99 protein-coding genes (1 of these 99 only partly in view) are annotated in these 113860 nt (G+C 69.5%); 55 read left to right on the plus strand and 44 right to left on the minus strand.

What is annotated here, in order from left to right:
• The 3 genes in view from MBR110_RS03190 to MBR110_RS03200 are tightly spaced (at most 29 nt apart) and all read right to left on the minus strand, a layout consistent with a single transcriptional unit that may run on beyond the window.
• Positions 1 to 9, minus strand: partial view of a hydroxymethylglutaryl-CoA lyase gene (locus tag MBR110_RS03190; RefSeq protein WP_011886201.1) — the 5' end (the start) only. It extends 924 nt beyond the left edge of the window; 9 of the gene's 933 nt are visible here — the first part of the coding sequence; its start codon is at positions 7 to 9; its stop codon lies off the left edge, out of view.
• A 29-nt stretch (positions 10 to 38) separates the two neighbouring features.
• Positions 39 to 980: a 2-hydroxyacid dehydrogenase gene (locus MBR110_RS03195; RefSeq protein WP_046424092.1), complete on the minus strand. Its 942-nt coding sequence runs from the start codon at positions 978 to 980 to the stop codon at positions 39 to 41.
• Between the two features lie 4 nt (positions 981 to 984).
• Positions 985 to 1422, minus strand: a complete 438-nt coding sequence (locus MBR110_RS03200; protein WP_059991980.1) for a VOC family protein — start codon at positions 1420 to 1422, stop codon at positions 985 to 987.
• A 243-nt stretch (positions 1423 to 1665) separates the two neighbouring features.
• On the opposite strand from MBR110_RS03200, the gene MBR110_RS03205 reads away from it, so the two are divergent.
• Positions 1666 to 2289: an RBBP9/YdeN family alpha/beta hydrolase gene (locus tag MBR110_RS03205; RefSeq protein ID WP_011886198.1), complete on the plus strand. Its 624-nt coding sequence runs from the start codon at positions 1666 to 1668 to the stop codon at positions 2287 to 2289.
• A gap of 42 nt (positions 2290 to 2331) precedes the next feature.
• Here MBR110_RS03205 and MBR110_RS03210 read toward each other — a convergent pair whose 3' ends face one another.
• Both MBR110_RS03210 and MBR110_RS03215 read right to left on the minus strand, forming a co-directional pair.
• Positions 2332 to 4452, minus strand: coding sequence for a phosphocholine-specific phospholipase C (locus tag MBR110_RS03210; RefSeq protein ID WP_059894325.1), 2121 nt, complete (start codon positions 4450 to 4452; stop codon positions 2332 to 2334).
• Between the two features lie 49 nt (positions 4453 to 4501).
• The gene (locus tag MBR110_RS03215; RefSeq protein ID WP_045578722.1) at positions 4502 to 4780 is read right to left on the minus strand and encodes a hypothetical protein; all 279 of its coding nucleotides are present in this window, start codon (positions 4778 to 4780) and stop codon (positions 4502 to 4504) included.
• Positions 4781 to 5325: 545 nt separating this feature from the next.
• Between MBR110_RS03215 and MBR110_RS03220 the strand changes: the two genes are divergently transcribed.
• The 3 genes from MBR110_RS03220 to MBR110_RS03230 are packed head-to-tail and all read left to right on the plus strand — an operon-like array spanning position 5326 to position 9311.
• Positions 5326 to 6072: a (2Fe-2S)-binding protein gene (locus MBR110_RS03220; protein ID WP_059475952.1), complete on the plus strand. Its 747-nt coding sequence runs from the start codon at positions 5326 to 5328 to the stop codon at positions 6070 to 6072.
• 18 nt (positions 6073 to 6090) lie between these two features.
• Entirely contained in the window at positions 6091 to 7089 is a 999-nt protein-coding gene (locus MBR110_RS03225; protein WP_011886194.1) for an FAD binding domain-containing protein, read from the plus strand.
• Positions 7086 to 9311: a xanthine dehydrogenase family protein molybdopterin-binding subunit gene (locus MBR110_RS03230; RefSeq protein WP_181709162.1), complete on the plus strand. Its 2226-nt coding sequence runs from the start codon at positions 7086 to 7088 to the stop codon at positions 9309 to 9311. The genes MBR110_RS03225 and MBR110_RS03230 overlap by 4 nt, the downstream gene beginning before the upstream one ends.
• A 177-nt stretch (positions 9312 to 9488) precedes the next feature.
• On the opposite strand, the gene MBR110_RS03235 is transcribed toward MBR110_RS03230, so the two are convergent.
• Complete coding sequence (locus MBR110_RS03235) at positions 9489 to 10928, minus strand: MFS transporter (protein WP_181709163.1); 1440 nt, start codon at positions 10926 to 10928, stop codon at positions 9489 to 9491.
• Between the two features lie 106 nt (positions 10929 to 11034).
• Here MBR110_RS03235 and MBR110_RS03240 point away from each other — a divergent pair, with 106 nt between their 5' ends.
• Positions 11035 to 12117 carry a LysR substrate-binding domain-containing protein gene (locus MBR110_RS03240; protein ID WP_085954494.1) on the plus strand — a complete coding sequence of 361 codons (1083 nt, stop codon included), beginning with the start codon at positions 11035 to 11037 and terminating at the stop codon, positions 12115 to 12117.
• Between the two features lie 383 nt (positions 12118 to 12500).
• Here MBR110_RS03240 and dapA read toward each other — a convergent pair whose 3' ends face one another.
• Positions 12501 to 13394: a 4-hydroxy-tetrahydrodipicolinate synthase gene (gene dapA / locus MBR110_RS03245; RefSeq protein WP_045578727.1), complete on the minus strand. Its 894-nt coding sequence runs from the start codon at positions 13392 to 13394 to the stop codon at positions 12501 to 12503.
• 446 nt (positions 13395 to 13840) lie between these two features.
• On the opposite strand from dapA, the gene MBR110_RS03255 reads away from it, so the two are divergent.
• From MBR110_RS03255 to MBR110_RS03270, 4 genes are all read left to right on the plus strand, one after another.
• A complete protein-coding gene (locus tag MBR110_RS03255; protein WP_011886189.1) occupies positions 13841 to 14860 on the plus strand; it encodes a sulfate ABC transporter substrate-binding protein in 1020 nt (339 codons plus the stop codon).
• A gap of 196 nt (positions 14861 to 15056) precedes the next feature.
• The gene (locus MBR110_RS03260; RefSeq protein WP_059668234.1) at positions 15057 to 16025 is read left to right on the plus strand and encodes an ion channel; all 969 of its coding nucleotides are present in this window, start codon (positions 15057 to 15059) and stop codon (positions 16023 to 16025) included.
• Between the two features lie 63 nt (positions 16026 to 16088).
• Positions 16089 to 16646: a sugar O-acetyltransferase gene (locus MBR110_RS03265; protein ID WP_014723756.1), complete on the plus strand. Its 558-nt coding sequence runs from the start codon at positions 16089 to 16091 to the stop codon at positions 16644 to 16646.
• Positions 16647 to 18480: 1834 nt separating this feature from the next.
• The gene (locus MBR110_RS03270) at positions 18481 to 22077 is read left to right on the plus strand and encodes an indolepyruvate ferredoxin oxidoreductase family protein (protein WP_181709164.1); all 3597 of its coding nucleotides are present in this window, start codon (positions 18481 to 18483) and stop codon (positions 22075 to 22077) included.
• A gap of 90 nt (positions 22078 to 22167) precedes the next feature.
• On the opposite strand, the gene MBR110_RS03275 is transcribed toward MBR110_RS03270, so the two are convergent.
• Positions 22168 to 23835 (minus strand): Na+/H+ antiporter, encoded by a 1668-nt coding sequence (locus MBR110_RS03275; RefSeq protein ID WP_014723754.1) that lies wholly within the window; start codon positions 23833 to 23835, stop codon positions 22168 to 22170.
• A gap of 289 nt (positions 23836 to 24124) precedes the next feature.
• On the opposite strand from MBR110_RS03275, the gene MBR110_RS03280 reads away from it, so the two are divergent.
• Positions 24125 to 25411 (plus strand): sensor domain-containing phosphodiesterase, encoded by a 1287-nt coding sequence (locus MBR110_RS03280; RefSeq protein WP_011886184.1) that lies wholly within the window; start codon positions 24125 to 24127, stop codon positions 25409 to 25411.
• Between the two features lie 160 nt (positions 25412 to 25571).
• On the plus strand, positions 25572 to 26297 hold the full coding sequence (locus tag MBR110_RS03285) for a copper homeostasis protein CutC (RefSeq protein ID WP_059568260.1): 726 nt from the start codon (positions 25572 to 25574) through the stop codon (positions 26295 to 26297).
• Between the two features lie 250 nt (positions 26298 to 26547).
• Here the strand turns inward: MBR110_RS03285 and bioB are convergent, their stop codons facing one another.
• The 9 genes from bioB to aceK form a co-directional block, all read right to left on the minus strand.
• Complete coding sequence (gene bioB, locus MBR110_RS03290; protein WP_011886182.1) at positions 26548 to 27567, minus strand: biotin synthase BioB; 1020 nt, start codon at positions 27565 to 27567, stop codon at positions 26548 to 26550.
• Between the two features lie 44 nt (positions 27568 to 27611).
• Positions 27612 to 28331, minus strand: a complete 720-nt coding sequence (bioD, locus tag MBR110_RS03295) for a dethiobiotin synthase (RefSeq protein WP_011886181.1) — start codon at positions 28329 to 28331, stop codon at positions 27612 to 27614.
• Positions 28328 to 29539, minus strand: a complete 1212-nt coding sequence (gene bioF / locus MBR110_RS03300; protein WP_011886180.1) for an 8-amino-7-oxononanoate synthase — start codon at positions 29537 to 29539, stop codon at positions 28328 to 28330. Before bioF ends, bioD begins: the two co-directional genes overlap by 4 nt.
• Positions 29536 to 30882 (minus strand): adenosylmethionine--8-amino-7-oxononanoate transaminase, encoded by a 1347-nt coding sequence (gene bioA / locus MBR110_RS03305; RefSeq protein ID WP_059463389.1) that lies wholly within the window; start codon positions 30880 to 30882, stop codon positions 29536 to 29538. The genes bioF and bioA overlap by 4 nt, the downstream gene beginning before the upstream one ends.
• A 431-nt stretch (positions 30883 to 31313) precedes the next feature.
• Positions 31314 to 32591: a dienelactone hydrolase family protein gene (locus MBR110_RS03310; RefSeq protein ID WP_011886178.1), complete on the minus strand. Its 1278-nt coding sequence runs from the start codon at positions 32589 to 32591 to the stop codon at positions 31314 to 31316.
• A gap of 107 nt (positions 32592 to 32698) precedes the next feature.
• Positions 32699 to 33136: a YchJ family protein gene (locus MBR110_RS03315; protein WP_011886177.1), complete on the minus strand. Its 438-nt coding sequence runs from the start codon at positions 33134 to 33136 to the stop codon at positions 32699 to 32701.
• A 39-nt stretch (positions 33137 to 33175) separates the two neighbouring features.
• Positions 33176 to 33853 carry an SDR family oxidoreductase gene (locus tag MBR110_RS03320; protein ID WP_011886176.1) on the minus strand — a complete coding sequence of 226 codons (678 nt, stop codon included), beginning with the start codon at positions 33851 to 33853 and terminating at the stop codon, positions 33176 to 33178.
• Positions 33854 to 33935: 82 nt separating this feature from the next.
• On the minus strand, positions 33936 to 34703 hold the full coding sequence (gene can, locus MBR110_RS03325; protein WP_011886175.1) for a carbonate dehydratase: 768 nt from the start codon (positions 34701 to 34703) through the stop codon (positions 33936 to 33938).
• Positions 34704 to 34769: 66 nt separating this feature from the next.
• Entirely contained in the window at positions 34770 to 36590 is a 1821-nt protein-coding gene (gene aceK, locus MBR110_RS03330; protein ID WP_059461190.1) for a bifunctional isocitrate dehydrogenase kinase/phosphatase, read from the minus strand.
• Positions 36591 to 37005: 415 nt separating this feature from the next.
• Between aceK and MBR110_RS03335 the strand changes: the two genes are divergently transcribed.
• Positions 37006 to 38085, plus strand: a complete 1080-nt coding sequence (locus tag MBR110_RS03335) for an MBL fold metallo-hydrolase (RefSeq protein ID WP_014723748.1) — start codon at positions 37006 to 37008, stop codon at positions 38083 to 38085.
• A 17-nt stretch (positions 38086 to 38102) separates the two neighbouring features.
• Here the strand turns inward: MBR110_RS03335 and MBR110_RS03340 are convergent, their stop codons facing one another.
• The 6 genes from MBR110_RS03340 to argS all read right to left on the minus strand — a co-directional run bounded on the left by MBR110_RS03340 (position 38103) and on the right by argS (position 45002).
• Entirely contained in the window at positions 38103 to 38291 is a 189-nt protein-coding gene (locus tag MBR110_RS03340; RefSeq protein ID WP_059475390.1) for a hypothetical protein, read from the minus strand.
• Between the two features lie 122 nt (positions 38292 to 38413).
• Complete coding sequence (locus MBR110_RS03345) at positions 38414 to 40009, minus strand: ABC transporter substrate-binding protein (protein ID WP_011886171.1); 1596 nt, start codon at positions 40007 to 40009, stop codon at positions 38414 to 38416.
• A 717-nt stretch (positions 40010 to 40726) separates the two neighbouring features.
• Complete coding sequence (locus MBR110_RS03350) at positions 40727 to 41500, minus strand: SDR family oxidoreductase (protein WP_011886170.1); 774 nt, start codon at positions 41498 to 41500, stop codon at positions 40727 to 40729.
• Positions 41501 to 41519: 19 nt separating this feature from the next.
• Positions 41520 to 42158, minus strand: a complete 639-nt coding sequence (locus tag MBR110_RS03355; protein WP_011886169.1) for a thiol:disulfide interchange protein DsbA/DsbL — start codon at positions 42156 to 42158, stop codon at positions 41520 to 41522.
• A gap of 66 nt (positions 42159 to 42224) precedes the next feature.
• Positions 42225 to 43121: an SPOR domain-containing protein gene (locus tag MBR110_RS03360; protein ID WP_175983591.1), complete on the minus strand. Its 897-nt coding sequence runs from the start codon at positions 43119 to 43121 to the stop codon at positions 42225 to 42227.
• A gap of 99 nt (positions 43122 to 43220) precedes the next feature.
• The gene (gene argS, locus MBR110_RS03365) at positions 43221 to 45002 is read right to left on the minus strand and encodes an arginine--tRNA ligase (RefSeq protein ID WP_014723744.1); all 1782 of its coding nucleotides are present in this window, start codon (positions 45000 to 45002) and stop codon (positions 43221 to 43223) included.
• Positions 45003 to 45203: 201 nt separating this feature from the next.
• On the opposite strand from argS, the gene MBR110_RS03370 reads away from it, so the two are divergent.
• Positions 45204 to 45527: a DUF1840 domain-containing protein gene (locus MBR110_RS03370; protein WP_011886166.1), complete on the plus strand. Its 324-nt coding sequence runs from the start codon at positions 45204 to 45206 to the stop codon at positions 45525 to 45527.
• Between the two features lie 147 nt (positions 45528 to 45674).
• On the opposite strand, the gene metH is transcribed toward MBR110_RS03370, so the two are convergent.
• The 5 genes from metH to MBR110_RS03395 form a co-directional block, all read right to left on the minus strand.
• Positions 45675 to 48392, minus strand: a complete 2718-nt coding sequence (gene metH, locus MBR110_RS03375; protein WP_181709165.1) for a methionine synthase — start codon at positions 48390 to 48392, stop codon at positions 45675 to 45677.
• A gap of 46 nt (positions 48393 to 48438) precedes the next feature.
• Positions 48439 to 49506, minus strand: coding sequence for a homocysteine S-methyltransferase family protein (locus MBR110_RS03380; protein WP_014723742.1), 1068 nt, complete (start codon positions 49504 to 49506; stop codon positions 48439 to 48441).
• Between the two features lie 225 nt (positions 49507 to 49731).
• Positions 49732 to 49989: a BTH_I0359 family protein gene (locus MBR110_RS03385; protein ID WP_006477667.1), complete on the minus strand. Its 258-nt coding sequence runs from the start codon at positions 49987 to 49989 to the stop codon at positions 49732 to 49734.
• A 245-nt stretch (positions 49990 to 50234) separates the two neighbouring features.
• Positions 50235 to 51545, minus strand: a complete 1311-nt coding sequence (locus MBR110_RS03390; RefSeq protein WP_176327415.1) for a DUF3108 domain-containing protein — start codon at positions 51543 to 51545, stop codon at positions 50235 to 50237.
• 117 nt (positions 51546 to 51662) lie between these two features.
• A complete protein-coding gene (locus tag MBR110_RS03395; RefSeq protein WP_176300577.1) occupies positions 51663 to 52532 on the minus strand; it encodes an IclR family transcriptional regulator in 870 nt (289 codons plus the stop codon).
• A 125-nt stretch (positions 52533 to 52657) separates the two neighbouring features.
• Here MBR110_RS03395 and MBR110_RS03400 point away from each other — a divergent pair, with 125 nt between their 5' ends.
• From MBR110_RS03400 to rfaE2, 6 genes are all read left to right on the plus strand, one after another.
• Positions 52658 to 53650, plus strand: a complete 993-nt coding sequence (locus MBR110_RS03400; RefSeq protein WP_014723739.1) for a fumarylacetoacetate hydrolase family protein — start codon at positions 52658 to 52660, stop codon at positions 53648 to 53650.
• A gap of 137 nt (positions 53651 to 53787) precedes the next feature.
• Positions 53788 to 54615, plus strand: a complete 828-nt coding sequence (locus tag MBR110_RS03405) for an enoyl-CoA hydratase/isomerase family protein (RefSeq protein WP_014723738.1) — start codon at positions 53788 to 53790, stop codon at positions 54613 to 54615.
• Between the two features lie 76 nt (positions 54616 to 54691).
• Positions 54692 to 55453 carry a PhaM family polyhydroxyalkanoate granule multifunctional regulatory protein gene (locus tag MBR110_RS03410; protein WP_011886159.1) on the plus strand — a complete coding sequence of 254 codons (762 nt, stop codon included), beginning with the start codon at positions 54692 to 54694 and terminating at the stop codon, positions 55451 to 55453.
• Between the two features lie 28 nt (positions 55454 to 55481).
• Complete coding sequence (locus MBR110_RS03415; RefSeq protein ID WP_011886158.1) at positions 55482 to 56708, plus strand: patatin-like phospholipase family protein; 1227 nt, start codon at positions 55482 to 55484, stop codon at positions 56706 to 56708.
• 558 nt (positions 56709 to 57266) lie between these two features.
• Positions 57267 to 58145 (plus strand): ferritin, encoded by an 879-nt coding sequence (locus MBR110_RS03420; RefSeq protein WP_011886157.1) that lies wholly within the window; start codon positions 57267 to 57269, stop codon positions 58143 to 58145.
• Positions 58146 to 58304: 159 nt separating this feature from the next.
• Positions 58305 to 58790 carry a D-glycero-beta-D-manno-heptose 1-phosphate adenylyltransferase gene (rfaE2, locus tag MBR110_RS03425; protein WP_011886156.1) on the plus strand — a complete coding sequence of 162 codons (486 nt, stop codon included), beginning with the start codon at positions 58305 to 58307 and terminating at the stop codon, positions 58788 to 58790.
• A gap of 19 nt (positions 58791 to 58809) precedes the next feature.
• On the opposite strand, the gene MBR110_RS03430 is transcribed toward rfaE2, so the two are convergent.
• The 5 genes from MBR110_RS03430 to MBR110_RS03450 all read right to left on the minus strand — a co-directional run bounded on the left by MBR110_RS03430 (position 58810) and on the right by MBR110_RS03450 (position 63842).
• Entirely contained in the window at positions 58810 to 59052 is a 243-nt protein-coding gene (locus MBR110_RS03430) for a hypothetical protein (protein WP_011886155.1), read from the minus strand.
• 63 nt (positions 59053 to 59115) lie between these two features.
• The gene (locus MBR110_RS03435; RefSeq protein ID WP_014723732.1) at positions 59116 to 59904 is read right to left on the minus strand and encodes a type III pantothenate kinase; all 789 of its coding nucleotides are present in this window, start codon (positions 59902 to 59904) and stop codon (positions 59116 to 59118) included.
• Entirely contained in the window at positions 59901 to 60821 is a 921-nt protein-coding gene (locus MBR110_RS03440; RefSeq protein WP_014723731.1) for a biotin--[acetyl-CoA-carboxylase] ligase, read from the minus strand. Before MBR110_RS03440 ends, MBR110_RS03435 begins: the two co-directional genes overlap by 4 nt.
• A gap of 94 nt (positions 60822 to 60915) precedes the next feature.
• Entirely contained in the window at positions 60916 to 61761 is an 846-nt protein-coding gene (locus MBR110_RS03445) for a tetratricopeptide repeat protein (protein WP_181709248.1), read from the minus strand.
• A 14-nt stretch (positions 61762 to 61775) separates the two neighbouring features.
• The gene (locus tag MBR110_RS03450) at positions 61776 to 63842 is read right to left on the minus strand and encodes a bifunctional 2',3'-cyclic-nucleotide 2'-phosphodiesterase/3'-nucleotidase (protein ID WP_034192528.1); all 2067 of its coding nucleotides are present in this window, start codon (positions 63840 to 63842) and stop codon (positions 61776 to 61778) included.
• A gap of 267 nt (positions 63843 to 64109) precedes the next feature.
• Between MBR110_RS03450 and MBR110_RS03455 the strand changes: the two genes are divergently transcribed.
• From MBR110_RS03455 to MBR110_RS03500, 10 genes are all read left to right on the plus strand, one after another.
• Positions 64110 to 65234, plus strand: a complete 1125-nt coding sequence (locus tag MBR110_RS03455) for an MlaE family lipid ABC transporter permease subunit (RefSeq protein WP_011886150.1) — start codon at positions 64110 to 64112, stop codon at positions 65232 to 65234.
• The gene (locus MBR110_RS03460; RefSeq protein WP_014723727.1) at positions 65231 to 66139 is read left to right on the plus strand and encodes an ABC transporter ATP-binding protein; all 909 of its coding nucleotides are present in this window, start codon (positions 65231 to 65233) and stop codon (positions 66137 to 66139) included. The genes MBR110_RS03455 and MBR110_RS03460 overlap by 4 nt, the downstream gene beginning before the upstream one ends.
• A gap of 28 nt (positions 66140 to 66167) precedes the next feature.
• Entirely contained in the window at positions 66168 to 67097 is a 930-nt protein-coding gene (locus MBR110_RS03465) for an MlaD family protein (protein ID WP_011886148.1), read from the plus strand.
• A 118-nt stretch (positions 67098 to 67215) separates the two neighbouring features.
• On the plus strand, positions 67216 to 67839 hold the full coding sequence (locus tag MBR110_RS03470) for an ABC-type transport auxiliary lipoprotein family protein (protein ID WP_011886147.1): 624 nt from the start codon (positions 67216 to 67218) through the stop codon (positions 67837 to 67839).
• Between the two features lie 19 nt (positions 67840 to 67858).
• Positions 67859 to 69010, plus strand: a complete 1152-nt coding sequence (locus MBR110_RS03475; protein WP_060044307.1) for a VanZ family protein — start codon at positions 67859 to 67861, stop codon at positions 69008 to 69010.
• A gap of 270 nt (positions 69011 to 69280) precedes the next feature.
• A complete protein-coding gene (locus MBR110_RS03480; protein WP_011886145.1) occupies positions 69281 to 69598 on the plus strand; it encodes a (2Fe-2S) ferredoxin domain-containing protein in 318 nt (105 codons plus the stop codon).
• A gap of 13 nt (positions 69599 to 69611) precedes the next feature.
• Positions 69612 to 70256 (plus strand): alpha/beta hydrolase, encoded by a 645-nt coding sequence (locus tag MBR110_RS03485; RefSeq protein WP_059568255.1) that lies wholly within the window; start codon positions 69612 to 69614, stop codon positions 70254 to 70256.
• A gap of 756 nt (positions 70257 to 71012) precedes the next feature.
• A complete protein-coding gene (locus MBR110_RS03490; protein ID WP_011886143.1) occupies positions 71013 to 72326 on the plus strand; it encodes a D-alanyl-D-alanine carboxypeptidase family protein in 1314 nt (437 codons plus the stop codon).
• A 48-nt stretch (positions 72327 to 72374) separates the two neighbouring features.
• Positions 72375 to 73301: a D-amino acid aminotransferase gene (locus tag MBR110_RS03495; protein WP_045578747.1), complete on the plus strand. Its 927-nt coding sequence runs from the start codon at positions 72375 to 72377 to the stop codon at positions 73299 to 73301.
• A complete protein-coding gene (locus tag MBR110_RS03500) occupies positions 73301 to 73609 on the plus strand; it encodes an HP0495 family protein (protein ID WP_011886141.1) in 309 nt (102 codons plus the stop codon). The genes MBR110_RS03495 and MBR110_RS03500 overlap by 1 nt, the downstream gene beginning before the upstream one ends.
• A gap of 31 nt (positions 73610 to 73640) precedes the next feature.
• Here MBR110_RS03500 and MBR110_RS03505 read toward each other — a convergent pair whose 3' ends face one another.
• Positions 73641 to 74612: a transcriptional regulator GcvA gene (locus tag MBR110_RS03505; RefSeq protein WP_011886140.1), complete on the minus strand. Its 972-nt coding sequence runs from the start codon at positions 74610 to 74612 to the stop codon at positions 73641 to 73643.
• A 102-nt stretch (positions 74613 to 74714) separates the two neighbouring features.
• Between MBR110_RS03505 and MBR110_RS03510 the strand changes: the two genes are divergently transcribed.
• The 7 genes from MBR110_RS03510 to MBR110_RS03540 all read left to right on the plus strand — a co-directional run bounded on the left by MBR110_RS03510 (position 74715) and on the right by MBR110_RS03540 (position 80844).
• Positions 74715 to 75041 (plus strand): DUF2917 domain-containing protein, encoded by a 327-nt coding sequence (locus MBR110_RS03510; protein ID WP_011886139.1) that lies wholly within the window; start codon positions 74715 to 74717, stop codon positions 75039 to 75041.
• Positions 75042 to 75124: 83 nt separating this feature from the next.
• Positions 75125 to 75880 (plus strand): lipoyl(octanoyl) transferase LipB, encoded by a 756-nt coding sequence (gene lipB, locus MBR110_RS03515; RefSeq protein WP_181709166.1) that lies wholly within the window; start codon positions 75125 to 75127, stop codon positions 75878 to 75880.
• Positions 75873 to 76865, plus strand: a complete 993-nt coding sequence (lipA, locus tag MBR110_RS03520) for a lipoyl synthase (RefSeq protein WP_011886137.1) — start codon at positions 75873 to 75875, stop codon at positions 76863 to 76865. Before lipB ends, lipA begins: the two co-directional genes overlap by 8 nt.
• Before the next feature lie 283 nt (positions 76866 to 77148).
• Positions 77149 to 78165 carry a taurine ABC transporter substrate-binding protein gene (gene tauA / locus MBR110_RS03525; protein WP_046429478.1) on the plus strand — a complete coding sequence of 339 codons (1017 nt, stop codon included), beginning with the start codon at positions 77149 to 77151 and terminating at the stop codon, positions 78163 to 78165.
• Between the two features lie 106 nt (positions 78166 to 78271).
• Complete coding sequence (locus MBR110_RS03530) at positions 78272 to 79069, plus strand: taurine ABC transporter ATP-binding protein (RefSeq protein ID WP_046429476.1); 798 nt, start codon at positions 78272 to 78274, stop codon at positions 79067 to 79069.
• Positions 79069 to 80019, plus strand: coding sequence for an ABC transporter permease subunit (locus MBR110_RS03535; RefSeq protein ID WP_034192534.1), 951 nt, complete (start codon positions 79069 to 79071; stop codon positions 80017 to 80019). The genes MBR110_RS03530 and MBR110_RS03535 overlap by 1 nt, the downstream gene beginning before the upstream one ends.
• A gap of 96 nt (positions 80020 to 80115) precedes the next feature.
• On the plus strand, positions 80116 to 80844 hold the full coding sequence (locus MBR110_RS03540; RefSeq protein ID WP_230945382.1) for a UPF0149 family protein: 729 nt from the start codon (positions 80116 to 80118) through the stop codon (positions 80842 to 80844).
• Positions 80845 to 80904: 60 nt separating this feature from the next.
• Here the strand turns inward: MBR110_RS03540 and ggt are convergent, their stop codons facing one another.
• Together ggt and MBR110_RS03550 are read right to left on the minus strand one after the other, a co-directional pair.
• Positions 80905 to 82806 carry a gamma-glutamyltransferase gene (gene ggt / locus MBR110_RS03545; RefSeq protein ID WP_181709167.1) on the minus strand — a complete coding sequence of 634 codons (1902 nt, stop codon included), beginning with the start codon at positions 82804 to 82806 and terminating at the stop codon, positions 80905 to 80907.
• 244 nt (positions 82807 to 83050) lie between these two features.
• Positions 83051 to 84013, minus strand: coding sequence for a LysR family transcriptional regulator (locus tag MBR110_RS03550; RefSeq protein ID WP_014723717.1), 963 nt, complete (start codon positions 84011 to 84013; stop codon positions 83051 to 83053).
• A 260-nt stretch (positions 84014 to 84273) separates the two neighbouring features.
• Between MBR110_RS03550 and MBR110_RS03555 the strand changes: the two genes are divergently transcribed.
• The 6 genes from MBR110_RS03555 (at position 84274) to MBR110_RS03580 (ending at position 94127) form a co-directional block, all read left to right on the plus strand.
• Positions 84274 to 86409, plus strand: a complete 2136-nt coding sequence (locus MBR110_RS03555; RefSeq protein WP_181709168.1) for a 3-hydroxyacyl-CoA dehydrogenase NAD-binding domain-containing protein — start codon at positions 84274 to 84276, stop codon at positions 86407 to 86409.
• Positions 86410 to 86438: 29 nt separating this feature from the next.
• A complete protein-coding gene (locus MBR110_RS03560) occupies positions 86439 to 87635 on the plus strand; it encodes an acyl-CoA dehydrogenase family protein (protein WP_046429468.1) in 1197 nt (398 codons plus the stop codon).
• Between the two features lie 14 nt (positions 87636 to 87649).
• Positions 87650 to 88810, plus strand: a complete 1161-nt coding sequence (locus tag MBR110_RS03565) for an acyl-CoA dehydrogenase family protein (protein ID WP_181709169.1) — start codon at positions 87650 to 87652, stop codon at positions 88808 to 88810.
• 473 nt (positions 88811 to 89283) lie between these two features.
• A complete protein-coding gene (locus MBR110_RS03570) occupies positions 89284 to 90573 on the plus strand; it encodes a dicarboxylate/amino acid:cation symporter (protein WP_034192540.1) in 1290 nt (429 codons plus the stop codon).
• 4 nt (positions 90574 to 90577) lie between these two features.
• Positions 90578 to 92611 (plus strand): sensor histidine kinase, encoded by a 2034-nt coding sequence (locus MBR110_RS03575; RefSeq protein ID WP_014723710.1) that lies wholly within the window; start codon positions 90578 to 90580, stop codon positions 92609 to 92611.
• A 160-nt stretch (positions 92612 to 92771) separates the two neighbouring features.
• Positions 92772 to 94127 carry a sigma-54-dependent transcriptional regulator gene (locus MBR110_RS03580; protein WP_011886125.1) on the plus strand — a complete coding sequence of 452 codons (1356 nt, stop codon included), beginning with the start codon at positions 92772 to 92774 and terminating at the stop codon, positions 94125 to 94127.
• A 103-nt stretch (positions 94128 to 94230) separates the two neighbouring features.
• On the opposite strand, the gene MBR110_RS03585 is transcribed toward MBR110_RS03580, so the two are convergent.
• Complete coding sequence (locus tag MBR110_RS03585; protein ID WP_011886124.1) at positions 94231 to 94767, minus strand: peroxiredoxin family protein; 537 nt, start codon at positions 94765 to 94767, stop codon at positions 94231 to 94233.
• Between the two features lie 162 nt (positions 94768 to 94929).
• On the opposite strand from MBR110_RS03585, the gene MBR110_RS03590 reads away from it, so the two are divergent.
• On the plus strand, positions 94930 to 95502 hold the full coding sequence (locus tag MBR110_RS03590; protein WP_059547820.1) for a hypothetical protein: 573 nt from the start codon (positions 94930 to 94932) through the stop codon (positions 95500 to 95502).
• Positions 95503 to 95824: 322 nt separating this feature from the next.
• Here MBR110_RS03590 and MBR110_RS03595 read toward each other — a convergent pair whose 3' ends face one another.
• Together MBR110_RS03595 and MBR110_RS03600 are read right to left on the minus strand one after the other, a co-directional pair.
• Positions 95825 to 97471, minus strand: coding sequence for a YifB family Mg chelatase-like AAA ATPase (locus MBR110_RS03595; protein ID WP_181709249.1), 1647 nt, complete (start codon positions 97469 to 97471; stop codon positions 95825 to 95827).
• Positions 97472 to 97805: 334 nt separating this feature from the next.
• Positions 97806 to 98057 carry an accessory factor UbiK family protein gene (locus MBR110_RS03600; RefSeq protein ID WP_011886121.1) on the minus strand — a complete coding sequence of 84 codons (252 nt, stop codon included), beginning with the start codon at positions 98055 to 98057 and terminating at the stop codon, positions 97806 to 97808.
• Positions 98058 to 98415: 358 nt separating this feature from the next.
• Between MBR110_RS03600 and MBR110_RS03605 the strand changes: the two genes are divergently transcribed.
• From MBR110_RS03605 to ptsP, 7 genes are all read left to right on the plus strand, one after another.
• Positions 98416 to 98754, plus strand: coding sequence for a P-II family nitrogen regulator (locus MBR110_RS03605; RefSeq protein WP_006398175.1), 339 nt, complete (start codon positions 98416 to 98418; stop codon positions 98752 to 98754).
• Positions 98755 to 98787: 33 nt separating this feature from the next.
• Positions 98788 to 100284 carry an ammonium transporter gene (locus MBR110_RS03610; protein WP_059735112.1) on the plus strand — a complete coding sequence of 499 codons (1497 nt, stop codon included), beginning with the start codon at positions 98788 to 98790 and terminating at the stop codon, positions 100282 to 100284.
• Positions 100285 to 100527: 243 nt separating this feature from the next.
• Positions 100528 to 101817: a glutamate--cysteine ligase gene (gene gshA, locus MBR110_RS03615; protein ID WP_014723704.1), complete on the plus strand. Its 1290-nt coding sequence runs from the start codon at positions 100528 to 100530 to the stop codon at positions 101815 to 101817.
• A 25-nt stretch (positions 101818 to 101842) separates the two neighbouring features.
• Complete coding sequence (gene gshB / locus MBR110_RS03620) at positions 101843 to 102799, plus strand: glutathione synthase (RefSeq protein ID WP_011886118.1); 957 nt, start codon at positions 101843 to 101845, stop codon at positions 102797 to 102799.
• 211 nt (positions 102800 to 103010) lie between these two features.
• The gene (locus MBR110_RS03625; RefSeq protein ID WP_011886117.1) at positions 103011 to 103481 is read left to right on the plus strand and encodes a PTS sugar transporter subunit IIA; all 471 of its coding nucleotides are present in this window, start codon (positions 103011 to 103013) and stop codon (positions 103479 to 103481) included.
• Between the two features lie 76 nt (positions 103482 to 103557).
• On the plus strand, positions 103558 to 103827 hold the full coding sequence (locus tag MBR110_RS03630; protein ID WP_006477716.1) for an HPr family phosphocarrier protein: 270 nt from the start codon (positions 103558 to 103560) through the stop codon (positions 103825 to 103827).
• 199 nt (positions 103828 to 104026) lie between these two features.
• The gene (gene ptsP / locus MBR110_RS03635; RefSeq protein ID WP_014723702.1) at positions 104027 to 105799 is read left to right on the plus strand and encodes a phosphoenolpyruvate--protein phosphotransferase; all 1773 of its coding nucleotides are present in this window, start codon (positions 104027 to 104029) and stop codon (positions 105797 to 105799) included.
• Between the two features lie 70 nt (positions 105800 to 105869).
• On the opposite strand, the gene MBR110_RS03640 is transcribed toward ptsP, so the two are convergent.
• The 3 genes from MBR110_RS03640 to gpmA all read right to left on the minus strand — a co-directional run bounded on the left by MBR110_RS03640 (position 105870) and on the right by gpmA (position 109275).
• Positions 105870 to 106622: a HesA/MoeB/ThiF family protein gene (locus MBR110_RS03640; protein ID WP_059568248.1), complete on the minus strand. Its 753-nt coding sequence runs from the start codon at positions 106620 to 106622 to the stop codon at positions 105870 to 105872.
• Between the two features lie 127 nt (positions 106623 to 106749).
• On the minus strand, positions 106750 to 108291 hold the full coding sequence (locus tag MBR110_RS03645; RefSeq protein ID WP_011886114.1) for a S41 family peptidase: 1542 nt from the start codon (positions 108289 to 108291) through the stop codon (positions 106750 to 106752).
• 237 nt (positions 108292 to 108528) lie between these two features.
• Entirely contained in the window at positions 108529 to 109275 is a 747-nt protein-coding gene (gene gpmA / locus MBR110_RS03650) for a 2,3-diphosphoglycerate-dependent phosphoglycerate mutase (RefSeq protein ID WP_011886113.1), read from the minus strand.
• A gap of 145 nt (positions 109276 to 109420) precedes the next feature.
• On the opposite strand from gpmA, the gene MBR110_RS03655 reads away from it, so the two are divergent.
• From MBR110_RS03655 to MBR110_RS03675, 5 genes are all read left to right on the plus strand, one after another.
• On the plus strand, positions 109421 to 109843 hold the full coding sequence (locus MBR110_RS03655) for a rhodanese-like domain-containing protein (protein WP_011886112.1): 423 nt from the start codon (positions 109421 to 109423) through the stop codon (positions 109841 to 109843).
• Complete coding sequence (gene grxC, locus MBR110_RS03660; protein ID WP_011886111.1) at positions 109840 to 110100, plus strand: glutaredoxin 3; 261 nt, start codon at positions 109840 to 109842, stop codon at positions 110098 to 110100. The genes MBR110_RS03655 and grxC overlap by 4 nt, the downstream gene beginning before the upstream one ends.
• A 108-nt stretch (positions 110101 to 110208) precedes the next feature.
• Complete coding sequence (gene secB / locus MBR110_RS03665; protein WP_011658008.1) at positions 110209 to 110688, plus strand: protein-export chaperone SecB; 480 nt, start codon at positions 110209 to 110211, stop codon at positions 110686 to 110688.
• A gap of 26 nt (positions 110689 to 110714) precedes the next feature.
• Positions 110715 to 111713 (plus strand): NAD(P)H-dependent glycerol-3-phosphate dehydrogenase, encoded by a 999-nt coding sequence (locus MBR110_RS03670; RefSeq protein ID WP_034192543.1) that lies wholly within the window; start codon positions 110715 to 110717, stop codon positions 111711 to 111713.
• Between the two features lie 121 nt (positions 111714 to 111834).
• Entirely contained in the window at positions 111835 to 112359 is a 525-nt protein-coding gene (locus tag MBR110_RS03675; RefSeq protein WP_181709170.1) for an O-acetyl-ADP-ribose deacetylase, read from the plus strand.
• A 19-nt stretch (positions 112360 to 112378) separates the two neighbouring features.
• On the opposite strand, the gene trmL is transcribed toward MBR110_RS03675, so the two are convergent.
• Together trmL and MBR110_RS03685 are read right to left on the minus strand one after the other, a co-directional pair.
• Positions 112379 to 112849, minus strand: a complete 471-nt coding sequence (gene trmL / locus MBR110_RS03680; RefSeq protein WP_014723697.1) for a tRNA (uridine(34)/cytosine(34)/5-carboxymethylaminomethyluridine(34)-2'-O)-methyltransferase TrmL — start codon at positions 112847 to 112849, stop codon at positions 112379 to 112381.
• Between the two features lie 117 nt (positions 112850 to 112966).
• Positions 112967 to 113779: a ComF family protein gene (locus MBR110_RS03685; RefSeq protein ID WP_181709171.1), complete on the minus strand. Its 813-nt coding sequence runs from the start codon at positions 113777 to 113779 to the stop codon at positions 112967 to 112969.
• Positions 113780 to 113860: the final 81 nt, after the last annotated feature.

Below are 113860 nucleotides of genomic sequence, written 5' to 3' on the forward strand. Positions count from 1 at the left end.
GAACGTCATGGTTGTCTCCAGTGTCATGTTGTGCGAATTCAGTAGCCGCGCGCGCGGTCGACGATGCCGCCGATCGGCTCGCCGCGCTCGAGCGCGCGGATCTTGCCCGCGATCTGCTCGACGGCTTCGTCGCGCAGCGTCAGCGCGGCGCTGTGCGGCGTGATCGTGATGCGCGGCGCCTGCCAGAACGGATGGTCGGCGGGCAGCGGCTCGTGCTCGAACACGTCGAGCGTCGCGGCCGCGATGCGGCCGCTCGCGAGCGCGTCGAGCAGGTCGGCTTCGACCAGATGCGCGCCGCGCGCGACGTTCACCAGGTACGCGCCCGGCGCGAGCCGCGCGAAGGTGCGCGCGGACAGGATCGCGTCGGTGTCGGGCGTGCTCGGCAGCAGGTTGACGAGCACCTTCGCGCCGTCGATGCACGCGTCGAAGGCATGCTCGCCGGCGAAGGTCGCGATGCCGTCGAGCTGCTTCGGGCTGCGGCTGTAGCCGCGCACCGGCAGGCCGAGCGCGGCGAGCGCCTGCGCGACCTGCGCGCCGAGCACGCCGAGGCCCAGCACCGCGACCGTGAAGCGCGCGCGCGGATGCGGCTCGAGCACCTCCCAGCGCCGCTCGCGCTGCAGCGCGTCGTATTCGTCGAAGCGACGCAGGTAGCGCAGCACCGCGTGCGTCACGTATTCGATCATCTGCTGCGCCATGCCGGAATCTTCGAGCCGCACGAGCGGTACGTCGGGCGGCAGCGTGCCGGGATGCGCGCGCTCGAGCGCGAGCAGCGCATCGACGCCGGCGCCGAGATTGAAGATCGCGCGCAGCCGCTCGCGCGGCGCGAACAGCGCGCGCGGCGCGCGCCACACGAGCGCGTAGTCGGCCGCGGCCGTGTCACCCGGCTGCCACTCGCGCAGCTCGGCGTCGGGCAGCGCGTGCGCGAGCGCGTCGCGCCATGCGCCGGCTTCCTGGTGCGGCGTATAGAACAGGAGCTTCATCCGCTTACTTCGCGAACAGCTGGCCGATGTCGGCGAATGCCTTGAACTCGAGCGCGTTGCCGCACGGATCGAGGAAGAACATCGTCGCCTGCTCGCCGACCTCGCCCTTGAAGCGGATGTGCGGCTCGATCACGAAACGCGTGTGCGCGGCGCGGAGTGTATCGGCGAGCGCATGCCATTCGTCCATCGACAGCACGACGCCGAAATGGCGCACCGGCACGTCGTCGCCGTCGACCGGATTCACCGCGCTCTTGCCGGTCTCGTCCGGCGCGAGATGCGCGACGAGCTGGTGGCCGAAGAAGTCGAAGTCGACCCAGTGTTCCGAGCTGCGGCCTTCGGCGCAGCCGAGCAGGCCGCCGTAGAACGCGCGCGCGGCGGCGAGGCTCGTCACGGGGAAGGCGAGATGGAACGGGCGCAGCGCGCCGGCGGGCGAAGCGGACATCGGGCATCTCCTGTCGATCGGAACGGCGCGGCGGCGCGCGGCTCCGATCCGGTGCATGGCAAGCGGGAAGCCCACATTCTACGGTCTCGCGGCGCGTTGCGCCGTCGCCGGGCTGCCGGCGACGCCGAGCGGCCGCGGCGCGTGCAGCCCGCGCACAAGCAAAGCACAAAAAATTGGTTCGGCCGCGATGCGCGGCGCGCGAGAATCGACGCTCGTCTTCAAGCAACGCAAGCGAGGGCAATCATGCGCGCATGCAGCAAATCGGCGTGGCCGCCGCGGCTCGTGACCGTTCCGGGCCTGCACGGCAGCGAAGGCGCCCACTGGCAGAGCTGGCTCGAACGGCAGTTCGCGCGTTCGTTGCGCGTCGAGCAGGCCGACTGGGATGCGCCCGACCTCGTGCGCTGGGCGCAGTCGGTGCGCGCGCTGCTCGAGCGCGAGCGCGGCCCGTTCGTGCTGGCCGCGCACAGCTTCGGCTGCCTCGCCGCCGCGCATGCGCTCGCGCAATGGCCGCAGGCCGCCGACGTCGCGGGCGTGCTGCTCGTCGCGCCGGCCAGTCCGAAGAAGTTCACGTTCGCCGGGCCGTTCGACGCGCGCCGGCTCGCGGTGCCGTCGATCGTGATCGGCAGCGAGACCGATCCGTGGATGCCGCTCGCCGACGCGCGCACGCTCGCGCGGCAGCTCGGCAGCGCGTTCGTGAACCTCGGCGACGCGGGGCACGTCAACACCGCGGCGGGCTTCGGGCCGTGGCCGCGCGCGAAGTATTTCATCGACACGCTCGTGCATTGCGCGGCGCCGCTGCGCTTTCGCGACGCGGCCGACGGCTTCGACCGCGCGCTCGTCGAGCGCGCGCTCGCGCATGCGGTGTGACGCGCGCGGCGCGCGCCCGCGTCACACCCCGCGTCACCCCGCTTACGACACCGTGACGGGCTTCACCGCCGCCGGGTCCGAATAGCTCGGCCGGCCGTTCTCGACGTGGCCCGCGAAGCGCCGCGAGAACGTGGGGTTCGCGCCGTCGCTCACCGTCACGTCATACCAATGATGGCTCGCCGCGAGCGCCCATTGCTCGACGCGCTCGTCGCCGCCGTGCAGCGTGACCTGTCGCGACGGCGCGCCGTACGCGTTGTCGGTCAGCGTCAACGTCACGTGGCCGCTGCCTTGATTGCGCAGCTTCAGATACAGATTGCCGTTCGCGACGTCGTAGCCGGCCTTCACCTCGGGCTGCGCATGGTTGCGGCGGCGCGCCGTCGCGGCCGACACGTCGCCCGCGAAGACCCGCACGAACCCGTTCGGGCCGTACACCGAGAACGCATACGCGCCGTTCGTCTCGGTCAGATCGAAGTCCGCGTGCAGCACGCGGCGCGCGCCGACCGTGTAGCGCCACGGGCCGTCGGTGCGGTTCGTCGCGTACACGTGGAAGTGCGCGCCCTGGTTGCCGCGGTTCGCGAACTCGATGCGCAGCGTGTTGCCGCCGTAAATGCTCGCGTTCACGTGCAGCTCGTACGGCAGCGCGCGGGCCGGCCGCACGCCCGGCTCCTGCGGATCGATCGGCGACGGCGTCGCGGGCACCGTGGGCGCGGGCTGCGACGTGCATTGCTGATCGGCGATCGAGCGGTACTGGCTCGTGTCGGGCAGCGCCGGGAAGGTCGCGTCCGACGAGCGGAAGTCGAACGCGGCGGTGAGGTCGCCGCACACGGTGCGGCGCCACGGCGTGATGTTCGGCTCGTCGACGCCGAAGCGTTCGCCGATGAAGCGGATCACCGACGTGTGGTCGAACACCTGCGAGCACACGAAGCCGCCCTTCGACCACGGCGACACGACCGTCATCGGCACGCGCGGCCCGAGGCCGTACGGCAGCCCGTCGGCCGTATAGCTGCCGCCGCGGCCGGGGTTCACGACCGTGTGCAGCTCGCCGTCGGTGGTCACCGTCGAGGCGCCCTGCGCGGCCGAGGTCGGCGGCTGCGGCGGCACGACGTGATCGAAGAAGCCGTCGTTCTCGTCGTACATGATGAACAGCACCGTCTTCGCCCACACGTCGGGGTTCGACGTCAGCGCGTCGAGGATCTGCGACGTGTAGTTCGCGCCGTACGCGGGCGTGTATTTCGGATGCTCGGAGAACGCGGCCGGCGGCAGCAGCCACGACACCTGCGGCAGCCGGTCGTTGATCACGTCGTCCTTCAGGTTGTCGAGCGTGCGCACCGTCTGCGCGCGCTGATACAGCGACGAGCCCGGCTTCGCGTCGATGAAGTTCGCGAAGTTCTGCAGGATGTTGGTGCCGTAGTTGCCGTTGTACGGATCGGCCCACGTGAGCCCCTGCTGGTAGATCTGCCAAGACACGCCGCGCGCCTCGAGCCGTTCCGGGAAGGTCGTCCACGACAGCAGCTGGTAGGCGGGCGGCAGGTCGCCGTCGACGTAGTCGGCGTTGTCGAGCAGCGGGCCGCCGAACTTGCCGGTCGGATCGATCGTGCCGGTCATCAGGTACGAGCGGTTCGGGTGCGTCGGCCCCGGCAGCGAGCAGAAATAGTTGTCGCAGACGGTGAACGCATCGGCGAGCGCGTAGTGGAACGGGATGTCGTCGCGGACGTGATAGCCCATCGTCATGTCGGTCTTGTTCGCGGGCCACTGGTCGTAGCGGCCGCCGTCGATCGCCGCGTGCGTCTTCGCCCACGAGTGGTCGAGCGCGCCGAGACATTGCGCGCTGGTCGTCTTCGTGTCGAGCCGGAACGGCAGCACCGGCTTGCCCGGATCCTCCTTCGACGGCTGGTACCACACCGGCTTGCCGTTCGGCAGCGGGATCGGGAAGCGGTCGTTGTAGCCGCGCACGCCGCGCAGGTGTCCGAAGTAATGGTCGAACGAGCGGTTCTCCTGCATGAACACGACGATGTGCTGGACATCGCGGATCGTGCCGGTGCCGCGCGCGGCGGGAATCGCGAGCGCACGGCGGATCGATTCGGGGAAGGCGTTGAGCGCGACGGCGGCGCCCGCCGATTGCGCGACGGTATGCAGGAAACGGCGGCGGCTGGATGACGTCATGTCGTTTTACCTCGGTTCTGCGAACGGGACGGGAGCGGGGACGGCGCGATCAATGCGGCGACGATGCCGCGGCGGCCGACGCATCGGCCGCCGGTTTTGCATCGTCGTCGTCGTCGGGCGGGAAGTGGACGACGGGCGGCGCGAGCGGCGCGGCATCCGCCGCGGCAGCGTGCGCGCCGGCATCGCTGTTGAACGCGCTCGCGGTGCCCGACGACGCGCCGGCCTGCTGCGACGCGTCGGCCGCTTGCGCGTCGTGCGGCGCGTCGTCGCTGCAGGCGGCGACGAGCGCGGTGGCACACAGAACGGCGGCAACGACGACACGACGCATCACTTCTCTCCTGGCAGGCTGATCGGCAAACGTTTTCCAGTATGCCGGCGCGATGCGACGTTTCGGTGAATCGTTTGCGACCGGAACATGATCGCGAAACGCTTTCGCGAAGCTGTCCCGTGGCTTTCGGCGAAGGCTGCATGAGGCAGACGTGCATGGCGGAATTTGCCAGCGGGACGCGCACGACGTGCCGCATTTACATGCGTGTGCAACGCGAAGGCGCGAACCGGTGTCGCGCGCGATGTGCGCGCAGTGCGACGCGGCCAGCGCGCGAGCGGCGGTCGATATGTCGCCTCCGATGCCGCGAGCCGGTATTTGTTGCCGCTTCGTCGGCGCGTTGCCAGCAGCGCGTCAGCGTGCCGCCATCCAGCGCTCGGATACGGCCGCGCATCGCGATCCCGGCCGAGTGCTCGGCGCACGCACGCCGGCATCGCTGCTGCGCGGCACCGGAATTGCTCCGAGGGCCGCTGCGCGCGCGCTCGCGCACGACCGGTCCGGCACGGGCCGCCTATCCGCGTCCATCCCTCATCGAGCGAGCAGAACTCATGTCCACCGATCGATCCGATTCCTCATCTGCCGAACCCGGGCGCGCCGCGTCGCGCGCGCCGCTCGGCGAAGGCCGGCCGGCGCCGTCGCAGCCGGCCGATACGCCGTCGAGCGCGGCGCGTCGCCGCTTCCTGCAATCGGCGGCGGCCGCCGCGACGGTCGGCGCCGCGCCGCACGTGCATGCGCAGGGCGAGGCCGCCGCAGCGCCGCCTGCGCACCGCGACGCGGTGCCCGCGCGGCCGGTGCATCTCGACATCAACGGACGCGCGTACACGCTGCAACTCGAGCCGCGCGTCACGCTGCTCGACGCGCTGCGCGAGTACGCGGGGCTCACCGGCACGAAGAAGGGATGCGACCGCGGGCAGTGCGGCGCCTGCACGGTGCTCGTCGACGGGCGGCGCATCAATGCGTGCCTGACGCTCGCGGTGATGCACGAAGGCCAGCGCATCACGACGGTCGAAGGGCTCGCGCGCGACGGCGTGCCGAGCGCGGTGCAGCGCGCGTTCGTCGAACACGATGCGTTCCAGTGCGGTTACTGCACGCCCGGCCAGGTGTGCGCCGCGACCGCGCTGCTCGACGAGTTCGCGGCCGGCGCGGCGAGCGCGGTCACCGCCGACGTGCGGCATCGCCCGGTGCAGCTGACGGACGCCGAGATCCGCGAACGCATGAGCGGCAACCTGTGCCGCTGCGGCGCGTATTCCAACATCGTCGCCGCCGTGCGCGCCGCGCACGCGGCGAGCGCATAGCCGGCGGAGGGCATCGCAATGGAAGCGATCACCTACGAACGTGCGGCCGACGTCGCCGGCGCGGTGCGCGCGGCGCAGCGTCCGGGCGCGGCGTTCATCGGCGGCGGCACGAACCTGCTCGATCTGATGAAGGGCGGCGTGGCGCGACCGGTCGCGCTCATCGACATCACGCGCATCGCGGGCCTCGATACGGTCGACGCGCTGCCCGACGGCGGGCTGCGGATCGGTGCGCTCGTGCGCAACAGCGATGCGGCCGATCATGCGCGCATCCGCGCGGACTATCCGCTGCTGTCGCAGGCGCTGCTCGCGGGCGCGTCGGCGCAGCTGCGCAACATGGCGACCATCGGCGGCAACCTGATGCAGCGCACGCGCTGTCCGTACTTCTACGACACGGCCTTCGCGCAATGCAACAAGCGCGAGCCGGGCAGCGGCTGCGCGGCCATCGGCGGCCACAACCGGATGCACGCGATTCTCGGCGCGAGCCCGCAGTGCGTGGCGGTGAACCCGTCGGACATGAGCGTTGCGCTCGCCGCGCTGGACGCCGTCGTGCAGGTGAGCGGCCCGCGCGGCGCGCGGCAGATTCCGTTCGAGTCGTTTCACCGCCTGCCCGGCGACCGGCCCGATCTCGACACGACGCTCGCGCCCGGCGAGCTGATCACCGCGGTGGACCTGCCGCCGCCGCGCTTCGCCGGCCATGCGCATTACCTGAAGGTGCGCGATCGCACGAGCTACGCGTTTGCGCTCGTGTCGGTGGCGGCCGCGTTGCGGATGGACGGCGCGCGCATCGAGGAGGCGCGCATCGCGCTCGGCGGTGTGGCGCACAAGCCGCTGCGCGCGACGCTCGCCGAGCAGCATCTCGCGGGACGCGCGCCGACCGATGCGTTGCTGCACGACGCCGCCGCGCTCGCGCTGCGCGATGCGCGGCCGCTCGACGGCAATGCGTTCAAGGTCGCGCTCGCGCAGCGCGCGATCGTGCGCGCGGTGAAACGCGCCGCAGCCAATGGAGGTGCAGCATGAACACGCTGACCGGACAGCCGCTCGATCGCGTCGACGGCATGCTGAAGGTGACGGGCGGCGCGCATTACGCGGCGGAATTCGCCGATCCGCGGCTCGCGCACGCGGTGCTCGTGACGAGCACGATCGCGGCCGGGCGGATCGAATCGATCGACACGGCGCGTGCGCGGGCGATGCCCGGCGTGCTGCTCGTGATCACGCACGAGAACGCGATGCGGCTGCCCAACGGCGGCCGGCCGCCGCTGTCGCCGCCCGCGGGCCGGCACCTCACGCTGCTGCAGGACGACACGGTGCGCTACAGCAACGAGCCCGTCGCGGTCGTCGTCGCGCAGACGCTCGAGCAGGCGAGCGCCGCCGCCGATGCGGTGCGCGTGCGCTATCGCCCCGGCGCCGCCGCGCTCGATTTCGCGCGCGAGAAGGCGGCCGCGCGCGTGCCGCCGAAGCAGCAGGGGCGGCCGATGGACACGCAGCGCGGCGACGTCGACGCGGGGCTGCGCGAAGGCGCGGTGCGCATCGACGCGACCTACACGACGCCGATGCAGCATCACAACCCGATCGAGCCGCATGCGACGATGGCCCGCTGGGACGGCCCGACGCTCACGCTGCACGACGCGACGCAGGGCGTGTCGGGCGCGAGCACCGCGGTGGCCGCGGTGTTCGGCATCGCGCCGGAGCAGGTGCGCGTGCTGTCGCCGTTCCTCGGCGGCGGCTTCGGCTGCAAGGGCTCGTCGTGGTCGCACGTGTCGCTGTGCGCGATGGCCGCGAAGCAGGCCGGTCGGCCGGTGCGGCTCGTGCTGACGCGGCCGCAGATGTTCGGTCCGGTCGGCTCGCGGCCGTACACCGAGCAGCGCGTCGTGCTGGCCGCACGCGCCGACGGCACGCTGACCGCGATGCGCCACGATTCGATCGTGACCACCTCGACGTTCGAGGACTGGACCGAGATGTGCGGGATGCCGTCGCGGATCATGTACGCGGTGCCGAACCAGGCGACGACGCACCGGATCGTGTCGCTGAACGTCGGCACGCCGACCTTCATGCGCGCGCCGGGCGAGGCGTCGGGGTCGTTCGCGCTCGAGTCGGCGATGGACGAACTCGCGTGGCAGCTGCGGATGGACCCGGTCGAATTGCGGCTCGCGAACTACGCGCAGGTCGATCCGCAGGACGGCAAGCCGTGGTCGAGCAACGAACTGCGCGCGTGCTACCGGCTCGGCGCGCAGCGCTTCGGCTGGTCGCGCCGCACCGGCGCGCCGCGCACGATGCGCGACGGCGACACGCTGATCGGTCTCGGGATGGCGGCCGCCACGTACCCGGCGAACCGCAGCGAGGCGTCGGCGCGCGCGCGCATTCTGCCGGACGGTACGGCCGAAGTGGCATCGGGCACGCAGGACATCGGCACGGGCACCTACACGGTGATGACGCAGGTGGCCGCCGACGCGCTCGGCTTCGCGGTGCGCGACGTGCGTTTCGTGCTGGGCGACTCCGGGCTGCCGCGCGCGCCGGTGTCGGGCGGCTCGCAGACGGCGGCGAGCGTCGCGCCTGCCGTGCGCGAGGCCGCGCTGCAGGCGCGCGCGCAGCTGATCGCGCTGGCCGTGGGCGCACCCGGTTCGCCGCTGCACGGCGTCGCGGCCGACGACGTGACGGTCGACGACGGCTGGGTCGTGCATCGCCGCGATCCGTCGCGGCGCGATCCCGCCGCGGCGGTGATCGCGCGCGCGGGCGGCCGGCCGATCGACGTGCAGGCGACGACGAAGCCGGGCGACGAGAAGTCGCGCTATGCGTCGCATTCGTTCGGGGCGGTGTTCGCGGAGGTGCACGTCGACGCCGAGCTGGGCACGATCCGCGTGCCGCGCATCGTCGGCGCATACAGCGTCGGCAGCGTGCTGAACGCGAAGACGGCGCGCAGCCAGCTGATCGGCGGCATGGTGTGGGGGCTCGGCACCGCGCTCGAGGAGGGGTCGTATCTCGACGTGCGGCACGGCCGCTTCACGAACGCGAACCTCGCCGAATATCACGTGCCGGTGAACGCGGACATCGGCGAACTCGACGTGATCTTCGTCGACGAGCGCGACACGCATTTCAATCCGCTCGGCATCCGCGGGATCGGCGAGATCGGCATCACCGGCGTGCCGGCCGCGATCGCCAATGCCGTCTATCACGCGACCGGCGTGCGCGTGCGCGATCTGCCGATCACGCTCGACAAGGTGGTGACGTCGGCGATGGGCTGAGCGTCAGCGGCGCGGGGTTCTGCGCCGCAAGTTGCTGTGCATCGGGCGTTGTCGCGCGCGGTGCGAGCGCGTGCGGCTGCGGCTGCATGTGCCGCGTGTATCGCGTGGCATGTGCCGCGCGCCGACTCGCCCGCGCGTGAGTCGGCGGGTGGCTTGGTCCGTCGATTAGCTCGTGAGTTAGCGTGCGAACAGCGGATAAGTCGCCGCTGCGATCAACGCGGTCGCGAGCCATACGACGCTCCACGAACTAACGGCGAGCAGCGGCGGGATCGCGAGCGGCGTGGCGAACAGGCCGAGATAGACGACCGTGTTCGCCATCCCGAGCGCGGTGCCCGCGTGGTTCGCGCCGGCGAGCGTCGCCAGTTCGGTGTACGCGACGCCGTGCCACGCGGACACGCAGATGCCGGCGAACACGAGAATCGCGACGATCGCGCCGAGCGGAACGTAGGGGCTGGCGGCCGTCGCTGCGGCGAGCAGCGAGAACGCGCCGGCCGCGACGCAGACCGACCCGCGCAGGTACGCACGCCGGTTGCCGTGCCGGTCGGTATGGCGGCCGCTCCACACGCGCATCACCATGGCGCCGGCCTGCAGCGCGACCATCGCCGTGCTGATGCCGGCGAGCCCGAGCCGGCCGAAATCGTGCAGGAACACGGTCGCGAACGTGAGCACCGCGAACTGCGGCGCGCACAACGCGCCGATGCCGAGCACGATGCGCCACACGCGGGCGCTCGCCAGCGGGCCGCGCGCGGGAGCGGCGGACGCTTGCTGTGCGGCGGGCGGCGTGGTCGAGGTGCTCGAGGTGGCCGGCGCGACGGATGCGACCGATGAGTCGGATGTGCGGGATGTTGCCGATGGGACCGATGCGGCGGATGCGAACGACGAGTCCGATGAGTCTGATGCGCCGGATGTAGCCGTCGCGACCGATGCGACCGATGCGGCGGAAGTGGCGGAAGTGGCGGACGGCGCGAACGCAACCACCCCACCCGGCGGCTCATGCAACCAGCGCCACGTGAGCGCCGCCGATCCCGCGCACAGCAGCATCAACGCGCCGTACACCGCGGCGAAGCCCGCATGCGACGCGAGCGCCGGCAGCAGCGCCGCGCCGACGCCGCCGCCGAGCGGCACGGCCGTCTGCCGGATGCTCATCGCGAGCCCGCGTTCGCGTTCGCCGAACCAGCGCATCACCGCGCGTCCGCTCGAACCGTTCACGCTGCCGCCGAGCAGGCCGACGCAGCACATCGCCGCCACGACGCGCAGCAGCGGCGGCACGGCATGCGCGCTCGGCACGATCGCGGCGACCATCACCGCGAGCATCGCGGCGGTCGCGACGAGGCCGGTGAGCAGCACGCGACGATCGCCGAAGCGATCGGCCGCGATGCCCCACGGCAACTCCGACAGCGCGACGCCGAAGCCCAGCGCGCCGAGCACGAGGCCGAGCGCGGCGTTGTCGAGGTGATAGGCCGAGCGCATCCACACGGCGGTGGTCGGAATGCCGGCCGCGGCGGCCGAAAAGCTCATGTTCGCCGCGACGCCGGCAGCGAGCACGCGCCAGCGATGCGCCGGGCCGCGCGCAGCGCCGGCGCGCGCGGACGGGGAAGCGAGGCAGGAGGTATCCATGACGACGGGTCCGTGTGCAAATTGACATCGTCAGTGTGGCGACCTACATTCATCCTGAAAATTGGAAAGTTTTTGATGAATCGTTCGACAAAACGGGATGATCGAGATGCCGATGCGAGACCCTAGCGACGCCGCGCTTGCGCGTCCCAATTTCGATGTCGCGGCGCTGCGCAGCCTGGTGGCGGGCGTCGACCTCGGCAGCTTCACGAAGGCGGCCGATCGCGTCGCGCGCTCGTCGTCGGCGGTGAGCGCGCAGATCCGCAAGCTCGAGGAGCAGGCCGGCACGCCGCTGTTCGTGAAGGCCGGGCGCGGGCTGGCGCTGACCGACGCGGGCGACGCGATGCTGCGCTACGCGCGCCGCATGATCGAACTGAACGACGAAGCGGCCGCGGCCGTGCGCGGCGTGAATCTCGACGGCTGGGTGCGGGTCGGGCTGCAGGAGGATTTCGGCGAAGCGATCCTGCCCGACGTGCTCGGGCGTTTTGCGCGCGCGCATCCGAAGGTGCGGATCGAGGCGCGCGTCGCGCGCAATGCCGAGCTGCTCGAGCGGCTCGACGCGAACCAGCTCGATCTCGCGCTCGTGTGGGGCGATCCGGCATCGGCGAGCCTGATGTCGCGCGCGGGCATCGACAGCGATGCGATCGCCCAGGTGCCGATGCAGTGGATCGCGGCGGTGGGCGCGGGCGACGTCGGCGTGGCCGACGCCGGCGCAATGCCGGATGCCGCACGCGACGGCGCTGCGAGCGCCGCCGCGGAGCGCACGCCGGGTGCGCCGGCAGAGCAGGCAGAGCAGGCAGAGCAGGCAGAGCAGGCAGAGCAGGCAGAGCGTGGAGAGCCGCTGCCGCTCGTCGTGTTCGACCGGCCGTGCCGCTTCTTCGCCGCGGCGACCGACGCGCTCGACCGCGCGGGCTTGCCGTGGCGCGTCGCGTTCACCACGCCGAGCCTGGCCGGACTATGGGCGGCCGCGGCGGCCGGGCTGGGCGTCACGGTGCGCTCGCATTACGGGTTGCCCGCGTCGGTGCGCGCACTCGACACGGCCGCGTGCGGCCTGCCCGCGCTGCCGAGCCTGCCGCTGCTGTTGCTGCGCCGCACGTCGTCGGCGACGCCGACCGTGGAACGGCTCGCACAGATCGTGACGCAGGCCGTGCGCGACGCGACCCGGCGCGACGCGGTGGCGCTGGCGGCCTGAGGTTCGTCGGGGCGGTGTCGGGCGAGGCGGCGCGTGCAGTTTGAGAGTGGGCGGGCGCGCTCGCCGCTGGCGCTCAGGCTTCGATGGGCGGCGTGAGCGTCCGGCACGCCGCCGCATCGACGGTAGCCCGTTCGATCGTCCGCCGCGTTCGCCCGCGCGCCCGCTCGCCTGCGCGCCCGCTCGCTCGTTCGCTCGTTCGCTCGTTCGCTCGTTCGCTCGCCCGCTCGCCCGCTCGCCCGCGCGCCGACGGCCGTGTCGCGCAGCGGCGCCGTCCGGTCGGCGAAACGCACCGCTTGCGGTTCACCCGGCGCCCCGGCCCGCCGACCGCTTCGCCGCACAACGGCCCCCACCCCAGCCGGCCCCACGCGCCCATACCCCTCGTCCTACACCGCCGCAACCGCCGGCGCGTGCGCCTGCAGCGCCGCCCACAGCTCGCCGAGCCTGTCGCGCAACGCGGCGCTCGCGGGCACGAACGGCAACCGCAGCCCGTCTTCGCACCATCCTTGCGCGGCCAGCAGCGCCTTCACCGGCGCGGGATTCGGCTCGGCGAACAGCGCCGCGACGAGCGGCTGCAACGCGACCGCCAGCCGTCGCGCGTCGGCGAGGCGGCCGTCGCGCAGCAGCGCGTGGATGCGCACGTGCCATTCGGGCAGCACGTGCGCGCTGCTCGCGATCGCGCCGTGCGCGCCTGCACAGAGCGCCGCGAAGTTCTGGTTGTCGTCGCCGGACAGGATCGCGAGCGGCGTGTCGTGCACGAGCCGGCTCAGCCGGTCGAGCGTGCCGCCGCACTCCTTGACGCCGGCCACGCGCGCATCGCGCGCGAGCGCCTGCAACGTCTCCAGTTCGACGTTCACGCCGGTGCGGTACGGGATGTTGTAGACGAGCACCGGCCCATCGGCCGCGGCGACGATCGCCTCGACGTGACGGCGGATGCCGTCCTGCGTCGGCCTCACGTAGACGGGCGGCGTGACGAGCAGCCCGTCGGGCCGCAGCGCGGCGAGCTCGCGTGCGCGGGCGGCCGCGAAGTGGGTCGCGCTCGCGGTGAGCCCGACGACGATCGGCATGCCGGGCGCCGCGTCGCGCAGCGTCGCGAACACCGCATCCTGTTCGCGCGCGTCGAGCAGCACGCCCTCGCCGGTCGTCGCGCCCGCGACGAAGCCGGCGATGCCGGCCGCCGCGTAATGGCGCGCGAGCCGCGCGAGCGCGCCGTGGTCGACCTCGCCGTCGTGGAACGGCGTGATGATCGGCAGCCAGATACCTTCGAAACGTGTGTGCATGCAAAGCCTCATGGTGAGAACGGAGTGGAGAGGAACCGTTCCGCCGGCGGGCGCCGGAGCGAGGCATGCGGGCAAGGAGAAACGACCCGCGGGCATCCCGTCCGGCATTCGCCTGACGGGACGCGACGTCCCCGTCAGTCGAGGAGTCGTTTTTTCAGTTTCAGCCCGGCCGCGCGCACACCTGCCGCGGTGGCGGCGAGGATCGACAGCGAGTGCGGAGCAGCGGACATGGATGGACCGGAAAAGGGCTGAGCGGCGATCTTAACACCGCGGCCGGCGCGCGCGCGAGCCGGCGTGCCGCGTTAGCAGAATTCCAGATTTGCTTTCCACGACAGATTGGAAGGCGCGCGGCGCCCGGCCGCTAGAATGCCCGCTTACGTTTCGATGACGGTGCGCACGCGCGCCGTCACGCACATTCACCACCACTGGAAACGGGGTATATCGCGATGGCAGGCATCAAGGTGATCGGCCGCTGGCTGCACGCCGGCACGGCGGCGGCGCTGGTCGTGGCGGCAACGGCCGCGCACGCGGACACGTCGATCCTCAACGTGTCGTACGACGTGACGCGCGAGCTGTACAAGGACATCAACGCGAGCTTCGCCGCGGCGTACAAGCAGCAGACCGGCGAAACGGTGACGATCAAGCAGTCGCACGGCGCGTCGAGCGCGCAGGCGCTGTCGGTGCTGCAAGGGCTGCAGGCCGACGTCGTGACGATGAACCAGCCGAACGACATCGACCTGCTCGCCGAGCGCGGCCAGCTGCTGTCGAAGGACTGGCGCGCGCGCTTTCCCGACAACAGCTCGCCGTACTCGACGACGATGGTGTTCCTCGTGCGCAAGGGCAACCCGAAGGCCATCAAGGACTGGAGCGATCTCGCGAAGCCGGGCGTGCAGGTGGTCATCGCGAATCCGAAGACGTCGGGCAACGGCCGCTACGCGTATCTTGCCGCGTGGGGCTATCAGAAGCAGAAGGGCGCGACCGACCAGCAGGCGCTCGATTTCGAGAAGGCGATCTTCCGCAACGTGCCGGTGCTCGATTCGGGCGGCCGCGGCGCGACGACGACCTTCACGCAGCGCGGCATCGGCGACGTGCTCGTCACGTTCGAGAACGAGGTCGCGCTGATGGACACCGGCGCATCGGGCGCGCAATTCGACGCGGTGTATCCGTCGGCGAGCATTCTCGCGGAGCCGCCCGTCGCCGTGGTTGACAAGGTCGTCGACAAAAAGGGCACGCGCAAGGTCGCGCAGGCCTATCTCGCTTATCTGTACACGCCGCAGGCGCAGGAGATCGTCGCGCAGCACCATCTGCGCCCGCGCGATCCGAACGTGCTGAAAAAGCACGCGGCCGAGTTCAAGCCGCTGAAGACGTTCAGCGTCGAGCAGGTTTTCGGCAGCTGGGCGAACGCGCAGAAGACGCACTTCGCCGACGGCGGCACGTTCGATCGCGTGATCGTCGACCGGAAGTAAGGGCGGCGCGCGCGGAGGGCGCGATCTTTCGCGCGCCGCGCGTCCGTCGGCGCAGCGCCGATCTCGCGCGCACCGCGGCCTCGGTGCAGCGCGTGAGCGCTGCACGAAACCCCTCCCCGCGCGACCTCCGCACCGTACGCGCGCCCCGCGCCCGCGCATGCTACGCTCATCGCCTTCCTGTCCCAGGCGTCGCGCGATGAACGTCGATCCGTCTTCCCCTTTCTCCCGCGGCCGGGGCCGCCGGATCTGGTCCGGCACCCGCCCGGTGATCGCGTACGGCATGCCGCCGCTCGGCTGGCGCGACCTGTATCACCGCGCGCTGACGGTCACCTGGCCCGTGTTCTTCCTGTCGCTCGCGGTGCTGTTCCTGCTGATCAACGGCGGCTTCGCGCTGCTCTACCTGCTCGGCCACGAGCCGATCGCGAACCAGTCTCCGGCCGGCTTCACCGGCGCGTTCTTCTTCAGCGTCGAGACGCTCGCGACGGTCGGCTACGGCGACATGCATCCGCAGACCGTCTACGCGCACGTCGTCGCCACGTTCGAGATCTTCATCGGGATGTCGGGCATCGCATTGGCCACCGGCCTCGTGTTCGCGCGCTTTTCGCGACCGCAGGCGAAGATCCTGTTCGCGCGCTACGCGATCGTGCGGCCGCTGGACGGGCGGATGACGCTGATGGTCCGCGCCGCCAACGCGCGTCAGAACGTGATCGCCGAAGCGCAGGCGAAACTGCGGCTGATGCGGGTCGAAGGCACGCACGAAGGCTATACGCTGCGCAAGATCCACGATCTGCCGCTCGTGCGCAACGAGCATCCGATCTTCCTGCTCGGCTGGAACCTGATGCACGTGATCGACGAAACCAGCCCGCTGTTCGGCGAAACGGCCGAATCGCTCGCCGCGCGCGACGCGTCGCTGCTGATCACGATCGAGGGCTCCGACGAGACGACGTCGCAGGTCATGCAGGCGCGCCACACGTGGGCCCACGCCGAGATCCGCTGGCGTCACCGCTATGTCGACCTGATGCGCGACGAGGGCGGCATCACGCACATCGACTACACGCATTTTCACGAGGTCGTGCCGGTCGACGCGGACAGCGACGCAGGCGGTCTGCCAGGCGAGGTGGTCGATGCGGGCGGGTCGGCGCGCGCGCCCGGGCCGGCCGCATGAGCGGCGCGCCGCACCCAGCGTGATGCGCCGCGCGCCGGATCGAACCCACGGAGAAGGCACCGCATGGCCCACGACGACCGCACGACGATCATTTCCCGGCGCACGCCCGAATCGGCGGCGATGCGCGCCGAGCTCGCGCGCGCGATGGCGATCACCGCGCGGCTCAACCGGCTGACGTTCGCCGATGCGGACGAAGTCCGCAGCCTGTTCGGCGAACTGACGGGCAAGCCGATCGACGACGGCTTCCTGCTGATTCCGCCGTTCTACGCAACCGGCGGCGCAGCCACGCGGATCGGCCGGAACGTGTTCGTCAACCAGAACTGCACGTTCTACGACCTCGGCGGCCTCGACATCGGCGACGACGCGATGATCGGGCCGAACGTGAGCCTCATCACGTCCGGCCATCCGCTCGAGCCGTCGCGCCGACGCGACGCGGTCGTGGCCCGGCCGATCTCGATCGGCAACAACGTGTGGATCGGCGCGGGCGCGACGATCCTCGGCGGCGTGACGGTCGGCGAGAACGCGGTGGTCGGCGCCGGCTCGGTCGTGACGCGCGACGTCCCGCCGAATACGCTGGTCGCCGGCAACCCGGCGCGGATCGTCCGTTCGATCGCGGAGTGACGGCGTGGGGCGGCGGCGACGCCACCGCGCGGCGGATGTGGACAACCGGCATTTCGCTCAATCGAAATGCTGTGCAAGCGACCGGTGAGCATGCGGCGCAAGCCTGAAGCGGCGCGGCTTTGCGGCGGTTGGCGCGGGCGCGCCGGCGTGTGCATTAGCCGACGTTGCGCATGCGCGGGCGGCCAACGTCCGCGCGATGTCGGTTGTGGATATCTCGCTTCGCACGCAGTCGCAATGCTGTGCATTTGGTCGGTGAGCATGCGCCCGTGGGCAGGAATGCCTGCCGCAGCATGTGGACAACCTGGCGCGCAACGACGAAAAACGCTGTGTTCGCGGACGGTGAGCGCCGGCGTCCGCCCGCGTGTGACGCTTGCGCCGCGCGGGCTTCCGCGCGCCGCACGACATTCGGCACGTTGCGCGTTCAGGCGCTCGGCTCGCTTCGACGATCGATCGCGCGCGCGTTTCGCGTTGTGGATAACTTGCCGCCGAACGCAGTCGCAGCGCTGTGTATTCCGATGGTGAGCGTCGCGGCCCGGTCGCGCCCGAGGTCTGCCTGCGTGGCCTAGCGCGTTCCCGTGGACGGCTTCGGCGGTCGCGCATTCTAACCGCACTCGCGATCGCGCGTTTCATTCGACTGCTTGCCGCGATGTGGATATGCGCTCGCCCGAACCAGTCGATGTGCTGTGTATCCCGACGGTGAGCGCCGATGCGTGCGGCGCGGCCGCGTGCGCGCGAGCCCCGGCGCGCGGGGCTGCGCGGCATCGCTCGCGTCGGTTCGCGCCCGAATCGGCGGTCGTCATGCGATACCGCGCCGACGCTCACCGTTCGATTTCACAGTGTTGCGAGTGGTCGCGTGGGTGAGTTGTCCACATCGATCTCCCGATCGCCGCTCACCCTTGAAATGCACAGCGTTTCGAGTGATCGCGGAAAGGGCCATTCATTCCCGAATCGGCGCGGCCGTTCGATCGATTTGCCGTCGCTCACCGTCGGAATGCACGGCGTTTCGAGTTGTGATGGGTGGGTTCTATCCACAGCCAAATCGGCCTCCTCATTCGCTTGCGTGCCGCTGCTCACCATCGGAACTCACAGGGTTTTTAGTGTGTGGCTGCCCCCGAGGTGCCCCGCACCTACACGCTTCCGCGCCTGCCGCGCCGGCAGTAAATAGAGCATCGCGAGCCGCACACCGCTGCGGACAATCGCCCCCGCCCAATCGACTCGCAATCCTGTGCATTCGACCGGTGAGCGTCGCCGCCGCATCGGCGGGAAGCGGGCAGGCGGGTGTGGATATCCGGCCTCCGGATCGACTCGCAGCCCTGTGGATTTGAATGGTGAGCGCCTCGATCCGCTGGATGGGCGGGCCGATTGCGTTGTGGATAATCCACCCCCCGACGACACTCGAAACGCTGTGCAATCGACCGGTGAGCGTCCGCCTGCAGCCGGGCGTTGTGGATATCCGGCGCCCGCGACCAATTCGAACGCTGTGCATTTCACGGGTGAGGACGCTAGAGATCCGCCGCGTAAACCGTTGCCGCGCGGCCTTGCGCGCACGTGCCGCTGCTCCCGCGGCCGCCGCCTCGCCGCGTGAGCGCTGCAGCGCGCCCGCCCGTCTCGACATGCGCCGCGAGCCGCCCAGCGGCCTGCGGCAGAACTCTCTCAATTCCGCTGCAAAACCTGCGCAGTCTTTCTCGCTTCGACGCCGCGTCAGCAAGATGAGAAAAAACTTTCTCGCCTTCCCGCGAAAAAATAGAGCCATCCCGCTGCTCGCGGCCGGCGTCGTCCGACGCCGCGGCGCGCGGCCCGGCACAGCACAAAGCACAATCAGGAGACATCCCCCATGACCGCCCGCCTGCCCGTCGACGGCACGCCCGCTCTATCCGACTACCGGCTGACCGACAACCTGACCGCCACGCGCGGCCGCATCTTCCTGACCGGCACGCAGGCGCTGGTCCGCCTGCTGCTGATGCAGCGCGCAGCCGACACCGCGCAGGGCCTGAACACGGCCGGCTTCGTCAGCGGCTACCGCGGCTCGCCGCTCGGGATGGTCGACCAGCAGCTGTGGAAGGCGAAGAAGCTGCTCGACGCCGGCGGCGTGCGCTTCCTGCCCGCGATCAACGAGGAGCTCGGCGGCACCGCGGTGCTCGGCACCCAGCGCGTCGAGGCCGACCCGGAGCGCACCGTCGATGGCGTATATGCGATGTGGTACGGCAAGGGTCCGGGCGTCGACCGCGCCGGCGACGCGCTGAAGCACGGCAACGCGTACGGCTCGTCGCCGCACGGCGGCGTGCTGGTGGTGGCGGGCGACGACCACGGCTGCGTGTCGTCGTCGATGCCGCATCAGAGCGACTTCGCGATGATGGCGTGGCACATGCCGATCGTGAACCCGTCGAACATCGCCGACATGCTCGAATTCGGCCTGTACGGCTGGGCGCTGTCGCGCTACTCGGGCGCATGGGTCGGCTTCAAGGCGATCTCGGAGACGGTGGAGTCGGGCTCGACCGTCGATCTCGACGCGCTGCAGACGCAGTGGCCGGCGCCGGCCGGCTTCGCGCCGCCGGCCGGCGGCCTGCACAACCGCTGGCCCGACCTGCCGAGCCTGACGATCGAAGCGCGCCTCGCCGCCAAGCTCGACGCGGTGCGCCATTTCGCGCGGGCCAACAGCATCGACAAGTGGATCGCGCCGGGCGCGCACGCGAACGTCGGCATCGTCACGTGCGGCAAGGCGCATCTGGACCTGATGGAGGCGCTGCGCCGCCTCGACCTGACGGTCGACGATCTCGACGCGGCCGGCGTGCGGATCTACAAGGTCGGCCTGTCGTATCCGCTCGAAATGACGCGCATCGACACCTTCGTCGACGGGCTCGCCGAGGTGCTGGTGATCGAGGAGAAGGGCCCCGTCATCGAGCAGCAGATCAAGGACTACCTGTACAACCGCGCGGACGGCGCGCGCCCGCGCGTGCTCGGCAAGCACGACGCGGCCGGCGCGTGCCTGCTGTCGGAACTCGGCGAGCTGCGCCCGTCGCGCATCCTGCCGGTGTTCGCCGACTGGCTCGCGCGCCACAAGCCGGCGCTCGATCGCCGCGAACGCGTGGTCGATCTCGTCGCCCCGCAGATCCTGTCGAACGAAGCCGACGCGGTGAAGCGCACGCCGTATTTCTGCTCGGGCTGCCCGCACAACACGTCGACCAAGGTGCCGGAAGGCTCGATCGCGCAGGCCGGCATCGGCTGTCACTTCATGGCGTCGTGGATGGAGCGCGACACGACCGGCCTGATCCAGATGGGCGGCGAAGGCGTCGACTGGGCCGCGCACGCGATGTTCACCAACACGAAGCACGTGTTCCAGAACCTCGGCGACGGCACCTACTTCCATTCGGGGATCCTCGCGATCCGTCAGGCGGTCGCCGCGAAAGCGAACATCACGTACAAGATCCTCTACAACGACGCGGTGGCGATGACGGGCGGCCAGCCGGTCGACGGCAGCATCTCGGTGCCGCAGATCGCGCGGCAGGTCGAAGCCGAAGGCGTGTCGCGCTTCGTCGTGGTGTCGGACGAGCCGCAGAAGCACGACGGCCATCACGGGCAGTTCCCGGCCGGCACGACGTTCCATCACCGCAGCGAGCTCGATGCGGTGCAGCGCGAGCTGCGCGAGACGCCGGGCGTCACCGTGCTGATCTACGACCAGACCTGCGCGGCGGAGAAGCGCCGCCGCCGCAAGAAGGGCGAGTTCCCCGATCCCGATAAGCGGCTGTTCATCAACGACGCGGTGTGCGAAGGCTGCGGCGACTGCGGCGTGCAGTCGAACTGCCTGTCGGTCGAGCCGCTCGAGACGCCGCTCGGCCGCAAGCGCCGCATCGACCAGTCGTCGTGCAACAAGGACTACTCGTGCGTGAACGGCTTCTGCCCGAGCTTCGTGACGGTCGAAGGCGCGGCGCTGAAGAAGGCGGCCGGCGCGGCGTTCGACGAGGCCGCGCTCGCCGGGCGCGTCGACGCGCTGCCGGTGCCCGCGACGCATCTCGACGCGGCGCCGTACGACATGCTGGTGACCGGGGTCGGCGGCACGGGCGTCGTGACGGTCGGCGCGCTGATCAGCATGGCCGCGCACCTCGAGGGCAAGAGCGCGTCGGTGCTCGACTTCATGGGCTTTGCGCAGAAGGGCGGCTCGGTGCTGTCGTTCGTGCGGATCGCGTCGAGCGACCGCTGGCTGAACCAGGTGCGCATCGACACGCAGCAGGCCGACGTGCTGCTCGCATGCGACATGGTGGTCGGCGCGAGCGCCGAGGCGCTGCAGACGGTGCGCCACGAGCGCACGCGCATCGTCGTCAACACGCACCGGATTCCGAACGCGTCGTTCGTGCAGAACCCGGACGCGAACCTGCACGCCGACGCGCTGCTCGAGAAGATGCGTCACGCGGCCGGCGCCGGCCATCTGTCGAGCTGCGACGCGCAGGCGCTCGCCGCGAAATTCCTCGGCGACTCGATCGGCGCGAACATCCTGATGCTCGGCTACGCGTGGCAGCTCGGTCTCGTGCCGGTGTCGCTCGCCGCGATGATGCGCGCGATCGAGCTGAACAACGTCGCGGTGCCGATGAACAAGCTCGCGTTCTCGATCGGCCGGATGGCGGCCGGCGACGCCACGGGGCTCGACGCGTTGTGGCGGGCGCGCCATGCGGGGCTCGCACCGATGGCCGGAGCATCCGACACGCTGGACACGCCTGCCCCGCTCGACGCGTTGATCGCCGATCGCGAGACGCGCCTGTCGGCATACGGCGGCGCTCGTTACGTCGCGCGCTACCGCGCGCTGGTGAACGCGGCGCGCGCGAAGGGCGACGAGGCGTTGACGCGCGCGGTCGCGACGACCTTCTACCGCCTGCTCGCGGTGAAGGACGAATACGAGGTCGCACGGCTCTACGCGGACGGCGCGTTCCGCGCGGCGCTCGAAGCGCAGTTCGAAGGCGTGCCGGGGCAGGACTATCGCGTGAAGTTCAATCTCGCGCCGCCGGCGCTCGCGAAGGCCGGCCGCGACGGCAGCGCGCCGAACAAGCGCGTGTTCGGCCAGTGGCTGTGGCCGGTGCTCGGCGTGCTCGCGCGCGTGCGCAGCCTGCGCGGCACGCCGCTCGATCCGTTCGGCCGCACGGCCGAGCGCCGGATGGAGCGCGCGCTCGCCGACGACTACGAGACGACGCTCACACGCGCGCTCGCCGCGATGACGGCCGCCAACGCGGCGCAGGTCGCGCAACTGGCCGAACTGCATGCGCGCGTGCGCGGCTTCGGCCACGTGAAGGTGCGCAACCTCGCGGGTGTGAAGCGGGCGGAGCGCGAGCTCGCGCTGCAGCTCGGCATCGACGCGGCGACGAGCGCGGCCGTGCAGCATGCGCTCGACGAGATGAAGGGCGCCGGCATGCTGAAGGGGATTCCGGTGGTCGTCGCGAAGTAACGCAACCGCCCGCCCGATGCGAAAACGGCGACGCGCGAGCGTCGCCGTTTCTTCATGCGGTGGCCGTGCGCGGCGGCGTGCATCGACGCATCAGACGAGGCCCTTCTTGCGCGTCGACAGCGCCGTCTCCGACAGATCGATCTCGCGGATCAGCTTCGTCAGCGTTTCGTCCGAGATGCGGCTTTCGCTGCGCAGCCGATACAGCACCGTGCGCTCCGCGCGCACCGCGGCGATCCGCATCTGCAGCTCCATCGTTTCGCTCTGATGCGCCTGCGCGCGCGGCGTCGGGCCGTCGTCGGCGAGCGAGGCGAGGCGGCGGCGGTACAGGTCCATCACGCGCGCCGAGATGTCCGCGCAGCGCGCGGCGCCCGATTCGTCGAGCGCGGCCGCGATCGCGTCGTGCGACGCGTCGATCGCGCGGATCGCGGCCTGCGCGGCGGCCGCGCGCGCGGCGCGCTCCTCGGCGGCGAGCGGGTTGCGCGCCGCGCGCATGCCGCGCAGCAGCAGCGGCAAGCCGATCATCGCGACGATCAGCGAGCCGAGGATCACCGCCGACGCGATGAAGATCGCGGCGTCGCGCCCCGGCAGCGGCGCGCCGTTCGACAGCGCGACCGGAATCGACAGCACGCCGGCGAGCGTGACCGCGCCGCGCACGCCGCCGACCGTCATCACCGCGATCGTGCGCACGCCGGCCATCGTGCCGGGCAGGCCCTGGCGCGCGGCGCGGCGGCTCGCGATCCAGCGCAGCAGCCACACCCACAGGAAGCGGATCGCATACAGCGCGACCATCATCGCGCAGACGTTGAAGATCATCCGGCCGACGAGCGCGTCGCTCGTGTGGTGCGCGTCGACCAGCGCGCTGCCGATGATGTGCGGCAGCTGCAGCCCGAGCATGATGAACACCATGCCGTTGAACACGAACTCGATCATCGCCCACGTGCTCTCCGCGCGCACGCGCGACGCGACGGTGCTTTTGCGCGAGAAGCTCGTGTAATTCATCATCATCCCGGCCGACACCGCCGCGAGCACGCCCGACAGCTCGAGATGCTCGGCGAACAGGTACGCGGCGAACGGCACCAGCAGCGTCATCACGATGCCGGGGGCCGGATCGCCTTCCTGCTCGGCGTTGAGAAAGCGCGTCGACAGCGCGCTGAACAGCCACGCGACGCCCGCGCCGGTGGCGAGCCCGCCGGCCGCGACGATCACGAACGTGATCGACGCGTCGCGCAGCGAGAACATGCCGGTGAGCGCGGCGGCGATCGCGAACTTCAGCGCGACGAGGCCCGACGCGTCGTTCATCAGCGCCTCGCCTTCGAGGATGTGCATCAGCTGCGGCGGGATGCGGCCCTTGCCGGCGATGCCGGACAGCGCCACCGCGTCGGTCGGCGACAGCACGGCCGCGAGCGCGAACGCGATCGGCAGCGGCAACTCGGGTATCAGCCAGTGCGCGAAATACCCGACGGCGAGTACCGTCATGAACACGAGCCCGAACGCGAGCATCAGGATCGCGCGGCGCTGCATGTACAGCTCGCGCTTCGGGATCCGCCAGCCGTCGGCGAACAGCAGCGGCGGAATGAACAGCAGCATGAAGATCTCGGGATCGAACGTGACGTGCAGGTTCAGCCTGGGCCACGCGAGCATCGCGCCGAACGCGATCTGCATCAGCGGCAGCGGCAGCCGCAACGGCAGCACACGCGTGAGCGCGCCCGACAGCGCGACCGTGAGCAGCAGAATGAGGACGGTGAAGACGATTTCCATCGATACGGCACGAGGAGAATGGAACGACCGTACGCAGTGTAGCGTGACGACGTGCGCGCTGCGCTCGAGTGCGCCGGTGCGCGCGCACGCAAACGGTGCAGCACGGCTGCGCCAGGCTGGTGCGGCGGGCGCGCAGGCGCGTGCGGCATATGTGTTCAGCGCTTGCACGGAGCTTGCTTGATGCTTGCGTACCGTCCGGCAACGACCGGAGCACCGAGGAATTCACCATGACATTGCGCGCGCCGCCCCGTTCACCCGCCACGTTCGGCCGCATCGGCAGGAGGCAGCCATGACCATCGTGCAGCAGGAGCGTCCGGCTGCCGCGTCGCCGTATCGTTTCGAGCGGGAGATGAGCTCCGGCTTCGAACGGCTGGCGACCCAGCACCACGAGCTGACGCTCACGACCGTGTTTCAGCCGATCTTCAGCCTGTCGCACCAGCGCGCGGTGGGCTACGAGGCGCTGCTGCGCGCGCACGATCCGCTCGACCGTGCGGTGTCGCCGCTCGACGTGTTCGGCCAGGCCGCGCGCCAGGGCGAGCTGCTGCAGCTCGACCGGCTCGCGCAGGCGCTGCATCTCGAGAATTTCGCGCTGCTCGGCGCGGAGCGCGAATGGCTGTTTCTCAACGTGCATCCGGGCGTGCTGACCGACCCGTTCCAGGCCGCCGCGCTGCTCGCCAACCTGAAGCGGCTCGGCATGCCGCCGCGCCGCGTCGTGCTCGAAGTGCTCGAACAGCGCGCGGAAGACGTCGAGCGGCTCGCCGACGCCGTGCGCGAGTTTCGCGCGCAGGGCTTCCTGATCGCGCTCGACGATTTCGGCGCCGGCCACTCGAACATCGAGCGGATCTGGCAGTTGAACCCCGACATCGTGAAGCTCGACCGCATCATGCTGTCGCACGCCGCGCATCGCACGGGGCTCACCGCGATCCTGCACGGGCTCGTCACGCTGTTGCACGAGGCCGGCAAGCTGGTGCTCGTCGAGGGGATCGAGACCGAGCACGACGCGCAGATCGCGCTGTCGTGCGAGGCCGATTTCGTGCAGGGCTATTACTTCGGCCGCCCGGCGCCCGGCTTGCCCGACAGCGCGGCGGCGACCGGCTGCATCGGCGAGCTGACCGAGCGCTTCCGGCAGCAATCCGAAGCGCGCGAGCGGCGCGATGCGCAGCGGCTCGCGCCGTACCTGCGCGCGTTCGAACGCGCGGCCGAGCGGCTCGCGGCCGGCGAAGCGCTCGACGAGGTGTGCTGGAACTTTCTCGCGCTCGACGACGCCGCGCGCTGCTTCCTGCTCGACGCGCGCGGCCGTCAGTCCGGCCGCAACGTCGTGCTGCGCGCGGACCGCGCGCTCGCCGAGGCGCGGTTCTCGCCGCTGGCCGACGCGCAGGGCGCGAACTGGCTGCGCCGGCCGTATTTCCGCACCGCGATCGCCGAGCCGGGGCGCGTGCAGCTGACGCGCCCGTATCTGTCGATCAGCGAGGCGCAGCCGTGCGTGACCTTGTCGGTGGCCGTGCGCATCGGCGATGCGCTGCACGTGCTGTGCGGCGATATCGACTGGCGCGACGACACGGCCGACGGCGCGTAGGGCCGGCCCCGCGAACGAATCTTTCCAAACAGGGGAGCAAGCCCGTTTTTCGCATGAACGGGCCGTAGCGCACCGACGGGCGGCGCGCGCCGGATGCTGGCGCGCGTCGCGCCGCTCGGCTAGGATGCGCGAATTGTCCAGACGATTCGCGAGCCTGCCGATGAACCGAACTGCCGCTTCCACCGTCCTTCTCGAAGTCATCGCGACGACCGTCGGCGACGCGCGGGCCGCCGCGCGCGCGGGCGCCGACCGCCTCGAGCTCGTGACCGCGATCAGCGAAGGCGGGCTCACGCCGAGCGTGGGCCTGATCGAGGCCGTCGTCGCCGCGGTGCCGATTCCGGTCAACGTGATCGTGCGCCCGCACAGCCGCTCGTTCGTCTACGACGCCGACGACCTGCGCGTGATCGAGCGCGACGTGCGCGCGGCTGTCGCGGCCGGCGCGCACGGCGTCGTGTTCGGCGCGCTCGATGCGCACGGCGACGTCGATGTCGACGCGCTCGCGCGGATCGCGGCCGCCGCAGACGGGCGCGCGCTCACGTTCCACCGCGCCTTCGACGTCGCCCGCGATCTGAACGCCGCGTTCGACGCGCTGCTGCGCGTGCCGGCCGTCACGTCGGTGCTGACCTCGGGCGGCCATCCGTCGGTGCTCGACGCGGTCGCGACGATCACGCGGCTGGTGCGGCAGGCGGCCGGCACGACGTGCACGGTGCTGGCCGGCTCGGGGCTGACGGTCGATGCGGTCGGCGATTTCGTGCGCGCCACCGGCGTGCGGGCGGTGCATTTCGGCTCGGGCGTGCGGCCGCGCGGCGAAGTGCTCGCGCCCGTCGACGCGGAGCAGGTCGCGCGCGTGCGCGCCGCGCTCGACGGCGCGGCGGCGCACGTGTGAGGCGGGCGTCGGGGTCGTGCGCCGGTGTTGCGGAGAGAAAAAGCCGGCGGATGTCCCGGCTCGGAACGCTGACGAACCCCGTGTTTTTCGGAGCATGGGGTTTTGTCGTTTACGCGGCAGCGTCGTTTGCGCGCTTCGTTCAGGCAAGCCCGCGAGATCGCCGAACAGCCGCCGCCCCGGCGCATGGGAGCGCCGGAAGCCGCGCAGATCCGCCCGCCGCTTCGTGCGCGGCGGGCGAGCGCACTGACGCTTACGCGTCGGCGGACATCGCGTCCGCGTCGCTCGCGCGCATGCCGAGCCGCTCGAACAGCGCGCGATCCTTCTGCGATTGCGGGTTGCTCGTCGTCAGCAGCTGGTCGCCGTAGAACATCGAGTTCGCGCCCGCGAGGAAGCACAGTGCCTGCAGCCCGTCGTCGAGCTGCTCGCGGCCGGCCGACAGGCGCACGACGGCCTTCGGCATCGTGATGCGCGCGACCGCGATCGTGCGCACGAACTCGAACGGATCGAGCGGCGCGGTGCCTTCGAGCGGCGTGCCTTCGATCGCGACGAGGTTGTTGATCGGCACCGAATCCGGATACGGATTCAGGTTCGCGAGCTGCGAAATCAGCCCCGCGCGCTCGCGGCGCGACTCGCCCATCCCGATGATGCCGCCGCAGCACACGTTGATGCCCGCGTCGCGCACGCGGTCGAGCGTGTCGAGACGGTCCTGGTACGTGCGCGTCGAGATCACCTGGCCGTAGAACTCCGGCGACGTGTCGAGATTGTGGTTGTAGTAGTCGAGGCCTGCGTGCGCGAGCTGCTGCGCCTGCTCGTCCTCGAGCATGCCGAGCGTCATGCAGGTCTCGAGGCCGAGCTCCTTCACGCCGCGCACCATCTCGGTTAGCGCCGGCATGTGGCGTTCCTTCGGATTGCGCCATGCGGCGCCCATGCAGAAGCGGCTCGCGCCGCTCGCCTTCGCCGCGCGCGCGGCCTCGAGCACCGCGTCGACGTCCATCAGCTTCTCGGCCTTCAGCCCCGTGTCGTGGTGCGACGACTGCGAGCAATAGCCGCAATCCTCCTCGCAGCCGCCCGTCTTGATCGACAGCAGCGTCGACAGCTGCACCGCGTTCGCATCGAAATGCTCGCGATGCACCTGCTGCGCGCGGAACATCAGGTCGTTGAACGGCAGCTCGAACAGCGCGACGACGTCGGCGACGCGCCAGCGCTGCGGCGTCGGTGCCGCGACGGGGATCGCGTCGGGTTGCACGGCGGCGGTCTGGGCTTGGGTCATGGTGGTTTTCCTGTGCTGGATGCGGGAACGTGGGGATGGGGGCGTCAATGCTGCGCGCGGCGCAGCGTGTCGACGAGCGCGGCGATGTCGAGCATCGCCGCGGCGGATTCGGGGGCGGCGGGCCGCAGGTGCGCCACGCGGCCGAGCAGCGGCGCGCGATGCTCGCGCGCGAGCCAGTCGCGAATCGTCGCGACGTTTTCGTCGGCGTACGACATCGCCGGATCGACGTGGTTCGCGACCCAGCCGGCGAGCGTGAGGCCGCGCTGGCGGATCGCGTCGGCCGTCAGCAGCGCATGGCTGATGCAGCCGAGCCGGATGCCGACGACGAGCACGACCGGCAAGCCGAGCGCGACCGCGAGATCGGCCGTGTCCTGCGTGTCGTTGAGCGGCACGCGAAAGCCGCCGACGCCTTCGACGACGACGACGTTCGCGCGCGTCAGCGCTTCGCGATGGCTCGCGACGATCGTGTCGATGTCGAGCGTCACGCCTTCGTGCGCGGCGACGATGTGCGGCGCGGCCGGCGCCTTCAGCAGGAACGGCGTGCGCAGCTCGGGCGGCAGCGCGACGTTCGCGGCGGCGTCGAGCTGGTCGGCGTCCTCATTGCGCCAGATGCCGTCGCGCTCGTACGCGCCGGCCGCGACCGGCTTCAGCGCGGCCGCGCGCAGCCCGTGCCGCGCGAAGCCGTGCAGCATCGCGGCCGATACGAAGGTCTTGCCGATCTCGGTGTCGGTGCCGGTGACGAAAACGGACAGTGCGGTGCTCATGCGCTCGCCTCGCTGGCTGCGATCAGCGCGGCTTCGAGCCGCGCGAGATCGTCGAACGAATGGGCGGCCGACAGCGAGATGCGCAGCCGCGACGTGCCGGCCGGCACCGTCGGCGGGCGGATCGCCGGCACCCACAGCCCGCGGGCGTCGAGCGCGCGCATCGCCGCGAGCGTCGCGTCGTTGCTGCCGATCACGAGCGGCTGCACGGCCGTGTGCGAATCGACCGGCTGCCAGCGCGTCGCGCGCAGCAGCGCGCGCGTGCGTTCGATCAGCGCGGCGAGATGCGCGCGGCGCGCGTCGCCTTCGTCGCCGCCGATCACCTTCAGGCTCGCCGACACCGCGTGCGCGACCGCCGGCGGCGCGGCCGTCGTGAAGATGTAGCTGCGCGCGCGCTGGATCATCCATTCGATCGCGGTCTCGTGCGCGACGACGAACGCGCCGGCGACGCCGGCGGCCTTGCCGAGCGTGCCGACGTAGACGAGGTTCGGCGAGCGCAGCGCGGCGGCCGCGAGCGCGCCGCGGCCTTGCGGGCCGAGCACGCCGAAGCCGTGCGCGTCGTCGACGACGAGCCATGCGCCGTGGCGTTCGGCCAGCGCGACGAGTTCGGCGAGCGGCGCGAGGTCGCCGTCCATGCTGAACACGGTGTCGCTGACGATCAGCTTCGTCGGCGCATCGGACGCATCGAGCAGCGCGCCGAGCGCGTGCATGTCGGCGTGCGGATAGATCTGCACGTTCGCGCGCGACAGCCGGATGCCGTCGATCAGCGACGCGTGGTTCAGCGCGTCGGAGAAGATCGTCGCCTGCTTGCCGGTGAGCGCGGTCATCGCGGCGAGGTTGGCCATGTAGCCGGTGCTGAAGTACAGCGCGCGCGGCGCGTCGGAGAAGCCGCCCGCGAAGCCGGCGAGTTCGTCCTCGAGGCGCGCGTGCGCGCGCGAATGGCCGCCGAGCAGATGCGAGCCGCCGCTGCCCGACCCGTAACGCTGCGCGCCTTCGGCGAACGCGGCGACGAGCGCCGGATGGGCGGCGAGGCCGAGGTAATCGTTGCTCGCGAAGCCGACGATGTCGCGGCCGTCGACGCGCATGTGCGCGTCGCAGGCGGTGTCGGCGGTGCGGCGCACGCGGCGCAGGCCCTGTGCGTCGAGCTCGGCGAGGCCGCGCTGCAGCGTGTCGAGCAGCGGCGTGGCGATGGGTGGCGCGCCCGGCTTCATCGTGCGGCCTCCGCGAGCGTGGCGTCGAGCGTGTCGCGCGTGCGTTGCGCGAGCCACGCGATGTCGTCGTCGGTCATCACGTACGGCGGCATCAGGTACACGGTCGTGCCGATCGGGCGCAGCAGCAGTTCGCGCTCGAGCGCGCGCTCGAAGAAGCGGCGCGAGAAGCCGCGCGCCGCGTCGCCGTCGAGTGCGACGTCGAACGCGAACAGCGTGCCGCGCTCGCGCAGGTGGCGCACCTGCGGATGCGCGTCGAGCGGCGCGAGCGCGGCGCGCAGCGCGGCCGACTTGCGCGCGTTGGCGGCGAGCACGTCGTCGCGCGCGAACAGCTCGAGCGTGGCGACCGCCGCGCGGCACGCGAGCGGGTTGCCGGTGTACGAATGCGAATGCAGGAAGCCGCGCGTCGTGTCGTCGTCGTAGAACGCCGCGTACACGTCGTCGCGCGTGAGCACCAGCGACAACGGCAGATAGCCGCCGCTGATCCCTTTCGACAGGCACAGGAAATCGGGCCATACGCCGGCCTGCTCGCACGCGAAGAAGGTGCCGGTGCGGCCGCAACCGACCGCGATCTCGTCGGCGATCAGATGCACGCCGAACTCGTCGCACAGCGCGCGCAGCCCGCGCACGTACGACGGATCGTGCATCGCCATGCCGGCCGCGCACTGCACGAGCGGCTCGACGATCAGCGCGGCGATCTGCCCGGCGCGTTCGGCGAACAGGCGGCGTACGTCGCCGAGCGCGCGCTGCGCGACGTCGGCGGCCGTCTCGCCCGGCTGCGCGCCGCGCGCATCGGGCGAGGCGACCACGTGCGCGTTGCGGATCAGCGGGTCGTACGCATCCTTGAACAGCGCGACGTCGGTCACGCCGAGCGCGCCGATCGTCTCGCCGTGATAGCTGTTGGCGACGCACACGAATTCGCGCTTGTCCCCCTGGCCGCGATTGCGCCACGCGTGGAAGCTCATCTTCAGCGCGATCTCGACGGCCGATGCGCCGTCCGACGCGAAGAACGCGTGGCCGAGCGTGCGCGCGGTGAGCGCATGCAGCCGCTCGGCGAGTTCGATCGCCGGCTCGTGCGTGCAGCCGGCGAGCATCGCGTGCTCGAGCGTGTCGAGCTGGTCCTTCAGCGCGGCGTTGATGTGCGGATTCGCATGGCCGAACAGGTTCACCCACCACGAGCTGATCGCGTCGAAGTAGCGGCGGCCGTCGCGGTCGTACAGCCATACGCCGGCGCCGCGCGCGACGGGGACGAGCGGCAGGCGCTCGTGGTGTTTCATCTGGGTGCAGGGGTGCCAGACCGCGCGCAGGCTGCGCGCGACCCAGTCGTCGGTGGCTGGCGTACTCAAGGCAACTCCGGGAGACAAACGGCGGCGGGCATCGAACCGGATGCCGCGCGGCGACTGACGGAAAACGCGCTGAGATTAGCGTGTTCCGCGGCCCGTTGCACTACCGGTTACAAACGCCGCAAAGCCTTATGGGACGGGAGTTCGGCGCAGATCGGGGGCGCTCGGAACGGTACGCGCCAGATGCTCCGAAATGACCGCAGATGACGACGTTCGAGTGAGCCCACCCAACAGAAAAAAATCGTGGGAAAGCGGCGCGAGCGAGCCGGAAGAATCGGGGTTGGAAGGAGAAACGGGCGTGGCGTGGCGCCGCGCGGCTGAGCGGCAGCTGCTCGACAGAGCGGGCGGGGAAGCGGGGCAGGAAAGCCAGGCGGCGAAGCGAGGCGGGAAAGGATGCGGGACGGGCGCGCGCCGCGGCGTCGCGCCCGGGAGCGTCAGCGCGAAGCCAGTGCGCGCGTGTCGGTGGTGGTTTCAGCGTCGCCGCTATCGGCGGTTTGCGTCGTGTTGCCGTTCCACACGACGCGATCGTTCACCGCGTACAGGCGGCATGCGCCGGCGCTTTGCTTCGAGCAGTTGTCGAGCGCGAGCGCCATCGGATCGTCGCCGCCTTCGGCCCACGACCACGCGCCTTCCGACGACACCGCGAACGCGCGGCTCGGATGCTGGTTCAGGAAGTGCCGATAGCCTTCGCGGCCCGCTTCGTCGAGGAACGGCACCGCATCGACCGAATCGATCGACGCGTAGCCGGTCGCCTTCGGCTCGTGCGGGTTCGCGACCGCGTAGCGCACCGAGGTCGGCAGGTTCAGCTCCGCGAGGAACGCATGCACGGCCGGCCACCACACGGGCACGCCGTCGCGATCGACGATCAGCCGGTGGGCATCGTCCTTGTAGCGGCCGTAATCGACGAATTGCGCCTGCGTGCCGTGCGACACGTACGCGTCGTGCATCTGCGCGACGAGCCCGGGCGTCCACACGGAGTCGTTGTCGCCGTACAGCCACAGCGAGCGCACGCTCGTATGCGCGCCGTACTGGCCGAACGCGTCGACGAGGTTGCGCTGCCAGCCGTCGCAGAGATCCTGGCGCAGCCCGCCGGAGAAATTGATGATGCCGCGCACGCCCGGCGCCGCTTCGGTGCCGTACGCGACCGACACGAGCCCGCCGTGCGACGTGCCCGCGACGACGATGCGCGACGCATCGACGTACGGCTGATGCGACATGTAGCGCACGGTGGCGTCGACGTCGGCCGCTTGCGCGAGGCCGTTCTTGCCGACGTTGCAGCCTTCCTGCCGGTAGGTGCCGCCCGAGCCGGCGAAGCCCTGGCGGTTCGGTGCGATCACCGCATAGCCGCGGCGCACGAATTCACGGGCGAACGCGAGCGGCCGGCTGCGCGGCTGCTGATGCAGATCGCCGGTGTTCTTGCCGTGATTGAAGACGACGAGCGGGAACGGGCCGGGGCCGTTCGGCTTGAACAGCGTGGCTTCGAGCATCACCGAGCCCGACGCATCGGCCGGAATGCTGATGATCTGTTCGTTGAGGTTGGCGGCGACCTGCGGGAGACCCGACGTGCCGTAATCGAAGCGCTCGGCGCGTGCGAGCGAGCCGCCGGTCGCACCGGCGTTCGTACCGACGTTGACGGTCGACAGCGTACCGGCCTGAGCGGCCGACAGCACGCTGGCCGCCATCCATCCCACCAATGCTTTGCTGAACGCCATTCGTAAGCCCTGCCATGCAACATGACCGATCTGACAGCCATCCTAGCCCGACAAATTCGGGTTGTGCAATGCGGGAATTACCCGGCGTCTGACACAGCAACTATTTGTCAGCGTTCGCTTACTTCGCCGTCGACATAGCGCCAGAAACCGCGCTCGTCGCGCTCGAACCGGCTGGTTTCGTGCAGCCGGTACGCACGGCCGCCGACCTTGTAGCGCGCGACGAACTCGACCTGCGCGTGGCTCGCGTCGACGGGCGTGTGGCGCTTGATCGCAAGGCCGAGCCAGCGCGGCGCGTCGGGCGCGGCCGGATCGGCGTCGAGATCGGCCGGGCAGGTGCGCGCGTCCCAGGTCGCGCGCAGGTAGTCGGTCGCGCCGAGCACATAGGCGCTATAGCGCGAGCGCATCAACTCCAGCGCGCTCGGCGCGGCTTCGCCGCCGTCGATGAAGCGGCCGCAGCATGCCGCATAGCGCGGCGCCGCGGTTTTGCCGGCCGGGGCCGGCGATGCGCCGCCGCACGGGCACGCATCGGGTCGGTTCGAAATCATGAGAATCGTGAATTGACGACGTCGGGTTGCGACCTCGGCTTACCAGCTGAGCTCGACGCCGTCGTACTGGAGGAAACGGCCGTTGGCGCGCGATACGTCCGCGCCGGCCTCGGCGATCACGCGGCGCATGCCGGTCACGCTCGTTTCCGGATCGATCGCGGCTTCTGCGCCGCCCATGTCGGTGCGCACCCAGCCGGGATGCAGCGAGATACACGCAGCGTGGCGCGTCTGCAGCGACGCGATGCGCAGCACGTCGTTCAGCGCCGCCTTGCTCGCGCGGTACAGCCAGCCGGTCGTGCCGGTCGCATCGGCGATGCTCCCCATCCGGCTCGACACCACGGCCAGCACGCCGCGCGCGTCCTCGACGAGCGGCAGCACGATCGGCAGCAGCTGCATCGGCCCGCGCACGTTGGTGTGCATCACCGCGTCGAAGTCCTCGTTGCCGATCGTCTCGACGCCTTCGGTGCGCGGCCCGTAGACGCCCGACACCAGAACGGCCGCGTCGAGCCGCTCGCCGTCGAGCTTCCAGCCGAGCGCCGCGATCTGCTCGGGCTGCGCGATGTCGAGCGCATGCGCGTGGGCGCCTGCGGCCCGCAGCGCCGCGAGCGACGCGTCGTCGCGCGCGGTCGCGATCACGTTCCAGCCGTCGCGCCGGTATTGCCGGACGAATTCGCGCCCGAGGCCGCGCGATGCGCCGACGATCAGTACGGTTTTCATGTTCGCCGCTCCTTTGGTTTGCGCCGCCGTCGCGGCAGCGCCGTGTGTCGGGTCGATGCGGTGCGCGTCGCGCCCGTTACGATTACTGCGCGTCGTCGCACGGCTTCAGCGTGTCGGCGACCGCCTGCGCGACGTGTTCGAGATGCGCGGCGTCCGCGGCGACCATGTCGTTGTCCGGCGCATGCTGGCCGCGGGCGGTCAGCGCCGCGACGCAACGCCGGTAGGTCGCCTCGAGCGCGTCGAACCGCGATACGGACATCCCGAGGTTGCGCATCCGGCCGTCGTGCACGCCGTACACGAGCGCGTGCACGGTGAGCGACTGGCCGCGCGCCCACGCGTCGTTGACGATCGTCGCGCGGCACACGTTGACGACCTGCTCGATCGCGTTCAGCTCGATCAGCCGGCGATAGCGCGCTTCGCCCACCGGCCATTCGTCGAGCAGCGCCGCGTGGCGCTCGCGCACGTCCTGCACGTGATGCAGCCAGTTGTCGGCGAGGCCGACGCGGCGGTTGTGCAGCGCGGCGTTCACGCCGGAGCAGCCGTAATGGCCGACCACCATGATGTGCTTCACGCGCAGGATGTCGACCGCGAACTGGATCACCGACAGGCAGTTCAGGTCGCTGTGCACGACGACGTTCGCGATGTTCCGATGCACGAACACTTCGCCGGGCGGCAGGCCGATGATCTGGTTGGCCGGCACGCGCGAATCCGAGCAGCCGATCCACAGATATTCGGGCGCCTGCTGGTCGGCCAGCCGCGTGAAGAATTCGGGATCCTCGGCGAGCTGGCGCTTGACCCACGCGTCGTTGTTGGCGAAGAGATGCGAAAGCGGATTGTCCTGGGTGTTCATCGATGTGGATTCCGTTGGCGGAAGTCGGGGCGACGGCGCGCGCGGGCGAGCTGCGTCGCCAGTGCGTCAGGCGGCGCGCTGCGCGGCGCCGGCGCCGTCGTCGTGGTCCGGCGTCGCGTCGAAGCGGGCGGCATAGCGCACGCAAAAGCGCAGCGACGTGTCGTACGGGTAAAAATCGGGCAATTCGCCCTGCAACAGCTTGTCCTTGCTCGCTTGCCACAGCGCCGGGTCGAAAAAGTCCGCGTGGTGCTTCATGAACACGGTGCGCACGCGCGGGTCGCCGAGCAGGAACGGACCGTAGGTTTCCGGAAAGATGTCGTGCGGGCCGACGGTATACCACGGTTCGCCCGACAGTTCATCTTCCTCGTTGCGCGGCGGCGGCACGCGCCGCACGTTGCAGTCGGTCAGGTATTCGATCTCGTCGTAGTCGTAGAACACCACGCGGCCGTGGCGCGTGACGCCGAAGTTCTTGTACAGCATGTCGCCGGGGAAGATGTTGGCCTTCATCAGCTCCTTCACCGCGTTGCCGTACTCCTTCACGCCGTGCTCGATGTCCGCGTCGCTGCCGTTCTGCAGGTACAGGTTCAGCGGCGTCATCCGCCGCTCGATGTACAGATGCTCGATCACGAGGTTGTCGTCCTCGTATTCGAGCAGCGACGGCACTTCCTTCTCGAGCTCGCGCACGAGCGCATGGTCGAGCCGCGACAGCGGCAGCGCGACGCTCGAATATTCGAGCGTGTCGGCCATCCGGCCGAGCCGGTCGTGGCGCTTCACGAGCTGGTACTTCTCCATGATCTGCGCGCGCGTGGTTTCCTTCGGCGGCGGGAAGTGATCCTTGATGATCTTGAACACGTACGGGAACGACGGCAGCGTGAACACCAGCATCACGAGGCCCTTGATGCCGGGCGCGATGATGAAGCGGTCGCTCGAATGCGACAGATGGTGCAGCAGATCGCGGTAGAACAGGTTCTTGCCCTGCTTCTGCAGGCCCACCGACGTGTAGATTTCGGCCTTCGGCTTGCCGGGCATGATGGTGCAGAGGAAATCCACGTACGCGGACGGCACGCCCATGTCGACCAGGAAGTACGAGTGCGAGAAGCTGAAGATCACCTGCAGCAGCTCGCGGCGCAGCAGCACCGTATCGACCGCGAGCACGCCGGCGCGCACGTGGCGGATCGGCATCGCGAACGGCAGCACGCGATCGGCGTTGATGATGCGGCCGATGATGTACGCGCTCTTGTTGCGGAAGAACAGCGACGACAGCACGTGAATCTGGAAATTGGGCGCCGCATCGAACTGGCCGAACTCGTCGTCGATCGCCTGCATCACGCAGCCGATGTCGCGCGTGAGGTCCTCGAACGGCGGCTCGAGCTGGAAGTTCGTGACGATGCGCTCGAGCGTGGCCGCGAGCCCGTCGGTGCCCGGATAGTACGCGCGATAGGTCGGCTTCGCGGCCGGCTCGTCGTTCTCCAGGTATTCGGTCGAGATCGCCGGCCGCACGAAGATGAAGTCGTTGTTGAAATACGAACGGTGCAGGATCTTGCAGCAGACCGAATTGAAGAAGGTTTCGGCGCACTCGGGCTGGCGATGCGACGTGAGCAGCCCGATGTAGTGCAGCTTGATCTGCTGCCACACTTCGTCGTCGATGTTCTCGGCGTCGTATTCGTCCTCGAGCAGCTCGACGCATTCCTTCACGCGCTCGTCGTACGACGTGATCCGCTCGCGTGCGAGGCGCTGCAGCCCGTGCCAGTCGCCGCGCTCGTACAGCGTCTTCGCTTCGACGGCGGCTTCCCGAAAGATCCGGTAGTGGCGGTCGAAGTATTCGAGCATCGTCTGCGCGATGTCGAAACCGATCTGCGACGACAGCAGTTTGGGGAAGTGATTCATGCGTGCAGGCTCGTTCGAGAGGGACCGTAGAGGGACCGTAAGCACTCGCCATTCTAGCGCCCAAGTCGGCGTTTCAATGATTTCCGCGACGCCGCGCCGACGGCCGTCACAACGCGCGTTGTGCGCCGTTGCAGGCGGTTCGGTGCATCTTCGCGCAAAGATGCGGGTACGGAACCGATTCTGGCACGAACTTTTTTCGCGCGGCGAACGCGCGCCGCACGGCCCGCATCGCGCGGCGGCGCTAGAATCGACGCGATAAGCGCAGCGGCGCGCGCGTCGTCCGCCGGGTGCGGGCTCGGGCTCGGGCCGCCCGCGCCCGGATCGCCGCGCATTGGCACGCCATTGCCCACCATTACACGCCTTTCGCACCGCAGGTGCGCCGCGTGTGTACCGATAACGACGAGACACCCCACCGATGAACGCACTGGAACACCAACTCGACTATCCGTTCGCCGACACGCTGCCCGCCGCGGGCGACACGTTCGAGGTCGCGCCGGGCGTGCGCTGGCTGCGCATGCCGCTGCCGTTTTCGCTCGACCACATCAACCTGTGGCTGCTGCGCGACGAGATCGACGGGCAGGCCGGCTGGACGATCGTCGACTGCGGGATCGCGTCGGACGCGATCCGCACGCACTGGGAACACATCTTCGACACGCAGCTCGACGGGCTGCCGGTGCTGCGCGTGCTGGTCACGCATTGCCACCCCGATCACTTCGGTCTCGCCAACTGGCTCTGCGAAGGCGGCGAGCGCGGCCGCTGGAACGTGCGGCTGTGGATGACGCTCGGCGAATACATGTTCGGCTGCCTGATGGCGGCCGGCAACGGCTCGAACGCGGGCGGCGCGGCGGCGGCCGAGCATTTCGCGCGTCATGGCCTCACCGATCCGGTCGCGCTCGACAAGCTGCGCAGCCGCCGCAGCTACTACTCGGACCTCGTGCCGGCCGTGCCGCCGCGCTACCGGCGCCTGCGCGACGGCGACGCGGTGACGATCGGCGCGCGCACCTGGCGCGTCGTCACCGGCTACGGGCATTCGCCTGAACATTGCGCGCTCCACAGCGAAGCGGACGGCGTGCTGATTTCCGGCGACATGGTGCTGCCGCGCATCTCGACCAACGTGTCGGTGTTCGATCTCGAGCCGGAAGCGAACCCGCTTGCGCTGTATCTGGAATCGCTCGGCCGCTACGAGACGATGGCGCCCGACACGCTCGTGCTGCCGTCGCACGGCAAGCCGTTCCGCGGCGTGCGCACGCGCATCGCGCAACTGCGCGCGCACCACGACGCGCGTCTCGACGAAGTGCGTGCCGAGTGTGCCGAACGCCCGGCGAGCGCGGCCGACATCGTGCCGATCATGTTCCGCCGCCGCGAGCTCGACATCCATCAGATGACGTTCGCGCTCGGCGAGGCGCTCGCGCACCTGAACCTGCTGTGGCTTGCCGGCGAGCTCGTGCGCGAGCAGGGCGACGACGGCATGCTGCGGTTCCGCGGCGTGCGCTGAGGGCGCTGCGTCGTCCGTTACGCGGCGGCCGCGGGGCGCAAGCCGGCGCGCTGTCGTTGCGTGGTGTGGTTGGGGTGGGCGAGGCGGCGAACGCACGCGTCGTGCGATGCGGTGTCGATCGGGCCGGGAAAGCCGGCCAGCGCGGCTTCGATCGCGCGCGCCGATTCGGGAGCGAGGCGTGTGGTCAGCTTGTCGAGCAGCAGCAACCAACTGCGCGTGCGTGCGGTGCCGCAACGCGCATCCGATTCTTGGCGGCCAGCGGCGGGTGCCGCTGGCGGTGAGATGAGACGCGCCGTGCATGCGACGCATGCACGCACGCCTCACACGCTTACTGCACGGACACCGTCGTGAAGTTCTGACGGCCGAACGGGCTCACGCGATAGCCGCTCACGTTCGCGCGCGTGAGCGCGGCCGCGGTCGGGTAGCCGAGCGGAATCCACAGCGCCTGGTCGTGGATGATCTTCTGCGCCGCTTCGTACAGCTTCGCGCGCTTGGCCTGATCGGCGGTCGCCTTGCCGTCGGCGATCAGCTTGTCGAGCTGCGCGTCGCAGAAACGCGCGAAGTTGATGCCCGACTTCACCGCGTTGCAGCTGAACAGCGGCGTCAGGTAATTGTCCGGATCGCCGTTGTCGCCGGCCCAGCCCATGAACAGCATGTCGTGCTGGCCGAGCTTCGCCTGCTTGATCAGCTCGCCCCATTCGATCACCTTCACGTCGGCCTTCACGCCGATCTTCGCGAGGTCGGCCTGCAGCAGCTCGGCGCCGGCCTTCGGGTTCGGGTTCAGCACGCTGCCGGTCGGGCGCGTCCAGATCGTCGTCGTGAAGCCGTTCGGGAAGCCGGCCTGCGCGAGCAGTTGCTTCGCCTTCGCCGGATCGTACGGATACGGCGCGAGGTCCTTCGCGTAGCTCCACGTGTTCGGCGGATACGGGTTGTTCGCGGCCGTCGCCGTGTTGTCGAACACGACCTTCAGATAGGTCGCGCGATCGAAGGCGAGGTTCAGCGCCTCGCGCACCTTGTCGTTGTCGAGCGGCCTTTTCTGCGTGTTCAGCGCGACGAACGCGGTCATGAACGCGGGCGTCTGCACGACCTTCAGCGCGCTTTCGCCCTTCGCGGCGAGCACGTCCTGCGGCTTCGGCGACAGCGCGATCTGGCATTCGCCGGCCTTCACCTTCTGCATGCGCACCGACGCGTCGGGCGTGATCGCGTAGATCAGCCGGTCGACCTTCGGCTTCGCGCCCCAGTAGCTCGGGTTCACGTCGTAGCGGATCAGCGCGTCCTTCGTATAGCTCTTCAGCACGAACGGGCCGGTGCCGATCGGCTTCGCGTTCAGGTCGGCCTGCTTGCCGGCCTTCAGCAGCTGGTCCGCGTATTCGGCCGAGTAGATCGACGCGAAGCCCATCGTCAGGATCGGCACGAACGTCGCGTTCGGCTCGTTCAGCACGAACTTCACGGTGCTGTCGTCGACTTTCGAGACCGACTTCACGAGCTTCGCGAGGCCCATCGACTGCGCGTGCGGGAAGCCGCTCGCGCCGGCCACCTTGTGCCACGGGTTCGAATCGTCGAGCATCCGCGCGAACGTGAAGACGACGTCGTCGGCGTTCAGCGGGCGGCCAGGCTTGAAGTAGTCCGTGGTCTGGAACGCGACGTTCGGGCGCAGATGGAACGTGTAGGTGAGGCCGTCGGCGCTCGCTTCCCATTTGTCGGCGAGCGCGGGGACGACCTTTTTGGTCGCTTCGTCGTACGACACGAGCGTATTGAAGATCACGTCGGCCGACGCGTTGGTGGTGACGAGCGAGTTGTACTGCACGACGTCGAAGCCGTCGGGGCTCGACTCGGTGCAAACGGTGAGCGGCTTGGCGGCGGCGACGCCCGGAGCGGCGACGGCGGCGGCCAGTGCCGCCGCGGCGAACAGCTTGACGTGCATAGGTTCTCCCACGTGACTTGTGATTTTTGCGCGGTGTCGGAATGCGGCGCGGCCCGGCGAGGCCGGGCCGGCGCGGCTGGCGAATAGGATACCGTCAAAGCGCGCGCGGCGTGGGTAAAGGCGCCGGAACGCGGCGAATTGCGCGACAAACGGGTGCGTTCGCGACGGAATGCGTGCTGGGGCGGCGGCGCGGTGGGGTGTGCGGTGGCGCGGGGAGGGAAGTGGCGGAAGCAACGAGAAGCCCGGCGCGGCTGGCTGGCGGCAGCGATGCTTCGTGCGTGTGTTTGGCGCACGGCGCGGCGCGGGGTGCGCGATGCGTGAAGCGTGGAATGTGGCGCGTGAAGCGTGAAGCGTGAAGCGTGGAATGTGGCGCGTGAAGCGTGAAGCGTGAAGCGTGAAGCGTGAAGCGTGGAGTGTGAAGCGTGGAGCGTGAAGCGTGAAGCGTGAAGCGTGAAGCGTGGAGTGTGAAGCGTGAAGCGTGGAGCGTGAAGCGTGGAGCGTGAAGCGTGAAGCGTGAAGCGTGAAGCGTGGAGTGTGGAGTGTGGAGTGCAGCGCAGTGCGCAGTGCGAAGGGCGAAGGTAGAGCGTAGAGCGAGATGCGAGATGCGAGATGCGCGATGCGCGATGCGCGGCGCCGGAGGTATCCGGCCCGAACCAACGGCACGCTCGCCGCGCCGACGCAGAACCGTCCCGCGGCACCCGCCCCGCGAGCGCCGCGTCAGTGCGCGCCGGCCTTCGGCTTGCGCGGCGCCTTTTCGAACAGACGGTCGTAGAGCCAGCGCGGCAGCACGTGCAGCACCTTCGCGACGACGCCCATCTGCCACGGGATCACGCGGAACGCGTGTTGCCGCGCGATCGCGCGGGCCGCGCGGGCCGCGAAGCGGTCGGCGTCCATCAGGAACGGCATCCGGTACGGGTTGTGCGCCGTCATCGGCGTGCGGATATAGCCGGGCGCGATCGTCACGACGCCGACGCCGGCCGGCCGCAGTTCGACGCGCAGCGCCTCGAGGTACTTGATCGCCGCCGACTTCGACGCGCTGTAGGCGCCCGAACCCGGCAGCCCGCGCACGCCGGCGACGCTCGCAACGCCGACCAGCGTGCCGTGGCGCGCGGCCGTCATCGGGCCGACGAACGGCTCGAAGGTCGCGACCATCCCGTAATAGTTGATGTCCATCACGTCGCGGAACGCGGCGAGATCGCCCTGGCCCGTGACGGCGCCCTGGCTGATGCCGGCGTTCGCGATCACGACGTCCGGGCAGCCGTGCGCGGCGATGAACGATGCGGCGGCCGTGGCCAGCGCGTCGGCGTCGCGTACGTCGGCGCGATACACGGACACCGACAGCTTCGGAAAGCGCCGCGCGAATGCGTCGAGCGCTTCGGTGCGGCGCGCGACGAGCGCGAGCGTCGCGCCCTGGCGTGCATATTCGTCGGCCAACGCGAGGCCGAGGCCGCTCGACGCGCCGGTGATGAAAACCTTCAGCGGAGTAGTCATGCCGGCGCGCGCTCGCGGATCAGAGCTTCTTGTCCTGCACCTGCTTCACGAGGTAGTCGAGCACCTGCGCGGTACCCGGAATGCTGTTCGTGTAAGCCGGGCCCGTCTTGTACTTGCCCTGAACGACGACGGTCGGCACGCCGTCGATCGCGTAGTTCTTCATCAGCTCGGCCGACTGCTTGACCTGGCCTTGCACGCTGAACGAGTTGTACGCGTCCATGAACTGCTTCTTGTCGACGCCTTGCGTCGCCAGGAAGTCGGCCTGCGCCTGCGGCGTCAGCAGGTAATTCTTCTGCTTGTGGATCGCGTTGAAGATCGCCGGCGTGACCTTCTCCGAGATGCCCAGCGCGGACACCGCGTAGTACAGCTTCGAATGCGGGACGAAGTCGTCGCGGAACGCGACCGGCACGCGCTTGAAGTCGATGTTGGCGCCTTGCTTCTTCACCCACGCCTCGAGCGTCGGCTCGAATTCGTAGCAGTGCGGGCAGCCGTACCAGAAGAATTCGATGACCTCGACCTTGCCGGCCGGCGCCGACACCGGCTGCGGCGACTTCATCACTTCGAAGTCCTTGCCCGACACCGGTGCGGCGGGCGTTGCGTGCGCGAAGCCGGCGACCAGGCCCACGGAGAGGAGAAGCGTGCTAAGCAGTTTTTTCATGTTGGGAACGTCGTCAGTTGCTCGGGTTACGGAACGTAACGGAATCTGCGTGGGCGCGGCCGGCGCTCACTGCTTCGTGAAGCGGATCACCGCCGTGTCGACACCTGCATCGGACAGGCGCTGACGGGCCGAGTTCATATCCTCGAACTTCGAGAACGGGCCGACCCGCACGCGGAAGTAGGTCACGCCGCTGACGTCGCGCTTCGATACCTTCGACTCGAAGCCCTGGAAGCCGAGCCGTGCGCGCTGCTGCTCGGCGTCGCTTTCCGTCTTGTACGCGCCGACCTGCAGGAAGTAGCCGGTGTTCGCGTCGCTGGCGCTCGGCGCTTTGGCCGCTGCGGACGACGTCGCGGACGGCGCCGGCTTCGCGGCGGCTTGCTGTTGCTGCTGCTTTTGCGCGGCGGCCTGCTGCGCCTGCTTCTGCGCGGCGAAACGCGCGAGGTCGTCCTCGCCGGACTGCTGCGGTTGTTGCGCCTGTTGCGTCTTCTTCGGCGGCGGGTTGTCGGCCGGCTTCGGCGCGACGGCGACGCCGTTGCCCGACGCTGCGTTGTTCGAGGCGTTGTTCGACGCGGTGCCGTTGTTCGCGCTGCCGGAGCCGTTCGCGCCGTTCGCGTTGCCCGACGACGGCACCTCGACGATCTGCGGTTCGGGCAGCAGGCCGCCCTGGGTCTGGTTCGCGGCCTGGCCGGGCGCGGTATTGGGCGGCGCGGACTGCGCGGCCTGCGGCACCGGCTGGCCGGGCGTCTTGCCCTGCAGCGCGCGGTTCGGATCGAACTGCTGCGGCTGGCTCGCGCCGTTGTCGACGGGCGGCGCCACCTTCGACACGAACGGCGACGGCGAACGCGTGATGTAGAGCGCCACCACCACCGCAATCGCGAGGCCGACGATCAGGCCCAGCACGATTCCAAGAAATGTTCCTCCGGCTTGTTTCGATTGCTTCGAAGTTCGGCGTGGTTGTGCCATTGCTTGAGTCACCTGCAAAAAGAATCGTGAAAAGGCTGCGGCAGGCGGGATCCTGCGGGCGGGCGCCGCCGCGGCCATTCGCTGCCTGGTTCGGGCAGCTTACATCTTGGCGGGCGCGGATACCCCGAGCATCGCCAGGCCGTTCTCCAGCACCTGCCGGGTCGCGGCGAGCAGCGCGGCGCGTGCGTTGCGCGGCGCTTCGTCGTCGACCAGCACGCGCTCCGCATTGTAGAACGAGTGGAATTCACCAGCGAGATCGCGCAGATAGAACGCGACCGCGTGCGGCGCCAGCTCGTTCGCGGCGTGCGTGAGGAGATCCGGATACTCGGCGAGCTTCTGCATCAGCGACACGGCCTGCGGGCTCGTGAGCTGCGACAGGTCGGCGCCCGGCAGTTGTGCGACGTCGACGTTGTAGCGCGCCTTCAGTTCGTTGAGCACCGAGCAGATCCGCGCGTGCGCGTACTGGACGTAGTAGACGGGGTTCTCGTCGTTCTGTTTCAGCGCGAGGTCGATGTCGAACACGAACTCGGTGTCGGCCTTGCGCGAGATCAGGAAGAAGCGGACCGCGTCGCGGCCGCGCGTGATGGTCGCTTCGTCGATCATGTCGGGCGCGGCCTCCTGGCCCGGCGCCGCGCCGCCCGACCATTCGATCAGGTCGCGCACCGTCACGTAGCTGCCCGCGCGCTTCGACAGCTTCACTTCCTGGCCGTCGCGCATCACGGTGACCATCTTGTGCAGCACGTAGTCGGGATAGCCCTTCGGGATGCCGATGTGCAGCCCCTGGAGCCCGGCGCGCACGCGCGCGATCGTGCCGTGGTGGTCAGAGCCCTGGATGTTGATCACCTTCGTGAAGCCGCGCTCCCATTTCGTCACGTGGTACGCGACGTCCGGCACGAAGTACGTGTACGTGCCGTCCGACTTGCGCATCACGCGGTCCTTGTCGTCGCCTTCGTCGGTCGTGCGCAGCCACAGCGCGCCGTCCTGCTCGTAGGTCATGCCGGCCTTGACCAGCGCGTCGACTGTCTTCTCGACGCGGCCTTCGCTGTACAGCGACGACTCGAGGTAGTACTGGTCGAATTTCACGCCGAACGCCTGCAGGTCCATGTCCTGTTCGTGGCGCAGGTAGGCGACCGCGAACTTGCGGATCGCGTCGAGATTCTCGATGTCGCGCGCGCCGGTGACCGGCTCGCCGTCCTTCGCCGCGACCGTCGCGCCGTTCAGGTAGTCGCGCGCGATGTCGGCGATGTATTCGCCGTTGTACGCGGCTTCGGGCCAGCCGGCGTCGCCCGGCTTCAGGCCGCGCGCGCGCGCCTGCGTCGAGATCGCGAGGTTGGCGATCTGCACGCCCGCGTCGTTGTAGTAGAACTCGCGGTGCACCGCGTAGCCCTGGCTCGCGATCACGTTCGCGAGCACGTCGCCGAGCGCCGCCTGGCGGCCGTGGCCGACGTGCAGCGGGCCGGTCGGGTTGGCCGACACGAATTCGACCAGCACCCGCTTGCCTTTTTCACGCTCCGACGTGCCGAACGCGCGGCCCTGCTCGAACACGGCGGCGATCACGGCCTGCTTCGCGGCGGCGCTCACGCGCAGGTTGATGAAGCCCGGGCCGGCGATTTCCGCCGCGTCGACGAGCCCTTGCGCGGCCGGCTGCGCGACCAGCGCCGCGACGATCCGCTCGGCGAGCTGGCGCGGGTTCGTGCCGAGCGGCTTGGCGAGCTGCATCGCGACGTTGCACGCGACGTCGCCGTGCGCGGCGACCTTCGGGCGCTCCAGCGTGATGGCCGGGATGACGAATTCGGCGTCGGCGCCCTTGAGCGCGTGTGCGACCTGCGCGACGCTATCCGCGAGCAGGGCTTCGAGGGTCTGTTTGTGTGCTGGCAGCATGCTGGTAGAAGGCTTCGTTGGTGGCGGCCGGAAGCGCCGGCCCGCCGGCGCGCTTTTTAAGCGCGCGTTTCAGGGATCGCAGAATTTTAACAGGTGCTAATATGCCGCTCAGGCGCCCCGCGTCCGCGAGGCCGGACGCCGCCCTGCCGGCGTCCTCCCCACCGCGCCGTGCGGGCACAACAAGATGAAAAGGGAATTGTCATGATTACGTTCAAGAGCAAGGCGGCACAGGATCTAGACGTGCTGAAGGATTTCGCTGTATACGTGCTGGGCCTCGTCGGCAAGCAACTGGGCGAACGCGGCGTCATTACGCACGACGAATTGGACCACGCGATCGCGAAGCTGGAAGGCGCGGTCGCGCAGGCGAAGCAGGAACGCGCCGAGCACGCCGGCCATTTCCACGAGGACGACGACGATCACGCGCACCACGAAGTGCCGGCGAGCCTCGCGCAGCGCGTCGCACCGTTCCTCGCGATGCTGCGTGAAGCGAAGGCCGCGCAGGCCGACGTGCACTGGGGCTTCTGAACGCCCGTCGCCGGTCGCCACGCGCCACGCGCCGGCCGGCCGACGCAGCCCGGCAGGCCAGAATGCCATGAAAAAAGCCCGCATCGCGCGGGCTTTTTTCATTTCGTATGACCAAAGCGGCGCGCCGATGCGCGCGCCGCGCCCGGATCACAGCTGCGGCGCGAGCGCGCGGCGCGCGTCGTCGAGCGACAGCGACATGCGCCGCGCATAATCGTCGAGCTGATCCTGCCCGATTTTGCCGACCGAGAAATACCGGCTGTCCGGATGCGCGAGATAGAAGCCCGACACGCTCGCCGCCGGGAGCATCGCGAGCGAATCGGTCACGCTCATCCCGATCTCGTCCGCGTGCAGCGCCGCGAACATGTCGCGCTTCACGAGGTGGTCGGGGCAGGCCGGATAGCCGGGCGCCGGACGGATGCCCGCGTACTTTTCGGCGATCAGCGCGTCGTTGTCGAGCGTCTCGTCGCTCGCATAGCCCCACAGCTCGCGGCGCACGCGCGCGTGCATCGCTTCGGCGAACGCTTCCGCGAAGCGGTCGGCGAGCGCCTTCAGCATGATCGCGCTGTAGTCGTCGTGGTCGGCTTCGAACTGCTTTTCCTTCACGTCGACGCCGAGGCCGGCCGTCACCGCGAACATCCCGATGTAGTCGGCGACGCCCGAGTCCTTCGGCGCGATGAAGTCGGCGAGCGAGCGGTTCGGGCGCATCACGCCGTCGACCACCGGCCGCACGCTCTGCTGGCGCAGGTTGCGCCACGTGAGCAGCACTTCCGTGCGCGTGTCGTCGGTGTAGATTTCGATGTCGTCGTCGTTCACCGTGTTGGCCGGCAGCAGCGAGATCACGCCGTTCGCGGTCAGCCAGCGGCCCTGGATCAGGCGCGCGAGCATCGACTTCGCGTCGGAGAACACGCGGCGCGCGGATTCGCCGACGATCTCGTCGTTCAGGATCGCCGGGTACGGGCCCGCGAGGTCCCAGGTCTGGAAGAACGGGCCCCAGTCGATGTAGTTCGCGAGCTCGTTCAGGTCGTAGTTCTTGAACACGCGCCGGCCGATGAACTTCGGCTTCACCGGGCGGTAGCTCGACCAGTCGATCTTCGTCTTGTTCGCGCGCGCTTCGGCGAGCGTGACCATCGGCTGCGCCTTGCGGTTCGCGTGCTGATCGCGGATGCGCTCGTAGTCGGCCTTCAGGTCGTCGAGGTACTTGGCCGCGCCTTCGTCGGACAGCAGGTTCGACGCGACCGACACCGAGCGCGACGCGTCCGGCACGTAGACCACCGGCCCTTCGTAATGCGGCGCGATCTTCACGGCGGTGTGCACGCGCGACGTCGTCGCGCCGCCGATCAGCAGCGGGATCTTCTTCACGCGGAAGTAGTCGTCGCGCTGCATTTCCGACGCGACGTAGGCCATTTCCTCGAGGCTCGGCGTGATGAGCCCCGACAGCCCGATGATGTCCGCGCCCTCGACCTTCGCCTTCGCGAGGATCTCGTTGCACGGGACCATCACGCCCATGTTGACCACTTCGAAGTTGTTGCACTGGAGCACGACCGACACGATGTTCTTGCCGATGTCGTGCACGTCGCCCTTCACGGTCGCGATGACGATCTTGCCCTTCGCGCGCACGTCGCCGCCCGCTTCCGCGAGCAGGCGCTTCTCTTCCTCGATGAACGGGATCAGGTGCGCGACGGCCTGCTTCATCACGCGCGCCGACTTCACGACCTGCGGCAGGAACATCTTGCCCTGGCCGAACAGGTCGCCGACGATGTTCATGCCGTCCATCAGCGGGCCTTCGATCACGTTGATCGGGCGCCCGCCCGCCGCGGCGATCGCCGCGCGCGCTTCCTCGGTGTCTTCGACGATGAAGTTCGTGATGCCGTGCACGAGCGCATGCGCGAGACGCTTCTCGACCGGCTGGTTGCGCCACTCGAGGTTCTCTTCCTTCTTCGCCGCGCCGGTCTTGAACTTGTCGGCGATCTCGAGCAGCCGGTCGGTGGAATCGGCGCGGCGGTTCAGGATCACGTCCTCCACGCGCTCGCGCAGCTCCGGATCGAGGTCGGCGTACACGCCGAGCTGGCCGGCGTTCACGATGCCCATGTCCATTCCGGCCTGGATCGCGTGGTACAGGAACACGGTGTGGATCGCCTCGCGCACCGGGTCGTTGCCGCGGAACGAGAACGACACGTTCGACACGCCGCCGCTCACCTTCGCATACGGCAGGTTCTGCTTGATCCAGCGCGTCGCCTCGATGAAGTCGACCGCGTAGTTGTTGTGCTCCTCGATGCCGGTCGCGACCGCGAAGATGTTCGGGTCGAAGATGATGTCTTCCGGCGGGAAGCCGACTTCGTTCACGAGGAAGTCGTACGAGCGCTTGCAGATCTCGGTCTTGCGCTGGTAGGTGTCGGCCTGGCCGGTTTCGTCGAACGCCATCACGACCGCGGCCGCGCCGTAGCGGCGGATCAGCTTCGCGTGGTGGCGGAACGCGTCCTCACCTTCCTTCAGCGAGATCGAGTTCACGATCGCCTTGCCCTGCACGCATTTGAGGCCGGCCTCGATCACGTCCCACTTCGACGAGTCGATCATGATCGGCACGCGCGCGATGTCCGGCTCGGACGCGATCAGGTTCAGGAAGCGCACCATCGCCGCCTTCGAATCGAGCATCGCCTCGTCCATGTTGACGTCGATCACCTGCGCGCCGTTCTCGACCTGCTGGCGCGCGACCGCGAGCGCCTCGTCGAACTGGCCGTTGAGGATCATCCGCGCGAACGCCTTCGAGCCGGTGACGTTGGTGCGTTCGCCGACGTTGATGAAGAGCGTCCCGGACGTGACGTTGAACGGCTCGAGGCCGGCAAGGCGCATCATGTGATCGGTCATGGCGGTGCGAATTCTGGTGAGGTAGGGCGGGCGTTGATGCGGGTGGTCAGGCGGCTTCGCTGTACTGGCTCGGCCAGCGGCGCGGCTTCACGTCGGCGAGCGCCTTGGCGATCTCGGCGATGTGCTCGGGCGTGGTGCCGCAGCAGCCGCCCGCGAGGTTCACGAGCCCGGCCTGCGCGAACTCCTTCAGCAGGCCCGACGTGACGTCCGGCGTCTCGTCGAAGCCGGTGTCGCTCATCGGGTTCGGCAGGCCCGCGTTCGGGTAGCAGGACACGTAGGTGTCGCACAGCTTCGCGAGCTCGGCGATGTACGGGCGCATCAGCGCCGCGCCCAGCGCGCAGTTCAGGCCGAACGTGAGCGGCTTCGCGTGGCGCAGCGAATTCCAGAACGCCTCGACCGTCTGGCCCGACAGGATGCGGCCCGACGCGTCGGTGACGGTGCCCGAGACCATGATCGGCAGGCGCTCGCCGGTGTCCTCGAACAGTTCGTCGAGCGCGAACAGCGCGGCCTTCGCGTTCAGCGTGTCGAAGATCGTCTCGACGAGGAACAGGTCGACGCCGCCGTCGAGCAGCGCCTTCGCCTGCTGGTAGTACGCGGCGTGCAGCTCGTCGAACGTGATGTTGCGCGCGCCCGGATCGTTGACGTCGGGCGAGATGCTGGCCGTCTTCGGCGTCGGCCCGATCGCGCCCGCGACGAAGCGCGGCTTGCCGGGCGTCGCATGGCGGGCGGCCGATTCGCGCGCGAGGCGCGCCGATTCGACGTTCATCTCGACGACGAGGTCTTCCATCCCGTAGTCGGCCTGCGCGACGGTCGTCGCGCCGAACGTGTTGGTCTCGACGATGTCGGCGCCGGCCGCGAAGTACTGGTCGTGGATCTCGCTGATGATCTGCGGCTGCGTGAGCGACAGCAGCTCGTTGTTGCCCTTCACGTCGCGCGGGAAATCCTTGAAGCGCTCGCCGCGATACGCGGCCTCGTCGAGCTTGTAGCGCTGGATCATCGTGCCCATCGCGCCGTCGAGGATCAGGATGCGCGATTTCAGCAGCGCGGGCAGTTCGGCGCCGCGCGTGTAGCGCGCGTCGGGCGGGGCGGAAGCGGCGAGAGGGGACGCAGACATGGCGGCAGAGCGGCGAAGACGGGAAAACCGCCATTGTAGCCGCTGCGCCGGCGCGTCGCCCGCGCTCGCGCTGGGCGGCGGCCGTGATGCGCGCCACCGAGCGGGCCGGCGGCCGCCTCAAACGAAAACCCCCGCCCGGCGAACCGGACGGGGGCTTGGATCGGAGTGCTCGCGGGGCCGCGCAAGCGCGGCAAACGGCCCGGCGTGGCGCCGGGCCGCGCGTCGTCAATGCAGGACGACGGGCATCATCATCAGGCTGTCGAACTGGCCGAGGAATTCGTCCACTTCGTCGAGCGACGGCTCATCCTCGATCAACTGCTTCACGTGGGCGCGGAATCGCTCCGCGAGTTCGCCGTCGATGAAGATCTCGCGCTGCGCGTTCTTGTCGACGATTTCGTATCCGCCGGCATTCATCAGATGGTGGCCGGCCTGCGGCGCAAATTCGACGACGCAGTAATTGGGGCTGTTGTAGATCATTTGCATGGCGGCACTCCTCTTCGCAGTGGCATCTGGCCTTGTTGTCCCGTAGGTGGGGTAGCCTTTGCCGGTTTCAAGGGGCTTGCGCTGCACACCCCGTTCTCCCGTTCGCGTGGGGTGTATCGGGTTAGAAGCCGATGTCTCTAAAACGTTTCCTATTGTGATCCGGTGCACTGAAATAGTTGTTAAAGAGTGTCATCGGCCATTTTTTCAATACCTTTAATCGGTCGAAATTGCCGATCGATGCCGCCTCATTGTGCGGGCGGCGCGGAGGCAGGCGTCGTGTCCGTCGGCGCGGGCATCGGCGGCTGCGCCGACGGCTGCTCGGACGGCTGTTGCGTAGGGCCAGCCGGCTCGCTCGCCGGCGCGGCAGATGCCGATGCCGGGGCAGGCGCGTTCGTTGCGTCCGGCCCCGAGCGGTCAGCCGGTGCAGCCGGGACGGTCGATGCAGCCGGTGCAGCCGGCGGCGCGAGCGGGCCGTGCCACACGAGCTCGATCTGCGCGCCGTTCGGTTCGGTCTGCATCAGCCGCGCGGGCAGCCAGCCGAGCGACGGCGCGAGCCACATGTCGATGCGGCGCGTGTCGCCCGCGCGGCGCGGCAGCCGCATGAAGTGGCGGGCGCGCACGATGCCGGCCTGCGTGTGCACGTCCTCGTCGCCGATCACCATGATCGGCCAGGTCTCGCCGTTGTTGTTGTCGATCACGAAGAACTGCTGCGTGACGCCCGGCCGGTACGCCGACGGATTGCCGCGCACGAGGCCCGACAGTTGCATCAGCATGCTGAAGCGATCCTGCACGCCGTCGGGCAGCGGCGCGTTGTTCGGCGTGCGCGTGAACACGACCTGGTGAATCTCGCGGTTGAAGATCGCGATGTCCTCGGGGCGCTTGCCGCGCTGTTCCACATATCGGTCGGGCGCGACGCCGAAGGCGTCGATGCGGCCTTCGCTGCGGTACGTGAACGGGCCGATGAACGGCACCGGCATCGACACCGACAGATCGTACGTGCGTCCGTCGTTGCGCCAGTGGATCGTGCCGATCATGTTCTGCATTCCGTTGTAGAACGTGTCGTATTGCAGGTCGCCGGACGGCGGCGCGTCGAATTTCACGCCGCTCGTCGCGGGGCCTGGCGTCGCGGCGCTCGCGGCCGATGCTGCTTGCGCGCCGGACGCGCCCGCCGTGCCGCTCGCTGCCGATGCGGCCGATGCTCCCGATGCCGCAGCAGGCGGCGGCTCGCCGTGCTCGGCGGTCTGCGTCGACGTGAGCACGCGCGGCTGCGCCGGCGCCGGCTTGCGCGCCGCGCGGGCCGGCTTCGCGGGTGCGGCGGCGGCCGCGGCCGGCGCGTCGACCGGTTTCGACGCGGGCCGCCGCTCGATCGGTTGCGGCTTCAACAGTTCGATCTGCACCGGAATCTCGGCGGGCGCGGGCGGCGTGAACGCGTCGCGATTGCGCGCGAGCCACCACGCGGCGAGCGCATGCAGCACCAGCACGACGACGAGCGCGACGCCCACGCGCAGCCAGCGGCGGGGCAGGACGTGACGAGGACGGGTGGCGGCAGGCGGCATCGACGAAATGGAGCGGAAGGAAGGCCATGGCGCAGCGGACGTGCCGCGCGTCACAGCTCGGACCGCCGCGCGCGTCGCGCGTTCGCGTGCATCGCGGGCAGGGGCGCGCGCCGCCCGTCAGGCGTCGCGCGCGTCCGGACTATAGCCGAGTTCGTACGACAGTTTTTGCGCGCAAGCGCGCAGCGCGGTGTCGATCTCGCCGCCCCAGGCGATGTCGAAGCTGCCTTCCTGGCCGAGCGCGACGACCGCGAGCGCGAGTTCGCCGACCGCATCGAACACCGGCATGCAGAACGCGTGGATCGTCGGCAGCAGCATGCCTTCGACGCGCGCGGCCCGATGCGCGCGCACGTCGGCGAGCACGGCGTCGACTTCGGCGAGCGTGCGCGGGCCGCCGTGATGCGGCGAGCGCCGCGTATCGGCGAGCTCGCGTTCGATCATCGCGGCCGTCTTGCTGCGCGGCAGGTACGCGGCGAACAGCAGGCCCGTCGCGGAACCGAGCAGCGGCATCACGTCGCCGAGCTTCAGCGACGCCTTCGCCGGATGGCTCGATTCCATCCAGTGCACGATGGTCGGGCCCTGGTTGCCCCATACTGCGATGCCGACCGTCTGGTCGACGCGGTCGCGCAGCTCGGTGAGCGCAATGCGCGCGAGCTTCACGCCGTCGACGCGCGCGAGCCGCGCGAGCCCCATCTGCAGCGCGAAGCCGCCGAGTTCGTAGCGGCCCGACACCGGATCCTGCGACACGACGCCGAGCCGCGAGAAGCTGACCAGATAGCGGTGCGCCTTCGCGGGGCTCATGCCCGCGCGCTGCGCGAGGTCGCGCAGCATCATCGCGCGCGGCTCGCGCGTCAGCACGTCGAGCAGGCGGAAGCCGACCTCGATCGACTGGATGCCGGAGCGCAGCTTCTCGCCGCCTTCGCCGTGCTCGCCGGAGCCGTCGGTGTCGGAATCGGCGAGATCGTCGTCGGGAAGCGGGCTGGCGGGCATGGGCAACGGCGCGCGGCAAGGCGGCAAGGATGGAGCGAAAACGGCGCGCATGCGAGCGTGCGCGCCGCACGGATTCACCATCGTAAAATAGATTCCCTCCATCGTCACTACAACGGCAGACCCCCATGAAACTTGCATCGCTGAAGGACGGCACGCGCGATGGCCAGCTGATCGTCGTGTCGCGCGACCTGCACACCGCGGCGATCGCCGACGCGATCGCCCCGACGCTGCAGCGCGTCCTCGACGACTGGGCGTTCTACGCGCCGCAACTGCGCGAGCTGTACGACGCGCTGAACCACGGCCGCGCGCGTCACACGTTCGCGTTCGACGCGGCGAACTGCATGGCGCCGCTGCCGCGCGCCTTCCAGTGGGCCGACGGCTCCGCCTACGTGAACCACGTCGAGCTGGTGCGGCGCGCGCGCGGCGCCGAGATGCCGCCGGAGTTCTGGACCGATCCGCTGATGTACCAGGGCGGCAGCGACGACTTCCTCGGCGCGCGCGACGACATCGTGTGCGCGTCCGAGGAATGGGGCATCGACTTCGAGGCCGAGGTCGCGGTGATCACCGGCGACGTGCCGATGGGCGTGTCGCCGGACGACGCGCTGAAGGGCGTGCGGCTCGTCACGCTGGTGAACGACGTGTCGCTGCGCAACCTGATTCCGGCCGAGCTCGCGAAGGGTTTCGGCTTCTTCCAGAGCAAGCCGGCCACCGCGTTCGCGCCGGTCGCGGTGACGCTCGACGAGCTCGGCGACGAATGGCGCGACGGCCGCGTGCACCGGCCGATGATCGTCCACTGGAACAACCGCAAGGTCGGCCAGCCGGACGCGGGCGCCGACATGGTGTTCCATTTCGGCCAACTGATCGCGCACGCGGCGAAGACGCGCAATCTGCGCGCCGGCTCGATCGTCGGCTCGGGTACCGTGTCGAACAAGGACGCGAAGCGCGGCTACTGCTGCATCGCCGAGAAGCGCTGCCTCGAGACGATCGAGCACGGCGCGCCGCAGACCGACTTCATGCGCTACGGCGACACCGTGCGCATCGAGATGTTCGATGCGGCCGGCAAGTCGATTTTCGGCGCGATCGAGCAGGCCGTCGCGCCGCCCGACGGCGCGGCCTGACGTACGGCGCTGACGCGCGGTCTGACGCGCGCGCCGCGGCCGGCCCGCGCGCCGGGTTTCGCCCGATGTTTGCCCGCGCGGGCTTGGCTACACTCGATTCAGGCGTTTCAACCGACCCACGAACCCGGGAGCTGGGCATGGCCGATCTTGCCGCCTATGGCGGTTACGAAGCATTGAAGGTGACGCGTCGCGCGCATGGCGTGCTCGACATCGTGATGAGCGGCGAGGGCGCGAACCGCAGCGGCCTCGCCACAGCGAACGCGCGGATGCATCGCGAGCTGGCCGACATCTGGCGCGACGTCGACCGCGATCCCGACACGCGGGTCGCGGTGATCCGCGGCGAGGGCAAGGGCTTTTCGGCGGGCGGCGATCTCGCGCTCGTCGAGGCGATGGCCGACGACTTCGACGTGCGTGCGCGCGTGTGGCGCGAGGCGCGCGACCTCGTCTACAACGTGATCAACTGCAGCAAGCCGATCGTGTCGGCGATGCACGGACCGGCGGTGGGCGCGGGGCTCGTCGCGGGCCTGCTCGCCGACATCTCGATCGCCGCGAACGACGCGCGCATCATCGACGGCCATACGCGGCTCGGCGTCGCGGCCGGCGATCATGCGGCGATCGTCTGGCCGCTGCTGTGCGGGATGGCGAAGGCGAAGTACTACCTGCTGCTGTGCGAGCCGGTGAGCGGCGCCGAGGCCGAGCGGATCGGCCTCGTGTCGCTCGCAGTCGAGCCGGACGCGCTGCTGCCGAAGGCGTACGAAGTGGCCGAGCGGCTCGCGCACGGCTCGCAGTCGGCGATCCGCTGGACCAAGTACGCGCTGAACAACTGGCTGCGCAGCGCCGGGCCGACCTTCGATTCGTCGCTCGCGCTCGAATTCATGGGTTTTTCCGGGCCGGACGTGCGGGAAGGCATCCGTTCGCTGCGCGAGCGGCGCGCACCCGATTTCTCCCCGGACGCGCCGTTCTGACGCGCGCTATGATCGAATCACACGCGGCGCGGCCCGTGCCGGCCGCTTCGCTCACCCAGTCAACCAGGATGCCCGTATGACGACCGATGCCCCCGGCTCCAATCCTTTCGCCGGCTTCGCCGGCTTCAAGCCCGCCGACATGCTCGACCGGATGTGGGACATGATGCGGATGTCGCCGTTCGGCGGGATGGCGTCGTTTCCCGGCGCCGCGTCGGGGCTGCCGCCGTCGCTGTCGAGCATGTCCGACATGATGACGCCGCTCACGAGCGTCGAGGAGCTCGACAAGCGGATCACCGATCTGCGCGCGGTCGAGCAGTGGCTCAAGCTCAATCTCGGCATGCTGCAATCGGCGATCCAGGCGCTCGAGGTGCAACGCGCGACGCTCGCGACGCTGCGCGCGTTCGGCGCGTTCGCGCAAAGCTCGATGTCGGCCGCCGAGGAAGCCGCGGTCGCGGCGGCGCAGGCCGCGTCCGCGCCGCGCGCCGAGGCGAGCCAGCCGGCGCCGGACGCCGACGCGCCCGCGGCCGGCGACGCCGCGCAGCAGCCGTTCGATCCGGCCGGCTGGTGGAACCTGCTGCAGACGCAGTTCAACCAGCTCGCGAGTCTCGCGATGGCGCAGCCGGGCGCGCAGCCCGGGGCGCCGGCCGACGCGGCGCCCGAGCCGGCCGCGGGTGCGCCGGCACCGGCGGCGGCGGCGGCACCGGCTGGGTCGGCGGGCGCGGGCGCAGCCGCGCCACGCAAGCCGGCCGCGAAGCGGGCGAAGCCGGCCGGCTCGGCGGCCGCGCGCGCGGCCGCGGCGTCGTCGCCGGAAACGCGTCCGCCGAAGCGCTCGACGTGACGCTTCGCACCTAGCCTGCAGGCCGACCATGCGACTCGCGCTCGTGCTGATGGGCGGCGGCGCACGCGCCGCGTATCAGGTCGGCGTGCTCAAGGCGCTGGCCGAGATCGCGCGCGAGGCCGATCCGCTCCGCCATACGACGCCGTTCGCGGTGGTCTGCGGGTCGTCGGCCGGCGCGATCAATGCGACGTCGATCGCGAGCCACGCCGACGATTTCTCGCACGGCGTGCGGCGCCTGCTCGAATTCTGGGAGCCGCTGCGCGCCGACTACGTGTATCGCACCGACTGGCTCGGCATCGCGGCGGCGGGTGCGCGCTGGCTCGCGACGATGACGTTCGGCTGGGCGGCGCGCCGCTCGCCGCGCGGGCTGCTCGACAACGCGCCGCTCGCGCACCTGCTGCAGCGCGAGCTGAGCTTCCACCGGATCGAGCAGATGCTCGAGAGCCGGCTGCTGCATGCGCTGTCGATCACCGCGCTGAGCTACTCGAGCGGCCGCCATCTGACCTTCTACCAGGCCGCCGAGCCGATCCAGGCATGGCGGCGCGCGCAGCGCACCGCGCGACTCGTCGATCTGTCGGCGTCGCACCTGCTCGCGTCGTCGGCGATTCCGTTCGTGTTCCCCGCGGTGCCGCTCGTGCTCGACGGCCAGATCGAATACTTCGGCGACGGTTCGATCCGGCAGGTCGCGCCGCTGTCGCCGGCGATCCACTTCGGCGCGGACCGGATCGTCGTGATCGGCGCGGCCGATCCGCGGCCGGAAATCCCGGCGCCGAACGGCTCGGGGCTGGTGCGCGGCTATCCGACGCTCGCGCAGATCGGCCAGCAGGTGCTCGCCAGCGTGTTTCTCGACTCGATCGGCTCGGACATCGAACGCATCGAGCACATCAACCGGATGATCGAACACCTGCCGCACCAGGTCGAGCTGGACAGCGGCTGGCGGCACGTCGACGTGCTCGCGATCGCGCCGTCCGAGCGCATCGAGCTGATCGCCGCGAAGCACCTGAAGCAGATGCCGGTGACGATGCGCGGGCTGCTCGGCGCGGTCGGCGGCAGCCAGCCGGCCGGCGCGTCGTTCGCGAGCTATCTGCTGTTCGAGGAGGCGTTCACGCGCGAACTGATCGAACTCGGCTACCGCGACGGCCGCGCGCAGCGCGACACGCTGGCCGCATGGATCGCGGGCGCCGACGGCGGCAGCGCGGCGGTGCCCGGCGCCCGGTCCGAAGACGGTCGGCCGGCTGGTGAAATGCGGGTCTGATGCGATGCCGCGCGGCTCGACGCGGCGCGACCGCGCGAGGCCGGTGACGTCGAGCACAGTCGCCCCACCGTTTTCCAGCTGCGCGGCGACTGCGAGCAGTGCGCCGGCGCAGGCGCCCGTTGTGTTTCGCGACGCGCGCCCCGCGACCGTTCGTCGCACCGCCATTGGCGGCGCGCGACCGGGCGGGCGTCTCGGAACCGTCATGCCCGCGTGCTATCATGGCCGCCGCCGTATACACCATATCGAGCAGTCTGCTTGCCGGCCGCTGTGCGCGATTCCGCCTGGAGCCGCGTCGCGCCGGGCAGGTTCGCCAACGGGCCGGCTTGCGCCGGCCACCACATCGGGCACGCGCAGCCGGTTCCGTTCGAACGGAGCGGGGCCGCGGCGTGCTTCAGGGCGGCAGCGCGGCCGCCCGGCTGCCGGACGTGGAATCTGCGTCCGGGGGCCGGTTTCCCGCGTAAAATTAGAGTCTTGGCTGCAAAAAGCGCGTTCGCGCGCCGCTGCGGCAACAGTCACGTTTAGAGAAGTCGCATTGCGCAGAACAGGGGTGGGACCATCATGAACACCATGCTTTATCCGGAACTTTACAGGTCGCTCGAGGCAGTCCGCTGGGACATGGAGAAGGACATTCCGTGGGACAAGTTCGACGCATCGCTGCTCACCGACGAGCAGGCGAAGACGATCAAGATGAACGCGATCACCGAATGGTCGGCGCTGCCCGCGACCGAAATGTTCCTGCGCGACAACCAGCACGACAGCGATTTTTCCGCATTCATGAGCGTGTGGTTCTTCGAAGAGCAGAAGCATTCGCTGGTGCTGATGGAATACCTGCGCCGCTTCCGGCCGGAAATGGTGCCGACCGAAGAGGAACTGCACGCGGTGCGCTTCGAGTTCGATCCGGCGCCGCCGCTCGAAACATTGATGCTGCACTTCTGCGGCGAGATCCGCCTGAATCACTGGTATCGCTGCGCGGCCGACTGGCACACCGAGCCGGTGATCAAGCACATCTACGAAACGATCTCGCGCGATGAAGCGCGCCACGGCGGCGCGTATCTGCGCTACATGAAGAAGGCGCTGAACAACTGCGGCGACGTCGCGCGCGCGGCGTTCGCGAAGATCGGCGTGCTGATGGCGTCGGCGCGCCGCACCGAGAAGCCGCTGCACCCGACCAACCTGCACGTGAACCAGGCGCTGTTCCCGCGCGACACCGTGCAGTCGCGCCTGCCCGATCCGGAATGGCTCGAGCGCTGGCTCGACGAGCAGATCCGCTTCGACGGCGAGTGGGAAAAGAAGGTCGTCGACCGCATCCTGCACAACCTGTCGATCCTGTTCGAGCGCACCTTCGCGACCGCGCAGGAGCTGAACCGCTATCGCAAGGAAGTCACGAACCGCCTGCAAGCCGAAAGCGGCCCGTCGTCGGCCGCGCAGCCGGCCTGAGGCCGCGCGGCGTCGCAGCCGGCGTGATGCTGCGCCGGCCGCGTTCGCCGTCGTTCGACGCATGAAGCCCGCCCGGTGGTCCGGCGGGCTTTTTATCTGGCGCCGCCGCGTTGCGTCGCGACGCGCAGCGTGTGCCGCCCACGCCATCCGACCTTCATCATGCCCGCTACTTTCGAACGCAAGCTGATCACCCGCGACGCGCTGGTCGCCCTGCGCGCCTCGCTGCCTTCGCCCGTCGTCTTCACCAACGGTGTGTTCGACATCCTGCATCGCGGCCACGTCACGTATCTCGCCGATGCGAAGGCGCTCGGCGCCTGCCTGATCGTCGGCGTGAACAGCGATGCGTCGGTGCGCATGCTCGGCAAGGGCGACGATCGCCCGATCAATCGCGACGACGACCGGATGGCGCTGCTCGCGGCGCTGGAGAGCGTCGACTGGGTCGTGAAGTTCGAGGAGAAGACGCCGGTGTCGCTGATCGAGGCCGTCCGTCCGGACATCCTCGTGAAGGGCGGCGACTACGACATGGATGCGCTGCCGGAGTCGGCGCTCGTGCGCGGTTGGGGCGGGCGCGCGCTCGCGATTCCGTTCGAGCACGATCGGTCGACCACGGCGTTGCTGAAGAAGGTGCGCGCGCAGCAGCCTTGAGCCGCCGCGCACCGCACCGTCACGGCGCCGAGGCCGGCAACGGCTCCGCAGTGACGGCCGGCGCGGCGATCGGCGCGCCGATCACCGGCTGATCGGTCGCCTGCGCGAGCGGCGTTGCCCGTAACACCTCCGGATGCACCTGCCGCTCCAGCACGCCCGGTTCGCGCGGGCCGGCCGCCGGCAGCGGCCCGAACACGCCGCGCACCGCGACGAACGCGAGCATGTTGGCGAGAAAGAGAACAGCGATCAGCCAGCGCAGCATCGTCGACACTCCTCTTCATGGTTCAGTCGTTCCGCCGTCCGGCGCAATGCCGTCCGGGGTGCGTCAGTCCCGCGCCGCGCCCTCCGCGGCAATCAGCGCGAGCCCGGACAGAATCAGCCCGTCGTGCCGCGTATGCGGCAGCGTCAGCGCGCGCGCGACGTCGTCCGCCGCGCCGCCCGCCAGCACGAGCCGCACCGGCGCCTGCCACGCGGCGGCGAGATCGCGGCACGCGCGTTCGATCAAACCCGCCTGCGCGTACAGGCAGCCGGCCGACAGCGAGCGCGGCGTGTCGATCTGAAACGGTTCGGCGCGCGCGTCGGCGAGCAGTCCGCTCGCGATGTCGGTGCTCAGCGTCGGCAACTGTGCGGTGTGCGTGCCGAGCGCACGCATCATCAGCGCCCAACCGGGCGCGATCAGCCCGCCGGTGAAGCGGCCGTCCGCGCGCAACGCTTCGAGCGTCGTCGCGGTGCCGAACGTCGCGATCAGCAGGTGCTCGTCCGGGAACGCCGCATGGGCGCCGATCAGGCCGGCCCAGCGATCGCTGCCGAGCTGCTCGGGCGACGTATAGCCGTTCGTCACGCCGCACTGCGCGGCGCGCGCGCGGATCGTCGTGCGCGGCAGCGCCGGCCACTGCGCGTCGAGCAACGCGTCGAGGCGGGCGGCCACGTCGGCGCCCGCGACGTTCGAGATCCACGCGCCTTGCGGATGCGGCAGCGCCGACCAGTCGGGATCGGCGCCGCCGTCGCGCGTATGGCCGAACGCGCCGCTCGCGACGAGCGCGCGCTGCGCGTCGGCGAGCGCCCATTTGATCCGGCTGTTGCCGGCGTCGATCAGCAGATGCGGTGCGCTCATTGCGCTTCGCGCAGCGACACGTCGCCGGCGGCGATCGCCTGCACGCCGTCCGGCGTGTCGAGCAGCAGGCGGCCGGTCGCGTCGATGCCCGTCGCGATGCCGCGCGCGCGCTCGACGCCCTGTTCGAGCAGCACGACCTCGCGTCCCGCATAGGCGTGCAGCGCGTGCCAGCGCGGCACGAATGGCGCCAGCCCGTCGCTCGCGAACTGGGCGAGCGCCGGCGTGAGCGCGTTCAGCGCCGCAGCGAGCGTGTCGGTGAGATTCGCCGATGCGCAAGCCGCGGACAGCGCGGCCGGCGGCAACCCGCTCGCGAGCGCCGCGTCGCGCGCGCGCAGCGCATCGACCTGCGCGGCGACCGCTTGCGCGCCGCGCACGTTGATGCCGAAGCCGATCACGACCGCGGTGGCGTCGTCGGTGTTCCACACCGTCTCGATCAGGATGCCGGCGAGCTTGCCGGCGATGCGCGTGGTGTCGCCTTCGGTGCTGGTCAGCAGCAGGTCGTTCGGCCATTTGAGCGCGACGCGCGTGCCGCCGTCGAGCGGCAGCGTCGCGAGCCCTTCCGCGAGCGCGACGCCGATCGCGATGCTCAGGCCGCTGAGCGCGTCGACGGGGCGCGGCACGATGCAGCCGACCGAGCACAGCAGCGCGTTGCCGGGCTGCGCGAACCACGGACGGCCTTGCCGGCCGCGGCCGGCCGTCTGCTCGAACGCGACGCGCACGAGCGGCGCGGGCAGCGCGTTCGCGGTGCGCGGCAGCGCCTTCAGGCGGTTTGCCAGGTCGGCGTTGGTCGAGCCGGTGGCGGCGACGATGTCGAGCGGCCACGCGCGCGGCGCGGCGTCCAGATGGGCGTCGAGCCGGTTGCGCGCGATGTGCGCGTCGCCGGCTTCGGGCTTGTCGGAGGAGGTCGGGGCGTTCATGGCGCCTATTGTAGCGACAGGGCGCGGCCGCGCGTGCCGGGCGGCGCGTCGGGCGGGTGCCTGCGATTGGCGGTTGCACGCACCCGCCCCGCCATCACGGCGCGATCACCGGATGTTTCAATGCATGCGCTGTTTCGATCCACTGCGCGTGGAACTCGGTCGCGTCGGGCCGCAGCCCCAGCTCGCCGTTGCGATACGCCATCGCGAGCGTCTGCACGGCTTCCGGCAGCTCATGCTCCGCCGCGCGGCGATACAGCGCGAGCGCGCGCGCTTCGTCGCGCGGCACGCCGCTGCCGTCGCGGTACGCGTTCGCGAGCATGAAGTCCGCGGCCGGGATGTCGGCGCGCGCGGCGCGCTCGAACCACTGCGCGGCCCGCGCGGGATCGGCCGCGGTGCCATAGCCGCTGCGGTAGATCAGCCCGAGGTAGTACGCGGCCGCCGCTTCGCCGTGGCCGGCCGCTTCGCCGAGCAGCGCGCGGGCGCGCGCGTAGTCCTTCGGCAGGTCGCCGCTGCCGAGCAGCAGCGCCTTGCCGAGCGCGAGCTGCGCCCGTCGTGCGGCCGGTGCGTCGGTTTGTCCGTCGGCCCGCGCCGCGGTTTCGAGCCAGTTGCGCCCCTCGTCGCGCAGCCCCGCCTCGCGCGCGTCGACTAGCGCGATGCCGAGCGCAGCCTGCGCGTCGGCCGAGCCGCGGCGCGCGAGCGTGCGCAATTGCGCGAGCGCGTGCGGTTCGACGGCCTGCGCGACCATCGCCTGCCACTCGTCGATCTGCGCGGCGCTCGGCGCCGGGCCGGCCGCGCGCCAGCCGGTCGCCGCGACCACCGCCGCGACGGTCACGGCCGCCGCCGCCAGCAACGCGGCCGGCGGCAGCTTCGCGCGCACGAGACGCCGCACGGCGGCGGGGAAACCGGCCTCGGCCGGTCGCATGGTGCGGATCGGTTGCATCGTGGCTCGCGTCGTCATTGCGTGAGGTCGATCTCGTAGATGGCGAGGTTCTTGCCCGAGCCGTCGTCGGCGGTGACCTGCGTGAGGCCGGTCAGGCCGGCGGCCGTCGCGTCGGCGAGCCGGTTCGGCGCCGACGTGAACCGCACGTGCGCGAGCGAGCTGGCGAGCTTCGTGAAGCGCCAGCTGCGCTGCGCGCCGTCCGCCGCGCGCGTGATCGTGCCGCGCTTCTTGATGAACGCGATCAGCACGTCGCGGTTCGCGTCGGGCGACGCGAAGATCGTCTTGCTGCCGTCGAGGCCCGGGAAGTTGCCGCCGCCGCTCGCGCGGTAGTTGTTGGTCGCGACGATGAACTGCGCGTTCGGGTCGAGCGGCGCGCCCTTGTACGTCAGGTTTCGAATGCGGCTGCCGACCGGCTGCGTGACGTCGATCTCGTAGGCGAGGTCGGCCGACGTGAACATGTCGAAGTTGTAGCCGGGGAAGCTGCTGACGAGCGGCTGCACGGTCGCCTTGGTCGGGTCGATCGTGTTGAAGCGCTTGGCGGCCGTCTCGAGCCAGTTCTTCACGTCGGCGCCGCTCACCTTCACCGCATACACGGTGTTCGGATACAGGTACAGGTCGGCCGCGTTGTTGATCGCCAGCGCGCCCGGCGCGACGTCGGTGTAGTCGCTGCCGCCGCCGAAGCCGCTCTTGAACGGCGCGCTCACCGACAGCACCGGCAGCGACGCGTACTGCGGCAGGTTCGCCTGCACGTAGGTCTTCACGTAGTCGGCCTGCGCCTCGTTGACGATCTGGATCGCGCCCGGATCGCCGACGTCCGCGAAGTACGAGTTCATCCGGTAGTCGGTCGAGCCGATCGGCGTCTTCACGTAGTCGATGGTCGCCTGGTGCTCGGCCGCGATCGCCGCGGACACCGACGGATCGGCCGCGACGTAGCTCTTGTCGGCGTTCTGGATCGGCCGCGCCTCGACGGTGGTCTGCGACTTGTCGACGCTCCAGGTCTTGCCGTCGAACTTCAGCCCGAGCTTGATCACGCCCAGATGCTTGCCCCAGTAGTTCGCCATCACGGTCGGCACGCCGTTGACGGTGCCCTTCACCTTGTCGACGCCCGGCAGGTTGAATTGTGCGACCGTGCTGTTCGCGTCGGGGAACACCTGGTGCGAATGGCCGATCAGCATCGCGTCGATGCCCGGCACGGTCGACAGCCACCAGCTGCCGTTTTCCATCGTCGGCGAATACGCCGTGTTGTCGAGCCCGCCGTGCGAGATCGCCACGACCAGATCGGCGCCCTTCGCGCGCATCTCGGGGATGTACTTTTCCGCCGCTTCCTTCAGGCCGGTCGTATAGACCTTGCCGTCGAGCCAGCGCTTGTCCCAGCTCATGATCGCGGGCGGCGTGAAGCCGATGATGCCGACCTTCACGGGCGCGCTGACCGTCTTGCCGTCGGGCGTGACGGCCGTGACCGTGCGCGTGAGGATCGTGTACGGCGTGAACAGCGGCGCGTTGGTCTTCGCGCTGATCACGTTGGCGAGCACCTGCGGGAAGTTCGGCCCCGCGCACTTCTTCTGCTGCGCGGGGGCCGGCAGCCCGTCGACGTCGAACGTGTTGCCGGTGACCTGCGACAGGTACGGCAGCCCGTAGTTGAATTCGTGGTTGCCGATCCCGCCGCCGTCGAATCTGGCGGCGTTCATCACCTTGTAGATCGCGAGCGTCTGGTCGCAGCCGAGCGGCTTCACGAGCGCCTGGTAGTCGGCCAGCGCGGTGCCCTGGATCGTGTCGCCGTTGTCGAGCAGCAGCGAGTTCGGATACTGCGCGCGCGCCTGCGCGATCAGCGTCGACACGCGCTCGAAGCCGAGCGAGTTGTCGGCGGCGAGCTTGAAATAGTCGTACGACAGCACGTTGGTGTGCAGGTCGGTCGTTTCGAGCAGCGCGAGCGTCGCCGTCGTGCCGGCGGGCGCCTGGGCCTGCGTTTGCGGCGCCGAAGCGGTGACGTCGTCGCCGCCGCAACCGGCGAGCGCGAACGCGAGGGAGGCGAGCGCGGCGGCGGTGCGCACGCGGCGGCGGGAAAGCGGGGGGAGACGCATCGATTGTCCTGTTCGGGTTCTGTTCTATGGGTCACGCGGTGCGCGGCGCGATGGCGGCGCGGGTGCCGACGGCCTGATGTGCGGCGCGTGAGAGTATCGAAAGGAAACATGACGGAAGAATGAAAGGTGGCGCGCCGCAGGCAGCGCTCGCCGCGCTGCCGCCGCGGCAATGCGCCGCCGCACGGGCGTGGGATGGGCATCGTCACGTCGCGGCGCCGGGCGGTTCGATACAATGGGCGCTGACATTTTTTTGCAAACAACCCGCCCTTGGACATCGACACTCCTCCCGGGCTGTCCGTCGACGCCGGCGAACAGGGCCAGACGGTGCGCCTGTACGGCCAGTGGACCGCGCTCGCGCTCGCCCGCAATCGCGGCGCCATCACGCGCCGCGTCGCGGGCCTCGCGTCCGCGCGCCCGCGCGAATGGGATCTGTCGGGCATCGAGCGGCTCGACCACGTCGGCGGCCAGGCGCTGTGGCGCGTATGGGGCCGCAAGCTGCCGGCCGGCGTCGAGCTGAGCGACACGCAGCGCACCATCTTCGAGCGCATCGAGCGTCTCGACAGCCAGCGCGAGGCGCCCGAGCGCGTCGTGCGATTCGATCCGGTCACGCGCCTCGGGCTGGCGATCTTCACGTTCGGCGAGCATCTGCAGGGCGGCATCGCGATGTTCGGCCGCGTGATCCTCGACGCGCTGTCGGTGCTGCGCCGGCCGCAGACGATGCCGTGGAAGGAAACCTCGGCGAACATCTACAGCGCCGGCGCGCAGGCGCTGCCGATCACCGCGCTGGTCGCGTTCCTGATCGGCATCGTGCTCAGCTATCTGTCCGCGCAGCAGCTGCAGATGTTCGGCGCGAACCGCTACATCGTGAACATCCTCGGGCTGTCGGTGATCCGCGAGCTCGGCCCCGTGTTGTCGGCGATCCTGGTCGCGGGCCGCTCGGGCTCGGCGATCACCGCGCGGATCGGCGTGATGCGCGTGACCGAGGAGCTCGACGCGATGCGCGTGATGGGCATCCCGCACGGGCTGCGGCTGGTGCTGCCGCGCGTGCTGGCGCTTGGCGTCGCGATGCCGCTGCTGGTGATGTGGACCAACATCATCGCGCTGACCGGCGGCGCGCTCGCCGCGAAGTTCGTGCTCGCGATCGACTTCAACTATTTCGTGCGTTCGCTGCCGGGCGTCGTGCCGATCGCGAACCTGTACATCGGCGTCGGCAAGGGCGTCGTGTTCGGGATGCTGATCGCGCTGGTCGCCTGTCATTTCGGCTTCCGGATCAAGGCGAACTCGCAGAGCCTCGGCGAAGGCACGACGACGTCGGTCGTCACGTCGATCACGGTCGTGATCCTCGCCGACGCGGTGTTCGCGATCCTGTTTCAGAACGTGGGGCTCGGATGAGCACGTCTGACCATCCCGCCGCGCAGCCCGCGGCAGCCGGCGCGGGCGCGGCCGGCGCCGCACCTGGCGCGCCCGGCGGCGAGCTCGTGATCGAGGTGCGCAACCTCACCAAGCGCTACGGGCGCAACATCGTCCACCAGAAGCTCGATTTCGACGTGCGGCGCGGCGAGATCGTCGCGATCGTCGGCGGCTCCGGCTCGGGCAAGACGACGCTGGTGCGGCAGATCCTCGGCCTCGAGCGGCCGACGTCGGGCACGATCAAGGTGTTCGGCGAGGATACGTCGACGATCGACGAAGCGAGCGCGCGGCTGATGCGCACGCGCTCGGGGATGCTGTTCCAGCAAGGCGCGCTGTTCTCGTCGATGACGGTGTTCGACAACATCGCGCAGCCGCTGCGCGAGCTCGGCCGCGTGCCGGCAGACCTGCTGCACGACATCGTGATGCTCAAGCTCGAGATGGTCGGGCTGCCGGGCAAGCATGCGTCGAAGATGCCGGCCGCGCTGTCGGGCGGGATGATCAAGCGCGTCGGCATCGCGCGCGCGATCGCGCTCGAGCCGGAGCTGCTGTTCCTCGACGAGCCGACGGCCGGCCTCGACCCGCAGGCCTCCGACGAATTCGTCGAGCTGATCGGGACGCTGCACCGCACGCTCGGGCTGACCGTCGTGATGGTCACGCACGACCTCGACACGATGGTCGCGCTGTCGACGCGCGTCGCGGTGCTGGCCGATCGCAAGGTGCTGGTCGCGGCGCCGGTCGAGGAGGCCGCGGGCGTCGACCATCCGTTCATCCACGAATATTTCCTGGGGCTGCGCGGGCGCCGCGCATTGCAGGCGCTGCCGCCCGAGCGGCGCGCGAAGCTGCCGAAGGCGGCCCTCGAACCGGCGCTGTCGAGCGTCGAGCTGTAGACGAACGCATCAAGCAAGGAACCCGCGAATGGAAAACAAATCACACGCGTTCTGGGCCGGCCTGTTCACGATCGCGCTGACGCTGGCGATCGCGGGCACCGTGTTCTGGTTCAACGTCGACCGCACCGTGCGCGTGCCGTACGACCTGCTCGCGCGCACCAACGTGACGGGGCTGTTCCCCGATGCGGCCGTGCGCTTTCGCGGGCTCGACGTCGGCAAGGTGCAGTCGATCGGCTTCGACCGTACCCATCCGGGCCAGATCCGCATCCGGATTCTCGTCGACCACGACGCGCCGATCACGCAGTCCACTTACGGCAGCCTGGGCTTCCAGGGCGTGACGGGCATCGCGTTCGTGCAGCTCGAGGACACCGGCCGCGACCTCGCGCCGCTGCCGTCGTCGTCGAAGTCGATCGCGCAGATTCCGATGCGGCCGAGCCTGTTCGACCAGATCCAGGAGCGCGGCGACGTGCTGCTGCGGCAGCTCGAACAGGCGGCCAAAAGCGCGAACGAGCTGATGTCGCCGGAGATGCGCGCGCAGCTGCTCGCGACGGCCGCGAGCCTGCAGCACGCGGCGGACGGCGCGGCGGCCCTGTCGAAGCAGCTCGAGCCGGCGGTGGCCGCGCTGCCCGACACGATGCATCAGGTCGATCGCGCGATGGCGTCCGCGAACACGCTGCTGCAGCCGAACGGCCCGCTCGTCGCGAACCTGAACAAGGCCGGCTCGGCGGCCGAGCAGGTCGGCGTCGCGCTGAACGACCTGAACGCACGCGTGCAGTACGACACGCTGCCGCGCTTCAACGCGCTGGCGGGCAGCGTCGGCGATGCGTCGCGGCAATTGAAGGACGTCGCGGGTGAACTCGGCCGCAATCCGAGCAGTCTGTTGTTCGGCTCGCCCGGCCCCGCGCCGGGCCCCGGCGAGGCGGGCTTCGTCTGGCCGGGTACGACGGCCGCGAAGTAGCGCGCCGCCATGCGCTGCCGCCCGCTGTAACCCGCCGCCGCGGCCGCCGTCGGTCGGCGGGCCGCGACGCCCGCGCGACGACGTCATCGAAACCGGAAACCTCATGCAGGAACATGCCATGCCACGAATCCTCGAACGCGCGCTGCGCCCGGCCGCGACCGCGCTCGCGCTGCTGACGCTCGCCCTCGCCGCCGGCTGCGCCGGCAACAGTGCGGCGCTGTCGAACGTCCGCTACGACCTCGGGCCGGCCGCGACGGTCGGCTCGACCGGCACGGGCTCGGCGCTGAAGGTGCTCGACATCGCCGCGCCCGACGCGCTCGACTCCGACAAGTTCGTCTACCGCCTCGCGTATGCGGACGCGCAGCGCACGGCCGTCTATCGCGACAGCCGCTGGACCGCGCCGCCCGCGCAACTGCTCACGCAGCGCCTGCGCGCGGCGTTGTCGTCGCGCGGCGCGGTGCTCGAAGGCTCCGACGGCGTGCGCGCGCCGACGCTGAAGGTCGACCTCACCGAGTTCGAGCAGGTGTTCGACGGGCAATCGCAGAGTCACGGCGCCGTCACCGCGCGCGCGACGTTGATGCAGGACGGCAAGGTGCTCGGTCAGCACACGTTCGTCTCGCGCGCGCCGTCGAGCACGCCCGATGCGGCCGGCGGCGCGAGCGCGCTGGCCGCCGCGAGCGATGAGCTGGTCGCGCAGATCGCCGCGTGGGTCGGCGTGCAGGCGTACGCGGGCACGCCGTGACGCGCGCCGCGCCGCCGCGATGAACGCGATACGCATGCCGCGCGCCTCGTCGCTCGCGCTGCAGGCGTTCGCCGCGTACGCGGCGCTCGTCGTCTATGCGTCGCTGTATCCGTTCGAAGGCTGGGTGTCGCTCGGCATCGGGCCGTTCGACTATCTGTTCGCGCCGCTGCAGCGTTACGTGACCGTGTTCGACGTGGCCACCAACGTGCTCGGCTACATGCCGTTCGGCGCGCTCGGCGTGCTCGCGCTTCATCCGCGCTGGCGCGGCGTCGCCGCGACGCTGGTGGTGACGGGGCTCGGCGTGCTGCTGTCGGGGACGATGGAGGCGCTGCAGACCTATCTGCCGACGCGCGTCGCGTCCAATCTCGATCTCGGCGCCAATGCGCTCGGCGCGCTGCTCGGCGCGTCGCTCGCGGCGCCGGCCACCGGCGCGCTGCTCGATCGCGGTGCGTTGCGGCGGCTGCGCTTCGCGTGGTTCGAGGCCGACGGCGCGACGCCGCTGCTGCTCGGTGCGCTGTGGCCGTTCGCGATCCTGTTTCCGTCGCCGTTCCTGTTCGGCATCGGCGACTGGCCGGCCGCGCTGTGGGAGCGCGCGGACCGGTCGATGCAGGACGCGCTGCTCGCCTGGCTGCCGGCCGCATGGCACGTGAGCGAATGGCCCGAGCGCGTGGACGGCTGGCTGTCCGATTCCGGATGGGAAGCCGCGCTCGGCGCGCTGATGCTGTTCGCGGCGCTCGCGATCGCGTCGCTGCCGATGCGCCCGAGCGCGCCCCGCGTGCGGCTGCTGATCGCGTTCGTCGCGGCCACGCTCGCGCTGAAGGCGGCCGCGACCTTCATGCAGTCGAGCACCGGCCTCGTCGTCGTGTGGGCGACGCCCGGCGCGCGGCTCGGCATCGAGCTCGGCTTCGCGGCGGCGCTCGTCGCGCTGCGCGTGCCGCCCGCGTGGCGGGCGCTGCTGGCGGCCGTCGCGCTGTTGGCGGGCGTCGCGCTCGTGAACCTGCTTCCGGTGAACCCGTTCTTCGACTTCACGCTGTCGGGCTGGCGGCAGGGCCGCTACGTGCACTTCAACAGCCTCGCGCGCTGGCTCGCATGGATCTGGCCGTACGCGGCGCTGCTCTGGCTCGGCCAGCGCGTCGAGCATGCGTGGCTGCCGGGGCGGGGGCGGAGCTGACCGGAGCTGACCGGAGCTGACCGGAGCTGACCGGAGCTGACCGGAGCTGACCGGAGCTGATCGGTGCTGACCGGTGCTGACCGGTGCTGACCGGAGCTTGACCGGAGCCGGGTTGGTGCTGCGCCCGGGCGGCGCCGGCTCGCCGCCCGGCGTTCCGGCCGCCGACGTTGCCGCGCGCCGGTCGCTATAATCGAGCGCACCTCCGTTGCACCTGCGACGGCTCTCGCCCCTCTTTGCGTCCGGCATCGCGCCGGGCCGCTCGTCACCATCATGGATTCCTACTACCAGCACCACGTCTTCTTCTGCCTGAACCAGCGCGAACCGGGCGCCGAGCGTCCGAGCTGCGCGCAATGCGACGCGCAGACCATGCAGGAATACGCGAAAAAGCGCGTGAAGGAACTGGGCCTCGCGGGGCCCGGCAAGGTTCGCATCAACAAGGCCGGCTGCCTCGACCGCTGCGAGGAGGGGCCGGTGATGGTCGTGTATCCGGAAGGCACCTGGTACACGTACGTCGATCAGGCGGACATCGACGAGATCGTCGAATCGCACCTGCGCGACGGCAAGGTCGTCGAGCGCCTGAAGATCTGAGCGGGCGGCCCGGATGAACGTTCATACGCAGAAATCGCTGATCGCCGGCCCGGTCGGCCAGATCGAAATCGCGGTCGACCTTCCCGACGCCGTGCGCGAGCGCAGCGCCGCGCCGCGCGGCATCGCGCTCGTCGCGCACCCGCATCCGCTGTTCGGCGGCACGATGGACAACAAGGTCGCGCAGACGCTCGCGCGCACGCTGGTCCAGCTGAACTACGTGGTGTACCGGTCGAACTTCCGCGGCGTCGGCGCGACCGAGGGCGTGCACGACAACGGCATCGGCGAGGCCGACGACCTGCTCGCGGTGCTCGCGCACATGCGCGCGCAGCCGGGCCTCGCGGAGCTGCCGCTGGTGCTCGCCGGGTTCTCGTTCGGCACCTTCGTGCTGTCGCATGTCGGCAAGCGGCTGCGCGACGCGGGCGAGGCGATCGAGCGGATGGTGTTCGTCGGCACCGCGGCGAGCCGCTGGCAGGTCGCCGACGTGCCGGAAAACACGCTCGTGATCCACGGCGAAACCGACGACACCGTGCCGATCGGATCGGTCTACGACTGGGCGCGGCCGCAGGAGCTGCCGGTCGTCGTGATCCCCGGCGCCGAGCATTTCTTCCATCGCAAGCTGCACGTGCTCAAGCGCATCATCGTCGACGCGTGGCGTTGAGCGGTTGAACCGAACCGGCCGCGATGTCTCGCGGCTGGGTTGTCGGGTTCTTGGGTTGCCGTCCGACGGATCGACTGCCCGGTAGTCTTGCGGCTCGACAGAGCGATGGGCAGCCGTACAGTCGTACAGCCGTACAGCCGTACAGAGCGAGAGTTCGATAGCTCGATGGCTCGATGGCTCGATGGCTCGATGGCTCGACGGATCGACGGCTTGTCAGATCGACCGATCGACGGATCGACGGATCGACAGGGCGACAGCCGGGCAGGGCAATAGAACGACCGCCCGTCTACGAGCCCGCCCCCGCACATCCCCATCCCGCACACCCCCGCCCCGCACCGTCCACCCCCGCCGCCACGCTTCGAAATCCGAACGGCCGCGCAACTTGCACGCCGCCTGCACGCGCCTTTCGCGCGGCTTCGACGACGCTTGCCCGCTACGCAGCCGCGCTATCCTGCGCGAGCCGATGTGCGCCGACTTGCCGCCCGACTCGACGCCCGGTTCGCGAAAACGCCGTTCGCGGCCACGTATAATGGCCGCATTTCGCGTCGCCGGCGGCCCGGCTGGCCCATGCGGCGCTCGTTTCTCCGCCGCTGCGCCCGCTCGCGCGCGGCCGCGAACCGAACGCGTCCGCACGAGTCCAACCGCCGCGTTTCGCGCCGTCCGACGCAGTCGGGCGCATGCCCGGAACGCCCGCCGCCTTGCCGTTCAACCGTGCGCATTTCGCGCCGCACTTTCTGCCATCAGCCTGAATCGATCATGCGTCTGTCTTCCCAAGGCCTCAAGTCTCTCGCTTCTTCCATCGCCTTCGGCACCGCCGCGCGCAACGTCGCGCTGGGCGTGATGCTGCCCGTCGCGCTCGCGTCGACGATCGTCGTCGCCGAGGCGAAGCCGGCCGCCAAGGCCCGTGCCGCGCATGCCGCGCCGGCCGCCGCCGAGCAGTCCACCGGCGCGCCCGCGACCTTCATGCCGGGCGCGGTGCCGCCGCCGGGCGTGAACGCGCGCTCGTGGGTGCTCGTCGATGCGACCAGCAACACGGTGCTGGCATCCGGCAACGCCGACGAACGCGTCGAGCCCGCATCGCTCACCAAGCTGATGACGGCCTACCTCGTGTTCGAAGCGCTCGACAAGAAGAAGATCTCGATGGAGCAGATCGTCACGCCGAGCGAGGCGGTACGCCGCGTCGGCCGCGACGAGTCGCGCATGTTCATCGAGGCGAACAAGCCGGTGTCGGTGCACGACCTCGTCTACGGGATGATCATCCAGTCGGGCAACGACGCGGCGATCGCGCTGGCCGAACTGGTCGGCGGCAGCGAAGGGCAGTTCGTCACGCTGATGAACGACGAGGCGCAGCGCCTCGGCATGAAGGGCACGCACTTCGCCGACGTGAACGGCATGCCCGACCCGAACCACTACACGACGGCCGGCGACCTCGCGAAGTTGTCCGCACACCTGATCCGCGATTTTCCGCAGTACTACGGGATCTTCTCGGAGAAGGAATTCAAGTACAACAACATCCGCCAGGGCAACCGCAACCGCCTGCTGTGGCTCGATCCGACCGTCGACGGCCTGAAGACCGGCCATACGCAAGCGGCCGGCTACTGCCTGATCGCGTCGGCCAAGCGCGCGATTCCGGGCGTCGACGGCCAGCGCCGCCTCGTGTCGGTGATGATGGGCGAGCCGAAGGAGGGCGACCGCACCGCCGACAGCATGAAGATGCTGAACTACGGCTATAGCGCGTTCGACTCGGTGCGTCTGTTCAAGGGCGGCCAGGCGATGTCGACGCCGCGCATCTACAAGGGCAAGGCCAACACCGTGCAGGTCGGCGTGAAGGGCGACCAGTGGGTGACGGTGCCGCGCGGCTTCGGCGACAAGGTGAAGACGGAAGTCGACGTCAACGCGCCGCTGATCGCGCCGCTCGCCGAAGGCCAGCAGGTCGGCACGGTGAAGATCGTCGCCGACGGCAAGGCGCTGTCGGAATTCCCGGTCGTCGCGCTGCAGGCGGTGCCGGAAGCCGGCATCTTCGGCCGCATCTGGGACTCGATCCTGCTGATGTTCAGCAAGAAGAAGTAAGCGCGACGGGCCTTTGTTTCCACGACTTCATCCCCATCTGATATCGCCATGAGCCAAGCCGAATTCGAACCGATCGTGTACCTCAGCGTGTCGTCGCAGGAGGAGCTGGTGCCGCTGTCGCAAGCGCGCGTGCCGGTGCTCGACCGCGGGTTCATCTTCGGCGACGGCGTGTATGAAGTCGTGCCCGTCTACGCGCACGACGGCGCGCACGTGCCGTTCCGGATCGATCAGCATCTGGAGCGGCTCGCGCGCAGCCTGAAGAAGATCGGCATCGACGATCCGCACGACGCGCCCGGCTGGCGCGCGCTGATCGAGCGCGTGGTCGAGGCGAACGCGCCCGGCCTCGGCGACGGCCATGCGCTCGTCTACCTGCAGGTCACGCGCGGCGTCGCGAAGCGCGGCCATGCGTTCCCGGCGCACGCGGTGCCCACCGTGTTCGCGATGACGAGCCCGCTGCGCCTGCCGTCGGCGGACGAGCGCGCGCGCGGCGTGCGCTGCGTGACGGCCGAGGATCGCCGCTGGCTGCATTGCGACATCAAGTCGATCTCGCTGCTCGGCAACGTGCTGATGGCGCAGCATGCGGCGGAGCGCGACGCGTTCGAGACGATTCAGCTGCGCGACGGCAACGTGACCGAAGGATCGTCGTCGAACGTCTGGATCGTGAAGAACGGCGAGCTGTTCGCGCCGCCGCGCAGCAACAGGATTCTCGAAGGCATCCGCTACGCGCTGCTCGAGCAGCTGGCCGACGAATGCGAAGTGCGGTTCGTCGCGCGCGAGATCAGCGAGGTCGAGTTGCGCGCGGCGGACGAGATCATGCTCACGTCGGCCACGAAGGAAATCCTGCCCGTCACGTCGCTCGACGACCTGCCGGTCCACGGCGGCACGCCTGGGCCGGTATTCGCGGCGTTGTACGACGCGTACCAGCGCGCGAAGGCGCGCGAGTTTGAACAGTTTGACCTAACCCGGAGAAAGTGATGAGCGAACCGACCAAAACCATCGAGGTAACCGGCGCGATCGATGCGCGGAAGGAGTCGCTGCTCGAGTTTCCGTGCGATTTCCCGATCAAGATCATGGGCAAGGCGCACCCGGAGTTCAAGGACACGATCTTCAAGGTCGTGTCCGTGCATGACAACGAGATCGACGTCGAGAAGATCGAGGAGCGCGCATCGAGCGGCGGCAACTACACGGGCCTGACGATCACCGTGCGCGCCACGAGCCAGGCGCAACTCGACGACATCTATCGCGCGCTGACCGGCCATCCGATGGTCAAGGTCGTGCTGTGACGATGCGCGTGCGCGTTCTCGTTCGCGCGCCCTAAGCGCTTCCCGTCCTTTCCTGTGCGCGCGCGGCGGGAAGCGCACTCGCCGCGTGCCGCGCGTCCAGTTCGTCGCAGCGCCGCCGGTATTCGGCGACTTCCTGCAGCAGCCACGCCCTGAACGCCTGCACGCGCGGCGTGGCGATCAGCGGCGGCGGACACACGAAAAAGTAGTGCCACGGGCTCGGCCCGGCGATGTCGAACAGCCGCACCAGCCGCCCGGCGAGCAGATCGTCCACGGCGAGCGAACGGCGCACCAGCGCGATGCCCTGGCCCTCGATCGCGGCCAGCAGCAGGTTCGACGAATCCTGATACAGAATTCCCCGCTTCGGCTCGGTCAGCGTATCGAGCCCGGCCGCGTTGAACCACGGCCGCCACAGCTCGTCGTCCGAGCGCAGCAGCCGGTAGTGCGCGAGATCGGCGGGCGTCTGCGGCAGCTTGCCGCCGTTCAGCGTCGGCGAGCATGCGGGAAAAAACACCTCTTCGAACAGCGGCTCGACATGCAACCCCGGATAGTTGCCGGAGCCGAAGCGGATCGCGAGATCGACGTCGTCGCGCGCGAAATCGGTCAGCGAGTTGGTCGACTGCAGCTCGACGTCGATTTCCGGATGCCGCTCGATGAACGTGCCGATGCGCGGCGTGATGAAGCGCGCGGCGAACGACGACAGCATCGACACCACCAGCCGCCGTCCGCGGTCGCTCGCGCGCACGTCGCGGGTCGCGTCGGCGATCACCATCAGCGCGGCGCGCACCTGCTGCGCATAGCGCATCCCGGCGTCGGTCAGGCACAGCCGCTTGCCGTTGCGCGTGAACAGCTGCACGCCGAGCTCGTCCTCGAGCGCGCGCACCTGGTGGCTGACCGCGCCGTGCGTGACGTACAACTCGTCGGCGGCGCGGGAGAAATTCTCGTGACGGGCGGCGGCTTCGAACGCGCGGATCGCGTTCAGCGCGGGCAGCTGGCGGAGGTCCATTTGCTAATTTTCCTCACATCGACGTGAAAATTGGTCGTTTGGTCGGGCGCCCCTGGATGACTACGATTGTAGCCATCGAAGCATTTATTGGCGGAGACGATCATGCAAGAAATTTCTTCAAGCATCACGTTCGAAATCCCCGCGGGCGAAACCGTGCCGATGAAGGTGCAACGCAGCACGCGCCTGACGGTGCAGCGCGGGCCGTTGTGGGCGACGCGCAGCAACGACGTCGAAGACTACTTCCTGGTGGACGGCGAGACGCTGCGGCTGCGCCGCGGCGAACGCCTGTGGCTGAGCGCGGAAAGCGCGCAGGGGGCGTACGTCGCGTTCTCGGTGTCGCGCCCGGCGGCCGAGGTCGCGCGCGGTGCGCTCGCGCGGCTGCGCGAGCGCGTGAGCGCGTTGCTCCACGACGGCTGGCGCACCGTCTGACGCGGCTTTCGTCGGACGGATGCGTGCGATCCGTCCCCTTCCGCTGCCGGCGGGACCGGTGGGTTTTCGGTAAACTACCGTCCATGTCCGTCTCGCCGGTTGCCATCGTGTCCACGCCCGTCGCTGTTTCCGCATCGCCCGCCGGCTCGCCGGCTCAGCACGACGCGCCGCTCACCGTGCGCTGGCGCGGCACCGAGGCATACCGGACCAGCTTCGACGCGATGCGCGCGTTCACCGATGCACGCACCGCCGAGACCCCCGACGAGATCTGGATCGTCGAGCATCCGCCCGTCTACACGCTCGGCCAGGCCGGCGACCCGGCCCATCTGCTGGTGGCCGACAGCGGCGTGCCGCTCGTGAAGGTCGACCGCGGCGGGCAAATCACCTATCACGGCCCCGGCCAGATCGTCGCCTACCTGCTGCTCGACTTGCGCCGGCGCAAGCTGATGGTCCGCACGCTGGTGACGCGGATCGAAGAGGCCGTGATCGAAACCCTCGCGGCGTATAATCTCGCTTCGGTCCGCAAGGCGGGCGCGCCCGGCATCTACGTGGCATCCGGCGTGCACGAGGGCGCGAAGATCGCGGCCCTCGGCCTGAAGATCCGCAACGGCTGCAGCTATCACGGGCTGAGCCTGAACGTGAAGATGGATCTGCGCCCGTTTCTCGCGATCAACCCGTGCGGCTATGCCGGACTGGAAACCGTCGACATGGCGAGCCTCGAGGTTGCCGCCGACTGGAACGACGTCGCCCGCACGCTGGTCGGGCGCCTGATCGCCAACCTCGACGGCGCATCCGCGGCCGCCGACAAGCCGCACGCACTGGAACATTCGAATGACTGACGTTACCGCTTCCCCCGCCCCGGCCGATCCGGCCGCGACCCCTGCCTACGATCCCACCGCCAAGCAGAAGGCGCAGGCGAAGACGGCGCGCATCCCGATCAAGGTCATTCCGATCGAGAAGCTGAAGAAGCCCGAGTGGATCCGCGTGAAGGCGGCCACCGGCAGCTCGCGCTTCAACGAGATCAAGACGATCCTGCGCGAGCACAACCTGCATACCGTGTGCGAGGAAGCGAGCTGCCCGAACATCGGCGAATGCTTCGGCAAGGGCACCGCGACGTTCATGATCATGGGCGACAAGTGCACGCGCCGCTGCCCGTTCTGCGACGTCGGCCACGGCCGTCCCGATCCGCTCGACGCGGATGAACCGAAGAACCTCGCCCGCACGATCGCCGCGCTCAAGCTCAAGTACGTGGTGATCACGAGCGTCGACCGCGACGACCTGCGCGACGGCGGCGCCGCCCACTTCGTCGAGTGCATCCGCGAAACGCGTGCGCAGTCGCCGGACACGCGCATCGAGATCCTGACGCCGGACTTCCGCGGCCGTCTCGATCGCGCGATCTCGATCCTGAACGCCGCACCGCCCGACGTGATGAACCACAACCTCGAAACGGTGCCGCGCCTGTACAAGGAAGCGCGCCCGGGTTCGGACTACGCGCATTCGCTGAAGCTGCTGAAGGACTTCAAGGCGCTGCATCCGGACGTCGCGACCAAGTCGGGCCTGATGGTCGGCCTCGGCGAGACCGAAGAGGAAATCCTGCAGGTGATGCGCGACCTGCGCGCGCACGACGTCGACATGCTGACGATCGGCCAGTATCTGCAGCCGTCGGAGCACCATCTGCCGGTGCGTGCATACGTGCATCCGGATACCTTCAAGATGTACGAGGAAGAAGCGTACAAGATGGGCTTCACGCACGCGGCCGTCGGCGCGATGGTGCGCTCGAGCTATCACGCCGATCTGCAGGCGCATGGGGCCGGCGTGGTCTGAGCGTCGCGTCTTCGCATCATGCGGGCGCCGCAGGTGTGCGCCGCCCGTCATGCAGTCAAAGCAAGCCCGCAGCGATGCGGGCTTGTTCGTTTTGGGGTGCGTTACAGGCACCGGCTGTCCGCGCACGCCGATCGTCGCCCGTGCGGATGCGCGATCCAATCGAACGTGCAAAGCAAAGCTGAAACGCCGTCGATAGCTTCGCAGGATAAGTTCGCTCCCGCCGCGCGCAAAGCTCGTAAAGTCGGCTCTCCCGCAGCAATGCCCGTATTCGAAGGAGAGCCGCATGTCCCGTTTCAGCTTCATCCGCCGCGCCGTCGTCGCGCTGACCGCCTTTGCCGCGCTCGGCGCGGCGCACGCCGAATCGCGCGAAGTCGTGATCGCGTACCAGGACATGGTCGTGCCGTGGCGCTACGCGCAGGCGAGCGGTGAAGTCGAGAAGGCGACCGGCTACAAGGTCACGTTCCGCAAGCTCGACAGCGGCGCCGACGTGATCCGCGCGCTTGCGTCGGGCTCGGTGCAGCTCGGCGAGGCCGGCTCGAGCCCGATTGCGGCCGGTCTGTCGCAAGGGCTCGACATTTCGTTGTTCTGGGTGCTCGACAACATCAACGACGCCGAGGCGCTGGTCGCGCGCAACGGCTCCGGCGTGACCAGCATCGCCGCGCTGAAGGGCAGGAAGATCGGCGTGCCGTTCGTGTCGACGTCGCACTTTCATACGCTGGTCGCGCTGCAGGCCGCCGGCGTGAACCCGAACGACGTGAAGATCGTCAACCTGCGTCCGCCGGAAGTCGCGGCCGCGTGGGTGCGCGGCGACATCGACGCGACCTACATCTGGGACCCGGTGCTCGCGAAGGTCAAGCAATCGGGCACCGTGCTGACGACGTCGGGCCAGGTCGCGAAGCAAAGCGGCAAGGCGACCTTCGACGGCTTCGTCGTGAGCCGCAAGTTCGCGCGCGAGAACCCCGAGTTCGTCGCGCGTTTCGTGAAGGTGCTCGCCGCAGCCGATGCCGATTACCGCGCCCATGCGGCCGCGTGGAAGGTCGGCTCGCCGCAGGTCGCGGCGGTCGCGAAGGTGTCCGGCGCGAACGCGCAGGACGTGCCGGCCAGCCTCGCGCTGTACGCGTTCCCGACGCCCGCCGAGCAGGCGTCGCCGACGTGGCTCGGCGGCGGCGCGCAGTCGGGCGCCGCGAAGTCGCTCGCGGCCACCGCCGCATTCCTCAAGACGCAGGGCACGATCCAGACGGTCCTGGCCGATTATTCGGTCGGCGTCGATCCGCAGTTCGTGCAGAAGGCGGCGCGCTGAGCGCCGCCGCGCCGGCGCACCCTCGCGGAGGCTTCGATCATGAGCCGTGCAGAAGGCGGCGCGCTGAGCGCCGCCGCGCCGGCGCACCCTCGCGGAGGCTTCGATCATGAGCACGCTGGAAGTTCGGCAACTGTCGGTCGCCTATCCGGGCGAACGCGGTCGGCCGACCACGCACGCGCTTGCGCGCGTCGACCTGCAGATCGACAGCGGTGAATTCGTCGTCGCGCTCGGCGCGTCCGGATGCGGAAAGACGACGCTGCTGAACTGCATGGCCGGTTTCGTCGCGCCGACGACGGGCGAGGTGCGCGTCGACGGCGTGCCGGTCAGCGGCCCCGGCGCCGATCGCGGCGTCGTGTTCCAGAAATATGCGCTGCTGCCGTGGCTCGACGTGCTCGGGAACGTCGCGCTCGGGCTGCGCTTCGCGCGCATGCCGAAGGCCGAGCGCGAAGCGCGCTCGCGCGAGATGCTCGCGCTCGTCGGCCTCGAGCGCCATGCGCATGCGCGCGTCTACGAGCTGTCGGGCGGCATGCAGCAGCGCGTCGGCATCGCGCGGGCGCTCGCGAGCGAGCCGCGCGTGCTGCTGATGGACGAGCCGATGGGCGCGCTCGACGCGATGACGCGCGGCACGATGCAGGCGCTCGTGCTCGACGTGTGGGCGCGCACCGGCAAGACGGTGTTCTTCATCACGCACGACGTCGAGGAGGCGCTGTTCCTCGCGACGCGCCTGGTCGTGATGACGCCCGGCCCCGGCCGCATCGCGCAGACCTTCGAGCTGCCGTTCGCGCGGCGCTACGTCGCGTCGCGCGATGCGCGCGCGGTGAAGTCGTCGCAGGAATTCATCGCATGGCGCGAGCGGCTGATCGCGTATCTGCACCGCGACGACGCCGTCGCGCCGGCCGCGTGATGCAGGAGCTCGCGCGGCACGGCGCGTCAGCCGGGCGCGTGCGCATCGCCACTTTGGACAGGCAGGACGACATGAGTACGCAGGATTCGTGGGCGGCCGATCGAGCGGCCGCCGACTTCGAACGGAACCGGCCCGCGCCGCAGCGACGCGGGCGCGCGTCGCATCGCTACCGGCTGCCGGGGCAAGGCAACACGTCGGCGCTGAGCGCGGCCACGCTCGCTGCGCTGGCCGCACTGTGGTGGATCGCGACGCATCGGCAATGGCTGCCGCCGCTGTTCCTGCCGGCGCCGGAGGCGGTGTGGCGCGCGTTCGTCGACGCGGCGCACGGCCGCATCCAGGGCGGGCTGCCGTTGTCCGAGCATCTGATGTGGAGCGCCGCGCGCGTGTTCGGCGCGTTCGCGTTCGCGACGGCGATCGGCGTGCCGGCCGGCATCCTGATGGGCGTGAGCCGGATCGCGCGCGGCGTGTTCGATCCGCTGCTGGAGTTCTACCGGCCGCTGCCGCCGCTGGCTTATCTGCCGCTCGTCGTGATCTGGTTCGGCATCGACGAGACGGCGAAGCTCGTCGTGATCTTCCTCGCCTGCTTCGCGCCGATCGCGATGGCCGCCCGCGCGGGCGTGCGCGCCGCGACGGTCGAGCAGATCAACGCCGCCTATTCGCTCGGCGGCAGCTTCGCGCAGATCGTGCGCCACGTCGTGCTGCCCGCCGCGCTGCCGGAGATCCTCACCGGGCTGCGGATCGCGATCGGTTTCGGCTGGACGACGCTCGTCGCCGCCGAGATGGTCGCCGCGACGGCCGGGCTCGGGCAGATGGTGCTCAACGCGTCGAGCTTTCTGCGCACCGATATCGTCGTGATGGGCATCCTGATCATCGGCGCGATCGCGTGGCTGTTCGATCTCGCGATGCGGTGGGTCGAGCGGCGTGCGGTGCCGTGGAAGGGGCGCGGGTGAGGCGTCGCACGGCCGTGCCGGAGCCGCCTTCGCGAGCATGATGAGCGGGCGGGGCAGGTTGCCCGTCGCCGCTTGCTGTCATACGATGCCGACATGATGAAATCCCTCACGCCAGCCGAACTCGACGAACTCGGCACATTCCTGATCTCCGATGTCGCGTCGGAAGAAACGCTGACTCTCGCCGGCCTCGACGGCTACTTGACCGCGATCGCGGCCGGGCCTGTCACGCTGCTGCCGAGCCAATGGCTGGCCGGCGTATGGGGGCCGACGGACGACGACGCACCGGCTTTCGATACGATGGAGCAGGCGCAGCGCGTGCTGGGTCTGCTGATGCGACATTACAACGGCATTATCGGCAGCCTGGAGCGCAATGCCGACGCATTTCGGCCGGTGTTCGACACGGTCGTCTATGCCGACGACGCGCGTGAATATCGCGATGCCGAGGCCTGGGCATTCGGCTTCATGCAGGCGATCGCTCTGTCCCAGGAATACTGGCAGCCGCTCTTCGACGATCCGCAAGGCCAGGCATGGATGCGGCCGCTTCGCCTGCTCGGCGGGGACGAAGCGGCCGCCGACGAAGTTGCGCCCGACGACGCGCAGCTGATGCTCGATCCGTCCGGGCGGGAAACCCTGGCCGACCGGATTCCCGCAGCCGTCGCCGGCATCTATCGTTACTGGTTGCCGTATCGCCGCGCCGTGCAGGAGCGGCGCGTTGCCGCGACAGCGCAGCGTTCGGAACCGAAAATCGGGCGCAACGATCCCTGTCCGTGCGGCAGCGGCAAGAAGTTCAAGAAATGCTGCGGCGCGGCCACCACGCTGCACTGAGGGCGCGCCTTACTTCACGCATCCACGCAGCCGACGGCAGGCGCTGACCGGCGTCAGCCGTCATTCCCCCAGCGCGACGCCTTCGCGCCGCGGGTCGGCGCCGCCGAACCACACCGTCTGCCCTTGCACGTTCAGCCGCTGGATGCCCTGCAGCCCCGAGTTCATCTCGACGACGCGCACGTCGTGGCCGCGCCCTTTCAGCCCGTCGACGAGCGCGTCCGACACGCGGCCGCGCTCCAGCTGCGTCGGCCCGTTCATCGACCCGAAGTTCGGCAGCGCGATCGCCTGCTGCATCGTCATTCCCCAGTCCATCACGCCGATCAGCGTCTTCGCGACGTGATTGATGATCGCGGGGCCGCCGGCCGAACCGACGATCATCGTCACCTGCCTGGTCTTCCGGTCGAACACGAGCTCCGGCGACATCGCCGAGCGCGGCCGCTTGCCCGGCTGCACGCGGTTCGCGACCGGGCGCCCGTGCTCGCTCGGCACGAACGAGAAGTCGGTCAGCTGGTTGTTCAGCATGAAGCCGCGCACCATCAGCCGCGAACCGAACGCATCTTCGACGCTGGTCGTCATCGACAGCGCGTGGCCGTAGCGGTCGATGATCGCGATGTCGGACGTGGACGGCAGTTCGGCGCTTCGATCGTCGGCGAGCGCGAGCGTCGCGCCCTGCGGCGTGCCGGGCTGCGCGACGCCCATGCTGGTCTCGCCGACCAGCCGCGCGCGCTGCGCGAGATACGCCTTGTCGGTGAGGCTCGCCCAGCTGCCGCCCGGCAGCGGCGCGAAATCGGGATCGGCGACGTAGCGCGCGCGATCCGCGTACGCGAGGCGCCCGGCTTCGCTGGACAGATGCGCGGCGAACGGCGTCGGCTCGTAGCCGACGTCGTTGCGCACCGGCTTCTGCGCGCCGATCTGCTGCCAGTCGGGCATTGCTTCCAGGATGCCCAGCATCTGCGCGATCGCGAGGCCGCCCGACGACGGCGGCGGCATCCCGCACACCACCGAGCGCCGGTAGTCGGTACACAGCGGCGCACGCACCTTCGCCTTGTAGCGCGCGAGATCCTGCAGCGTCAGCAGGCCGGGGTTGGTCGGATGCCGGCGCACCTTCGCGACGATGTCGCGCGCGATCGGCCCGGTGTAGAACGCGTTCGCGCCGCGCTCGGCGATCTGGCGCAGCACGGCCGCGAGCGCCGGGTTCTTCAGCACGGTGCCGGCCGCCTTCGGCGTGCCGTCCGGGTTGTAGAAGTACGCGCGTGCGGCCGGGTCGTTCATCAGGTACTTGTCATTCGCGATCAGCATCGCGAGGCGCGGGCTGATCGTGAAGCCGCGCTCCGCGAGCCGGATCGCGGGCTGGAACAGCCGCCGCCACGGCAGCTTGCCGTGCGCGCGGTGCGCGGCATCGAGCATCCGCAGCACGCCCGGCGTGCCGACCGAGCGCCCGCCCACGACACCGTCGTAGAAGCTCAGCGGCTGGCCCGTCGGGCCGTAGAACAGCCGCTCGGTCGCGGCGGCCGGCGCGGTCTCGCGGCCGTCGTACGCCTGCGTCGCGTTGCCGTCGAAGTACAGCATGAAGGCGCCGCCGCCGAGCCCGGACGACTGCGGCTCGACGAGCCCGAGCACCATCTGCGTCGCGATCGCCGCGTCGATCGCGGTGCCGCCGGCCTTCAGCATGTCGTAGCCGGCTTGCGCCGCGAGCGGGTTCGCGGCCGCGATCATGAAGTGCTGCGCGGTCCAGCCCGGCTTGTCGGTCCAGCCGGACGACGGCTCGGGTGCCTGGACGCCCGGCAGCGGCACCGCGCCGCCCGACGCGGCGGCGACCGGGACGACCGGGACGACCGCGCCCGACGGTGCGGACGGCGACGTACAACCGGCGCTGAGCGCGACGAGCGCGACGAAGGCGACGCCCGCGAGCGCGGCAGCGGGCGTCCGGGGACGCGAAGGCGGACGAATCGGGTCGGACATTGAACCCTCGGCAACGTTGAATTCGAAGGACGTGTGGGTGTGGGGGCATGCACGCGGGGCACGGCGCACGGCGCACGGCACACGGCACACGGCACACGCACACGCACACGCACACGCACACGCACACGGCACGCGCGCTGCAATGCGCCGCACGGCGCACACAGCACACACGCGAAACGCATCCAGCATGCCAAGCGCATGCGACATCCGACACGCGCGCGCCCATCCCACACCGAACGGCGCGCTATTTTCGCCGCGCGCCCGGCCGCTTGTCATCAGACAGGAAACCCTGACGAATCGCGCCGGGCCCGCGCCGGCCGGCCTTGCCGGCCTGTTCGAGGATGAACTCTATGAAGGTCGCGGTCGCGCGCGTGTGGTGGCGGTTCGGCATGTACAGCATGTACATGTGCGTGCCGAAGATGCTCAAGCGGTACGCGTCGAGCGACGTGACTACCGCGCCGCGCCGCAGGTCGTCCTGCACCACGTAGTCGGGCACGATGCCGACGCCGATCCCCGCGAGGATCGCCTGGCGCAGGAACAGGAAGTTCTCGGAGATCAGCGTAGGTTCGAGCAGCACCTCGTGGCGCTCGTCGCCGAGATACGCGGCGATCCGCAGTTGCCGCCCGAGCACCGTCGCGGTGACGACCGGCGCGGCGCTCAGCGCGTCGAGGCTCGCCGGCATCCCGTGCGCAGCGGCGAACGCGGGCGATGCGCAGGCGACGTAGCGCACGGCGCCCATGTCGCGCGCGACGAGGTTCTGCGGCGGCTCGGACATCACGCGGATCGCGATGTCGACCTCGTCGCGCATCAGATCCTCGACGCGATTCTCGAACACCACGTCCAGCACGATGCCGGGATGCAGCCGCTTGAACGCGAGCAGCCAGTCGGACATCACCATCTGCCCATAGCCGCTCGGCACCGACAGCCGCACGCGGCCCTGCAGGTCCTGGCCGAGCGTCGTCACCGATTCCTGCGCGGCCAGCAACTCGTTGCGGATGCGCCGGCCGTGCTCGTACAGCTTCAAGCCGATCTCGGTCGGCTCGATGCGGCGCGTCGTGCGGCGCACGAGCTGCTGGCCGATCGAGCGTTCGAGCTGGTTCAGCCGGTAGCTGACGTTCGCGCGGCTCATCTTGAGCCGCTGCGCGGCCTTGCTCAGATTGCCCGCGTCGAGGATCTCGACGAGCAGCGTCAGCGCATTCAGGTCCATCCGCGAGGTCTCCCGGTCCGTCCCGTGCGACGGTTCGAACGCATTCAATGTCAAGTCGGACTTGACAGCTTGTAAAGGCATGCGGGAATTGTCAATGAATCTCGATCAATCGAGAATCCAGTGATGCCCGGCCGTCGCAGCGGATCGCTTGCGCTGCGCGGCATGAACGGCATGCACGCGATGCCCGTCGCGCGAACCTGCGCCGCCGTCCGGCCCGGGGAAACGTTCCGGCACACCGCGCGCACCGAACCGGAGACACGATGAATTCAACCGCTTCCCCCGCACCGGCCCGCGCCGGTTGCGTCACGCACGAGCGCCGCGACGCGCTGCTCGTCGTCACGATCGACCATCCGCCCGTCAACGCGCTGTCCGCCGACGTGCGGCGCGGCCTGGCCGATGCGCTCGACGCCGCGCAGGCCGATCACGCAGTCCGCGCGGTGCTGATCGTCGGCGCCGGCCGCAACTTCATCGCGGGCGCCGACATCCGCGAATTCGGCAAGCCGCCCGTGCCGCCGTCGCTGCCCGACGTGTGCGAGCGGATCGAGTCGAGCGCGAAGCCGGTGGTGGTCGCGCTGCACGGCGCGACGCTTGGCGGCGGCCTCGAGGTCGCGCTCGCCGCGCATTACCGGCTCGCGTTGCCCGGCGCGAAGCTCGGGCTGCCCGAAGTCACGCTCGGCCTGCTGCCCGGCGCGGGCGGCACGCAGCGCACGCCGCGCCTGATCGGCGCGAAGGCCGCGCTCGACCTGATGCTGACCGGGCGCCACGCAAGCGCGGAAGAAGCGCGCGCGCTCGGCCTCGTCGATCGCGTCGCGCGCAGCGACGACACGCTCGCCGAAGGTCTCGCGTATGCGCAGGAGCTCGTGTCGCTCGGCGCGCCCGTGCGGCGCACGCGCGATGCGCAGGGGCTCGCCGAGCGCACGGCCGCGCAGGCGGCGCTCGATGCCGCGCGCGCCGAGCTGCCGAAGAAGTCCCGCGGGCTGTTCTCGCCGGCGAAGATCGTCGACGCGGTCGAGGCCGCGCTCACGCTGTCGTTCGACGCGGGAATGAAGCTCGAGCGCAGCCTGTTCCTGCAATGCCTCGACAGCCCGCAGCGCGCGGGCCTCGTGCATGCGTTCTTCGCGGAACGCGAGGCCGCGAAGGCGCCCGAGGCGCGCCGCGCGAGCGCGCGTGCCGTCGAGCGGGTCGGCGTGGTCGGCGGCGGCACGATGGGCGCCGGGATCGCGGTCGCGGCGCTCGACGCGGGCCTGCCGGTGACGATGATCGAACGCGACGACGCGTCGCTCGCACGCGGGCGCGCGCACGTCGAAAAGGTGTACGACGCGCTCGTCGCGAAGGGCCGCATGACGCCGGACGCACGCGCGGCGCGCGTCGCGCGCTTCGACGGCAGCACGCGTTACGACGCGCTCGCGCAGGCCGACGTCGTGATCGAGGCCGTGTTCGAGGACATGGCCGTGAAGCAGGCGGTGTTCGCCGAGCTTGCGCACGTGTGCAAGCCCGGCGCGGTGCTCGCGACCAACACGTCGTATCTCGACATCGACGCGCTCGCCGCCGGCATCGACCGGCCGGCCGACGTGATCGGCCTGCATTTCTTCTCGCCGGCCAACGTGATGAAGCTGCTCGAGATCGTCGTGCCGAAGCGCGTCAGCGCGGAGGTCGTCGCGACCGCGTTCGCGCTGGCGAAGCAACTGAAGAAGACGCCGGTGCGCGCCGGCGTGTGCGACGGCTTCATCGGCAACCGGATCCTCGCCGTCTACCGCACCGCGGCCGACTACCTGATGGAGGACGGCGCGTCGCCGTACCAGATCGATCGCGCGGTGCGCGATTTCGGCTTCCCGATGGGGCCGTTCCAGGTCGTCGATCTCGCGGGCGGCGACATCGGCTGGGCCACGCGCAAGCGCCGCGCGGCGACGCGCGATCCGCGCGCGCGCTACGTGGAGATCTCCGACCGGCTGTGCGAGCGCGGCTGGTTCGGCCAGAAGAGCGGCCGTGGCTATTACCTGTATCCCGACGGCGCACGCGTCGGCACGCCGGACCCGGAGGTCGACGCGATCGTCGCCGCCGAGCGCGCGAAGAAGGGCATCGTGCCGCGCAGCTTCAGCGACGACGAGATCCTGCGCCGCTACCTCGCCGCGATGATCAACGAAGGCGCGAACGTCGTGCACGAGCGGATCGCGCTGCGCCCGCTCGACGTCGATGCGGTGTTCCTGTACGGCTACGGCTTTCCGCGCCATCGCGGCGGCCCGATGCACTACGCGGACACGGTCGGCCTCGCGAACGTGCTCGCCGACATCCGCGCGTTCGCGAACGAGGATCCGCTGTTCTGGAGGCCGTCGCCGCTGCTCGTCGAGCTGGTCGAGCGCGGCGCGGATTTCGCGAGCCTGAACCGCATCGACTGAACGCCCACCGCATCTGCCACGGACCGAACATGGACCTCAATTTCACGCCCGAAGAGGAAGCCTTCCGCACGGACGTGCAGCGCTTCCTGCAAGCCGAGCTGCCGGCGCGCCTCGCGCGCAAGGTGAAGGGCGGCCTGCACCTGACGCGCGACGACATGCGCGAATGGCACGCGATACTGAACGCACGCGGCTGGCTGGCGAGCCACTGGCCGCGCGAATACGGCGGCCCCGGCTGGAGCGTCGCGCAGAAGTTCCTGTTCGACAACGAATGCGCGCTCGCCGGCGCGCCGCGCATCGTGCCGTTCGGCGTGAACATGCTCGGCCCGGTGCTCATCAAGTACGGCAGCGAGGCGCAGAAGCGCCACTGGCTGCCGCGCATTCTCGACGGCACCGACTGGTGGTGCCAGGGCTATTCGGAGCCGGGCGCCGGATCCGACCTCGCGTCGGTGAAGACGAGCGCGGTGCGCGACGGCGCGCACTACGTCGTGAACGGCCAGAAGACCTGGACCACGCTCGGCCACTACGCGAACATGATCTTCTGCCTGGTGCGCACCGCGACCGACGTGCGCAAGCAGGAAGGCATCAGCTTCCTGCTGATCGACATGAACGCGCCGGGCGTCGACGTGCGTCCGATCATCACGCTCGACGGCGAGCACGAGGTGAACGAGGTGTTCTTCACCGACGTGCGCGTGCCGGTGGAAAACCGCGTCGGTGAGGAGAACCGCGGCTGGACCTACGCGAAATACCTGCTCACCTACGAACGCACCAACATCGCCGGCGTCGGCTTTTCGACGGCCGCGCTCGAGCGGCTGCGCAGCGTCGCCGCGAAGCTGACGAAGAATGGCCGGCCGCTCGCCGACGATCCGCTCTTCGCGGCGCGCGTCGCGCGCGTCGAGATCGAGCTCGAGAACATGCGCACGACCAACCTGCGCGTGCTCGCGGCGGTCGCGGGCGGCGGCGTGCCGGGCGCGGAAAGCTCGATGCTGAAGATCCGCGGCACGCAGATCCGCCAGGAGATCACCGCGCTGATGCGCCGCGCGATGGGGCCGTACGCGCAGCCGTTCGTCGAGGAGGCGCTCGACGCCGAGCACGACGGCGCGGCCGTCGGTCCCGACGAAGCGGCGAGCGCCGCGCAGCAGTACTTCAACAATCGCAAGCTGTCGATCTTCGGCGGCTCGAACGAGATCCAGAAGAACATCATCGCGAAGATGATGCTCGGGCTGTAACGAGGAACGCGACGATGGATTTTCAGCACACGGAAGACCGGCGGATGCTGGCGGACACGTTGAACCGCTTCATCGCCGAACAGTATGCGTTCCCGGTGCGCGACCGCATCGCGCAGTCGCCGCAAGGGTGCGACCGCGCGATGTGGCGGCGCTTCGCCGAACTGGGCGCGGTCGGCGCGCTGTTTCCGGAGGCGGACGGCGGCTTCGGCGGCGCGGGTTTCGATATCGCGGTGGTGTTCGAATGCCTCGGCCGCGGGCTCGTCGTCGAGCCGTTCCTCGGCGCGCTGCTCGCGGGCCGCGCGCTGCTGCTGGGCGGCGGTGACGGCGGCGCGCAGCGCGAACGGCTCGCGCAGTTGATCGACGGCCGCGCGTGCGCCGCGTTCGCGCACGACGAACCGAGCTCGCACTACGAACTGACGACCGTGCGCACGCGCGCCGAGCGCAGCGGCGACGGCTGGGTGCTGACCGGTGCGAAGGGCGTCGTCGACCAGGCCGCGCAGGCGTCGTTCTTCGTCGTCAGCGCGCGCACGGCCGGCCGCGACGACGACGAGCACGGCATCGGCCTGTTCGTCGTGCCGGCCGATGCGCCTGGCGTGTCGTGGCGCGACTACCGGAAGATCGACGGCGGCCGCGCGGCCGAGGTGCGCTTCGAACGCGTCGCGCTGCCCGGCGAGGCGGCGCTGGTCGACACGGACGACGCGGCCGACGGCGACGACGGGCAGGGCGCCGCGCTGCTCGAACGCGTGCTCGGCTACGGGCTGCTCGCGCTGTCGGCCGAGGCGCTCGGCGCGATGGACGTCGCGAAGGAGGCGACGCTCGACTATCTGCGCACGCGCCGGCAGTTCGGGATGCCGATCGGCAGCTTCCAGGCGCTGCAGCACCGGATGGCCGACCTGCTGCTCGAAGTCGAGCAGGCGCGCTCGGCGGTGATCAACGCGGCCGCGCAGCTCGACGCGCCGCGCACGGTGCGCGAACGCGCGCTCGCGGCGGCCAAGTACAGCATCGGCCGGATCGGCACGCTGGTCGCGGAGGAGAGCATCCAGCTGCACGGCGGGATCGGGATGACGTGGGAGCTGCCGCTGTCGCATTACGCGAAGCGGCTGGTGATGATCGATCACCAGCTCGGCGACGAGGACCATCATCTGGCGCGCTACATCGCGCTGTCGAAACGATGACGGCACGGCGCGTGGATCGAGACGACGGGCAGCCAGACGAAGCGCGCGCGCTGCCGCTCGCGGGCGTGAAGGTGTTCGATTTCCCGCCCGTGCTCGCGGGCCTCGCCGCCCGGCACTGAATCGTCCGACGAAACCGGAATCCGTCCGGATCGCCGGACGGATGTTTTCCGGAAATCCGGAATGCCGGATTTCCTTGCCTTCCGTATTATGAGAAATACAATAAAAACAATGGCTTGACGGCTTGCGGAAAGCTGGCATCGACCTTGCGATATGGAATGCACGGCCGTCCACCGGCCCGACTATTACATCAAGGAGACAATCGATGACCACTGCCTTCCACCCCCTTCGGATGTTCTGAGGCATCGCTTGTTGCGGCACGGCAGCCGCGCGGGCGAATGGCCTTATCCCCTGAGACATTCGCCTGCGCGCGTGACGCCGTTTCCACCGGCTCATCTACACCAGCAGGAACCATCGTGAAGAAGAAACCCTTCTACAAAGTGCTTTATGTGCAGGTGATCTTCGCCATCATCGTCGGCGTGATCCTCGGCCACTTCTATCCGGCGCTCGCCACCGACATGAAACCGCTCGGCGACGGCTTCATCAAGCTGATCAAGATGGTGATCGGCCCGATCATCTTCTGTACGGTCGTCACCGGCATCGCCGGCATGGAGGACATGAAGAAGGTGGGCCGCGTCGGCGGCAAGGCGCTGCTGTACTTCGAAATCGTGTCGACCTTCGCGCTGCTGCTGGGCCTCGCGGCCACGCACCTGCTGCGTCCGGGCGTCGGCTTCAACATCGACCCGGCGACGCTCGACGGCAAGGCCGTCGCGTCATACGCGGCGAAGGCGCACGGCCAGTCGACGGTCGACTTCCTGATGCACATCATCCCGAACACGATGGTCGACGCGTTCGCGCAGGGCGAAATCCTGCAGATCCTGCTGATCGCGCTGCTGTTCGGCAGCGTGCTCGCGCACCTCGGCGAGCGCGGCAAGGTCGTCACCGACTTCATCGACGGGCTCACGCGCGTGCTGTTCGGCATCGTGCACATCGTCACGAAGCTGGCGCCGATCGGCGCGTTCGGCGCGATGGCGTTCACGATCGGCAAGTACGGCGTCGGCTCGCTGGTGCCGCTGCTCAAGCTGATCGGCACGTTCTACCTGACGTCGATCGTCTTCGTGCTGGTCGTGCTCGGCACGATCGCGCGCTTCACGGGCTTCTCGATCGTCCGCTTCGTGTCGTACATCAAGGAGGAACTGCTGATCGTGCTCGGCACCAGCTCGTCGGAAGCCGCGCTGCCGCAGCTGATGGAAAAGCTCGAGAAGGCCGGCTGCTCGCGTTCGGTCGTCGGCCTGGTCGTGCCGACCGGCTATTCGTTCAACCTCGACGGCACCAACATCTACATGACGATGGCCGTGCTGTTCATCGCGCAGGCCACCAACATCGAACTCACGTGGATGCAGCAGCTCACGCTGCTGGCGGTCGCGATGCTGACGTCGAAGGGCGCGAGCGGCGTCACCGGCGCGGGCTTCATCACGCTCGCCGCGACGCTCGCCGTCGTGCCGACCATCCCGCTGTCGGGCATGGTGCTGATCCTCGGCATCGACCGCTTCATGAGCGAATGCCGTGCGCTGACCAACATCGTCGGCAACGGTGTCGCGACGGTCGTCGTGTCCGCGTGGGAGAAGGAGCTCGACCGCAACAAGCTGCGCGATGCGCTGAAGGGCAACCGCGACGTCACGCCGACCGAGACGGCCGGCGTCTGACGGCGTGAGCGAGCAGGCGGTGCCGCCCGCGGGCGGCGCGCCGCGCGGCGGTGCGGGCGGTGCGGGCGGCGGGCGGGACGCCTATGACACAATAGGCGATCCGCATCGCCAGGAAGTCTCGTCCGTGAAGCGCCGCCTGTACATCCTCGTCGTGCTCGCCGCCGCACTCGCGGCGGCTTGCGCGCTGACGTGGAGCATCACGTGGCAGCGCGGCGTCGCCGAGCTGCAGCGCAACGCCGCGGTGCGGGTCAACCGCACGACCAGCGCGCTGAAGAGCACGCTCGATCGCTACGAGTCGCTGCCTTATCTACTCGGCAGCCATCCGTACGTGCAGGACCTGCTGGCCGAGCCGCAGCGCGCCGACCTCACCGCGCGCGCCAACCGCTATCTCGAAGATCTCAACGAACACGCGCACGCGACCGTCACCTACGTGGTCGGCGCGGACGGCCTGTGCGTCGCAGCCAGCAACTGGCGCGCGCCCGACAGCTTCGTCGGCATCGAATATCGCTTCCGGCCGTATTTCATCGACGCGATGAACGGCCGGGTCGGCCGCTTCTTCGGCATCGGCACGATCTCGCGCGATCCCGGCTACTACATCTCGCAACCGGTGTGGCGCGACGGCAGGATCGCCGGCGTCGTCGTCGTGAAGCTCAACCTCGAATGGTTCCAGGGCGCCGATGCCTCCGAGCCGCTGGTGGTCGCCGACGATCACGGCGTCGTGTTCCTGTCGTCCGTGCCCGCGTGGAAATATCACACGCTGCATCCGTTGACCGAGCCGGTCGCCGCGTCGATCTACGAGACGCGCCAGTACGCGCAGCAGCCCGTCACGCCGCTGCCGCTGCGCGTCGAGCAAGTGCTCGGCGCCGACGCGGAGATCGTCCGCGTGGGCGCCGGCCGGCGCGCGCCGCGCTTTCTTGCGAGCAAGCGCCGGATCGGCGAGCCCGACTGGCTGCTCGTCACGCTCGCGCCGCTCGCTCCCGTCGACGCCGACGCCCGCAACGCGACGATCGTCACCGGCTTCGGCTTCGTGTCGATCGCGCTGCTGGCGTTCTACTGGCGCATGCGTCGCGCCCGCGTGCGCGAGATGATCCGAGGCCGCGCGCTGCTGCAGCAGGCGTATGCGGAGCTGAACCGGCGCGTCGAGGAGCGCACGGCCGATCTGTCGCAGGCCAACGCGCAACTGCAGAAGGAAGTCGGCGACCGGATTCGCGCGGAGCAGGAGCTGCGCGCCGCGCACGACGAGCTGATCCAGGCGAGCAAGCTGGCCGCGCTCGGCCAGATGGCGGCCGGCATCACCCATGAACTGAACCAGCCGCTCGCGGCGCTGCGCAGCTTCTCGGACAATACGCGCGTGCTGCTCGACCGCGGCGAGCAGGGCGCCGCGCGCGAGAACCTCGAGGCGATCGCCGCGCTGACCGAGCGGATGGGCAAGATCACCAACCAGCTGAAGCTGTTCGTCGGCCGCGCGAAGCCGCGCAACGAGCGGGCGCTCGTCGTGCGCGCGCTGCGCAGCGTGCTCGCGCTGCTCGGCGAACGGATGCGCGGCGTCGCGCTCACGCTGACGCTGCGCGATGCGACCGTGGCGCCGGCGCAGGACGCGCCGCTCGATCTCGCGGGCGACTATCCGGAGCTGGTCGCGCGCTGCGAGGATCTGCGCCTCGAACAGGTGCTGATCAATCTGCTCGGCAACGCGCTCGACGCGGTCGGCGGGGCGGCTGCGGCGGCGGTCGTTGCCGCGCCGGCGATCGACGTGACGATCGTCGTGTCGGCCGCGACGCTGTCGATCGAGGTGCGCGACAACGGCCCCGGCATTGCGCCGGACCTGCTGCCGCGCCTGTTCGAACCGTTCTTCACGACCAAGGAGATGGGGCGCGGGCTCGGGCTCGGCCTCGCGATCTCGTCGTCGATCGCGAGCGACGCGGGCGGCGCGCTGACCGCGCGCAACGCGCCGGACGGCGGCGCGCTGTTCGTCTTGACGCTGCGGCGCGCGCGCACGCATCATCCGGACGCGGCGTCCGAGCCGATCGGCTCGCGCTAGGGCCTGTTCAGGCTAATGACGGGCACGTTCCCCTGTTTGGAAAAATTCGTTCGTGGGGCCGGCGCAAGCTGGTTATTGGCGTGAATAGAGCTGGCCGCACCACCGGCATCAACGAGAGCCGCGCACGGGTCGCGCGGCGTGTCAGGAGCGAGTGACCAAGATGGCCAACCGGCTGCAAGTGATCTATATCGAAGACGATGCGCTCGTGCGCCGGGCGAGCGTGCAGAGCCTGCAGCTCGCCGGGTTCGACGTCGCCGGGTTCGAGTCGGCCGAGGCGGCCGACAAGGCGCTCGTCGCGGAGAACGCCGGCGTGATCGTCAGCGATATCCGGCTGCCCGGCGCGAGCGGGCTCGACCTGCTCGCGCAGTGCCGCGAGCGCGTCCCGGACGTGCCGGTGATCCTCGTCACCGGCCACGGCGACATCTCGATGGCCGTGCAGGCGATGCGCGACGGCGCCTACGATTTCATCGAAAAGCCCTTCGCGGCCGAGCGGCTGATCGAGACGGTGCGGCGCGCGCTCGAGCGGCGCGAGTTGGTGCTCGAGAACCATGCGCTGCGGCGCGAGCTGGCCGGCCAGAACATCGTCGCGCCGCGCATCATCGGCCGCAGCCCGGCGATCGAACAGGTGCGCAAGCTGATCGCGAACGTCGCGCCGACCGATGCGTCGGTGCTGATCAACGGCGACACGGGCGCCGGCAAGGAGCTGATCGCGCGCAGCCTGCACGAGCTGTCGCCGCGCCGCGACAAGCCGTTCATCGCGGTGAACTGCGGCGCGCTGCCCGAGCCGATGTTCGAGTCGGAGATGTTCGGCTACGAGTCGGGGGCGTTCACCGGCGCCGCGAAGCGCCGCGTCGGCAAGCTCGAATACGCGTCCGGCGGCACGCTGTTTCTCGACGAGATCGAGAGCATGCCGCTCGCGCTGCAGGTGAAGCTGCTGCGCGTGCTGCAGGACGGCGTGCTCGAGCGGCTCGGCTCGAACCAGCCGATCCGCGTGAACTGCCGCGTCGTCGCGGCCGCGAAGGGCGACATGAGCGAACTCGTCGCGGCCGGCACGTTCCGGCGCGACCTGCTGTACCGGCTCAACGTCGTGACGATCGCGCTGCCGCCGCTCGCCGAGCGCCGCGAGGACATCGTGCCGCTGTTCGAGCACTTCATGCTCGACGCGGCCGTGCGCTACGGGCGGCCGGCGCCCGTGCTGACCGACCGCCAGCGCGCGAGCCTGATGCAGCGCGACTGGCCCGGCAACGTGCGCGAGCTGCGCAACGCGGCCGACCGCTTCGTGCTCGGCGTCGCCGACATGCCCGAGCAATCGGGCGCGAGCGACGACGACGCGGAGCACGACCAGACGCTGAAGGAGCGCGTCGAGCAGTTCGAGCGCGCGGTGATCGCGCAGGCGCTGAACCAGACGGGCGGGGCGGTCGCGGCGACGGCCGACCGGCTGCATGTCGGCAAGGCGACGCTGTACGAGAAGATGAAGCGCTACGGGCTGTCGGCGAAGGGCGACACCGACCGCTGAAAATGAAAGCGGACCGCGGAACCGGGCTGGCCGGTCGGGCGGTCCGCTCTGGCGAGCTGCGCGCCGTGGGCGGCGCGGTCGTTTCGTTCGGGTGGGGCGGCGCTCAGGCCGCGTTGCCGTCGAGCGCCTTCTTGAGCAGTGCGTCGAGCTCCGCGAATTGCGGCGCGCCGACGTAGCGCTTCAGGATCTTGCCGTCCTTGTCGACGACGAAGGTCGTCGGCGTCAGCTGCACGTTGCCGAACTGCTTGGCGACGCTGCCGTCGTCCAGCGCGACCTTGAACGGCAGCTGGCGCGTCTGCGCATAGTTCGCGACGTACATCGGCGGGTCGTAGTTCATCGCGACCGCGACGAATTCGAGCCCCTGGCCCTTGAAGCGGTTATAGGTATCGACCATCTGCGGCATTTCCTGCATGCAGGTCGCGCAGCTCGTCGCCCAGAAATTGACGAGGTAGACCTTGCCTTTCAGGTCGCCGCCGGTCGATACCTTTTGGCCCGACAGCAGCGTGAAGGTGGCGTCCGGCACGGTCGACTTGCCGTTGAACGCGAAGAAGCCGGCAACGGCGATGGCCGCGACGACGACGGCAGCGGCGATATAGCGGGCGCGGCCGGTGCGGCGTTGGGCGGAAGGCGTGGTGTTCATCTGGGTGCTCTCGGAGTCGGTCGATGATGCGGATCGATGCGAAGGACGGCGAAATTCGGCGATCATTCTAGCGCGAATGCGGCTGGCGCACCGGCCGCCGCTACGCGTGTCGGCCGCCGGCTTCGGCGGATAATACGCGTTTCGCCTGTCCCCATCACTGCCATGCCGAAGCACGCCGCCGATTCGTCGAGCCCCTTTTTTCGCCCGCTGCGACACTTCGCGGCGCTTGCATGCGTGAGCGCCGCGCTGGCCGCGTGCTCGCCGTCGTATGACTGGCGCACGCTGCACAACGACGCGGGTTATACGATCGACCTGCCGGCGAAGCCGACCGTCGAAAACCAGCCGGTGGCGGTGGGCGGCGCGACGATGCCCATGCGGATGCAGGCTGCGCATGTGGCCGGCGCGGTGTTCGCGGTCGGCACACTGACGCTGCCGGACGAGCGCGAAGAGACCCGCCGTGCGGCGCTCGAATTCCTGCGCGCCGGGCTGTCGCGCAACCTCGACGGCACGCCGGCCACGGCCGCCGTGCGCGTGCCGCTCGCGGCGGGCGGCGCGGTGGACGGGCTCGAGTTGCGCATCGCCGGCGCGGCGAGCGGCGGCGACCACGCGCGCCGGACGATCGTCGCGCGGCTCGCCGCGCGCGGCCGCCACGCATACCAGGCGGTCGTGATCATGGACGGCCCGCTCGCGCAGGAACAGCTCGATCAATTTTTCGGCTCGTTCAAACTCGACTGAAGCCGACGCGCGGACACCCGCCGCGATTGAAAGTTCGTTCGCAGCTTTCGCCGCTAATCGCCGGATTTTGCGGGGATTTTCCGGCTATCCACAGCGCATGTGGATAACTTTGTTGAAAAGTTGACCGGATTGCCCGCGAAGCCGCACCGGGCGGCCTTCACGCGCATTTGGCCTTCGCCGCGCCGTTTCGTAAAATTCAATGGAAACAAAGAGATAGCGACGAGAGATGACACGGTTGCCGGCGCTGCCCGTGGCCCGGCTGGATTCGCGAAATTGTGCATAAGTCAAGTCTTGACAGCGCAATTTTGTGATCGGGCCGCGCTCACAGCGCGGTGAGCGCGCGCCGGTAGCGGGTCGCCTCGGCGATCTGCGCGGCCGTCGGGGACGGATCGCCGGCCAGATCGGCGATCGTGCGGGCGACCTTCAGCACGCGGAAATACGCGCGCGCCGACCAGCCGAAGCGCTCGCCGGCCTCGCGCAACAGCCGCTCGCCGTCGTCGGTCGGGCGGCACAGGTCGTCGGTCTCGCGGCCGCTCAGCATGTGGTTCGTCTTGCCCTGCCGCGCCAGTTGCACGGCGCGCGCCCGCGCGACGCGCTCGGCGACCACGGCGCTCGGCTCGCCGGGCGCCGACGCGCGCGCCGCGAGTTCGGCCACCGACAGCGCGGGCACGTCGATCTGGATGTCGATGCGATCGAGCAGCGGCCCGGACAGCTTGCGCAGATAGCGCGTCGCGACGTCCGGTGCGCAGCGGCAGCGTCCGGAAGGATCGCCGTGCCAGCCGCACGGGCAGGGGTTCATCGCGGCGATCAGCTGACAGGCGGCGGGAAAATCGGCTTGCTGCGCAGCGCGCGAGATCGTGATGCGGCCGCCTTCGAGCGGCTCGCGCAGCATTTCCAGCACGTGCCGGTCGAATTCGGGCAGCTCGTCGAGAAACAGCACGCCCAGATGGGCCAGCGTGATCTCGCCCGGCTGCGGCGGATTGCGGCCGCCGACCAGCGCGGCGGCGCTCGACGAGTGGTGCGGCGAGCGGAACGGCCGCCGCCGCCAGTGCGCGGGCGAGAAGCCGAGGCGGCTCGCCGACAGCAGCGCGGCGGAGGTCAGCGCCTCGTCGTCGGTCAGTGGGGGCAGCAGGCCGGGCAGCCGCGCTGCCAGCATCGACTTGCCGGCGCCGGGCGGACCGATCATCAGCATGTGGTGGCCGCCCGCGGCGGCCACTTCGAGCGCGCGTCGTGCGCCGCGCTGGCCGACGACGTCGGCGAGATCAGGCGCGGCCGGTGCCGGCGTGCCGTCGACGCACGGCGCCGCGACCGGCACGAGTCGCGCGTCGGGCGCACCGGAGAGGTGCGCGCAGAGCGTGGGCAGGTCGGGGGCGCCGTACACGATGACGCCCGGTACGAGCGCAGCCTCGGCGGCGCTGTCGAACGGTAGGTAGAGCTCCGGCGCTCGCGCGTGGGGTTCGGGTGCGGTATTGGCGGCGGAGTTTGAGTCGGAGCCTGAGCAGGCGCCTGTGCCGAAGCCGGCACCGGAGCCGGAGCCAGAACCGAAACCATCGCGGGTTGCGTCGGCGCGTCCGTCGCGCGCCGTGCCGCAGGCCATCGCGAACGCGCCGCGCATCGGCCGCAGCGCGCCCGTCAGCGACAGCTCACCGGCGAATTCGCGGCCAGCCAGCGCGTCGACCGGGATTTGGCCGTTGGCCGCGAGAATGCCGAGCGCGATGGGCAGGTCGAAGCGGCCGGATTCTTTCGGCAGGTCGGCCGGTGCGAGATTGACGGTGATGCGCCTGACCGGGAAGTCGAATCCGCAGTTCTGCAGCGCGGCGCGCACGCGCTCGCGGCTTTCGCGGACTTCGACGTCGGGCAGGCCGACGATCGAGAACGACGGCAACCCGTTGGCAAGATGGACTTCGACGGTGACGTCCGGCGCGCGGCCGGCCGCCGGCGCGCGACTGCGCACCACGGCGAGCGACATGGCGAGGCTCCTGTGTATGAATCGGACGGCTACGGGCGTGCGAGGCCGCCTGCCTTCGGAAATCGGAGAGTCAGGGCGCGCGTGCCGGCGTGGCGCGGAAAAAAACGATGAACTGCGAAGAACGAAGGACGGCGAAGAGCGAGGGACAGCGAAGAACGAAGGACGGCGAAGAGCGACGAACAGCGAAGATCTAAGGCCAGCAGAACCCGACGAACAGCATAGGACAGCGAACAGCAGGCAGTGCAAACCTCCCCGGACCGCTCGCCGGTGCTACCGGCGCGGGCGAGCGCCACGCGAAGCGGCCCGCGCCCGGCCGGTCAGCCGGTGCGGCGCGTCAGTCCTGCGACGCCGCGAGCCTCGACTCGAGTTCCGCGACGCGCTTCTCGAGCTCCTCGAGACGCACGCGGGTGCGGGCGAGCACCTGCGCCTGGGTGTCGAATTCCTCGCGTGTGACGAGATCGAGCTTCGAGAAGCCTTGCGTCAGCATCGCCTTCACGTTGCGCTCGACATCCTTGGCCGGCGAGTTTTTCAGCAGGTCGCCGACGCGCGACTGCAGGTCGTTGAAAACATCGCTGGGTTGTTTCATGTGATTCCCCTTCGTTGCACAAAAAGTGTGCATCTTCAGTTGCGTACGTGCCCATGATGCACGCATGACCGGAAATGGTGCGCCGGCGGCGCGAATTCCGGGCATGGCGCCCGCATGGGTGAATGGCCCGGGAAACCGGGACGTGCGTGCACTCTAGCAACGATCCTTTCGGTGCGCCAGCAAACCGCGCCACGTTGGCCATTCGGCCGGGCTCGCGGACCTTTCAACGGCTGGTGCGACCCCGCTCCGGAGCCGTTCGAACCGGCGGTCGCGCAAACATGGCATGCGAGTTGCTGAGGAGAGAACCGTTACAACATTCCAAACCAATTCGACGGGACAACCCAGCGAGAGGACTTTCATGAAACTCATTACCGCAATCATCAAGCCGTTCAAGCTCGATGAGACGCGCGAGGCGCTCTCCGCGCTTGGCGTCTCCGGCATCACGGTGACGGAGGTGAAAGGGTTCGGGCGCCAGAAGGGGCACACCGAGCTGTACCGCGGCGCGGAGTACGTCGTCGATTTCCTGCCGAAGATGAAGATCGAGGCCGCGGTGTCCGACGATCTGGTCGACCAGGCCGTCGAGGCGATCGAGCGGGCCGCACGCACCGGCAAGATCGGCGACGGGAAGATCTTCGTCACGCCGATCGAGCAGGTGATCCGGATCCGGACCGGGGAGACAGGCGCTGACGCGCTGTAACAGACAAAGACAAGCGACAAGAGGAAACCCGAGATGCGCAAACTTCTGATGTCCCTGCTGATGGCAGGCTCGCTGATCGCGGCCGGTGTCGGCCCCGCGCTTGCTGACGATGCGGCCTCCGCCGCCGCTGCGTCCGCGCCTGCCGCCACGGCTTCCGACGCGTCGGCCGCCGCCGCGCCGGCCGCTTCTGCTCCGGCCGCCACGGACGCCTCGGCGCCCGCCGCCGCCACCGCACCCGCTTCGGGCGCTGCCGACGCATCGGCTGCCGCCGCCCCGGCAGCGCCGACCGCACCGTTCTCCGTCGATTCGTCGAAGATCAGCGCCGGCGACACCGCGTGGATGCTCACCTCCTCCGCGCTCGTGCTGTTCATGACGATCCCCGGCCTCGCGCTGTTCTACGCGGGCATGGTCCGCAAGAAGAACGTGCTCGCGACCGTGATGCAGAGCTTCGCGATCACCGCGCTGATCACGGTGCTGTGGACGGTGGTGGGCTACAGCCTCGCGTTCACGCCGGGCAACGGCTTCATCGGCGGCCTGTCGCGCGTGTTCCTGCACGGGATGAACTACATCAAGGGCGACAAGGCGACCACGCTGACCGTCAGCCATCTGGCCACGACGATCCCCGAGTCGGTCTACTTCGTCTATCAGATGACGTTCGCGATCATCACGCCGGCGCTGATCTGCGGCGCGTTCGCCGACCGGATGAAGTTCTCCGCGATGCTGGTGTTCATGGCGCTCTGGTCGCTGATCGTCTATGTGCCGATCGCGCACATGGTGTGGGAGCCGACCGGCTGGCTGTCGGCAGACGGCGTGCTCGACTTCGCGGGCGGCACGGTGGTGCACATCAACGCCGGTATCGCAGGCCTGATCTCGTGCCTGGTGCTCGGCAAGCGCGTCGGCTACGGCCGCGAATCGATGGCGCCGCACAACCTGGTGCTGACGATGATCGGCGGCTCGATGCTTTGGGTCGGCTGGTTCGGTTTCAACGCGGGTTCGGCAGTCGCGGCTGACGGCCGTGCCGGCTTCGCGATGCTGACGACGCAAGTCGCGACGGCATGTGCGGCGCTCGGCTGGATGTTCGCGGAGTGGGTCGCGAAGGGCAAGCCGTCGGTGCTCGGCATCGTGTCGGGCGCGGTCGCGGGTCTGGTGGCGATCACGCCGGCAGCCGGCTTCGTCGGCGTGACGGGCGCACTGGTGATCGGCATCGCGGCCGGCGTCGTGTGCTTCTGGTCGGCCACGTGGCTCAAGTCGAAGCTCGGCTACGACGATTCGCTCGACGCATTCGGCGTACACGGCGTGGGCGGGATCCTCGGCGCACTGCTGACCGGCGTGTTCGCGGTCAAGGACATCGGCGGCGCGGACGGCAGCCTGCTGCTGCAGGCGAAGGGCGTGCTGATCACGCTGGTCTACAGCGGCGTGCTGAGCTTCGTGCTGCTGAAGCTGATCGACATGACGATCGGCCTGCGCGTGACCGAAGAGGAAGAGCGCGAAGGTCTGGACGTGATCCTGCACGGCGAACACGTCGAGTAAGTCGTACGAATGACGGCGGGTCGCCACGCATGCGGCGCCCGCCCCGAATGAGCGCAGCGACTTCAGCCCGCCCACCCGGCGGGCTTTTTTTCTCCTGTCGTGCGCTGCCGTAGCGCATAACCCTGCAGACTATCGGGTCAATAGCCGAAATCTCCCCTCCAAATCCTTGTGAAGCCGGGAACAATCCCCAAATGGGCAAAGCAATTGCTCTACAATCTTCATTCTCCCGCTCGCGAGTGATTCATGGTTCCCCACCTGGTTACTGCGTTGAATGGTCCGCTGCTCGAGCTCGAGCAGAAGATCCTCGACGCGACGCCTGCAATCGAACGCTGGTTCAGGCTCGAATGGCAGGAACACACGCCGCCGTTCTATTGTTCGGTGGACCTGCGCAACGCCGGCTTCAAGCTGGCGCCCGTCGACGCGAACCTGTTCCCCGGCGCATTCAACAACCTGCCGTCCGAAGTGCTGCCGCTCGCCGTCCAGGCCGCGATGGCCGCGATCGAGAAGATCTGCCCGGACGCCAAGAATCTGCTCGTGATCCCCGAGTTGCCGACCCGCAACGCGTTCTACCTCGAGAACGTCGCGCGGCTCGCGACGATCATGCGTCAGGCCGGCCTGAACGTGCGCTTCGGCTCGCTCGATCCGAGCATCACCGACATGACGCCGATCACGCTGGCCGACGGCCAGAAGATCGTGCTCGAGCCGCTCGAGCGCTCGCAGCGCCGCCTCGGCCTGAAGAATTTCGATCCGTGCTCGATCCTGTTGAACAACGACCTGTCGGCGGGGATTCCGTCCGTGCTGGAGAACCTGCACGAGCAGTATCTGCTGCCGCCGCTGCACGCCGGCTGGGCCGTGCGCCGCAAGTCGACGCACTTCTCGTGCTACGACGACGTCGCGAAGAAGTTCGCGAAGATGGTCGGCGTCGATCCGTGGATGGTGAACCCGTACTTCGCGCACGTCGAAGGCGTCGATTGGCAGGCGCATGAAGGCGAGCAGGCGCTCGCCGACGCGATCGACAGCGTGCTGAAGAAGATCGCGCGCAAGTACCGCGAATACGGGATCAGCGAAAAGCCGTACGTCGTCGTGAAGGCCGATGCGGGTACCGCCGGGCGCGGCGTGATGACGGTGCACGACGCGGCCGAGATCGGCCGCATGTCGAAGGCCGAGCGCGCGCAGATGGCCGAGTCGAAGGCCGGCCTCGCGGTGCGCGACGTGATCGTGCAGGAAGGCGTCTATACGTTCGAGCGCGTCGGCGACGAAGTCGCCGAGCCGGTCGTGTACATGATCGACCGCTATGTGGTCGGCGGTTTCTACCGCACCCACGGCGGCCGCGAGCGCGACCAGAACCTGAACGCGCCGGGCATGCACTACGTGCCGCTCGGCTTCGAGCACACCGCGCTGCCGGATGCCGGCGCGAAGCCGGGCGCCGCGCCGCCGAACCGCTTCTACATGTACGGCGTCGTTGCACGGCTGGCGCTGATCGCAGCGTCGATCGAACTCGAAAAGACCGATCCCGAAGCCATCCAGGTGTAACGGCTTCGCTACGTACAGGACCCGCATGGACATTCTCTTTATCGCCGACCCGCTCGATCGCTTCAAGATCTACAAGGACTCGACCTACGCGATGATGGCGGAGGCCGCGCGCCGCGGGCATGCGATCTACACGTGTCAGCCGCACCAGCTCGCGTGGACGGGCTCGGGCGTCGAGGCCGACGTGCAGCGCGTGACGATCGTCGGCGACACGGCCGACCTGCATCGCCATCCGTGGTACGAGGCGGCCGCGCACGAGTCGCGCCAGCTGACGTCGTTCGGCGCGGTGCTGATGCGCAAGGATCCACCGTTCGACATGGAGTACGTGACGGCCACCTGGATGCTCGAGCTCGCCGAACGGGCGGGCGCGCACGTGTTCAACAAGCCGCAGTCGATCCGCGATCATTCGGAGAAGCTCGCGATCGGCGAGTTTCCGCAATTCGTCGCGCCGACCCTCGTCACGCGCGACGCGGCGCGTCTGCGTGCGTTTCATGCCGAACACGGCGACGTGATCGTGAAGCCGCTCGACGGCATGGGCGGAATGGGCGTGTTCCGCGTGAAGGCCGACGGGATGAACCTCGGCGCGATCATCGAGATGCTCGGCCATGACGGCACGCGCTCGCTGATGATTCAGAAGTTCATTCCGGAGATCAAGGCCGGCGACAAGCGCATCCTGTTGATCGCGGGCGAGCCGGTGCCGTATTCGCTCGCGCGGATTCCGCAGGGCAGCGAGGTGCGCGGCAATCTCGCGGCCGGCGGGCTCGGCGTCGCGCAGCCGCTGACGCCGCGCGATCGCGAGATCGCCGAGACGCTCGGCCCGGTGCTCGCCGCGCGCGGGCTGCTGCTGGTCGGGCTCGACGCGATCGGCGACTGGCTGACCGAGGTGAACGTGACGAGCCCGACGTGCTTTCGCGAGATCATGGAGCAGACCGGCTTCGACGTCGCCGCGATGTTCATCGACGCGCTGGAGCGGGCGGCCGCGTAGCCCGCTTTCGCGCGCAATCCCGGCGGCGGCCGCGCAGGTCCACCGCTGCCGGAGCGGTTCGACCGGCCTGCTACAATGCCCGCCTGCCCGGTGCCGCGACCAGCGCGCCGACGGCCCGGCGGTCGGGCCGAAACCGTTGCAAGGCTGAACATGACACGTTTTCCCCACTCGCTATGCTCGTTGCCCCGCCACGGGGCGGAGGCAGTCTGACATGGCCGGGATCCTGATCATCGCGCATGCGCCGCTCGCCACCGCGTTGCGCGACTGCATCGCCCATATCTACGGCGGCGTGCCCGCACGCATCGGCTGCATCGACGTACTCGCCGACAGCGACCCCGCCCAGGTGATGGCGTTCGCGCATGCCGAGCTCGCACGGCTGCGGGAAGAAAACGGCGTCGTCGTGCTCACCGACATGTACGGCGCGACGCCCGCGAACATCGCCGGGCAGCTCGCGAAGCTCGAGAACGTGCGCGTGCTGGCCGGCGTGAATCTGCCGATGCTCGTGCGCGCCGTCTGCTACCGTTCCGTGCCGCTCGACAAGCTCGTCGACAAGGCGCTGTCCGGCGGCGCGAAGGGCGTCCACGAAGTGGCGGCCGGCACGCCGCCGCCGCCGTCCGAAGCCGGCTGCGGGCAGTGCGCGCCGATTCCGCCCGAGCCGCAGCCGCGCACGGAATCGCACTGACGCCCCGTATTCACGTTTTAGACTGACCCCGCCGACGGCACGTCGCCGGCGGCCTCGACCGACCCGACCGAGAATCATGCTTCAACAAGAAACCACCATCGTCAACAAATTGGGGCTGCATGCGCGCGCATCGGCCAAGCTCACGCAACTGGCCGGCAACTTCCAGTCGGAAGTCTGGATGACGCGCAATGGGCGCAAGATCAATGCGAAGAGCATCATGGGTGTGATGATGCTGGCGGCCGGCATCGGCAGCACGGTCACGATCGAGACCGAAGGTCCGGACGAGCGCGAAGCGATGGACGCGCTGCTGAAGCTGATCGCCGACAAGTTCGGCGAGGGTCAGTGAGCGTCGCGGGATCGTTGCCGTTTCCGAGCAGAATGCCGCGTTTCCCGCGGCATTTTTTTCGCGCGCGGCATTGATGCGGAAGGTGCAATGCTGCACTGCTCGCAGCCAGCGGGCAGGCGCGGAATTTATAATCGCTGACCGGGGTCATAAGCGCATCGCAGCAGTGTGCCGCGGCTTTTCATGTACAGAGGAGGTGCGCGTGTCCTTCACGCTGCATGGCATTCCCGTCTCACGTGGTATCGCGATCGGGCGAGCGTATCTGATCGCGCCGGCGGCGCTCGACGTCGCCCATTACCTGATCGACACGAGCCAGATCGATGCCGAGGTCGAGCGTTTTCGCGCGGCGCGCGAGGGTGTGCATCGCGAGCTCGAGGCGCTGCGTGCCGACCTGACCGACGACACGCCGACCGAAGTCGGCGCATTCATCGACGTCCACGCGATGATCCTCAGCGATGCGATGCTCGTGCAGGAGACCATCGACCTGGTCCGCACGCGACGCTACAACGTCGAATGGGCGCTGACCGAGCAGCTCGAGCTGCTCACGCGTCACTTCGACGACATCGAGGACGAATACCTGCGCGAGCGCAAGGCCGACATCGAGCAGGTCGTCGAGCGGGTGCTGAAGGCGCTGGCCGGCGCGCCGTCGGCGTCGCAGGCGCTCGACCGTGCCGCCGCGCAAGGCCAGAACGAGATGATCGTGGTCGCGCACGACATCGCGCCGGCCGACATGATGCAGTTCAAGTCGCAGTCGTTCCAGGCCTTCGTCACCGATCTCGGCGGCCGCACGTCGCACACGGCGATCGTCGCGCGCAGCCTCGGCATTCCGGCCGCGGTCGGCGTCCAGCATGCGAGCGCGCTGATCCGCCAGGACGACCTGATCATCGTGGACGGCGACCAGGGGATCGTCATCGTCGATCCGGCGCCGATCGTCCTCGAGGAATATTCGTACCGGCAATCGGAGAAACTGCTCGAGCAGCGCAAGCTGCAGCGGCTGAAGTTCTCGCCGACGCAAACGCTGTGCGGCACCAAGATCGACCTGTACGCGAACATCGAGCTGCCCGACGACGCGAAGGCGGCCGTCGAGGCAGGCGCCGTTGGCGTCGGCCTGTTCCGCTCCGAGTTCCTGTTCATGCATCAGAAGCAGATGCCGGAGGAGGAGGAGCAGTTCGCCGCGTACAAGCGCGCCGTCGAATGGATGAAGGGCATGCCGGTGACGATCCGCACGATCGACGTCGGCGCGGACAAGCCACTCGAGGCGCTCGACGAAGGCTACGAGACGGCGCCGAACCCGGCGCTCGGGCTGCGCGCGATCCGCTGGAGCCTGTCCGAACCGCAGATGTTCCTCACGCAACTGCGCGCGATCCTGCGCGCGTCCGCGTTCGGGCAGGTGAAGATCCTGATCCCGATGCTGGCCCACGCGCAGGAGATCGACCAGACGCTCGACCTGATCCGCGAGGCGAAGCGCCAGCTCGACGATGCGGGGCTCGCGTACGATCCGAACGTGCGCGTCGGCGCGATGATCGAGATTCCGGCCGCGGCGATCGCGCTGCCGCTGTTCCTGAAGCGCTTCGACTTCCTGTCGATCGGCACGAACGACCTGATCCAGTACACGCTCGCGATCGATCGCGCGGACAACGCGGTCGCGCACCTGTACGACCCGCTCCATCCGGCGGTGCTGCATCTGATCGCCTATACGCTGCGCGAGGCGAAGCGCGCGGGCGTGGCGGTGTCGGTATGCGGGGAAATGGCCGGCGATCCGGCGCTGACGCGTCTGTTGCTCGGCATGGGGCTCACGGAATTCTCGATGCACCCCAGCCAGTTGCTGGTGGTCAAGCAGGAGATCCTGCGGGCGCATCTGAAGGCGCTCGAGAAGCCGACGGCCGACGTGCTGGCCGCGTTCGAGCCGGAGGAAGTGCAGGCGGCGCTCCAGCGCCTGGCGGTCGCCGAGCCGCGCGCGGACGCGGCGGCTTAGGCCGCGGCCGCCACGCCTGCAATGGCGGCGCGACGTCATGCAGGCGCCCGCGGGCGCATGCATGACGCAATCAGTGCCGGCCGCCGCATACCGGGCAGTCGGCCTGCCGCGCGATCTTCATCGTGGTCCATTCCATCCGCAGCGAATCGAGCATCATCAGCCGGCCGTTGAGCGTCGTGCCGAACGCGCCGATCACACGCAGCGCCTCGGCGGCCTGCATCGCGCCGATGATCCCGACCGTCGGCGCGAACACGCCCATCGTCGCGCACGCGACTTCCTCGAACGGCTGGTCTTCCGGAAACACGCACGCATAGCACGGCGCGGCCGCGTCGCGGAAGTCGAACGTGCTGATCTGGCCGTCGAAGCGCAACGCGGCGCCCGACACGAGCGGCACGCCGTGCGCGACGCACGCGCGGTTGATCGCATGGCGCGTCGCGAAATTGTCGGTGCAGTCGAGCACGACGCTCGCACGCGGCACATGTTCGTCGAGCCATGCATCGTCGGCGCGCAGCGCGGCCGCATGCACCGTCACTTCCGGGTTCAGCTGCGCGAGCGCGTCGCGGCCCGACTCGACCTTGCTGCGGCCGACCGACGCCGTCGCGTGCAGGATCTGCCGCTGCAGGTTGGTGAGATCGACGGTGTCGGCATCGGCCAGCGTGATCGTGCCGACGCCGGACGTCGCGAGATACATCGCGGCCGGCGAGCCCAGGCCGCCCGCGCCGACGATGAGCGCATGCGCGTCGAGAAAGCGCTGCTGCGCGTCGATGCCGATTTCGTCGACGAGGATGTGGCGGGAATAGCGAAGGAGTTGATCGTCGTTCATGGAGTGTCGGGCGCCGCATGCCGGCGGCGGCGCGCTTGCCTTGGCGTCTGTCTGCGTATTCTAGGCGCACATGAAAAACGGGCCATCGCGGTCTTCCCGCGATGGCCCGTCGGATGCCGGCCGAGGCTTACTGCGGCGCGGACGCCGGCTTCGGTGCGGCTGCCTTTGCGCCCGACGCCTTCGCGGCGGACGCGGCCTTGCCGGCCGGGCTCTTGGTCGTGCTTTCGGCGAGCAGCGACTTCGATTCCTGCACCGGCTTGCCTTCGAGCTTGTTCAATGCCTGCTGCATCATGAAGTCGTCGGCGCTGCCGAACTCGATCGGCTTGCGATCGCGATCCTTCTGGCGTTGCTCCGGCGTCTTCTTGTCGTTCTGCTCTTCGAGCAGGCGCAGCTGATCCATCCGGCGCTGCTCGCGCTCTTCCTGTTCCTTCTTCTCGTTCGGGTCCTGCGTGTTCGCGAGGTGGTTCGTGTAGTCGACCTCGCGCGTCACGAGCACGTCGTCCGGATCGCCGTCCGCGTACTGATCGACCGGCACGTCGGGCGTGATGCCCTTGTTCTGGATCGAGCGGCCGCTCGGCGTGTAGTAGTAGGCAGTCGTCAGGCGCAGCGCCGTGTCGGCCGTCATCGGGCGCACCGTCTGCACCGAGCCCTTGCCGAACGTCGTCTTGCCCATGATCTGCGCGCGCTTCGAATCCTGCAGTGCGCCGGCGACGATTTCCGACGCGGACGCCGAATACGCGTTGGTCAGCACGACCATCGGCACGGTCTTGAAGATCGGCGGCAGATTCTTCAGCGGATCGCCGTCGAACGAGGGCAGACGGTAGTTGTCGTAGGTGTCGCGGTAGACCTGCTTCGAATCCGGAATCTGGCCGTTGGTCGATACGACGACGGAATCCGGCGGCAGGAATGCGCCGGCGACGCCGACCGCGCTCTGCAGCAGGCCGCCGCCGTTGTTGCGCAGATCGAGAATCAGGCCCTTCAGGTTCGGCTGCTGACGCGCGATGTCCTGCAGCTTCGCGGCGAGGTCGGGCGTCGTGCGTTCCTGGAAGCTCGTGATCCGGATGTAGGCGTAGCCCGGGTCGAGCATCTTCATCTTGACGCTCTGGACCTTGATGATCGCGCGCGTGACCGTGACCGGGAACGTGCGGTCGTCGCTCTTGCGGAAGATCGTCAGCGTGACCTTGGTGCCCGGCTCGCCGCGCATCTGCTTGACGGCCTTGTCGAGCGTCATGCCGCGCACCGGCTTGTCGTTGATGCGGGTGATCAGGTCGCCCGGACGGATGCCGGCGCGGAACGCGGGCGTGTCCTCGATCGGCGAGATCACCTTGACGAGGCCGTCTTCCTGCGAGATCTCGATGCCGAGGCCGGCGAAGCGGCCCTTGGTCTGCTCCTGCAGCTCGTCGTAGTCGGTCTTGTCGAGGAACGACGAGTGCGGATCGAGGCTCGACACCATGCCCTTGATCGCCGCCGTCAGCAGCTTCTTGTCGTCGACCGGCTCGACGTACTCGCGCTTGATCTGGCCGAACACTTCCGCGAACAGACGGAGTTGGTCGAGGGGAAGCGGCGCCGTGGCCGTCTGCTCGGCCGACGCCGAAATCTGCAGCGTGGCGAATACGCCCGTGGCGAGGCCCGCGGCAATCAGGCCGATGTTCTTCAATTTCATTCGCATAGAGAGTCTGGTGCGGTCGGGAAGCGCGTGGCGGTAGCGGGGATGTAGCGGACAAGTATAACTGTTCGTCCGATTACTCAGTGCAACGGTGCGAAACCGGTGCCAAGCGGCTCCGGCGCCGTACCGCCGCACGCGCGGCGGTGTTCGAAAGCCGCTTCGACAGCGCCGGGGCGGCAAAGGTTCGCGTCGCCCGCCGGGCGGGCCGCGCGCAGCGCGGGCCGCCCGGCGCGACAGGCGTCAGCCCGCCTTGCCTTGCTTTGCGACGGCGGCCTGCGCCTTCGCGATCGCGTCCTGGTCGCCCAGGTAGTAATGCTGGATCGGCTTGAGGTTCTCGTCGAGTTCATAGACGAGCGGCACGCCGTTCGGGATGTTCAGGCCGACGATGTCGCTGTCCGAGATGCCGTCGAGGTACTTGATCAGCGCGCGCAGCGAGTTGCCGTGCGCGGCGATCAGCACCTGCTTGCCGGCGCGCACGGCCGGCGCGATCGACTCGTTCCACAGCGGCAGCACGCGCGCGACCGTGTCCTTCAGGCATTCGGTGAGCGGCAGCTGCTCGCGCGGCACCTTCGCGTAGCGCGGATCGCTGAACGGCGCGCGTTCGTCGGTCGGCTCGAGCGCGGGCGGCGGCGTGTCGTAGCTGCGGCGCCAGACGAGGACCTGGTCGTCGCCGAACTTCGCGGCCGTTTCGGCCTTGTTCAGCCCCGACAGTGCGCCGTAGTGGCGCTCGTTCAGGCGCCACGAGTGAACGACCGGCAGATACATCAGGTCCATCTTGTCCTGCACGTGCCACAGCGTGCGGATCGCGCGCTTGAGCACCGACGTGTACGCGATGTCGAACGTGTAGCCGGCCTCCTTGAGCAATGCGCCGGCCTGGTAGGCTTCGTTGCGGCCCTGTTCGGTCAGGTCGACGTCGACCCAGCCGGTGAAGCGGTTTTCCTTGTTCCACGTCGATTCGCCGTGGCGGATGAGAACGAGTTTGTACATGGATCTTGCGGTCGGTAGTGATAGGGAAGCGGGGCGCGTCGCGCGGCTCCCGATCGGGGTCCGCCATCGCGCAAGACGGTTATTTTATAATGGCGGGATTGTCCTTTCCCGATTTCTCTCTTTCTTCTCTTTCCGGCGGCATTCAGTGACGTTCTTTACTCAATACACGAACTTGGCCCTCATCGCGATCCTGCTGGTTTCCGGCGGCCTGCTCGCGTGGCCCGTGCTGCGTCGCGGCCGCGGCGGCCTGTCGGCTGCGGAAGCCACGCAGCTCATCAACCGCCGCAACGCGGTCGTGATCGACCTGCGCGCCGCGCCCGAATTCGCCGCCGGCCATCTGCCGTCGGCGCGCCAGATCGCCGCGGGCGAGCTCGGCGCGAAAATTGCGCAGATCGCCAAGAACAAGAGCACCCCGGTGCTGCTCGTCTGCCAGAACGGCCAGCAGTCGCAGAAGGCGGCGCGCGAGGTCGAGGCGGCAGGTTATGCCGAGGTGCACGTGCTCGAAGGCGGCGTCGCCGCGTGGCAGCAGGCCGGGATGCCGGTCGTCAAACAAGGAGTGGCGAAGTGAACAAGGTTCTGATGTACAGCACGCAGGTGTGTCCGTATTGCATGCAGGCCGAGCGTCTGCTGAAGCTGCGCGGCGTCGAGCAGATCGAAAAGGTGCTGATCGACCGCGATCCGGCCCGCCGCGAGGAGATGATGACGCGCACGGGCCGCCGCACGGTGCCGCAGATCTACATCGGCGACACCCACGTCGGCGGTTACGACGATCTGTCGAAGCTCGATCGCGAAGGCGGCCTGTTGCCGCTTCTGCAAGCGGCCTGATTAGGGCAGAATGGCCGCCGGCCGCGCCGCGGCTCTTGGCGCGCAGGATCCAACCGCGGCGGCCGGCATCGAGCCGGGCCGCCTCGTCACCACTTTTAGGGAAACACCATGTCCGACGTCGAAAACCAACCGTTCTTCAACATCCAGCGCGTCTACCTGAAGGATATGTCGCTCGAGCAGCCGAATTCGCCGGCGATCTTCCTCGAGCAGGACATGCCGTCGGTTGAAGTCGAAGTCGACGTCAAGGCGGAGCGCCTCGCGGAAAGCGTGTTCGAAGTCGTCGTGTCGGGCACCGTCACCGCGAAGGTCAAGGACAAGGTCGCGTTCCTGATCGAAGCGAAGCAAGCCGGTATTTTCGACATCCGCAACATTCCGGACGAACAGCTCGATCCGCTCGTCGGCATCGCTTGCCCGACGATCCTGTTCCCGTACCTGCGTTCGAACATCGCCGACGCGATCACGCGTGCCGGCTTCCCGCCGATTCACCTCGCGGAAATCAACTTCCAGGCGCTGTACGAGCAGCGTCTCGCGCAGCTTCAGCAGCAGGCCGGTGCGGCCGGCGCGCCGAACGGCACGACGCTGAACTGACGTTTCACTCCGGACCGGTGCTGGGTATGAAAGTAGCCGTTCTCGGCGCCGGTGCCTGGGGCACCGCGCTCGCGGGCCATCTGGCCGCGCGGCACGATACGCTTCTCTGGGCGCGCGACGCCGCGCTGATCGCCGGGCTACAGGCCCGGCACGAAAATTCCCGCTATCTGGAAGGCATCGCGCTGCCCGATGCGCTGCGCTACGACGCCGATCTCGACGCCGCGCTCGCGCACGGCGCCGCTGACGACGCGTTGTGCGTGATCGGCGCGCCGGTGGCCGGGCTGCGCACGCTGTTGCGCGCAATGCGCGACGCGCGCTGCGTACCGGCGCACGTGGTGTGGGTGTGCAAGGGCTTCGAGGCCGACACGCATCTGCTGCCGCACCAGGTGATCGCGGCCGAGCTGCCCGAGCAGCGCAGCAACGGCGTGCTGTCGGGGCCGAGCTTCGCCCGCGAGGTCGGGCTCGGGCTGCCGGTCGCGTTGACGGTCGCCAGCGCGTCGGCCGCGTGCCGCGAGCGCACGCTTGCGGCGTTCCATCACGGCGCGATGCGGATCTATACGGGCGACGACGTGGTCGGCGTCGAGGTCGGCGGCGCGGTGAAGAACGTGCTGGCGATCGCCACCGGCATCGCCGACGGCCTCGGGCTCGGGCTCAATGCGCGCGCCGCGCTGATCACGCGCGGCCTCGCCGAAATGTCGCGCCTCGGCGTGGCGCTCGGCGGCCGGGCGGAAACCTTCACGGGCCTCACGGGCCTCGGCGACCTGATCCTCACCGCGACGGGCGACCTGTCGCGCAATCGCACGGTCGGGCTGCAACTGGCGTCCGGCCGCTCGCTGGCCGACATCCTCGGCGCGCTCGGCCACGTGGCCGAAGGCGTGCGCTGCGCGCAGGCGGTGCTCGCACTCGCGCACGCGCAGGCGATCGAAATGCCGATCACCGAGGCCGTGTGCGGCGTGCTGTTCGACGGCGTCGCACCGCGCGATGCGGTGAGCGGGCTGCTGCGCCGCGACGCGCGCGCCGAATGACGCGCTGACGCGTCGGTGCGGGCGCAGCGCGCCGTTCTCGCGCCCGCGTGCCTTCGCGCAACGCGCGCGGCGCGAAAGCGCATTACGCTCGAACCGTCGCCATAGCTTTCGGGAGAGCGTCATGCTGCAGATCGGTTCCACCGCGCTCGACGCGCAACTCGTCGACATCACCACGCTCGACGTCGACGCGATCGTCAACGCCGCGAACGGCTCGTTGCTCGGCGGCGGCGGCGTCGATGGCGCGATCCATCGCGCGGCCGGCCCCGGGCTGCTGGCCGAATGCCGTACGCTCGGCGGCTGTGCGACCGGCGACGCGAAGCTCACGCGCGGGCACGGGCTGCCGGCGCGCTACGTGATTCATGCGGTCGGCCCCGTCTGTTACGGCGGTGCGCGCGGCGAGCCCGAGCTGCTCGCGTCGTGCTACCGGCGCGCCATCGAACTCGCCGAAGAAGTCGCCGCGACGTCGATCGCGTTTCCGGCGATCAGTTGCGGCGTGTACCGCTATCCGGCTGAAGATGCCGTCGACATCGCGGTCGGCACGGTAATCGACATGCTGCCGCAGGCGCCGAACCTAGCCCGCGTGGTGTTCGCGTGCTTTGCGCCGGACATCTACGACCTCTATCGCGCGCATCTAGCGCGCATCTAGCGCGGCCGCGCGCCGCCGTTCAGGCGCCGCCTTCGAAGCCGGCCTGGCGCCAAGCCTCGAACACGACCACGGCCACCGTATTCGACAGGTTCAGGCTGCGGTTGCCGGGCCGCATCGGCAGGCGCACGCGCTGCTCGCCCGGAAAGCGCTCGAGAAGCTCGGCCGGCAGTCCGCGGGTTTCGGAGCCGAACACGAACCAGTCGCCCGGCACGAACGCGTGGTCGTGGAAGCGCCCCGAGCCGCGGGTCGTGAACGCGAACATCCGCGCGGGATCGGGCGACTCGGCCGCGACGAACGCATCCCAGTCGCGGTGCACGCGCATTTCCGCGTATTCGTGATAGTCGAGGCCCGCGCGGCGCATCTTCGCGTCGTCGAGCGGGAAGCCGAGCGGCTCGATCAGATGCAGGCGCGCGCCGGTGTTCGCGCACAGGCGGATCACGTTGCCGGTGTTCGGCGGAATTTCGGGGGCGACGAGAACGACGTTGAACATGGGTTGGGTCTGGCTGGGCCGGCCGGGGCGGAGCAACGCTGCTGCTCGTTCCCGGCCGGCCGGTTCGTGGCGGCCGGCGCCGCATCCGGGCGGCCGGCCTCTTTGCTGTCCATCTAATTAATCCCTGGCGGTGCGCAGCGCAACCAGATTCGTCACGCGCGCGGCGCCCGCCGCCTTCAATGCATGCGCGGCGGCCGCGAGCGTCGCGCCGGACGTCATCACGTCGTCGACCAGCGCAACGTGACGGCCGGCGAGGTCGCTCGTCACCGCGAACGCCGCGCTCACGTTGTCGCGCCGCGCGCGGCGGTCGAGCCGCGACTGCGGCGCGGTCTCGGTCACGCGTTCGAGCAGCGCCGCGTCGGCGCGCACACCGAGCTGGCGCGCCAGCGGTCGCGCGATCGCCCACGCCTGGTTGTAACCGCGCGCGACCAGCCGTCCGCGCGCGAGCGGCACCGGCGCGATCACGTCGAAGCCGCTCGCGCGGCGCAACGTGTCGGTGTCGTCGATCCGCGAGGCGAGCCGCGCGGCGAATTCCGCACCGAGCGCGAGGCGCGCGCGAAATTTCAGCCCGCGCGCGAGCCCGTCGAGCGGTGCGCGGTAATCGGCGAGCGCGAGCGTCGCGTCGAACGGCGGCGGTGTCGCGCGGCATCCGTCGCAACGGTAGGCGGACGTCGCGTCAGCGCCGCCGTGTCGGCCGCCCGGCCTGCGCGTGCTTGCTCGACCGACGCCCAGCGGTAGCGCGCAGACCTCGCAACGCAGCCGCGCTTCATTCCAGTACGCGGCATCGCAGGCTTCGCAAATGACGTTATGTGACAAATTGCCGCACAGCGCACACCGATTCGGCAGCGCGGCTGCAATGACGTGTGTCAACAGCATACGAGCATGCGACAAAACGACGCGCGTGACGCGCGCCGACGAACGGCCGTCCATCGCCAACACTCCGCAGGTGCCCGCTCGCTGAAGGCCGCGAGGCGAGCGAGTATACTTCGGGCTCTTCGCCAGTGTGCCCGA

This window comes from Burkholderia sp. MBR-1, from assembly GCF_013822785.1.
Taxonomy (GTDB): Bacteria; Pseudomonadota; Gammaproteobacteria; order Burkholderiales; family Burkholderiaceae; genus Burkholderia; species Burkholderia vietnamiensis.

Bases quoted from the DNA above. Each gene is read 5' to 3' on its own strand.
- ggt (WP_181709167.1), bottom strand. From the start codon at position 82,806: ATGTCCGACCCGATTCGTCCGCCTTCGCGTCCCCGGACGCCCGCTGCC.
- MBR110_RS03670 (WP_034192543.1), top strand. From the start codon at position 110,715: ATGAAAGTAGCCGTTCTCGGCGCCGGTGCCTGGGGCACCGCGCTCGCG.
- MBR110_RS03500 (WP_011886141.1), top strand. From the start codon at position 73,301: ATGAGCGAACCGACCAAAACCATCGAGGTAACCGGCGCGATCGATGCG.
- MBR110_RS03645 (WP_011886114.1), bottom strand. From the start codon at position 108,291: ATGCGAATGAAATTGAAGAACATCGGCCTGATTGCCGCGGGCCTCGCC.
- MBR110_RS03675 (WP_181709170.1), top strand. From the start codon at position 111,835: ATGCTGCAGATCGGTTCCACCGCGCTCGACGCGCAACTCGTCGACATC.
- bioB (WP_011886182.1), bottom strand. From the start codon at position 27,567: ATGACCCAAGCCCAGACCGCCGCCGTGCAACCCGACGCGATCCCCGTC.
- MBR110_RS03230 (WP_181709162.1), top strand. From the start codon at position 7,086: ATGAACACGCTGACCGGACAGCCGCTCGATCGCGTCGACGGCATGCTG.
- MBR110_RS03445 (WP_181709248.1), bottom strand. From the start codon at position 61,761: ATGCAACCGATCCGCACCATGCGACCGGCCGAGGCCGGTTTCCCCGCC.
- trmL (WP_014723697.1), bottom strand. From the start codon at position 112,849: ATGTTCAACGTCGTTCTCGTCGCCCCCGAAATTCCGCCGAACACCGGC.
- tauA (WP_046429478.1), top strand. From the start codon at position 77,149: ATGTCCCGTTTCAGCTTCATCCGCCGCGCCGTCGTCGCGCTGACCGCC.
- MBR110_RS03470 (WP_011886147.1), top strand. From the start codon at position 67,216: ATGCCACGAATCCTCGAACGCGCGCTGCGCCCGGCCGCGACCGCGCTC.
- MBR110_RS03460 (WP_014723727.1), top strand. From the start codon at position 65,231: ATGAGCACGTCTGACCATCCCGCCGCGCAGCCCGCGGCAGCCGGCGCG.
- MBR110_RS03420 (WP_011886157.1), top strand. From the start codon at position 57,267: ATGAACACCATGCTTTATCCGGAACTTTACAGGTCGCTCGAGGCAGTC.
- metH (WP_181709165.1), bottom strand. From the start codon at position 48,392: ATGACCGATCACATGATGCGCCTTGCCGGCCTCGAGCCGTTCAACGTC.
- MBR110_RS03260 (WP_059668234.1), top strand. From the start codon at position 15,057: ATGAACGTCGATCCGTCTTCCCCTTTCTCCCGCGGCCGGGGCCGCCGG.
- MBR110_RS03480 (WP_011886145.1), top strand. From the start codon at position 69,281: ATGGATTCCTACTACCAGCACCACGTCTTCTTCTGCCTGAACCAGCGC.
- MBR110_RS03625 (WP_011886117.1), top strand. From the start codon at position 103,011: ATGGCCGGGATCCTGATCATCGCGCATGCGCCGCTCGCCACCGCGTTG.
- MBR110_RS03505 (WP_011886140.1), bottom strand. From the start codon at position 74,612: ATGGACCTCCGCCAGCTGCCCGCGCTGAACGCGATCCGCGCGTTCGAA.
- MBR110_RS03355 (WP_011886169.1), bottom strand. From the start codon at position 42,158: ATGAAAAAACTGCTTAGCACGCTTCTCCTCTCCGTGGGCCTGGTCGCC.
- aceK (WP_059461190.1), bottom strand. From the start codon at position 36,590: ATGAATCACTTCCCCAAACTGCTGTCGTCGCAGATCGGTTTCGACATC.
- MBR110_RS03565 (WP_181709169.1), top strand. From the start codon at position 87,650: ATGGATTTTCAGCACACGGAAGACCGGCGGATGCTGGCGGACACGTTG.
- MBR110_RS03430 (WP_011886155.1), bottom strand. From the start codon at position 59,052: ATGCTGCGCTGGCTGATCGCTGTTCTCTTTCTCGCCAACATGCTCGCG.
- MBR110_RS03630 (WP_006477716.1), top strand. From the start codon at position 103,558: ATGCTTCAACAAGAAACCACCATCGTCAACAAATTGGGGCTGCATGCG.
- MBR110_RS03270 (WP_181709164.1), top strand. From the start codon at position 18,481: ATGACCGCCCGCCTGCCCGTCGACGGCACGCCCGCTCTATCCGACTAC.
- can (WP_011886175.1), bottom strand. From the start codon at position 34,703: ATGAACACCCAGGACAATCCGCTTTCGCATCTCTTCGCCAACAACGAC.
- MBR110_RS03255 (WP_011886189.1), top strand. From the start codon at position 13,841: ATGGCAGGCATCAAGGTGATCGGCCGCTGGCTGCACGCCGGCACGGCG.
- MBR110_RS03485 (WP_059568255.1), top strand. From the start codon at position 69,612: ATGAACGTTCATACGCAGAAATCGCTGATCGCCGGCCCGGTCGGCCAG.
- MBR110_RS03555 (WP_181709168.1), top strand. From the start codon at position 84,274: ATGAATTCAACCGCTTCCCCCGCACCGGCCCGCGCCGGTTGCGTCACG.
- MBR110_RS03585 (WP_011886124.1), bottom strand. From the start codon at position 94,767: ATGAACACCACGCCTTCCGCCCAACGCCGCACCGGCCGCGCCCGCTAT.
- lipB (WP_181709166.1), top strand. From the start codon at position 75,125: ATGTCCGTCTCGCCGGTTGCCATCGTGTCCACGCCCGTCGCTGTTTCC.
- MBR110_RS03605 (WP_006398175.1), top strand. From the start codon at position 98,416: ATGAAACTCATTACCGCAATCATCAAGCCGTTCAAGCTCGATGAGACG.
- lipA (WP_011886137.1), top strand. From the start codon at position 75,873: ATGACTGACGTTACCGCTTCCCCCGCCCCGGCCGATCCGGCCGCGACC.
- MBR110_RS03215 (WP_045578722.1), bottom strand. From the start codon at position 4,780: ATGCGTCGTGTCGTCGTTGCCGCCGTTCTGTGTGCCACCGCGCTCGTC.
- rfaE2 (WP_011886156.1), top strand. From the start codon at position 58,305: ATGCCCGCTACTTTCGAACGCAAGCTGATCACCCGCGACGCGCTGGTC.
- MBR110_RS03275 (WP_014723754.1), bottom strand. From the start codon at position 23,835: ATGGAAATCGTCTTCACCGTCCTCATTCTGCTGCTCACGGTCGCGCTG.
- bioF (WP_011886180.1), bottom strand. From the start codon at position 29,539: ATGAAGCCGGGCGCGCCACCCATCGCCACGCCGCTGCTCGACACGCTG.
- MBR110_RS03510 (WP_011886139.1), top strand. From the start codon at position 74,715: ATGCAAGAAATTTCTTCAAGCATCACGTTCGAAATCCCCGCGGGCGAA.
- MBR110_RS03395 (WP_176300577.1), bottom strand. From the start codon at position 52,532: ATGCCCGCCAGCCCGCTTCCCGACGACGATCTCGCCGATTCCGACACC.
- MBR110_RS03315 (WP_011886177.1), bottom strand. From the start codon at position 33,136: ATGATTTCGAACCGACCCGATGCGTGCCCGTGCGGCGGCGCATCGCCG.
- MBR110_RS03550 (WP_014723717.1), bottom strand. From the start codon at position 84,013: ATGGACCTGAATGCGCTGACGCTGCTCGTCGAGATCCTCGACGCGGGC.
- MBR110_RS03475 (WP_060044307.1), top strand. From the start codon at position 67,859: ATGAACGCGATACGCATGCCGCGCGCCTCGTCGCTCGCGCTGCAGGCG.
- MBR110_RS03240 (WP_085954494.1), top strand. From the start codon at position 11,035: ATGCCGATGCGAGACCCTAGCGACGCCGCGCTTGCGCGTCCCAATTTC.
- MBR110_RS03205 (WP_011886198.1), top strand. From the start codon at position 1,666: ATGCGCGCATGCAGCAAATCGGCGTGGCCGCCGCGGCTCGTGACCGTT.
- dapA (WP_045578727.1), bottom strand. From the start codon at position 13,394: ATGCACACACGTTTCGAAGGTATCTGGCTGCCGATCATCACGCCGTTC.
- MBR110_RS03560 (WP_046429468.1), top strand. From the start codon at position 86,439: ATGGACCTCAATTTCACGCCCGAAGAGGAAGCCTTCCGCACGGACGTG.
- MBR110_RS03350 (WP_011886170.1), bottom strand. From the start codon at position 41,500: ATGACTACTCCGCTGAAGGTTTTCATCACCGGCGCGTCGAGCGGCCTC.
- MBR110_RS03530 (WP_046429476.1), top strand. From the start codon at position 78,272: ATGAGCACGCTGGAAGTTCGGCAACTGTCGGTCGCCTATCCGGGCGAA.
- MBR110_RS03590 (WP_059547820.1), top strand. From the start codon at position 94,930: ATGCCGAAGCACGCCGCCGATTCGTCGAGCCCCTTTTTTCGCCCGCTG.
- MBR110_RS03360 (WP_175983591.1), bottom strand. From the start codon at position 43,121: ATGGCACAACCACGCCGAACTTCGAAGCAATCGAAACAAGCCGGAGGA.
- MBR110_RS03440 (WP_014723731.1), bottom strand. From the start codon at position 60,821: ATGAACGCCCCGACCTCCTCCGACAAGCCCGAAGCCGGCGACGCGCAC.
- MBR110_RS03390 (WP_176327415.1), bottom strand. From the start codon at position 51,545: ATGCCGCCTGCCGCCACCCGTCCTCGTCACGTCCTGCCCCGCCGCTGG.
- MBR110_RS03265 (WP_014723756.1), top strand. From the start codon at position 16,089: ATGGCCCACGACGACCGCACGACGATCATTTCCCGGCGCACGCCCGAA.
- MBR110_RS03335 (WP_014723748.1), top strand. From the start codon at position 37,006: ATGAACGCACTGGAACACCAACTCGACTATCCGTTCGCCGACACGCTG.
- MBR110_RS03685 (WP_181709171.1), bottom strand. From the start codon at position 113,779: ATGGACGGCCGTTCGTCGGCGCGCGTCACGCGCGTCGTTTTGTCGCAT.
- MBR110_RS03405 (WP_014723738.1), top strand. From the start codon at position 53,788: ATGGCCGATCTTGCCGCCTATGGCGGTTACGAAGCATTGAAGGTGACG.
- MBR110_RS03410 (WP_011886159.1), top strand. From the start codon at position 54,692: ATGACGACCGATGCCCCCGGCTCCAATCCTTTCGCCGGCTTCGCCGGC.
- MBR110_RS03640 (WP_059568248.1), bottom strand. From the start codon at position 106,622: ATGAACGACGATCAACTCCTTCGCTATTCCCGCCACATCCTCGTCGAC.
- MBR110_RS03235 (WP_181709163.1), bottom strand. From the start codon at position 10,928: ATGGATACCTCCTGCCTCGCTTCCCCGTCCGCGCGCGCCGGCGCTGCG.
- MBR110_RS03540 (WP_230945382.1), top strand. From the start codon at position 80,116: ATGAAATCCCTCACGCCAGCCGAACTCGACGAACTCGGCACATTCCTG.
- MBR110_RS03435 (WP_014723732.1), bottom strand. From the start codon at position 59,904: ATGAGCGCACCGCATCTGCTGATCGACGCCGGCAACAGCCGGATCAAA.
- secB (WP_011658008.1), top strand. From the start codon at position 110,209: ATGTCCGACGTCGAAAACCAACCGTTCTTCAACATCCAGCGCGTCTAC.
- MBR110_RS03400 (WP_014723739.1), top strand. From the start codon at position 52,658: ATGAAACTTGCATCGCTGAAGGACGGCACGCGCGATGGCCAGCTGATC.
- MBR110_RS03200 (WP_059991980.1), bottom strand. From the start codon at position 1,422: ATGTCCGCTTCGCCCGCCGGCGCGCTGCGCCCGTTCCATCTCGCCTTC.
- MBR110_RS03610 (WP_059735112.1), top strand. From the start codon at position 98,788: ATGCGCAAACTTCTGATGTCCCTGCTGATGGCAGGCTCGCTGATCGCG.
- MBR110_RS03380 (WP_014723742.1), bottom strand. From the start codon at position 49,506: ATGTCTGCGTCCCCTCTCGCCGCTTCCGCCCCGCCCGACGCGCGCTAC.
- MBR110_RS03580 (WP_011886125.1), top strand. From the start codon at position 92,772: ATGGCCAACCGGCTGCAAGTGATCTATATCGAAGACGATGCGCTCGTG.
- MBR110_RS03415 (WP_011886158.1), top strand. From the start codon at position 55,482: ATGCGACTCGCGCTCGTGCTGATGGGCGGCGGCGCACGCGCCGCGTAT.
- MBR110_RS03385 (WP_006477667.1), bottom strand. From the start codon at position 49,989: ATGCAAATGATCTACAACAGCCCCAATTACTGCGTCGTCGAATTTGCG.
- MBR110_RS03220 (WP_059475952.1), top strand. From the start codon at position 5,326: ATGTCCACCGATCGATCCGATTCCTCATCTGCCGAACCCGGGCGCGCC.
- MBR110_RS03210 (WP_059894325.1), bottom strand. From the start codon at position 4,452: ATGACGTCATCCAGCCGCCGCCGTTTCCTGCATACCGTCGCGCAATCG.
- MBR110_RS03285 (WP_059568260.1), top strand. From the start codon at position 25,572: ATGAACCGAACTGCCGCTTCCACCGTCCTTCTCGAAGTCATCGCGACG.
- gshB (WP_011886118.1), top strand. From the start codon at position 101,843: ATGGACATTCTCTTTATCGCCGACCCGCTCGATCGCTTCAAGATCTAC.
- MBR110_RS03600 (WP_011886121.1), bottom strand. From the start codon at position 98,057: ATGAAACAACCCAGCGATGTTTTCAACGACCTGCAGTCGCGCGTCGGC.
- gpmA (WP_011886113.1), bottom strand. From the start codon at position 109,275: ATGTACAAACTCGTTCTCATCCGCCACGGCGAATCGACGTGGAACAAG.
- MBR110_RS03370 (WP_011886166.1), top strand. From the start codon at position 45,204: ATGATTACGTTCAAGAGCAAGGCGGCACAGGATCTAGACGTGCTGAAG.
- MBR110_RS03495 (WP_045578747.1), top strand. From the start codon at position 72,375: ATGAGCCAAGCCGAATTCGAACCGATCGTGTACCTCAGCGTGTCGTCG.
- MBR110_RS03345 (WP_011886171.1), bottom strand. From the start codon at position 40,009: ATGCACGTCAAGCTGTTCGCCGCGGCGGCACTGGCCGCCGCCGTCGCC.
- MBR110_RS03595 (WP_181709249.1), bottom strand. From the start codon at position 97,471: ATGTCGCTCGCCGTGGTGCGCAGTCGCGCGCCGGCGGCCGGCCGCGCG.
- MBR110_RS03225 (WP_011886194.1), top strand. From the start codon at position 6,091: ATGGAAGCGATCACCTACGAACGTGCGGCCGACGTCGCCGGCGCGGTG.
- MBR110_RS03280 (WP_011886184.1), top strand. From the start codon at position 24,125: ATGACCATCGTGCAGCAGGAGCGTCCGGCTGCCGCGTCGCCGTATCGT.
- MBR110_RS03195 (WP_046424092.1), bottom strand. From the start codon at position 980: ATGAAGCTCCTGTTCTATACGCCGCACCAGGAAGCCGGCGCATGGCGC.
- bioD (WP_011886181.1), bottom strand. From the start codon at position 28,331: ATGAGCACCGCACTGTCCGTTTTCGTCACCGGCACCGACACCGAGATC.
- gshA (WP_014723704.1), top strand. From the start codon at position 100,528: ATGGTTCCCCACCTGGTTACTGCGTTGAATGGTCCGCTGCTCGAGCTC.
- MBR110_RS03535 (WP_034192534.1), top strand. From the start codon at position 79,069: ATGCAGGAGCTCGCGCGGCACGGCGCGTCAGCCGGGCGCGTGCGCATC.
- MBR110_RS03310 (WP_011886178.1), bottom strand. From the start codon at position 32,591: ATGGCGTTCAGCAAAGCATTGGTGGGATGGATGGCGGCCAGCGTGCTG.
- MBR110_RS03450 (WP_034192528.1), bottom strand. From the start codon at position 63,842: ATGCGTCTCCCCCCGCTTTCCCGCCGCCGCGTGCGCACCGCCGCCGCG.
- MBR110_RS03320 (WP_011886176.1), bottom strand. From the start codon at position 33,853: ATGAAAACCGTACTGATCGTCGGCGCATCGCGCGGCCTCGGGCGCGAA.
- argS (WP_014723744.1), bottom strand. From the start codon at position 45,002: ATGCTGCCAGCACACAAACAGACCCTCGAAGCCCTGCTCGCGGATAGC.
- MBR110_RS03465 (WP_011886148.1), top strand. From the start codon at position 66,168: ATGGAAAACAAATCACACGCGTTCTGGGCCGGCCTGTTCACGATCGCG.
- MBR110_RS03490 (WP_011886143.1), top strand. From the start codon at position 71,013: ATGCGTCTGTCTTCCCAAGGCCTCAAGTCTCTCGCTTCTTCCATCGCC.